Below are 115,343 nucleotides of genomic sequence, written 5' to 3'. Positions count from 1 at the left end.
GAGTGGTAAATAGGGCCGGACCGATCCAACGGTACCGGAGTGGGGCCTAGCGTTTCAGGAGGAGGTGGGGGCGGCCGGGCATTCCCCCGGTGGCGGCCCGTTGAGGAAGGTCGAGGAGTCCCAATGCAGATTTTGAGTACCCGGGCCAAAAAGCCGTCCATGCCCATCGGGGAGCAAATCCGCAAGCGTCGCAAGGACATGGGCCTGACGCTGCAGCAGCTGGCCGACCGTTCCGGCCTGTCGGCGCCGTTCATCAGCCAGGCGGAGCGCAATCTCAGCGTTCCCTCGCTGGTGTCCCTGTTGGCGCTGGCCGAGGCGCTGGAGGTCGACATCTCCTTTTTCATGCAGGTGCCCAACACCGGCACCATCGTGCACCGCGCCGCCAAGCCCAACATCATCGAGGTGGACAGCCCCGTCCAGTACATCGACCTGGCGTCGGATCTGGATGACCGCAAGCTGGACATCATCATGATGAAGATTCCGCCGGGCCACGCCTTCCCGGTGGACACCCGCAATGGGGAGCATTTCCGCTACGTCCTGTCGGGTGAGCTGTACGCCACGGCCGGCAACACCCGCACCACCTTGAAGGCCGGCGACAGCATGCACTTCGACGCCCGCATGAAGCACACGGTGGAAAACCGCACGGACCAGGAAGCGGTGCTGCTGTACGTCGGCACGCCCAGCGTCTTCAAGAAGGCCCAGCGCGCCAAGTAAGGGCGGGCCGGCAAGTAGATAATTCCGCTTACAGCGCCGTCGGCAGAACTTTCGGAACGACGGCGGCGCTCTTTCGGTCACTTTCACTAACGATCCCACCTTGGTCCCGAACGGGACGCCAGGGTAGGGTAAGGCCCGTCGGCATCAGGCGGCCCGTGGGGATGGCTTTCCCGCAGGCACTTAAAAAGAAAGACGGGACATGGCGGCAGTGCGTCCGGAGGCAGGCGGATCCGGCTGGGAATTCTGGGTCGATCGCGGCGGCACCTTCACCGACGTGGTGGCCCGCCGGCCCGACGGCCGGCTGCTGACGGCCAAGCTGCTGTCGGAAAATCCCGAGCAATACCAGGATGCGGCGGTCGCCGGCATCCGCGCCCTGCTGGCGGACCATCCCGCCTTCCCCGCCGACATCGACGCCGTGAAGATCGGCACCACCGTCGCCACCAACGCCCTGCTGGAGCGCAAGGGCGAACCGCTGGTGCTGGCCATCACCCGGGGCCACGCCGACGCCTTGCGCATCGGCTATCAGGCGCGCCCGCGCCTGTTCGACCGGCACATCAGCCTGCCCGACGCCCTCTACACCCGCGTGGTGGAGGTGGCGGAGCGGGTGGACGCCGAGGGGTCGGTGCTGACGCCGCTGGATGAGGACGCGACCCGCCGCGACCTGCGGGCCGCCTATGACGCCGGCTACCGCGCCGTGGCCGTCGTTCTGATGCACGGCTACCGCTTCGACGATCACGAAAGGCGCGTGGCCGCCATCGCCCGCGCCATCGGCTACACCCAGGTGTCGGTCAGCCATGAGACCAGCCGCCTGATCAAGCTGGTGCGCCGGGGCGACACCACGGTGGTGGACGCCTACCTGTCGCCGGTGCTGCGTCGCTATGTCGACCAGGTGTCGGGCGCGCTCAGGGACAATGATGGCGACTCTCGGCTGCTGTTCATGCAGTCGAACGGTGGCCTGGTGGACGCCCGTTCCTTCCAGGGCAAGGACGCCGTGCTGTCGGGCCCCGCCGGCGGCATCGTCGGCATGGTCAGCACGGCGGTGGAGGCCGGGTTCGACAAGGTCATCGGCTTCGACATGGGGGGCACCTCCACCGACGTGTCGCACTACGCCGGCACCTATGAGCGGACGTACGAGACCACCGTGGCCGGCGTGCGCCTGTGCGCGCCCATGATGAACATCCACACCGTGGCCGCCGGCGGCGGCAGCGTTTGTTCCTTCGACGGGTCGCGCTTCCGCGTGGGTCCGGAATCGGCGGGGGCGGTGCCCGGCCCCGTCTGCTACCGCCGGGGTGGGCCCCTGGCCGTGACCGACTGCAACCTGATGCTGGGCAAGATCCAGCCGGCCTTCTTCCCCCACGTTTTCGGGCCCGGGGCCGACCAGCCGCTGGACCTGGCCGCCGTTGAGGCGCGCTTCCAGGCGCTGGCCGCCGAGGTCAAGGCGGCCACGGGCGAGGAACGCACGCCGCATCAGCTGGCCGAAGGCTTCATCACCATCGCGGTGGAGAAGATGGCCAAGGCCATCAAGGAAATCTCGGTCCAGCGCGGCTACGACGTGGCCCAATACACGCTGGCCTGCTTCGGCGGCGCCGGGGGGCAGCACGCCTGCCTGGTGGCCGACGCCCTGGGCATGAAGCGGGGGATGATCCATCCCTTCGCCGGGGTGCTGTCGGCCTATGGCATGGGCCTGGCCGACCTGCGCGTCATCCGCGACCGCACGGTGGAACAGCCCCTGTCGGCGGACCTGGATCTCGCCACCCCGGCCGACGCCCTGGCGCGGGAGGCCAAGGCCGCCCTGGCCGCCCAGGATGTGCCGGTGGCGGACGTGGCGGTCGAGCTGACCGCCCGGCTGAAATACGCCGGCACGGACACCGGCCTGACCGTGCCCTTCGGTGACGCCACGGCGTTGGCCGACGCCTTCGCCGACGCCCACCAGCGCCGCTTCGGCTTCACCGCGCCGGGCAAGGCCGTGGTGGTGGAGGCCCTGGCGGCCGAGGCCATCGGCCGTCCCGGCCGGGGCAGCATCACGGCGGCGGAGGGGGACACGGCCACCGGCGCGCCGCGGCCCTTGGCCCAAGTCCGCACCTATATGGCGGGGGCCGAGGCTGTCACCCCCGTTTATGATCGCGCCCACCTGGCGCCGGGTCATGAGGTGGATGGCCCCGCCCTGATCCGCGAGGCCACGGCCACCACGGTGATCGAGCCCGGCTGGCGCGCCCGGGTGGACGTCCACGCCAACCTGGTCCTGGAACGGGTGGTGGCCTTGGCGCCCCGCACCGCCATCGGCACCACCGTGGATCCAGTGATGCTGGAGGTGTTCAACAACCTGTTCATGGCGGTGGCGGAGCAGATGGGCTACGCCCTGCAGAACACCGCCTATTCGGTCAACATCAAGGAACGGCTGGATTTCTCCTGCGCGCTGTTCGACGCCCAGGGCGGGCTGATCGCCAACGCCCCGCACATGCCGGTGCACCTGGGGTCCATGGGCGACAGCGTGCGCGCCATCGTCGACGCCCGGTCCCGGGACGGGCGGGGCCTGCGGCCCGGCGACGTCTACATGCTGAACGCGCCCTATAACGGCGGCACCCACCTGCCCGACGTCACCGTGGTCATGCCGGTGTTCGATGCCGACGGCAGCCTGCTGGTGTTCGTGGCGGCGCGCGGCCACCAGGGCGACATCGGCGGCATCACCCCCGGCTCCATGCCGCCCGACAGCCGCACCGTGGAGGACGAGGGCGTGCTGATCGACAACTTCCTGCTGGTGGAGGGCGGCCGCTTCCGGGAGGAGGAGACGCGGGTCCTGTTGGCCAGCGGCCGCTATCCCGCCCGCAACCCCGACCAGAACATCGGCGACCTGCGCGCCCAGGTGGCCGCCTGCGCCAAGGGGGCGGAGGAGATGGCGGCCATGGTGGGCCATGTAAGCCGCGACGTGGTCGAGGCTTACATGGCCCACATGCAGGACAACGCCGAGGAGGCGGTGCGCCGCGTCATCGACGTGCTGAGCGACGGCACCTTCCGCTATGAGATGGACAACGGCGCCGTCATCCAGGTGGCCGTCACCGTGGACCGGCAGGCGCGCCGCGCGCTGGTGGACTTCACCGGGACCAGCGCGCAACTGGAAACCAACTTCAACGCGCCGCTCAGCGTCTGCCGGGCCGCCGTGCTCTACGTCTTCCGCACCCTGGTGGATGACGAGATCCCGATGAACGAGGGGTGCCTGAAGCCCATCGCGCTGAAGGTGCCGGCCGGCTGCCTGCTGAACCCCGCCTACCCGGCGGCGGTGGTGGCCGGGAATGTGGAGACCAGCCAGGTGGTGGTGGACGCGCTCTATGGCGCCCTGGGGGTCATGGCCGGCGCGCAGGGCACCATGAACAACTTCACCTTCGGCGACGACACCCGCCAGTATTACGAGACCATTTGCGGCGGGTCCGGCGCGGGGGCCGACTTCGACGGCACCAGTGCGGTGCAGACGCACATGACCAACAGCCGCCTGACCGATCCCGAGGTGATGGAGGTGCGCTACCCCGTGCTGGTGGAACGCTTCGGCATTCGGCGCGGCTCCGGCGGGGCGGGGCGCCACCGCGGCGGTGACGGGGTGGAGCGGCTGATCCGCTTCCGCGCCCCCATGACCGCCGCCATCCTGTCCAACCGCCGCCGCGTGCCGCCCTTCGGCCTGGACGGTGGCGGCGCGGGCGCGCCGGGGGTGACGGAGGTGCATCGGGCCGACGGCACCGTCCAGGTGCTGGCCGCCACCGACACCGTGGCCATGAACCCGGGCGACGCCATCCTGGTCAAGACGCCAGGGGGAGGCGGCTATGGGCCGGTGGGCGAGGGCGACGCCTGATGCTCAGCCTGGTCGGCATCGCCATCGTCGCCGCCGGTTTCGCCGCCCGCCTCAACCCGCTGCTGGTGGCGGTGGCGGCGGCCTTCGGCACTGGCCTCGCCGCCGGCATGGGCGTGCTGGAGATCGTCGCCGCCTTCGGCCGCCTGTTCAACGCCAACCGCTATATCTGCCTGGTTTACCTGTTCCTGCCCCTGATCGGCCTGCTGGAGCGCCTGGGCATCCAGGTGCAGGCGCAGCGCCTGATCGGCGGCCTGAAGGCCGCGACGGTGGGACGCACCTACCTGGTGTTCTTCGTGCTGCGCCAGATATTGGCGGCCCTGGGCGCCAAGGACCTCAGCGGCCATGCCCAGATGGTGCGCCCCGTCCTGGCCCCGATGGGCGAGGCGGTGGCGGAAGAGACGCTGGACCGGCCCCTGGCGCCGGCGGAGCGCACCCTGGTGCGGGCCCATGCGGCGGCGGCCGAGAACATCGCCCTGTTCTTCAGTGAGGACATCTTCGTCGCCATCGGCTCCGTCATCCTGATCAAGGGCTACCTGGCCGCCAACGGCATCGAGGTCAGCCCCCTGGACGTCTCCGTCTGGGCCATCCCCACCGCCCTCGTCGCCGTGGTGGTGCACGGCGCCCGCCTGCTGCTGCTGGACCGCCGCTTGGCGGCCAAGACCGCGCCGGCCGGGCAGGGGGCGCCGTCATGATCGGCATCACCCTCGCCTATGACCTGGCCGGCCTGATGTTCGCGGCCATCGCCTGGCGCTCGGCGCGCGACGCCGGCAACCCCAAGCGTCTGGGCGCCGGCCTGTTCTGGGCCCTGCTGGCGCTCAGCTTCCTGGCCGGCGACCATCTGGGCGACCTCGGCAACGGCGTCCTGGTGCTGGCGCTCAGCGTCCTGGGCGGCTTCGGCCTCATGGGCCGGGGGACGGAGGCGGAGGCGCCAAAGGCGGAACGGGAGGCGCAGGCCCGGCGCTGGGGTTATTGGCTGTTCCCCGTCCTGTTTCTGCCGCCGGTCATCGCCCTGGCGGGTACCATCTGGGGCCCGGCCCTGACCTGGAACGGCCAGCCGCTGGTGGACCCCAAGCAGGGCACGCTGATCTGGTTGGCGCTGGGCATCGTTGCCGTTCTGGCGGCGACTACCCTCTATACCCGCCAGCGGCCGGGCACGCCCCTGCGCGACGCGCGGCGCCTGGTGGAACTGGTGGGCTGGGCCGCCATCCTGCCCCAGGTGCTGGCGGCCTTGGGTGGCATCTTCGCGCTCGCCAAGGTGGGTGACGCCGTGGCGGCGCTGGTGGGCCAGTACCTGACCCTGGACCACCGCTTCCCCCTGGTGTGCGCCTATACCGGCGGCATGGCGCTGCTGACCATCCTGATGGGCAACGCTTTCGCCGCCTTCCCGGTCATGACCTCTGGCATCGCCCTGCCGCTGCTGGTGGGGCGCTTCGGTGGCGACCCGGCCGTCATCTCCGCCATCGGCATGCTGTCGGGCTTCTGCGGCACGCTGATGACGCCCATGGCCGCCAATTTCAACATCGTCCCGGCCGCCCTGCTGGAGCTGCCGGACCGCAACGCGGTCATCCGGGCGCAGGTGCCGACGGCCCTGCTGGTCCTGGCGGCCAACACCCTCCTGATCCAAATCCTGGGCTTTCCCAAATGACCGACTCCGTCTTCCCGGGCCTCGATGAGGCCCACGCCGTCCAGTTCGCCGAGATCGCGCTGGGCCACGTCACCCGCGAATACCCCAACGTCATCACCCATATCCTGAACGGGCCGGAGGACGCGCTGACGCCGCGCGACATGCACCCCATCTTCTTCGGCAGTCTGGACTGGCATTCCTGCGTCCACGGCCATTGGTTGCTGGCCCGCACCCTGCGGCTTTTTCCCGACAGCCCGGTGGCCGACCGCATCCGCGCCCTGTTCGCCGGCAGCTACACCCCGGAAAAGGTCGCGGGCGAGCTGGTCTATTTCCAGCGCCCCAACACCGGCACCTTCGAACGGCCCTACGGCTGGGCATGGTATCTGCTGCTGGCCGCCGAACTGCGCCGCACCGGCATGGGGGCCGTGGGCACCGCCTGGGCCACGGCGCTGGCGCCGCTGACGGCGGAGATCGTGGCCCGGCTGAAGGCTTACCTGCCCAAGGCCACCTACCCGGTCCGCACCGGCCTGCACATCAACACCGCCTTCGCCCTGACCCTGTCCATGGCCTATGCCCGCCGCCGGGGTGATGATGGCCTGGCCGACCTCATCACCCGGACGGCCCAGGCCTGGTATGGCGGCGATGCCGACGCCCAGGTGTGGGAGCCGTCGGGCACTGACTTCCTGTCGCCGGTGCTGACCTCCGCCGTCGCCATGGCCGCCGTGCTGCCGCGTGAGGAGTTCCGCGCCTGGTTCGCCCGCCTGCTGCCCGGCGTCGCGGCGGGCCGGCCGGGAACACTGTTCACCCCGGCCACGGTCAGCGATCGCAGCGACGGCACCATCGCCCACCTGGACGGCCTGAACCTCAGCCGCGCCTGGTGCTGGCGCGCCATCGCCGCCCAGCTGGACGCGGACGATCCCGTGGCCGTGCAGGCGCGGGCGGCGGCCGACGTGCATCTGGCCGACGCCCTGCCGCATCTGGACTCCGACTACATGGGCGAACATTGGCTGGCCAGTTTCGCCGTGCTGGCCTTGGATGGGGTATGACAGGACGGTGTGGCAGGGACAGGGCTGAACGGGGGAGGATGAGATGGGACGGCGCACGATCCTGCTGGACGGCGGCATGGGACGGGAATTGCAGCGCATGGGCGCGCCCTTCCGCCAGCCGGAATGGTCGGCCCTCGCGCTGATCGAGGCGCCCGATTACGTGCGCCGCGCCCATGACGCCTTCCTGGATGCCGGCGCCGACATCATCACCAGCAACAGCTATGCCCTGGTGCCCTTCCATATCGGGGAGGAGCGGTTCGCCGCTCAAGGCGGGGCCCTCGCCTCCCTGGCCGGGCGGTTGGCCCGGCAGGCGGCGGACGCCAAGGCCGGCGCCCGCGTCGCCGGATCCCTGCCGCCGCTGTTCGGCTCCTACCGGGCCGACCTGTTCGATGCCGCCCGCGCGGCGGATCTGCTGGCCCCCCTGGTGTGGGGCCTGGCGCCGCACGTCGACCTGTGGCTGGCGGAAACGCAAAGCGCTGTGGCGGAGGTGCGGGCCGTGCGCGCGGCCTTGGGGTCGGATGCCAAGCCGCTGTGGCTGTCCTTCACGCTGGAGGATGAGGAGGCCGACGCCGCCACCCATCCCCGCCTGCGCGGGGGCGAGACGGTGGCCCAGGCCACCGAGGCGGCGCTCGCCCTGGGGGCCGCCGCCTTGCTGTTCAATTGCAGCCAGCCCGAGGTCATGGGGCCGGCCCTGGCCGCGGCGCGGACCGCCGCCGCCGGCACGCCGCTGCCTTTGGGGGTGTATGCCAACGCCTTCCCGCCGCAGCCCAAGGACGCCACCGCCAACGATGGCCTGGATGAGCTGCGCGCCGACCTGACACCGGCCAGCTATCTCGAATGGGCGCGGCGTTGGGTGGATGCCGGCGCCGCCATCGTCGGCGGCTGCTGCGGCATCGGGCCCGACCATATCCGGGCCCTGGCGGCCGCCGTGCCGTGAGGGGTGGCGCGTCCATCGCCCTTCGGGCCCGCCTGCTGGGATGGGCCGCCCCCTGGCTGTTCATCCTCATCTGGTCCACCGGCTTCCTGGTGGGGCGGGCGGTACTGCCCTATGCCGACGTGCAGCTGTTTCTGGTGGCGCGCTTCGGCCTGACGGCGCTGCTCTTCACGGGTGCGGCACTGGCGGCTGGCGTTTCCTGGCCCCGCGGCCGGGCGGCCGGCCTGCATATGCTGGCCGGCGCCCTGATGCAGGGCGTCTACATCGGCTTTTCCTACTGGGCCATCGCCCAGGGACTGGCCGCCGGCATCATGGCCCTGATGGGCGCCTTGCAGCCCCTGTTCACCGCGCTGATCACCACCCTGGTGTTCCGCCAGCGGCTCAGCCGCCTGGCCTGGCTGGGCTTGGCCATCGGCTTCGCCGGCGTGGCCTGCGTGCTGGCGCCGAAGCTGGCCCTGCACGCGGCGGCCGGGGCGGGTGGCTTGCCACCATCCGCCGCGGGCGGGCTGCCGCCAGCTGCTACCGACGGGCTGCCGCCCTTGGGCGCGGCCCTGGCCGTGCTCAGCGTCCTGTCCATCACCATCGGCACCCTGCTGCAGAAATCCTCCGTGGCCGGTGACGACCTGCGGCCGGCCGGCGCGCTGCAGAACCTGGGCGCCCTCTGCGTGGTCTGCCTGCTGTTCCTGACCGTGGGCACGCCGCATTGGGATCCGCATCCGGTGCTGTGGACGGCGCTGGCCTGGGCTGTCCTGGGGCCCTCGGTCGTCGGCATCTCCCTGCTGGTGTGGATGGTGCGCCATGGCGAGGCCACGCGCGCCACGGCGCTGCTGCTGCTGGTCCCGCCGCTGGCGGCGCTGGAGGCCTTCTTCCTGTTCCACGAAACGCTGACGCCCCTGCAACTGGCCGGCTTCGCCCTGGCCCTGGCCGGCGTGGGCCTGACCCGCCGGGGCTGAAGGGGGCGCGGCCGATTGCCCTGCGCCACCGGCCGTGTGCTAAGCTGGGCGGATCATGTGTGGCCTGTTTTAATCTGGGGATGGGAAAGCCATGAGCCGCTTTGTCGGTTTGAGTTCCACGGTGGAGGGCCTGGCGGGGGGTCGGGTCATGGTCATCGGCGACGTGATGCTGGACCGCTTCGTGCGCGGCAAGGTCGGGCGCATCTCGCCCGAGGCACCGGTGCCCGTGCTGCGCAACGCGCATGAGGACGTCATGCTGGGCGGTGCCGGCAACGTGGTGCGCAACATCACGGCGCTGGGCGGCCACGTGGTGTTCGGCGGTGTCGTCGGGAGCGATTCCGCCGGCGTGCGCGTGGGCCAACTGGTGGCGGCCGACGCCCAGGTCACCTCCATCCTGCAGGTGGACGGCCGGCGCCGCACCTCGGAAAAGACGCGCTTCGTGGCCGACGGCCACCACCTGCTGCGCTCCGACTGGGACAGTGAGGAGGCGGTGGCGGAGGATACGCAGCGCGGCCTGGTGACGGCCGTGGCCGCGCATCTGTCCGGCATCGACGTCGTCATCCTGTCCGACTACGGCAAGGGCGTGTTCACGCCGCCGGTGCTGAAGGAACTGATCGCCCTGGCGCGCGAGGCCGGCAAGCCGGTGATCGTTGATCCCAAGAGCGCCGATTATTCCATCTATCGCGGCGCGACCCTGGTCACGCCCAACCGGGCGGAGCTGGCGCTCGCGGTGGGGCACAGCCCCAGGACCACGGAAGAGATCGTGGCCGCCGCCGGCACCCTGATGCGCGACCATGGCATCGAGGGCATGCTGGTCACCCGCAGTGAGGAGGGCATGACCCTGGTCCGGGGCGACGGCACCTTCCTGAACGTCCAGGCGGAGGCGAAGGAGGTCTTCGACGTCTCGGGCGCCGGCGACACGGTGGTGTCCGTCATCGCCACCGCGCTGGCCACGGGGGCCGATATCGCCGAGGCGGTGGAACTGGCCAACGTCGCCGCCGGCCTGGTGGTGGCCAAGGTGGGCACGGCCGTGGTCAGCCCGGTGGAACTGCTGCACGCCCTGGCCGAACAGGATGATCGCCAGAATCTGTCCAAGGTGCTGGGCGGGGCGGAACTGCGGGAACAGATCGCCCGCTGGCGCCGCCGGGGCCTTAAGGTGGGGTTCACCAACGGCTGCTTCGACCTGATCCATCCCGGCCACGTCCAGCTGCTGGCCGCCGCGCGCGCCACCTGCGACCGCCTGATCGTCGGCCTCAACTCCGACGCGTCGGTGCGCCGCCTGAAGGGGCCGGAGCGGCCCATCCAGGACGAGCGGTCGCGCGCCATCGTGCTGGCGGCTTTCGGCTCGGTCGACGCCGTCGCCCTGTTCGAGGACGACACGCCCCTGGCGCTGATCACCGAGGTGATGCCCGATGTGCTGATCAAGGGCGCCGACTACACCATCGACCAGGTGGTGGGCGCCGATGTGGTCCAGGCCCACGGCGGCCGGGTGGCGCTGGTGGAACTGGTGCCCAACCAAAGCACCACCGGCATCGCCAAGCGCATCCGCGTGACCGGTTGACGCCGCCCCCTGACCTGTCGGTGGGACGGCTTGTCCTGGGCGGCGCGGTCCCCTATCAAGGCCCATGCCCGCTTCCGTCAGGGGCGGGCATGGGATTTTTCACGAGAAGCAGCAGTTCATGATCATCGTGACCGGCGGCGCCGGCTTCATCGGGTCCAATCTGGTGGCCGGCCTGGAGCAGCGGGGTCTGGGCCCCATCGTCGTGGTCGATCGGCTGCGCCAGGGGGACAAGTGGCGCAACATCGCCAAGCGCAACCTGCATGACCTGGTGACGCCGGAACAGCTGCCGGAATTGTTGGACCGCCATGCGGACGCTGTGGAGGTCATCTTCCACATGGGGGCCATATCGGCCACCACCGAGACGGACGCCGACCGGGTGGTGGAGAACAACTTCCGCCTGACGCTGGACCTATGGTCGTGGTGCGCCGCCACGGGCGTGCGCCTGATCTACGCCTCGTCCGCCGCCACCTATGGCGACGGCGCCCAGGGCTTCGACGACGATCCCTCGGCCGAGGCGCTGGCGCGCCTGCGCCCGCTGAACCCCTATGGCTGGTCCAAGCACCTGCTGGACCGCCGCGTGCGCGCCGCGATCGATCAGCGGGCCCCCACGCCGCCGCAGCATGTGGGCCTGAAGTTCTTCAACGTCTATGGCCCCAATGAGTACCACAAGGGCGGCATGCGCTCCGTCCCCGCCAAGCTCTATCCCCAGATCATGGGTGGGGAGCCGGCGCGCCTGTTCGCGTCCGACCGGCCGGACTATGCCGACGGCGGCCAACTGCGCGACTTCGTCTGGGTGGGCGATACCGTCGACGTCATGCTGTGGCTCTATGACAACCCGGGCGTCAGCGGCCTGTTCAACCTGGGCACTGGCAAGGCGCGCAGCTGGAACGACCTGGCGCATGCCTTGTTCGCCGCCGCGGGCTTGCCCCCGCGCATCGACTACATCCCCATGCCCGACCATCTGAAGGGCAAGTACCAGTACTACACCCAGGCGGACATGGGCCGCCTGCGCGCCGCCGGCTACGACCGCCCCTTCACCGAACTGGAGGAAGGCATTCGCCGCTACGTCCAGGAGCACATGGGGACGGCGGACGCCTACGTTTAGGCGCCCGCGATTGCCGTGAGCCGCGATCGCGCCTTTCAGCCACCCAGCTTTTGCAACCAGTTGATCACCGCCGCCTCCAGCGCGATGCGGTGATCGGACCAGCCGTGGTCGGTGGCGGCGTGGGCGGTGCTGATCTGGGTGCCGCCGTGGGCGCGGATGCCCGCCACCAGGGCGTCGGTGTGGCTGGCCAGCCCATCGTCCGACGTCAGGGCCAGCAGGGGCGTGCCGGTGAGGCGCGCCGTCAGCGGGGCGGTGGCGAAGGCGTCGGCATGGTTTTCCATTTCCTTGGCCATGCTTTCCGGCGTGACGCCCGCCAGCGCTTCCCGGTTGTCGGCGGCCAGCGCCACCAGCTTATCATGGGGCAGGTGGGCGACGACGCCGATGTCGCCCATGGAAATCAGGATCAGGCCGGCCAGCTTGCCGTCCTTGGCCGCGGCATGGGCCGCCGTCCAGGCCCCCATGCTGTGCCCGGCGATGACCAGCCGGCCGGTGTCGATGCCCAGGTCCTGGGCGTGGGCCGGGTCGCGCAGATAGGCCAGGGCCGCCGTCGCGTCCTCCGGGTTGTTGGCGAAGCGGAAGCTGCCGGGGCTGCCCCAGGATCCGCGATAATTCATGGTCACCACGTTCCAGCCGGCGCGGCGCACCGCCTGGGCCAGATCCAGGTTCTTCTCGTTGCCGGGCAGGCCGTGCAGCAACAGCAGGGTGGGATGGGCCCCGGCGCCAGACGCCAGATAGGCGACGCCGTTGACCTCCACCGGGTGGCCCGTGCGGCCGCCGGTCGGGATGTGCAGCACCGCCATGCGGGCGGGGTGCTGGGAATCAGGGGCGGGGTCGGTGCCGATGGCGGCCGGGATGGTCTGGGCCGCCAGGTTGATGTCGCCGGCTGGCGCCTTGGCGCTCGCGATTTCCGCCGCGACGGCTGGCGTGCAAAGGGCCACCGCCAGGGCGGCGGTGGCAAGCGGATGCCTACGCATGATTGTCGAAGTCCCCCAGGTTTTCCCCGCCCGCATCCTGGCGCATGACATGCGTCCAGGGAATTGGGAACTTCGCGTCGGTTGGGGGTGTGGGACAAAAAAGAAGCCGGGGCGACGCGCGCCCCGGCTTGGGGAGATAAGACCCTGGGAACGGGAGGGTTCTCTCAGGGCCATCGGGTAACCCCTGCCGGACCATGAGCGGGCCTCTGCAGGACTTGCCAGATGCGATGTGCCGACAGGGCCGGCGAAACTCGGGCGATGGGGGAACGGGAAGTGGCGGCCATCGGGCCAGCCAGCTGCGCGCCCAGGGGGCGATGCCGCGTCTTCGGGTATTTCGTCCCCATCTTGGTCGATCGATCCGCAGGACCGTTCGCTTGGGATAAATATTATTTATATCCGGCGATGTCGTCAAGCGACTTTTGTTAGCGGTAACAAATTTTAATGGCGTTACATGGCCGCCTTCCCGCCGCTACTCCCGTAGCGCGCCCAGCCTCGCTGATCGGCCATGTTCAGCAAAGGCGCCGGTTTACCACCAAATGGGCGTATTCATGGGACCAACCGGATGTTTAAGGATGGGTAACATCAAGGAACGGTCATGACGCGGGTGCCGGTCGCGGGATTGATAATGCTGGGTGTCGCCGTGGTCTTCGGCACCTGGCTGGTGGAAAAGGGCGAGGGACGCCGGACGGCGGGCCAGGCTTGGGTCCTGGATGCGGCACCCCGGTCCTTGCCTTTGAGCGGCCCGGCGCGCTGGGCCGATGCCGTGACGGCCGCGGCCCAGGGCCATCGGGTGCAGTTGGTCATCCATGACGTGCGCCGCCGCGCGCCGACGGGCACGCCGGTGATGGTCTTCGCCGGCACATTGGGAACCGCGCCGGTGGATGCGGCGGATGAGGCCCGCCGCCTGGGCCTTTACACCTATATGGCCAGCCAGCCGGCGGAGGATGATGGCGGCCACCGCGACGTGGTGCTGGACATCACCAGCCGCCTGCCCGCGCTGGCCACCCCGGCGGGCGGGGCGCCGCTGGCCGATACCGTCACCTTGATCTCCCGGCGCCCACCCAGACCCGGTTCGGACCCCAGCGTCGGGGGCGTCAGCCTGGTGATAGACTGAGGCTCATATGCGTCTTTTCCCCAGGGCCGGGGCGCCGCGTCTGCGCATTCTTGCACAGCCGTTTCGCGTACTTGCCACCTATGTCGTCCGGCTTCCCGCCCGGATAATGGCGATCTGCGCGGGGCCGTGCCATGTCTCCAGCAGAGCGCGTCTCCCGGGCCCCAGCCGGAACCGCGATACAGAATAAACAGGAGTGAACCCCCATGAGCAGCACCGCCACCTCTCTCGCCCCGCAGCTGGATCCGTATGCCCTGGCGGCCGAGCTGTCGGGCAAGCACCTGATCAGCGGGCGCCTGGTGGCCTCGGCCTCCGGCAAGACCTTCGACGTCGTCAACCCCGCGAAGGGTGAGGTCATGGGCCGCGCCGCCTATGGCGAGGCCGCCGACGTGGATGCCGCCGTGGCGGCGGCGGTGGAGGCCGGCGGGCCGTGGAAGGCCCTGCCGGCGCGCGAGCGCGGCCGGCTGGTGGCGCAATGCGGCCGCCTGCTGACCGCCCATACCGAGGAACTGGCCCGCCTGGTGGCGCTGGAGACGGGCAAGGCCCTGCGCACCGAAAGCCGGGTCGAGGCCGGCGTGCTGGCCGACGCCTTCACCTTCTTCGGCGGCCTGGGTGGTGAGCTGAAGGGCGAGACGGTGCCCTTCAACCCCAAGATGCTGACCCTGACGGTGCGCGAGCCCCTGGGCGTGGTGGGCGCCATCATACCCTGGAACGTGCCCATGATGCTGATGGCGCTGAAGATCGCCCCGGCGCTGGTGGCGGGCAACACCGTGGTGGTGAAGTCGGCGGAAGAGGCGCCCTTCGCCGTGCTGCGCGCCTGCCAGATCATGGCCCAGGTGTTGCCGGCCGGTGTGCTGAACATCCTGTCCGGCTTCGGCCCCGACTGCGGCGCGCCGCTGGTGGCGCATCCCAAGGTGGCCAAGGTCACCTTCACCGGCTCGGTCGAGACCGGCCGCATCGTCAGCCGCACGGCCGCCGACAAGCTGATCCCCGTCACCCTGGAACTGGGCGGTAAGAGCCCGATGATCGTCATGGGCGACGCCGACTTGGGAGCGGCGGTGGCCGGGGCCGTCACCGGCATGCGCTTCACCCGCCAGGGGCAGAGCTGCACCGCCGCCAGCCGCATCTTCGTGCACGACAGCCTGCACGACGCTTTCGTCACGGCGCTGAAGGCCAAGGTGGACGCCATGGTCATGGGCGACCCGCTGGATGAGAAGACGGATATCGGCACCATCGTTTCGCCGCAGCAGTTCGACCGCGTCCAGGGCTACATCGCTGAGGGCAAGCGCACCCCCGGCGCCACCGCGCATGAATGCTCCGCCCTGCCCAATGACGCCGCCCTGGCCCAGGGCCTGTACGTCCGCCCCGTCATCTTCACCGGCATGACCAACGACAGCCGTCTGGCGCGGGAGGAGATATTCGGGCCGGTCACCTGCGTCATCCGCTTCACGGAGTACGAGGACGTGATCGCCCAGGCCAACGACAGCGAATTCGGCCTGGCTGCCACCATCTGGACGCGCGACCTGAAGACGGCGCTGGACGCCACCCAGCGCCTTCAGGCCGGCCTGGTGCAGGTGAACCAGAACCTCGTGGTGCAGCCCAACCTGTCCTACGGCGGCGTGAAGTCCTCCGGCCTGGGCAAGGAAGCGACCCTTGAGGCCATGCTGGAACACTTCACCCATAAGAAGACCATCATGCTGAACATGGCCTGACGCCGCGTTGTCCGAAAATAAGAACAGGGAGGATAGGGCCATGGACTTCGGTTTGACGGAGGAACAGCGGGCGTTCCGGGCCATGGCGCGGGAATTCGCCGCCGAGCATCTGGCGCCCCACGCCGCCGAGTGGGATGAGAAGGAAATCTTCCCGCTTGATGCCCTGCGCGCCGCCGCGGCCCTGGGCATGGGCGGGCTGTATTGCGGGGAGGAGCATGGTGGCTCCGGCCTCACCCGCCTGGACGCCGCCCTGTTGTTCGAGGAGCTGTCCGCCGGCTGCGTCGCCACCTCGGCCTTCCTGTCCATCCACAATATGGCGGCGTGGATGATCGATCGTTTCGGTAACGACACGATTAGGGCGCGGTACCTGCCGGGTCTCATGACCATGGATTTGGTTGCCAGCTACTGCCTGACGGAGCCTGGCTCCGGCTCCGACGCGGCCGCCCTGCGCACCAAGGCGGTGCGGGATGGCGATCACTATGTGCTGAACGGGTCCAAGGCCTTCATCTCCGGCGCCGGCGTCTCCGACCTCTACGTCGTCATGGTGCGCACCGGCGGGCCGGGTCCGAAGGGCATCTCCGCCCTGGTGGTGGAGAAGGGCACGCCGGGCCTCAGCTTCGGCAAGAAGGAAAGGAAGATGGGCTGGAACTGCCAGCCCACCGCCCAGGTGATTTTCGAGGATTGCCGCGTGCCAGTGGAAAACCGGCTGGGGGCGGAAGGCGCGGGCTTCGGCATCGCCATGAAGGGCCTGGACGGCGGCCGCATCAACATCGCCTCTTGCTCCCTGGGTGGGGCGCGGGCCTGCCTGGACCTGGCCACCCGCTACATGGGCGAGCGCGAGGCCTTCGGCCGCAAGCTGGCGGATTTCCAGGCCCTGCAGTTCCGCCTGGCCGACATGGCGACGGAACTGGAGGCCGCGCGCCTGATGGTGCATCGCGCGGCGGTCGCCCTGGACGCCGGCGATCCGGAAGCCACCACCTGGTGCGCCATGGCCAAGCGCTTCGCCACCGATGTGGGCTTCCAGGTCTGTAACGAGGCGCTGCAGCTGCATGGCGGCTACGGCTACATCCGCGAATACCCCGTGGAACGCTACGTCCGCGATGTCCGGGTGCATCAGATCCTGGAAGGCACCAATGAGATCATGCGCCTGATCATCGCCCGCCGCCTGTTGGCGAAGGCTTGATATGCCCCCTCATACGCCGGGCACCGCCGTCCGGCGGCCCTTATGCGTGTCTTGGGGCTTCCTCGCTTTCCAGTCCGCTGACGCTTCCCGAAAAGCTGCGGCGGACCCAGTCGGGTCCTACGGCGGCATCATGCCGCCCGCATAAATAATCATTACGGGAGAAGAACGATCATGAGCCGCATCGCGTTCATCGGCCTGGGCAACATGGGCCTGCCCATGGCCCGCAACCTGCTGAAGGCCGGCCACACCGTCGTGGGCTTCGATCTGGCGCCCCAGTCGTTGGCCGCCCTGGCCGAGGCCGGTGGCGTCATCGCCGGCTCCGTCGGCGACGCCGCCTCGGGTGCCGATGTGGTGGTGACCATGTTGCCCGCTGGCCGTCATGTGCGCGGCGTCTATGAGGATGCCGGCAACGTCTTCGACACCGCGGCGCCCGGCGCCTTGCTGATCGACAGCTCCACCATCGATGTCGACAGCGCCCGCGCCGTGGCCGCCGCCGCCGCCGCCCGGGGCTTCGCCATGGTGGACGCCCCCGTTTCCGGCGGCACGGGCGGGGCCGCGGCCGGAACGCTGACCTTCATGGTGGGCGGCAGTGACGAGGCGATGGAGCGGGCGCGGCCCTATCTGTCGCAGATGGGCAAGACGGTGGTGCACACCGGCGGCCCCGGCACCGGCCAGGCCGCCAAGATCTGCAACAACATGATCCTGGGCATATCCATGATCGCCGTATCCGAGGCCTTTGCGCTCGCCGACAAGCTGGGCCTGGACCGGCAGAAGCTGTTCGACGTCAGCTCCACCTCTTCCGGCCAGTGCTGGTCGCTGACGACCTACTGTCCCGTGCCCGGTCCCGTGCCCACGTCGCCCGCCAACCGCGACTACGCCCCGGGCTTCGCCGTCGACATGATGCTGAAGGACCTGAAGCTGGCCCAGGCCGCCGCCGCTTCCAGTGGCGCCGCCACGCCCTTGGGGGCAAACGCGGCGGCGCTATACGCCTTGTTCGCCGCCGCGGGCAACGGGCACCTGGACTTCTCGGCCATCGTGAAGATGTTGGGGGGAGAGGTAAGCCGCCGTTGACGGGGAGTTCTCCACGAAGGATGGGATAGCCCAGTCGTAGGAAAGCGAAGGCCAAGGCCCCGCTTTCCTGCACAAGCGTTTACCGCACCACCGGCCTAACAGTATGGCAGGCCAATGGATTAACAGTCGTCCACGGGCTCACCCCGCGTACTTCTTCACCACCGCGTACAAGAATTCCCGCCCCTCATAGAGCGATCGCACGCGGATGCGTTCATTCAGGCCGTGGACGCCGCTGCCGTCCGGGTCGCGGAACATGCCGCTGAGGCCGTACGTGGCGATGCCGGCGGCGTTCAGGAAGCGGCCGTCGGTGGCGCCGGTGGATTGGGTGGGCACCACCGGCACGCCGGGCCACATCTTGGCCGCGACCTCCTTCACCGGGTCCAGCACCGTGGGCGTCAGGACCGGCGGGGGGAGACGGGGCTGGGCTCGCCCACCGCCGTCACCTTGATGGCGGGATCATCCAGCACCTTGACCAGGGTCTGGCGCACGTCCTCCAGCGGCTGCCCCGGCAGGATGCGGCAGTTGACGTTGGCCTGGGCGTGCTGGGGCAGGGCGTTGGGCGCGTGGCCGGCGTTCACCATGGTGGCGACGCAGGTGGTGCGCAGCGTGCTGTTCCAGCCGGCGTCCTGGCTGACGCGCGCGATGGCGGCCGGGTCGGGATTGTCCTTGGTGATGGCCAGCAGGTCGGCCCCCACCGGACCGCCGATGACCGGGGATAGGGCGGTGAAATAGGCCTTGGTCACCGGGTTCAGCGCCACGGGGAAGTCGAACGCCGCCAGCCGGTTCAGGCCCGCCGCCAGATGATAGATGGCGTTGTCCTTGCTGGGCCGGGAGCTGTGGCCGCCGGGGTTGGTCGTCTCCAGCGTGAAGTCCTGGTAGACCTTCTCTCCCGCCTGGATTTCCAGCGCCAGGTACTTCCCGTCCTTGTCCAGCCGGCCGCCGGCCCCCTCGTTCAGGGCGAACTCCGCCTCCACCGCGTCGCGGTCATGGGCCAGCAGATAGGCCACGCCGTCGAAGGTGTCGCTGGTCTCCTCGCCGCAGGTCAGCGCCAGCTTGATGTCGCGCTTGGGCCGAAAGCCTTCCTGGCGCAGGCGGATCAGCAGGTCGGCGAAGACGGCGGCCATGGCCTTGTCGTCGCTGCTGCCGCGCCCGTAGAAATAGCCGTTCTCCTCCACCAGGGTAAAGGGATCGCGCTGCCAATCCTCGCGCTTGGCCTCCACCACGTCGATATGGGCCAGCAGCAACAGCGGCTTGGCCGTCTTGTCGGTGCCGGGCAGCACCGCCGCCAGCGCGCCGTCCTTGGGCCGGCCCTCCGGCACCAGCACGCGCACGTCGCTTTTCTTCAGGCCGATGGCGACCAGCCGGTTGGCGATGTTCTGCGCGGCCACCGTGCAGCTGCCGGCCGACAGCGTGGTGTTGGTCTGCACCAACTGCTGGTACAGGTTGCGGAAGGCCACCCAGTCGGGCCGGGTCAGGTCGACCTTGATGCCTTCCGGCTTCGTGGCCTCGGCCGCGCCGCCCGCACCTGCCAAGGGAAGGCTCAGCGCCGTGCCGAAAGCCAACGCCGCCCATCTGCTCGTCTTCTTCATCGCCTGCCGCTTCCGATGTTTATTGTGCGTGAAGAATAGAGAAGGGGTTCAGCCCCTGGCAAGCGGCCTCCAGTCCCTATCGGTCCAGCGGCCCCGTGCCGCAGCCGTCACCCGCGGTCACCGGGTTGCAGCGCGCGGCGCCCCCACCCGGCAGGCTGACGACGAAACCGGTGTCGGCTGGTTCCGAAGCCGGATAGTCCGTGCTGACGATCTGCGCCCCGCTGGCCAGCGCCCTGTCGCGGTGGCGGGTGTCGTTGGCCCGCGCCTCCTTGGTGTCGGCGTCGGACCGGGTGCGCACCAGGTAGCCCTGGCGCACCAGGGCGGTGATGGCGTCGCCCGGGCCATCGTTCATCTCGATGAAGGCGGCGTCGGCGTCACCGGGCTGGGCGTTGGTGAAGGCGACGCGGCCCTTCAGGCCGGCGTGGCCCTCCAGGTAGCGGGCGGTGACCTTCCTCTGATCCAGCAGGAAGACAACCTTGCCTCGCGCCGCCTCCAGGCTGGGCCAGCCACGTGTCCGGATGGCGGCGTTCAGCGTCGCGGCATCGCCCCGCACCCGGTCGGGGCTGATGATCTCCTCCGCCTTGAACACCGATAGGATTTCCCGGTCCAGGGCGTCCAGGCCGGCCGGCGTCAGCGCCTCCGGCGTCACGGTGGGGACGGGTAGGGACAGCATCTCCTCCTTGGTCTCAATCAGGATGAAGAGGGGGACGTGGCCGGGATGGGCCTGCGACCAGGCGTGGATGTCGGCCAGACAGGCGGTGAAGGGCTGGCAGGTGCTGCGGTAGTCCATGTCCTGCATGTGCAGGACCTTGAAGCCCGGCAAGTCCATGACATGGCCGGGATCGAAGGGCGGGTCGGCCGGCAGGCCGGCCTGGGTCACCAGGCCGGGCCCGGCGGGGTGGGCGTACAGCCCGCCCTTGCTGTCGGCATAGACGTCTAGTTCCACCTGGCGCACCCCGGCCGACAGCTGCGCCGCCAGGGGCTGGTGACGGTAGTCCAGGGCGGCGTACTGCTCAGGATGGGCTTTTTTCCACAACACCGCCTCATTGGGGGCGATGCCGGCGTGATAGCTGTTGTGGGTGCCGATGACCTGGATCTGGTTCATGGCCACCGCATTCTCCGGCGCCTTGGTGGCGCAGGCGGTGAGGCCGAGGACGGCGACAACCAGCGGCAGCGGACGGGGGAAAGACATGACAGGGCATCCTCGACAGTTCGGCCACAGGCTTAACCGCGAATGGTTTCAAGGCTATGACGGCTGATGTGGAACGCTGGCCTGCGAGATCGCTGGCGCCCGCCCGATTCGACACCTTGCGGCGCGGTGTGCCGAGGCCTGCGGTGGCAGTGGGTCGGCGACCCGACAATTTACAATAGATGCAACCCCGTCGCCCGGCCCCGGAACAGGAGTGCGGCCTGCTTGATGGCGGGCCCCGGCTTTCATCCATCAAAAATTTGCGCATACTCTCCCCCAAAACAGGGACATACGAGTTGGGAGAGTTCCATGGTCGATCGCCGCCAGTTCCTGGCCGGCAGTTCCGCTGCCGTCGCCTTGTCCGCCGCGCTGCCCGCGTGGGCGCAAACCTCCACACCGTCAAACGCCCCGCCGGGCAACTCCACCGGTGCCGGCGCCTCGTTGACAGCCTTGCTGGAAACCTTCTTCCAAGAGGATTTGCGGCGGCGCCCCGAGGCCGCGACCAACCTGGGCCTGGACACCGGAGAGCTGGCGGGGTTGCGCAGCCGGCTGGGTGACCGCTCGGCCGCCGGCCAAGCGGCGGAGCGTGAGGCCGCTGCCAGCCAGATGCGCCGCCTGGCGGGCATCGACCGCCGCAGCCTGGCCGGCATCGACGCCGTGAATTACGACTGCGTCGCCTACGTCCTGTCCAACCGGCTGGAAACCTACAAGCGCTTCGATTTCGGCCGGCCGGGCGAGCGCTCCCCCTATGCCATCAGCCAGCTGACCGGCTGCTACCAGTCCACCCCCACCTTTCTGGACACCAAGCACCCCATCGCCACCCAGGACGATGCCGAGGCCTATCTCTCGCGGCTGGAGGCCTTCGCCACCGCGCTGGACCAGGATACGGAGCGCCTGGACCATGACCGGGGCGTCGGCGTGGTGGCGCCGGACTTCCTGCTGGACACGACCCTGACCCAGATGCGCGCCCTGCGCGTCGACGCCGACAAATCGGACCTGGTGTCCTCCGTCACCCGGCGAACCAAGGCCAAGGGCATCGAAGGCGACTGGGCCGCCCGTGCCGCCGGCATCTATACATCCAAGGTGCTGCCGGCCCTGGACCGCCAGATCGCGGCGGTGGAGGCCGCACGCTGGCAGGCGACGCACGACGCCGGCGTCTGGCATGTGAAGGACGGCGACGCCTGGTATGTCGATGGCCTGCGCGCCAATACCACCACCACCCTGTCCCCGGAAGAGGTGCACAAGATTGGCCTGGACCAGGGCCGGGAGATCACCGCCCGCCTGGATGCCGTGCTGAAGGCGCAAGGCCTGACCCAGGGCACGGTGGGCCAGCGCATCAAGGCCTTGTACCAGGACCCCGCCTCCTTCTATCCGAAGACCGAGGAGGGCAAGGCCCAGCTGATCACCGACCTGGGCGTGCGCTTGGCGGACGTGGTGGGCCACCTGCCCAAATATTTCTCCACCCTGCCCAAGGCCAAGGCGGAGGTGAAGCCGGTGCCGGCGCAGATCGACGCCGGCGCGCCGCTGGCCTACTACCAGTCGCCCTCGCTGGACGGCAAGCGGCCGGCCACCATCTACTTCAACCTGCACGACACTGGAGAATGGCCCAAGTGGGCGCTGCCCTCCACCCTCTACCACGAGGGCATCCCCGGCCATCACCTGCAGGTGGCCCTGGCGCAGGAGACGGCGGGCATTCCCCGCTACCGCTCCAACATGTTCTTCTCCGGCTATGGCGAGGGCTGGGCCCTGTACGCCGAGCAACTGGCCGATGAGATGGGTATGTACGAGAAGGAACCGATGGGCCGTATCGGCTATCTGAAGTTCCTGCTGTTCCGCGCCGGCCGTTGCGTCATCGACACCGGCATGCACCACAAGCGGTGGACGCGGGAACAGGCGGTCAAATACATGGTGGACCTGACGGGCGATACCGAAAGCGCCATGACGCGCGAGACCGACCGCTACTGCGCCTGGCCGGGCCAGGCCTGCAGCTACAAGATCGGCCATACCATGTGGGTGCGCCTGCGCGACCAGGCGAAAAAGGAACTGGGGCCGAAGTTCGACATCCGCGAGTTCCACCACGCCGGCCTGTCGTCCGGCAGCATGCCGCTGGACGTGCTGTCCCTGGTCATCCAGGACTATGTCAAGGCGCGCCAGGCGGCTTAAGTCCGGAAAGGGGGGGCGGGTCGGGCTGGGCGCCCCCTCTTGTCAGAACCAGGCGCGGTCGCCGCGCAGCATGCCCATATCGCCTATTCCGTGAATGCTCCCTTCCGCGTTTGTGGGGCTTGGTTGCCCCAGGTCAAAGGTGCTCCCCCTGGCGGCAGCGGCCTTCACGCGATCGAACCCGATATCGGCATCGGATATCACAGGTGGATGCTCTGGCAGGCGTTCAGTGAAGCTGAAGACGCGTGCCAACCAAGCGATGGCGTTAGGGTGTCGCAATCTTTAGCGGTAGTGCCCGCCCGGCGCTCTTCACCTAGGATTGCAGAATTAAAGACAGCCGGCTGTCGGATATAGGCCAATAGATATATACTTAACGGACGATATTATACCCATAAGATTTAGACAAGTCAGCAAATAAACATCAATCTGAGATACGGTTCTATTTAAAGGTATTTTTCCACTTGCTGGATTTTAATGGAAATGACATAAAGAATTTTTGCTCCAAGGGGTTGTCGTGGTAGATTACTTGGAACTATGCAAGCCGTACAAGGCGGTCTTTTCTGACAATTGCATTGTTGACGTTGAAACCATAAAAGCGCTCAATAATAAATATAAACTGTATATAATTTTTATTATTGCCCGTTCCGGCAGCACATGGCTAACGGAACTCGCGAAAAACTCAGATGTATTGGGTGTTCCACAGGAATGGTTCAATGAAGGCTGGATCCAAACCGAGGAGCATGCGTTGGGATGCTCGCCGCCTAAAATAATTGGCACCCGCGACATCAATGCTTATGCGCGGTGGTCGGCTCGGAACTCCGCCTCTTCATGCCGGATTGCGGGTTTGCAGCTAAGCTACTATCAGATGCTGGCGATGCAGCAGCTGATGAGTGCCCCTTCGGGTGCGTTCCGAGACATAAAGGTCTTCTACCTGCGCCGCAAAAATATCATTGCGCAAGGAATATCGCTTTACAAAAGTGCGTCCAGTGGGATTTTCCACAGTTTCCAACGTAACGATCTCAGCGACGTATACTTGTCCAAGGTTGCTTATGACGCCGACAAGATCAAGGAAACGATCCTGGGACTGCTAACCTGCGAAGACGGGTTCGAAAAGCATTTTACTGATCATAACGTCGCGCCCAAGCGCTTCTTTTATGAGGACCTGACGGCGGACCCCCTAACTGTGTTGAACTGGATGGACCGGACGATCACGGGGCAGCCCAGCCCCCGGATAGGGACGTTGCCGGCCACCACGGTCCGCCGCCTCTCCGGTGCCGGAAGCCTGGCGTGGGAACAGCGTTTCCGGATGGAGTTCCCCGACTTTTGCCAGGAGGTGGATGCGCGGCGGGTGTCGCTCGAGAGCACTGACATGGTTCTCAGTGCCGCGCGACAAGCGGGATAAGAATTGCCATTAGCCGCGCTCTAACCTGTCCATAATACGGGGGAACGTGATCGAGAGACTTCACCTGATCGCGTTCCGTTTGCACGCCCAGCATGAGGATGTGCTCGGGGGTGAGGGGCCTTCCATAAGCAGGTCACAGTAAACGAAGAGAAGCGCAACTGCGTGAAGCGACAGAGCGTCCGGAGGAAGCGTGATCGAAATAGCGGAATTACGCTCGGACCTTTCGGCGAAAGGCGGCAACCCACCACATTGTCGCCCGTGAATGATTTCTAAGCCGTTGGCCGACCATGGTGTTTGGCTGGTAGTGCTGTAATCGAATTTGCAGGAAAGAGGGGGCTTGGCCTCCGCTTTCTTGCAATTTGGGGATCCCCTTTTGGGCCATTTCGTGATTCGATTCCCCCTGTGAACAGCGGTGGGAACAGGCCATGTCACGACCCCGGGACACCCGACAGAAAGACCTTCTGCGTCCAGCCCTGGACCAGATCATCGACCTGAAGCACCCACTGGTGGTGCTGTCGGGCAAGATCGACTGGGGCTTTCTGGAACAGCGCTTGGGTGGGGTCTATGGCGGCGGACCAGGCCAGCCGCCGTTGCCGGTCCGGCTGATGGCGGGCCTGCTGATCCTGAAGCACATGCACAACCTGTCGGATGAGGTGCTGACCGCCCGCTGGGCGGAGAACCCCTATTTCCAGTTCTTCTGCGGCGAGGAGGTCTTCCGCCACGACCTGCCCTTCGACCGGTCGTCGCTGTCCCGTTGGCGCCAGCGCCTGGGCGAGGAGCGGCTGGCCGCGCTGATCCAGGAGAGCCTGCGGGTGGCCCAGGCCACCGGCGCGCTCAGCACCCGCGACTTGGCGCGCGTGGCGGTGGACACCACCGTCCAGCCCAAGGCCGTCGCCCACCCCACCGACGCCCGCCTGACCCACAAGGCCATCGAGAAGCTGGTCGGCTTCGCCAAGGACAACGGCCTCACGCTGCGCCAGAGCTATCTGCGCGTGGCCAAGAAGGCCGCCATCATGGTCGGCCGCTACACCCACGCCCACCAACACAAGCGCGCCAACCGGGAACTGAAGTTCCTGCGCACCCGTCTGGGCCGCCTCATCCGTGACATCAACCGCAAGGTCGCCGCCAAGGGAGGCGCCGAGGCCCCAGACCTCCTGGCCCGCTACGGCCCCTTACGTGACCTGGCCATCAAGGTCAGCATGCAGACCCAGCGCCAGCGCGGGCAGAAAGTCTACTCCCTCCACGCCCCCGAGGTCGAATGCATCGGCAAGGGCAAGGCCCGCGCCCCCTACGAGTTCGGCTGCAAGGTCAGCGTCGCCGTCCCCATCACCAAGCCCAAGGGCGGCCTCTTCGTCCTCCACGCCCAGGCCCTGCACACCAACCCCTTCGACGGCCACACCCTGGCCAAGGCCGTCGCCGACATCAAAGCCAACACTGGACGCGAGCCGGACCGCGTCCACGTCGACAGGGGCTATCGCGGCCATGACCATCCCAACAAGTTCAAGGTCTGGATCACAGGCCAGGTCCGCAGGACTACCACCGCCATCAAACGGGAGATGAAGCGCCGCGCCGCCATCGAGCCCATCATCGGCCACCTCAAGGCCGAGCACCGCATGGGACGGAACTACCTCAAGGGACGCCACGGCGACCGTATCAATGCCGTCCTCGCAGCCGCTGGCTTCAACTTCCACCTCCTCGTCAGGTGGTTCCAGGACCTTTGGCGTGCCCTGCTCTGCGCTCTCCAAATCCAAAACGAAATGACCCTGATCAGCTCAAATTGAACCGGTCAGGGCCATTCTTCACGGGCGACCACATTGATCGTGTCGACGAATCGGCCTGTGCCCGGCCTATGTCGGCAAGATCGGCCCGTTGAGGGCCGCGCCGTCTTCCACATGTGGCGCCCTCCGCGCCAAACGCCACAATCCTGTCCCGAGGGCTTTCACCGACAGGCTCAAGGAGGCTGGCGGCGGCCAAGGGTTTCCTGGCCGCCATCGCCAGGAAGTTCGCCGTCATCGTTCATGGCGTCCTCGAACCCCCGGAAGCAAATCCAGTTGATACGCAACGCGGTATCTCGGAGGTTAGGGCTTTCCCATGCCCTGTTAAAGAATGGGGCGGGATGACATCCCCCGCTTGCGAGCATAAAGCCGTTTCAGTTCCTTGAAATCTCCCCGCAGCAGCCGGCTGAGCAGTCGGATTGGCAAGGTGACCCTCCAGGAAGTCGAATGATACATTCCGGCGACTTGGCCGCTCAGGGTCTGGACTTGATGAGTCAGGTTGGCTTCCCGCTGCTGCAACGCCGCAGCTTCTAGGCGCAGTTGCTCCTTCTCCCGGCGCAATGCCTGCCCTTCGCGCGTCAACTCATCCAGGGTCGCGGCGAGGTTATCGGCATGCGTGATGATGCGTTCCCTTTCCTGGAGCAGAGCGTCCTTTTCCAGCGCGAGGCCTTCATTGATAGCGGTGAGGTTACGGGCATGCGTGGCGATGCGTTCCCTTTCCTGGAGCAGAGCGTCCTTTTCCAGCGCGAGGCCTTCATGGATCGCGGTGAGGTTATTGGCATGCGTGGCGATGCGTTCCCGTTCCTGGAGCAGAGCGTCCTTTTCCAGCGCGAGGCCTTCATTGATCGCGGTGAGGTTATTGGCATGCGTGACGATGCGTTCCCGTTCCTGGAGCAGAGCGTCCTTTTCCAGCGTCAGGCCTTCATTGATCGCGGTGAGATTATTAGCGTGTGTTACTATGCGCTCTCTTTCGCTCAGCGTATCATTGAGTTGGGCGTGCAAATGCTCCAACTGAGATGCCTGAGACTGGATGACGTGGGTGGCGCGGTCCCTCTCCTGCGCCAGCATGACCTTGCTGGCGCGCGCCTCTTTCGCCAGGTCGTCCAACTGCTTGGTCACGGTGGTGGCGTAGGTGGCCGCTTGCTCCCTTTCCTGGACCAGCAGGATTTTTTGGGCTCGCGCCTCTTTGAGGGTGTTCTCCAGATGAGCTTTCACCGTGGCGCACTGCTCTGCCAGCGCCGACGTTTTTTCCCGCTCCAGGATAAGGTCGGTATCCAAAGCCTGGATTTGAATCTTTTGATCGTCAATCTGCTGCTGCAGGGTGATGGGCAACGGAGGGCTCCAGGGGCGGGAACTTCCATCCGGGACAAAGGCCACCAAATAGTCCTCCAGTCTCTCCCCCAGGAGGCTGTGGGCCGCCAAAGCCACCGTTTCCTGATGTGACCGGCCGACCCAGGTGGCCGGTGCCCAGTGTGGTGTCATCCACAGCGCCAACCGCAGATCCTCACGGCTTTTCACCGGCTTCAGGATGCAACCGGCGACGCGCAGATTGTCACTCATGACCGGCGCCGTGCCACGCGTAGCCCAAAGTCCGGCTTCGTAGCCATAGGGGAAGTCGACCGGCTCCGCCTTTTTGAAGTTGTCGGCCGTTGTTGCCGGGAAGGCGAAATAAAAGAGGGAGAACCCTCGATCCAGCAGAAACTCGGCTAAATCCAAGGAACCCGGCACCTCATTGCATTCCAGCCAAAAGGTCGTGTCGCAAGTTTCCAGGAACTCTTGGTCGTCCCGCAGGATGGCGAGCTCCAGTCCCTCGACGTCGATCTTGATCAAGTCAAAGGGGCCGTGCTCCTGCCGCAGCGCGGCCAAAGTCATGTGGTGAGCGGCTACGGGTATGGCGACCCGGTTGTCGTCCGCTGCCGTCGCCAGTGAAAAGCTACCGGCATTGCCGGGAATCATGGACGCCTCGCCCGGCAAGTCGCCAGCCGGCCCCACGATCGCCCCCAGGGCGACGGCCGCCTCAAGGGAGGCGGGCTTGTTGGCGGCGATGTTGTGATGCAGAAGCGGGAAGGTGGATGAATTGGCTTCCACGCAACACAGGGCACGAAGCGGCCGCAACCCCGCGACACCGAGGCCGAACGTACCCAAGAAGGCGCCGATGTCGGCGACCGCGGCGCCATCAGCCAGATTTGCCGCGACGAACCGCGTCTCGCAGGAACCCCATTCGCCATACGTTGCTAGGAAGCGGCTGATCAGATCGTTCTCAGGATCCACAACCTGCAGCCGGCCATAGCGCGTTTCGACTTCCTGCACTTGCTTCTTACTCCCGTAACCAGAACCGTTGTTGGCCGACGGTATCGCCTGCGGCATCAATGTCGGCCGAATGGTGACCCATGTCGTGAGACGTCAGCGCAATCCTTCGGCCGCGCACCAAGCCTGATAGCCGCTGGGGCCGGGCAGGAAGGGATCCTTGAAGTGATTACGCACATCCAGGCGCGTTCGCCAAGTCAGCCGATGGGAACGGGGAATGGGCGTGCCATCGGCATAGGTGCCATATATCCACCAACGGTCAGGCAGTCCATTTGCCTTATGGGCCGACAACCGTTCACGGTACCAGCGCAACAACTCGAAAACCTCGGTGTCGCCGTAGGAATAGCGGGCCAGCATGCCTTCCCCGGCGGTATTGACCTTGGTGAAGTGGAAGAAGCGCAACACTTCGCCGCCGGCGCGGATCAGGCCGTCGTCCCCGATGGTGATCGGCCGATTCCCCAGGTTCCACGACGCCACGTTGTAGGCTGGATTGTGGAGTATCCCCACATCACGGAACAGGGCCGGCACTAGATCGCACCACCGTTGATCCGTGAACAGGCCGTTGGGGACGTCGTCGTGACAGAACTGCAGCAGCCGATCCCGCCACCAGCTGGCGAAGCGCTTGCCTTCAGCGCAGGCGCGGACAGCCACGAAGCCCAAGTTATAGACGCCGTGCTTCAGCGAACCGATTTCATTGTCCAGGATGCCGGCCAAGGACGATTCCGGCGTCGCGATGTGGGGTGTCAGAATCACGGAATGCCGACTCAACATGTCCACGACATGATCGAGCGGGGAAAACACGGCGATGTCCGGATCCAGGTAAACGACAAACTCAGCGCCTTCGCTGATCAGCTTGTGCATCATCGGCCCTTTGACCGCCGTGCACAACTCCACCACATCATGGCCGAAAGCCCAACTGCGATAGGCCTCTATGCCCAGGTCGCGGATGTTGACGACGTGGTCGAAATCCTCTTCCGCCAAGTCGAAATGGAATCCCGGCGGTGCGTCATCCGATAACAGCAGCCACATCGTCCAGTCGGGATGATGTCGCCTGACGGTCTCCGCCAGAATACGCGCCCGATCCAGGTAGCTAAAAGAAATACTCGTATAACAGTGGATTTTAGGCATCGCCGCTCTCTTGAAGCAGAATGGCACCTGTTCCCTGGCTGGGGATGAGGTGGCCGGTGCGGCGATCCGCCCCAGCCGCCAATTCCAGAATTTCGCCATTGGCGAACAAAGCCTGTAACTCGACCTCTGTTTCGATCACGCACCCCCGGTTGGGCGCCACGGCGGTCACAAGGGCCCCCACGTTGCCCGCCCCCTTGCGCGCGATGACGAAGGCGCCCGCAGCCACCGCTTCCATGGCGGTGAAGCTGAAGCTTTCGTAACAAAGAGACCAATTTATCGCCACGTCCACACCGGCCTCCATCACGGCCTTCACCATCGCGTGACGATCATCCCGGCTGACTTGGGTGTAGATGTGACGGATGTTGGGTACGTCCAGGGTTAGGGTCCCGAGTTGAATGAATTCATAGCGCGGGTCGCCTTGGTGCCAGCGGGCGAGAGACTCGAACGCATGCCAACCCTTGGCGAACAGGGGGGCCCCCAGGTGACCCACGCGCAAGGGGCGGTCGCGGTGGAAGGGCGCAGCCTCCGACTGGAACTCCACCCGGCACGGCGGAACGACCCGTGTCGGACCCATGAAGCCCGTGTGCCGCTGCCACATTTTCAGGATGGTAGCTGAGGGGGCCAGCACCGTGGGGCGCGTGTTGGCCAGGAATGCGCCCATGCGGGTGACATGGTTGGGCCGCTCGCTCCCCGATGGGCAGACCCCGCAGGCAGGTGAACCGATGGGGGGGCTGCCGCAGAACGAGACGTCGTTGCGCAGTAGATGGACACTGGGGCAGAGGGCGAAGAGATCGTGCGCCCAGAACACGGTCTGCGCGTTGGGACAGGCCATGATCAGGGCGGCGACCAATTCAGGCGAGTGGCCCAGCAACTGATGAACGATGAACTTCAGGTTGCGATGGGACCGGCCCAGAAGCGCGACGGACGTTGCGACGTCGGCCATGGTGACGACGCCCAGCCGTACACCGTTCAGCGACGCGACCAAGCGCATCGCGTCCGCCGGCACAGGATCCGAAAGCATGGGCAGCGGCTGAACCGGGCAAAAGTGCAGGTAGACCCAGCCGGCGCCACGCAGGGCCGCTTCCTCGTCATTCATGCAATTTTGCGTGCCACCGAAGACCGTCAGGTAGTGATCGTGGCTGAAAACAATGGCCCATCCGGCGGCCTGGGCGACCCCAGCGCTTTCCAGCGCACTGAGCAGTTCACCCTGGGGCAGCGGTTCTTCGCGGGTGACGGGTTGCCAGTGAACCGCGCGCGCACGGGGCGAAATGGCATGGTTGATCGTTTCACGTACCGGATCGCGGCGCTGGCGATAAGCCCAGCCCTCCAATGTCGGGGGAGGAACTATATGCCGATCTCCGCTTGGCGCGATGCTATCCAATTAATTCTCCACCAAGATAATTATAATTTTAGATAAATCAGTTGGCGAAACGCTTTCAACAGGCCCTGGGGTATCCCATGCAACGAAGACACGATAGCTGTCTACCCCTCATTGTCGTTGGCTTCAGCCCGGCCTGCAGCTTTGGCCCCACTACGACCTGATCGTTCGCAAAGCGCGGTCTTCGTTCAGCGCTTTTCCATCCCGCTGGATGGGGCCCTCCCAGTCGGGAAGCCCGCGCCTCGCCACACTGGACGCCCGCGATTTGCGTAGTACCTGCGATGACAATATAAGCGCCAAGCTGGAAACGACGTTGAGGGAAGATATAGCGCGCACCGCCCGCCAGCGCAGTCAAATAACGCGAACTCAGGAACTGTAGGTGCCAGAATCAGGGCTGTGGGCAACAGTCGGGCCAATGATGGTAGCGTATCGCTCGTTTAAGTCCACGATACACGCCAACGTTCGGCAGGTTACCGATGTGCTTCCATCCGGCTTTATCTACATTGAGATAATGTCAATCATGCCAAGGAAATATATTATAAATATTTCTAGTATATCCCATTTTTATCGGCAATTAACTCTAGATAAATAACGGCAACTAGAAAATCATAATCCATGATGGCTCAGAAATTGGATGCCCGCCAATGTCAAGCATGGGTTCGAGGCGGCGGTGGATTATTCAGATTCTGTCGTATCAAGGGCGTCTGTCAGAATCAATACCTCACGATATGCCCGTCAAATTAAAGCATCGAACCAACGAAATAACATATTGATTCTTGTTGCGGAAGGTGCGGTCACGCCCTTCTCGCGAAGGTGGCACAAAAAATTTGCCGCTATCGAGAGGGCGGTGTTCTTGATGCTCAGGATGGGAATCGATGCCGTCCATCGGGGCAGGAAAACTCAGTCGCCCAGGGCCCCTGGGCGACTGAATGGGATTATTGGCCAGCCGGCGCCGTCTCCGATCCGCCCAGCACCTTGAACAGGCTGACCCGGTTTTCCAGCAGCGACAGCTGCACGGCGATGCGGGTCTGCTGGGCGTTGTACAGGCTGCGCTGCGCGTCCAGCACGGTCAGGAAGCTGTCGATGCCGCGGTCATACCGCTTGGTCGACAGGTCGTAGGTCAGCTGGCTGGAAGTCACCAGCGAGGTCTGGGCCGCCAGCTGGCGGTCCAGGGTGCCGCGCGCCGCCAGGGCGTCCGACACCTCGCGAAAGGCGGTCTGCACCGCCTTCTCGTAGTTGGCCACGTCGATGTCGCGGGTGGCCTTGGCGATGTCCAGGTTGGCCTGGTTCTTCCCGTTGTCGAAGATGGGCAGGCTGATGCTGGGGCCGACGCTCCAAGCGCTGCTGCCCGGCGCGAACAGGTCGGTCAGGCCGGCACTGGCCGTGCCGTAGCTGCCGGTCAGGGTGATCTGGGGGAAGAAGGCGGCCCGGGCGGCGCCGATGTTGGCGTTGGCCGCCTTCAGCGTGTGCTCCGCCTGGCGGATGTCCGGGCGGCGCAGCATCAGGTCGGCTGGCAGGCCGGCGGGCAGGTCGCCCAGCACGTCCTGGTCGTCCAGGCTGGCGCCCTCGATCTCAGCCTCGTTCAGGGGCGCCCCCACCAGCAGTTCCAGGGCGTTGCGGTCCTGGGCCACCAGGCGGGCGTATTGCTCCAGATTGGCGCGGGCGGTGTCCACGGCCGTCTGCGACTGCGCCAGGTCCAGGGCCGAGCTGCTGCCCCGGTCGAACATGCGCTTGTTGCGGTCGTACGTGGCCTGCTGGGCCTTCAGAGTGTCCTGGGTCAGGGTCAGCAGCTGGCGATCGGACACCAGCGTCAGGTAGGCGTTGGCCACCTCCGCGATCAGGGAAAGGCGGGTGCCGGCCGTGGCCTCCGCCGTCGCCAGGTACTGTTCCAACGCCTGCTGCGACAGGCTGTGCACCCGGCCGAACAGGTCCAGCTCATACGAGGTCACACCCACCTGCAGCTGGCTGGAATTGTAGGTGACGCCCTTGGCGCTGGACCCGGACGCGCCGGCCGTGGCCCCTTGAGCCCCCAGGGCCGAGACGGGCGTGCGGGCGCGGGTGGTGCTGCCGCTCACGTTCAGCTGCGGCAGGGTGGCCGCGTCCTGCACCCGGTATGTCGCCCGCGCCACCTCGATGTTCAGCAGGGCCACGCGCAGGTCGCGGTTGTTGTCCAGCGCCTTGGCGATCAGGGCCTGCAGCCGGGGGCCGGGGAACACGGCCTTCCAGCTGTCGGGACCTTGCAGGGGCGAGGGCTTGCCGGGCGCATCCGCCGGTTCATACGCCTGCCCGGTGGGCCAGGCGTTGGGAACCGGGTTTTGCGGCCGGGTGTAGTCCGGTGCCAGGGAACAGGCCGCCAGCGAGGCGGTGGTCAGCAGCAGGGCGGTGAAGGCCGCGATGCGCTTGGGGATCGAAAACACGGTCATCACGGATGTCCTGCGGTGTCGTGTCCCGGAGTGGCGGGAGCGGGCGTGCCCGAGGCGGGGGTGCTGGGGGCGGGCCGCTTGCCGAAGCGCCGGAGGACCGAGACGAAGAAGACGGGGACGAAGAAGATGGCGAGGAAGGTGGCGGACAGCATGCCGCCCATCACGCCCACGCCGATGGCGTTCTGCCCGCCCGAACCGGCGCCGTTGGCCACGGCCAGCGGCAGCACGCCCAGGATGAAGGCGAAGGATGTCATCAGGATGGGGCGCAGGCGCTGCTTGGCGGCGATGGTCACCGCGTCGATCAGCTCATGCCCGGCCTCATACTGTTCCTTGGCGAACTCCACGATCAGGATGGCGTTCTTGGCGGCCAGCCCGATGGTCGTCAGCAGACCCACCTGGAAGTAGACGTCGTTGCTGAGGCCCCGCAGCGTGGCCGCCAGCACCGCGCCGATGACGCCCAGGGGCACCACCAGCATGACGGCGAAGGGGATGGACCAGCTTTCATACAGGGCCGCCAGGCAGAGGAAGACGATGGCCAGGGAGATGCCGTACAGGGCGGGGGCCTGCGAGCCGGCCAGCCGCTCCTCGTACGACAGGCCCGTCCATTCGAAGCCGAATCCCGCCGGCAGCTTGGCCGCCAGCTTTTCCATCTCCGCCATGGCCTGGCCGGTGGTGTGGCCGGGGGCGGGCACGCCCTGGATGTCGCGCGACGACACGCCGTTGTAGCGTTCCAGCTGGGGCGAGCCGTATTCCCAATAGGCGTTGGTGAAGCTGGAGAAGGGCACCATCTGGTTGGCCGCGCCGCGCACGTACCAGCGGCTGATGTCGCCGGGCAGCATCCGGAAGGGCGCGTCCGCCTGGGCGTAGACCTTCTTGACGCGGCCCTTGTCGATGAAGTCGTTGACGTAGGCCGAGCCCCAGGCGGTGCTGAGCGTGGTGTTGATGTCGCTGATGGACAGGCCCAGCGCCTCCGCCTTGGTCTGGTCGACCTTGACGCGCAGCTGCGGCACGTCCTCCAGCCCGTTGGGACGGACCTGCGCCAGGATGGGGCTCTGCGCCGCCATGCCCAGCAGCTGGTTGCGCGCCGCCATCAGCTTCTCATGGCCCAGGCTGGCCCGGTCCACCAGTTCGAAGTCGAAGCCGGTGGCGTTGCCCAGTTCCAGGACGGCCGGCGGCGTCAGGGTGTAGATCGACGCGTCGCGGTAGGCCGCCAGCTTCATCATGGCGCGCTGGGCGATGGCGCCGGCCCGCTGCTCCGGCTTGGAGCGTTCCGACCAGTCGCGCAGGTTCACGAAGGCGAAGGCGGAGTTCTGGCCGCGGCCGGCGAAGCTGAAGCCCACCACCGTGAACAGGCCCTTCACGTTGTCCTTCTCATCTTCTAGGAAGTGCTTCTCCATGGCCTTGGCGGCGGCCAGCGTGCGCTCGGCGGTGGCGCCGGGCGGGGCCGAGGCCTGGACGAACAGGAAGCCCTGGTCCTCGTCCGGCAGGAAGGCGGTGGGCAGACGCACGAACAGCAGGACCAGGCCGACGACGATGACGCCATAGACCAGCAGATAGCGCAGCGTGCGCCGGCTGACATGGCCCACGGCGCGGCCATAGGCGTCGCTGGTGCGGTTGAATCCGCGGTTGAACCAGCCGAAGGGGCCGCTTTCCACGGCGCCGCCGCCATGGTGGGCGGCGGGCTTCAGCAGGGTGGCGCACAGGGCCGGGGTCAGGATCAGGGCCACCAGCACCGACAGGCCCATGGCCGACACGATGGTCAGCGAGAACTGGCGGTAGATGGCGCCGGTCGAACCGGAGAAGAAGGCCATGGGCACGAACACGGCCGACAGCACCATGGCGATGCCCACCAGGGCCCCGGTGATCTGGCCCATGGACTTGCGCGTGGCCTCGCGGGGGGACAGCCCCTCTTCCGCCATCACGCGCTCCACGTTCTCCACCACCACGATGGCGTCGTCGACCAGCAGGCCGATGGCCAGCACCATGGCGAACATGGTCAGGGTGTTGATGCTGAAGCCGCAGGCCGACAGCACGCCGAAGGTGCCCAGCAGCACCACCGGCACGGCGATGGTGGGGATCAGCGTGGCCCGCCAGCTCTGCAGGAAGACGAACATGACGATGAAGACCAGGACGACGGCCTCGGCCAGCGTCTCGACCACGTCATGGATGGACAGGCGCACGAAGGGCGTCGTGTCGTAGGGATAGGAGACCTCCAGGCCCTCGGGGAAGAAGGGCTTCATCTCGTCCAGCTTGGCGATGATGGCCTTTTCCACCTGCAGGGCGTTGGCCCCCGTGGTCAGCTTGATGGCCAGGCCGGCGGCCGGGTGGCCGTTGAAGCGGGCCGCGACCTCATAGTTGTTGCTGCCCAGCTCCACCCGCGCCACGTCGCGCAGGCGCACCTGCGACCCGTCCTGGTTCACGCGCAGGATGATGTTGGAAAACTCCTCCGGCGTTTCCAGGCGGGTCTGGGCGATGATGGTGGCGTTCAGCTGCTGGCCCTTCACGGCGGGCAGGCCGCCCACTTGGCCGGCGGAGATGGCCTTGTTCTGCACGCCGATGGCGCTGGTCACGTCCGCCGCCGTCATCTGCACGGCCGCCAGCTTGTTCGGATCCAACCAGACGCGCATGGCGTGCTGCGGCCCGAACAGGGTGATGTCGCCCACACCATCCACGCGGCTGATGGGGTCCTGCAGGTTGGACGCGACGAAGTCGCCGATTTCCGTCTCGCCCAGTTGGCCGCTGGGGGAATAGAAGGCCAGCACCATCAGGAAGTTCTTGGTGGCCTTGCTGACCTGCACGCCCTGCTGCTGCACCTCGGTGGGCAGCAGCGGTGTCGCCAGCTGCAGCTTGTTCTGCACCTGCACCTGGGCGATGTCGGGATCGGCCTCGGGGTTGAAGGTCAGGGTGATGGTGACGTTGCCCGAGCTGTCGCTGGTGGAGGACATGTAGCGCAGATGATCGATGCCGTTCATCTTCTGCTCGATCACCTGGGTGACCGTGTCTTCCAGCGTCTTGGCCGAGGCGCCCGGATACGTGGTGGTGATGGCCACCGACGGCGGGGCGATGCGGGGGAACTGCTCGATGGGCAGGGTATAGATGGCCAGCGCGCCCGCCATCATGATGACGATGGCGATGACCCAGGCGAACACGGGCCTGTCGATGAAGAACTTGGACATGGGGATGGCCCTGCCTTACAGCGGCTGCGGGGTGGTGGGGGCGGCCGCCTGGGGCTTCGCCTCGTCCGCCTTGACGTCCGCGCCGGGGCGCAGGCGTTGCAGGCCCTCCACCACCACGCGATCGCCGGCGTTCAGCCCGCCGGTCACCACCCACTTGTCGCCCTGGGCCTGGGTGGTGGTGATGGGGCGGACGGCGGCCTTGTTGTCCTGGCCCACCACCCAGACGGTGGTGCTGCCATCGCCGCCGCGCACCACGGCCTGCTGCGGCACCAGCATGGCCTGGTCGCGCACGCCTTCCTCCACCCGCGCCCGGACGAACAGGCCCGGCAGCAGCTCCGCCTTGGGGTTGGGCACGGTGGCGCGCAGGGTGACCATGCCGGTGGTCTGGTCCACGGTCACGTCGGCGAACTGCAGGCGGCCGGGCTCGGCATAGGGCTTGTCGCCCAGGCCGTCGATCAGCAGGCTGATAGGCGCGTCGCCCGCCGTGGCGCCCTTCACATGGCCGGCGGCGATCTCCTGCCGCAGGCGCATCAAGTCGACGCTGGACTGGGTGACGTCGACATACAGCGGGTCCAGCTGCTGCACGGTGGCCAGCGCGGTGGTCTGGTCGGCCGTGACCAGGGCGCCCTCCGTCACGGTGGAGCGGCCGACGCGGCCGCTGATGGGGGAGTAGACGCGGGTGTAGTCCAGGTTGATCTGGGCCGTCCTGACCTGGGCCCGGGCGGCGTCCACCGCCGCCTGGTCGGTGGCCAGGGTGGCCGTGATGTCGTCATAGTCCTGCTTGGACACGGCGTTGACCGTCACCAGGTCGCTGTAGCGCTCCGCCTTGGCCTTGACCGACTTCACGGCGGCCTCCGCCTGGGCCAGGCTGGCCTTGGCGCTGGCCAGCGCCGCCTCATAGGGCGCGGGGTCGATCTGGTACAGCTGCTGGCCGGCCTTGACCTCGCCGCCCTCGGTGAACAGCCGCTTCAGGATGACGCCGCTGACCTGCGGCCGCACCTCCGCCACCCGGAAGGCCGAGGTGCGGCCGGTCAGCTCGGTCGACAGGGTCACGGGCTGCGGTGTCACGGTGACGACGCCCACCGAGATGGGCCCCTGCGGGGGTGGCGCCTGCTTTTTCTCGCCGCAACCGGCCAGCGCCACCGCCGCCACCGACAGCGTCGCCACCAAGGCCACCCTAGGAATAGTGAGCGTCATCAAATGCCTCTTCCACCGAAAGCCAGCCCCGCCCCCCCACCCGGTCCAGGCGGCGGCCGAAACGCGTTTCAGCCGGGACAACCTGGGGATGGTAAGGGAACGGGGAAAAAGATAGGCAAGGGTGCGGGGAACGGAAGCCCCGCCCTTGCTCGATGACGCTTACGTACTGTATCATACAGTACAGTCCTGTGACGGGCGTCACCGGGGCCTTTGATTAAGCTATGAAAAAACGATGACCACCCCCGCCAGCGCCCCCCTACCCACCTTGACCGATATGTCCGATGCCCCGGCCCCAGCGCCCTCGACCGCCGCCGCGCCGCCCGTCCCCAAGCTGGGCCGCCGGGCGGAGGCGCGGCGCACCGCCATGATGGACGCGGCGCTGAAGGTCTTCATGGAAAAGGGGTTCGAGCGCGCGACCCTGGGCGACATCGTGGCCCTGTCCGGCGGGTCGCGCGCCACCCTCTATGAGCTGTTCGGCGGCAAGGAGGGGCTGTTCCTGGCGGTGCTGGATGTGGTGACCGGCCACATCAGCCAACTGATGAACGACATCGCCGAAAGCTGCGGACCGCCGCAAGAGGTGCTGCTTCAGTTCGGCGCCTCCCTGCTGGAGGCGCTGGTCCAGCCCGACGTCATGGCCATGATGCGTATCCTGGTGGCGGAGGGGCGGCTGTTCCCGGACCAGTTGGAAGGCTTCTTCCGCACCGGCCCCGATCAGTCGCGCGACAAGGTGGCGAACTATCTGCGCCGCGCGGCCGACCAGGGGCTGATCGTGGTGGAGGATCCCGTCACCGCCGCCCACATCTTCTTCGGCATGGTCACGGCCGGGTATTCGTTCGAGGGCCAGATCAATCCGGCCCGCCTGGGCGACGCCACTTATCGCCACACTTACGTCCAGCAGGTGGTGCACCTGTTCCTACATGGCTTGTGCCCGCGCTGACGTCCCGTCGGGGTGGCGCGTCAGCCGTGCTGGCGGCGCTGGTTCAGCTGGATGAACAGGACCACCAAGGCGGCGCCGGCGGCGGCGAAGGGCGCGCCGATGATCCACACCATCAGGAAAACGTACTGAGAGACGTTCAACAGCGCCAGGACCAGGGCCAGCAGCACGATGGCGCCCAGGGCCGCGATGGCCATGGACCAGCTGACGATGGACAGGCAGGCCACCGTGGGGTCGCTGGTGTCGACGCTGACGATTTCCCCGTCGTCGGCCGGACTGTCACTGGCGCCGCTCATGTCGCCTCCAGTCGTTTTATCTCCCGTCTATGAAGTTTATCACTCCGTTGCGCAGAATCCAGGGGCCTGCCGGCTATCCCTGCGTATGGATGTAGGTATCCCGGGGAAGGGGGGGTGCGATCGGCCTTGGCGTTCCGGTGCCGGACGCGGTAGTCATGGGCGCAGCAGGCTCCGCGCCGTTCTCCAACCCTGTTGCCGATCCCCGTGACCGTGTCTGACACAGCCTCCGACGCCACTCTCGCTTCCGGTCCGACCTCGGGCCCCGCCCCGACCGGCCGGGCGGCGGCCATGCGCATGCGCTTGATGCAGGCGGGTGCCGAATTGCTGGGCGAGGTGGGGATCGAACGCATCTCCACCAACCAGGTGGCCAGCCGCGCCGGGGTGACACCGCCCGTTTTCTACCGTCATTTCAAGGACAAGTACGACCTGCTGGCGGCCCTGGGCAGCACCCTGATGGAGGCCCAGAACGACATCCTCTATGAGTGGCTGGAGCGTAGCGCGCCCGCCGGTTTTGAAGAGCTGATGGGGGCCCACTACCAATTCCTGCTGTCCACCATCCAGGCGACGGCCGAGATGCCGGGGGCGGTGTGGATCATGCGGGCGCTGCGCGCCGTGCCCTCGCTGACCGCCGTCCGCCTGGCCTCGCATGAGATGGTCACCGACCGCATCTGCCGCGCCATGGGCCCGCTGTTGCCCGACATGGACCCGGCCGAATTGCGCCTGCGCACCCGCATCGCCGTGGACGCGGGCTACGCCGCCGTGGAGATGGCGCTGGACGACCCCAGCATGTCGCCCGAAAGCGTCTGCCGCGCCCTGACCCAGATGTGGCTGGGCGGTCTGCGCCACGGGGTATAGGTTTTTCGTGCCGAAGGCCGGCGACCGCCGGCCCCCGGTGTCGGGGGCGGGGACATCCGATCAAACCGGCCGAATGCCCCCGCAACCCGACGTCAGTGCGGCATGAAGCGCTCGCGCATCAGGGCCATGTACGCTTCCTCCGACGTTTCGCGGCGGGCGGCGATCAGCGGCTTGATGTCGTCCGTCGCCACGTAGCGCAGCTGGTTGGTGCCGTCGGTGGCGGCGGTGTAGATCACCTCCGCCACGCCGTCCGGCGTGGTGCCGGCCAGCGAATTGCGCCAACCTTCGAAGAAGGCGTCCAGCTTGGCGACGAAGGGGCGATAGTCGGCGAGATCCGCCTGGCCCCCCGCCTCCACGCCGCTGCGCGGGCCGAAGTTGGTGCTGGTGACGCCGCCCGGCTCAACCAGCTTCACCGTCACGCCCACGCTGGCCAGCTCGAAGGACAGCGCCTCGGAATAGCCTTCCAGGGCGAACTTGCTGGCGCAGTACAGCGACATCAGGGGCAAGCCGAATGCGCCCGCGCCGGAACTGATGTTGATGATGGTGCCGGTGCCGTTCGCGCGGAAATGGGGCAGGACGGCCCGGGTCACGTCCATCACGCCGAAGACGTTGACCTCGAACTGTTCGGTTATCTTGGCCACGGGCGTGGCCTCGAACACGCCGAACAGGCCGAACCCGGCATTGTTCACCAGCGTGTCGATGCGGCCGAAGCGCCGCAGCCCGGCCGCGACGGCGGCGGCGATGCTGTCGCGATCCTGGACGTCCAGGCGGGTGACCAGCACGTTGTCCAGGGCGGCCAACCCGGGATCCCGCGACGTGTCGCGCATGGTGGCGATGACGTTCCAGCCCCGCGCCGCGAACAGCCGGGCGGCGGCTTCCCCGAAGCCGGAGGAACAGCCGGTGATCAGGACGGTCTTGGCCAGGGTGGTGGGGGTGCTCATGGTCTCTTTTCTCCGTGGAACAGGTCGAGACCGCTGATGTAATGCGCCGCCATTGATGCGATAATCCGGACAATCTTGCATGAAACGATGAGGAATGCCGTACAATGGCGGATCTGGCGCTCAGCGAACTGGCGGCCTTGGCGGCGGTGGCGGAACACCGCAGCTTCCGCGCCGCGGCGGCGGCCATCGGCGCCTCCCCCTCGTCGCTCAGCCATCGGGTGGCGGCGATGGAGCGACAGCTGGGCGTGCGCCTGTTCAACCGCACCACCCGCAGCGTCGCCCTGACCGAGGCGGGGCAACAGTTCCTGGACCGGGTGCGCCCGGCCCTGCGCGAAATCGCGGACGCGGTGGAAACGGTGAACCGCTTCCGCGACACCCCCGCCGGCCTGCTGCGCCTCAACACCTCGGAAGAGGCCGCCGCGCGCATGCTGCCCCTGATCCTGGATTTCATGGCCCGCTACCCGGACATGCGGGTCGACCTGGTGGCGGAGGGGCGCATGGTCGACATCGTCGCCGCCGGCTTCGATGCCGGCTTCCGTGCCACCGACACGGTGCCGGAGGACATGGTGGCCATCCCGGTGGGGGAGGAGGAGGGCTGGGCCGTCGTGGCCACGCCCGCCTATTTCCAGACGCACGGCACCCCCCGCGTGCCGGCCGACCTGCTGCGCCACGACTGCATCCGCGCCCGCCTGCCCAGCGGCACCATCTATCGCTGGGAATTCGCCCCCCACAGTGGGCCGAGGGATGGCGGGCCGGCGGGCGGCGGGCCCATGGGTGATGGGGAGATACGCATCGACGTTCCCGGCCGCCTGACCCTGGGTAGCCATACCCTGTGCCTGAACGCCGCCCGCGCCGGCGCCGGCATCGCTTATGTCAGCCTGCGCGACGTGGCGGCCGATCTGGCTGCCGGGCGGCTGGCCCGCGCGCTGGCCGACTGGACGCCGCCCTCGCCGGGCCTGGCACTATACTACCCCCGCCAGCGCCTGCCCTCCGCCGGTCTCAAGGCTTTCATTGACCATGTGAAGGCTTGGCGCGCGGCGGGCCGGGGGTATGCGTGATTCTTTAAAGTGCGATCGCTTCAGATGGATTCATCTGAAGCGATCGCACGATAAAACAAAAACTCTAAACGGTTGCCGGCCTATATAGCCGGGGTCGGCGCCTCTCCCCGGGGCGCCCTTGCATGTGGAACAGGTCATGGGTAAGGCGCGGAACATCTCAGTTGGCTTGCCAGTCGGGCGCTGGGTGGCCATGGACATCGAGATGACCGGCTTTCGGCCGGTGGAGGGGCGCAGCATCATCGAGGTGTCGGCCGTCGCGGTTTCACCGTCGGGCACTGGCGGATATGTGCGGGAGGCGTGCAGCTGGCGCATCAATCCGCGCTGCCCGCTCAACCCCATCGCCATCGGGGTGCACGGCGTTCGGGCGGAGGAACTCGCCGACTGTCCCGACTTCGCGGACCTGGCGGGCGATATCCTGGCCTTCATCGGTTCCGACCCGCTGGTGTTCCACGGTGCCGCCGGTGATGTCGCGCTGCTGAACCAGGAACTGGCCGTGGCCGGCCTGCCACCCCTGTCCAACCGCGTGATATGCACCGAGACGCTGGCCCGAGGCCGCTGGCCGGGCGAGCGCTCCCGCTTGTCCCTGGTGGCGGAACGCGTGGGCGGCACCGTCCGGACGCGTCACAAAAGGCGGCGGCACCAGGACGGTAGCGTCAGCGTCACCGGCGATTACCGGCACAAGTCGCGGGCCGATGCCGAGATGACGGCGGACGTCTTGCTGGCGCTCGCCGGCGCCGGCGGCGCGCTGGTCTGACGAGGCTGCCCGCCGCTGCGAAACCCCCTTGCCACCCCCGCCATCTTTAGTTATCACTAACATAGTTAGCGATGACTAACGCCGTGCCCGCGACAGACGGGGTGGCGACGGGGAGTTTCATGGGCTTGGGCATCGGGCATTTTCCGAAACGGGCGCGCGTGCCCGCACTGATCCTACTGGCCGGGCTGGCGGCGGGCCTGACGGCCTGCGACCCGGCACCCGAGGCGCCGCCTGGGGCCGAGGCGCTGGCGGCGCGGCGTCCAGCGGAGGATCGCCTGGCCGGCCTGTATGAGGCCAGCTGCAAGGCCTGCCACGCCAACCCGGACTCCGGCGCCCCCCTGGTGGGCTATGCCACCGCGTGGAAGCAGCGCTGGGCCAAGGGGCCGGACACCCTGCTGAAACACACGCTGGAAGGCTTCAATGGCATGCCGGCGGGGGGCCAGTGCTTCTCCTGCACCGCCGACGATTACCAGGCGCTGATCCGCTTCATGGCCGGCCAAGCGCCGGGCCAGATACCGGCCGGCAAAGCCAACTGAATGACAAGCCTGATGGGGGAACGGACCGAACCATGCTGACACGGCGCACCCTGTTTCTGTTGATGGGCGGCACGGCGCTGGCCGCCGGCGGCGTGGCGGCCTCCCGCGTGGGCGTGCAGCCGGAACCGCCGGCCCCGCCCAGCGCCGACGCCGGCGGCCATCTGCTGTGGCGCAACTGGTCCGGCATCCAGCATTCCTACCCCGCCAGCCGCGCCGCGCCGGCGGATGAGGGCGAGCTGGCCGACCTGGTGCGCAAGAGCCCCGGGCCCATCCGCGCCGTGGGCGCCGGCCATTCCTTCATGCCCCTGGTGCCCACGCCCGGCACGCTGGTGACGCTGGACCGCATCGCCGGGCTGGACGGCCACGACGCCGGGGCGCTGACCGCCCATGTCCGGGCGGGTACCCGGCTGGCCGACCTGGGCCCCGCCCTGTCCGCCGTGGGGCAGGAGATGCCCAACCTGCCGGACATCAACAAGCAATCGCTGGCCGGCGCCCTGTCCACCGCCACCCACGGCACCGGCGTCAACCTGATGGCCCTGCACGGCAACGTCCAGGCCTTCCGCCTGGTGACGGCGGACGGCCAGGTGCTGGACTGCGACGCCAGCCACAACGCCGACCTGTTCGCCGCCGCCCGGGTGGGGCTGGGCGCCTTCGGTATCCTGACCCGCGTGACGCTGAAGAACAGCCCGGCGCACCGGGTGGAGCGGCGGGTGTGGCTGCAGCCGGTGGAGCAGACTTTGGCGGAATGGCCCACGCTGCAGGCCGCCCACCGCAACGTGGAGTTCTACTACCTGCCCTTCACCGGCATGACCGCCGTCATCACCCATGACGAGACGGACGCGCCGGCCACGCCCCGGCCGCCCACCCAGGACAATGACGCGGTCATGAGCCTGAAGGCGTTGCGCGACTGGCTGGGCTGGTCCCCCGCCATTCGGCGCCGCGTGGCCAAGCATGTGCTGTCCGGCCTGGAACCCGAACGGGTGGTGGCGGAAAGCTGGCAGCTGCTGTCCAACGAGCGGCCCATTCGCTTCAACGAGATGGAATTCCACCTGCCGCGCGAGGCGCAGGTGCGGGCGCTGAAGGACGTGATCGAGGCCATCGAGACCAAGCGGCACGATGTCTTCTTCCCCATCGAGGCGCGGGTGATCGCCCCCGACGACGCCTGGCTGTCGCCTTTCCACGACCGGCCCTCCGGCTCCATCGCCGTGCACGCCTATTACAAGGACGACTACCAGTTCCTGTTCGACGTGGTGGAACCCATCCTGCGGCGCCATGGCGGCCGGCCGCACTGGGGCAAGTTGAACACGCTGAAGACCGCCGATTTCATCGCCCTCTATCCCCGCTTCCGCGACGCCATGGACATGCGCCGCCAGGTCGACCCGGAGGGGCGCTTCCTCAACGACTACCTGCGGGGGGTGTTCACCGATGCGTGATGATTATCGCAGGCGGCCCAGCCGTCGCGGCGTGCTGGCGGGCGGCATCGCCGGCGCCGCCGTCGTGGGTACGGCCGCCCTGGCCTGGCCGGAGGGCGACCACGGCGGCGGCCACGACGCCTATTTCACCGGGCTGTCGGCCGCCCTGACCAAGGCGGGCGTGGCCCAGCCGGTGCTGGTGGTCGACACCACGCGGCTGGACGCCAACATCAAGGCGGTGGGCGACACCCTGGGCAAGGCGGGCGGCCAGGCCAAGGGCCTGCGCATCGTCGTCAAGTCGCTGCCTTGCCATGATCTGATGGACCGGGTGGCGGCGGGCTTGAAGACCAAGCGCTACATGGTCTTCAACCAGCCCATGCTGGTGGAGATGGGCACCCGCGTCCCCGACGCCGACATGCTGATGGGCAAGCCCCTGCCGGTGGCGGCGGCCGCCGCGTACTACGACCAGTTGGGGGCGCAGGCCCCCGGCCCGCAATGGCTGATCGACACGCCGGAGCGCTTGGCCCAATACACGGCGATGGCCAAGGCGCGCGGCGTGGCGCTGTCGGTGAATTTCGAGATCGACGTGGGCCTGCACCGGGGTGGCCTGACCGACCCCGCGGCGTTGGCTGCCATGCTGGCGGGCCTGGACCCCGCCGTCACCGCCTGCGGCCTCATGGGCTATGACCCCCATGTCGCCAAGATGCCCGGCGTGTTCGACATGCGGGGCAAGGCGCTGGCCCGGGCCAAGGACATCTACGCCCGCATGGCCGGTGTGCTGCGGGAGAAGGCGCCGCTGAAGGACGGCCAGGCGCCCCACACCTTCAACACGGCGGGCAGCCCCACCTACGCCCTGCACACCGACGACCCGGTGGCGACGGAGGTGGCCGTCGGCTCCGCCTTCGTGAAGCCCACGGACTTCGACATCGACACCCTGGCCCACCACCAGCCGGCCTGCTTCATCGCCACGCCGGTCCTGAAGGTGGCGGAGCCGGGGCTAATCCCCGGGCTGGAAAGCCTGGCCGGCGTCGCCGCCTTCTTCGATCCCAACACCGCCCGTGCCTTCTTCGTGCAGGGCGGGCATTGGCTGGCCAACCCGGTGTCGCCGCCGGGCCTGCGGCTCAGCGGCCTCTACGGCCGGTCCAGCAACCAGGAGCGCTGGTCGGGATCGCGCCGCGTGCCGCTGAAGCCGGACGACTGGGTGTTCCTGCGCCCCTCACAAAGCGAGGCGGTGCTGCTGCAATTCGGGCCGCTGCTGGCCTATGACGGCGCCGCCATAACGGGGCGGTGGCCGGTGTTCGAGATGTCGGCCTAAGGGCCGAAGGATGCGGACCCCGGCGGGCACCGGGGTTGAACGAGAGCGCTGAATAAGAACGAGGGCTTGGGTTTAAGGCGGTTCCGCAACGACGGAACCAGGAACAGGGAGCCAACCATGACGCGGATACAAAAGACGGGCATCGGCCGGGCGGGTATTGGGTTCATGCTGCTGTCGGGCGTGGCGCTGGGCGCGCTGCACGGCACGGCCCGGGCGCAGTCGGCGGCGCCGGCCGATGCGGACGGCGTGTTGCAGGAAATCGTGGTCACGGCGCAGAAGCGGGCGGAAAACCTGCAGGATGTGCCGGTGGCCATCACCGCGCTGACGGCCGAGACGCTGGAAAAGACCGGCGTGCGCGACGTGCAGGACCTGCCGGCCCTGACGCCGGGCCTGCAGATCAAGACATCGGACGCCAGCGCCAATCCCAAGGTGTTCATCCGCGGCGTGGGCCTGAACGACTTCAACGCCAACGCCGCCGGCGCCGTCGGCATCTATTCGGACGGTGTCTTCGTCGCGTCCCCCTTGGCGCAGCTGGGCCAGTTCTTCGACCTGGAACGGGTGGAGGTGCTGAAGGGCCCCCAGGGCACGCTCTACGGCCGCAACACCACCGGCGGCGCCATCAATATCACGTCGCGCCAGCCGACGTTCGAGACCACCAGCGACGGCAGCCTGGAATACGGCCGCTTTAATTCCGTGAAGGCGGAGGCCGGCGTGGGTGGCGCCCTCATCCCCGGCAAGCTGGCGGTGCGCCTGGCCGGCGTCTACGAACGCGACGACGGCGACACCTACAACCGCTATTACAACGACTATGTCAATGCCGTGAACCGCTGGGGCGGGCGCGCCAGCCTGCTGTTCACACCCAGCGATGACCTTAGCGTCACGGTGCAGTTCCACGGCGGCCAGAACCGGGGCGACAGTCGGTCTTTCCAGTCGCGGCCCCTGATCCCGCAGGATGCCTCAGCCGCCGGTCCCGGTGGCCTGTGCGCGCCCGGCTTTTATGCCTCCGGCCTGTGCACCGACGCGCTGGGCTATGCCGACACCGACAACAACCCCTATGCCGGCGCCTACAACATCAAGGGCCAGGACAAGGTCGACACCTGGGGCGCCTCCGTCAACGTGCGCTGGGATTTGGGCAAGGCCACGCTCTATTCCATCACCGGCTTCGACAGCGCCGAGCGCAACGACCTGGAGGACACCGACGCCAGCCCCAACAACCTGCTGACCAGCACCTACAAGGCGACGCAGCACGACGTGTCCCAGGAATTGCGGGTGGAGGCGCCGCTGGGCGACCGGCTGCGGGCCGTGGCCGGCGCCTATTTCCTGCACGACTACCTGAACACGTCCAGCCAGTACGACATCCTGCGCGACCTGCGGCCGCTGTTCATCACCGACGACAACCCCACCGGCTTCTCGCTGGAAAACAACGTGGCCACGGTGGGTTATCCCTATAGCCAAATCAGCGACAGCTACGCCGTCTTCGGCCAGGTGGATTACCAACTGACGGACATGGTCACCCTGACCGGCGGCTTGCGCTATTCCCAGGACGATAAGGATTTCCACTATCGCAGCACGGTGGAACAGGTGGTGGACGTGCTCGACTACGCCGCCTCCAAATCCTTCGACAGCGTGTCCGGCCGCGCCTCCATCCAGGTGAAGCCCACCGACGACGTCATGCTCTACGCCAGCTACAACCGCGGCTACAAAAGCGGCGGCTTCTTCGGCGGCTACACCCGTGACCCGGCCGACCTGGCGCCCTATGCCGACGAGACGCTGGACGCCTATGAGGTGGGCGCCAAGACCGAGCTGTGGAACAAGCGCCTGCGCCTGAACGCCGCCGGCTTCTACTACGATTACAGCAACCTGCAGGTCTTCCAGATCGTCACCCGCGACGGCATCCCGACGCAGACCTTCAACAACGCCGCCAACGCCCGCCTCTACGGCGTGGACGCGGACGTGACCCTGGTGCCACTGAAGGGGCTGGAGATCAGCCTCGGCGGCGAATACCTCAACAGCGAATACCAGAACTATGTCTCGGAGGGGGAGACCCTGACCGGCAATCGCCTGCCGTCCGCCCCGCGCTGGACCCTGTCCGGCCTGGTCAGCTATGACCAGCCGCTGGACGGGGCGGGCGGCAAGGACGCCGGCACCCTGAACGCCAGCATCAACGTCTCCTACCGCTCCCTGGTGTATTTCGACAGCCACAACCTCAGCCGCCTCAGCCAGTCCGGCTATTGGCTGACGGACGCGCGGCTGGGCTGGACCGCGCCCAACGGCACCATCAGCCTGGGCCTGTGGGTACGCAACCTGTTCGACCAGACCTACATCATGGATATCAACAACCTGGACAGCTTCGGCCTGGATTCCATCAGCATGGGCTCCCCACGCCGCTTCGGCGGGTACCTGAGTTGGCATTTCTAGCGTTCCTCAGGCGCCGACAGGCCCATCCGGGCCTTGGCTGTCCTCGATTTCCAGTCCGCTGACGCTCCCCGGAAATCTCCGTGGCCGGCGGTGGCCGGCCTGTAAGAGCTTGGCTTAGATGGAGAAGGTGATGATGGCGGTGGAGCAGGTGGGCGACGACTTGGCGGTGGTGTCCCAGGCCTTCGACCGGCTGCGGGCGGCGGCGCGGCAGGATGCGTTTCCCCCGGCTGACCGGCGGCGGGGTTGGCTGACGGCCCTGGAACGGGCCCTGGTCCGCCGCCAGGACGCGCTGGTCCAGGCGGTGGATGCCGACTTCGGCGGCCGGCTGGCGCATGAGACGCTGTTCGCAGAGATCTTCGTGTCGCTGGAAGGCCTGCGCCATGCCCGCCGCCACCTGGCCGGCTGGATGAAGCCCCGCCGTCGGTCGGTGCCCCTGACCCTAGGGCCCGGCCGCGCCTGGGTACAGCCGCAGCCGGTGGGCGTGGTCGGGGTCATCGCCCCCTGGAACTATCCCTTGTTCCTGGCACTGGGGCCGCTGACCGGGGCGCTGGCCGCCGGCAACCGCGTGCTGCTGAAACCCTCCGAACTCACTCCCCGCACCACGACGCTGATCGCGGACATCGTGGCGGAGGCGGTGCCCGGCGACGTGGCCGCCGTCGTTTCCGGCGGGCCGGAGGTGGGGGCCCACTTCGGCCGCCTGCCCTTCGACCATATCCTGTTCACCGGGTCCACGCGCGTGGGGCGGATGGTGATGAAGGCGGCGGCGGAGAATCTGACACCCGTCACCCTGGAACTGGGCGGCAAGTCGCCGGCCCTGGTGCTGCCCGACGCCGACCTGGCGTCGGCCGCCACCGACATCGCCTATGGCAAGTTCACCAACGCCGGCCAGACCTGCGTGGCGCCCGACTATGCCCTGGTGCCCCGTTCCCGGGTGCAGGACTTCGTGACGGCCCTGGCCCAGGCCGTGCCCGGCTATTTCCCGGCGGACGGCGGCGCCAGCGCCATGTCCGCCATCTTCGGCGGGGCGGGCCGCGCCCGCATGGCGGCGCTGGTGGCGGAGGCCAGGGGCCGGGGGGCAGAGGTGCGGGAACTGGGCCCGCCCGTGCCGGGCCTGGACATCGGCCCCGCCGTGGTGCTGGACCCACCCGAGGACATCACCCTGCAGCGGGAGGAGATTTTCGGCCCCGTGCTGCCCATCGTACCCTATGACGATGTCGGCCAGGCGCTGGACTATGTGCGCGACCGGCCCCGGCCACTGGCCTTCTACCTGTTCGGCCGCGACCGCGCCCTCATCGACCGGGCGCTGAAGACCACGGCGGCCGGCGGCGTGGTGGTCAACGACACCCTGATCCACGTGGCGGTGGAGGACCTGCCCTTCGGCGGCATCGGCCCCAGCGGCATGGGCCGCTATCACGGCCGCGACGGCTTCGACACCTTCAGCCACCTTAAGGCGGTGTTCGACCGCAAGGGCCCCCGCCTGGACCGCCTGGCCCGCCCGCCGCTGAAGCCCCTGCACCGCTGGCTGACCAAGCTGTTGATCGGGGGCTAGGGCGCTGGCGTCAGCGGCACCCGCATCCTATCTTCAGGGGCATGCTGAAAAGGGTGCCCCAAATCCGCGCGCGTCTCGCCTTCGCCGTTTTGGCCTTGCTGCCGCCCGCCGCCGCCCGCGCGGACGTGTGGGACTATGCGCGCTCCGCCGGGCCCATCATCGGCCAGGCCAAGGCTTGCGGTGTGGCGGCGGCGCGGACGGACCATGTTTCCGACCAGGTGCGGGATCTCCTGGACCTCACGGCGCCCAACGCGGACGAGCGGCGCAAGGTGGGGGAGATGTTCGATTTCCTGGTGAACACGGCCGTCACCATGCAAACCCAAGCGCCCAACCGTGACGAGTGCCCCGAGGCGCTGGTCACCTTCGCCGACCTGGAGCGGCGCCTGCCCCTGTGGCGAGAGATGCTGCCGCCGCGCAAACCCTGACCCAATAATTCTCCCCGACAATTCTCGGGCGGTCGTCGCTTGCAAGGATGCGATGCATTCCTGCAATCGCGTGTGGCCAATTTAACCCTGATCGATCAAACGGTTGTCTTCGGATAACCGGGCGCGTTTTTTTTGATAAAAACGCGACGGACTCCGGATCCACTTGCGTGCAACGCGCGGCGGGGGGTCTCAACGGGGCCGATCCCCCGGTATTTCCCATCAGACCCCGACGACGGAGAGTGTTCATGTCGATCTCTTCTGTGTCGTCGTCTACCAGCGCTGCGTATACGACGAGCACCAGCAGCACGGCTCAGTCCGCGAAGTCGACCATCAAGGACGACTTCAAGGCCTTGAGCGACGCGCTGTCCTCCGGTGACCTGGATACGGCCAAGTCGGCCTATGACACCCTGAGCAAGGATTTGCAGGCCAACGCGCCCGCCAATTCCTCGTCCTCTTCCTCCAGCGGCGGCAATCCGCTGAAGGACGCCTTGGACAAGGTGGGCAGCGCGTTGCAGAACGGCGATGTGTCGGGGGCGCAGAGCGCCTTCGCCGACATCAAGTCCCACGGGGGCGACCGCCATGGTCCGCCGCCGGGCGCGCCTCCGGGCGGCGATGCCGGTGGTCCAGGCGGCCAGGGTGGGGGCAACGGCCAGGCGTCGGCCGTGCGTTCCGCCTTTTCAGGCCTGTCGGACGCCTTGTCCTCCGGCGACCTGTCCAGCGCCCAGTCGGCCTACAGCAGCCTGACCCAGCTTCTGGGCGGCAGCTCGGCCGACAGCACGGATGGCAGCGGCACCTCCTCGTCGACCGGCGGCACCGCCAGCGACAGCGGCAACCCGCTGAAAAGCCTGCTCAGCCAGATCGGCAGTTCGCTCACCAGCGGCGACGTGTCGTCGGCGGCCAGCCTGCTGTCCTCCTTCACCCAGCAGACGGGGGCGGGGCAGTCGGTGAACGTGACGGCTTGATGGATGGCCTGATGTACGGATCAGGGGTGGCGAACCGCCCCGATCACGCCTGAACCGGTGGGCGCCGGGGCCGTGGCAACGGCCTCGACCTCCCGTACACGGACGTCAGGCGCCCCAGCCCGGCTGGGCCAGGGGCAGGGCCGCCTCCAGTATGCCGGGGCCCACGCTCAGCGTTTCCGTGCGGTTGCGGCCCGTTTCCTTGGCGCGGTACAGCGCCTGGTCCGCCGCTGTCACCAGATCCTCCCACACATGGCCATCGGGGCCCAGCGTGGCGATGCCGATGCTGACGGTGCAGCGCACCGCCCCCTGCGGCCGGTCCAGACTGATGGCCGCCACCTGCTGGCGCACCCGTTCCGCCACCGACCAGGCGTCCTCCAGCCCGGTTTCGGGCAGCAGGGCCAAGAACTCCTCCCCACCCACGCGGGCCAGGATGTCGCTGCGCCGCAGCTCCCGCGCCAGGCAGTCGGCCACGGCGACCAGCAGGGCGTCGCCGGTGCCGTGGCCCCAGCGGTCGTTCACCACCTTGAAATGGTCGATGTCGATCATCAGCAGCGACAGCGCCCGGTGGTGGCGCAGGGCGCGCGACACTTCCATCTCCCCGGCCGCCCACATCACCCGACGGTTGGCCACGCCGGTCAGGGGGTCCTGCCGCGCCTGCTGCATCAATTCGGAATCCAGGCGCCGGCTGATCATCCACAGATAGCCGTTGGTGACGGTGGTGGTGACGCAGATGATCACCAGGCGGGTCGCCACCTTCATGGCGTGGGGTTCCTGGGCCGTGTCCTGCCAGTCGATCACCAGGGCCCAGCCGGCGCGGGCCAAGGCCAGCAGCGCCCACGCGGCGTAGAGGGCGGCGGTGACGGTGGTGGCCGGGCGCAGCTCCCGCTCCGCATGGCGCACCAGATGCCAGGCCATGGCGGCGGACAGGGCGGCGAAGAACAGGCTGCTGGCCAGGATGCGGCCCCGGCTTTCCGGCGCCCCCACGGTGAACCACAGGAACATCGCCGCCAGCAGCACGCCGACCGCCAGCATGGGCCAGGCATCGTGCGCCGGTCGGCCCAGGAAGCGGACCACGCCAATATAGGCCAGGCCATAGCCGGTGAAGATCAAGAAGTGGCTGGACAGCAGGGTCAGCCAGGGCGGTAGCCAGTCCAGCTGGTTGGTCAGGGCCAGGCCGGCGGCCTGGGCGAAGCCGGATGCCGCCCAATAGGTCAGGCCCGCCTGGCGGGGCAGGGACAGGGCCGCCATCGACAGGCACAGCGCCGCCACGGTCTGCAGCAGCGTGTTGACGACCAGCAGGCTGGGGATGTCCAGGTCCACCGACGCACCTTCCCACCTGGGGACGGTCCCGGCCAATACCGGGGCCTAAGCATGCCCCAAGAATACGAAAGGTTCGTTCCACCTACAATGGTACGAACATACCGCCAGGCCAAATCTTCCGGTTAGGTCAATAGCTTAAGGGTCGGGTGGTTCATATGTGGTTTACGCCGTTTCCCGCCCCGACCATACCACCTGGGGTGCGGCCGGCCCTCTCCGGCACCGGCTGCCCGTTGGCTCACGCCGCCGTCAGTGTCAGGCCGGACAGGGCTTGCAGCGCCTCCAGGCTCAGGCCCTGGCACAGCTCACGCACGACGAAGCCGTCGGTCGTCACGTCCAGCACCGCCAGGTCGGTGTAGACACGGGTAACGCAGCCCAGGCCGGTCAGGGGGTAGGTGCAGCGGTGCACCAGCTTGGACTGCCCGTCCTTGGTCAGGTGCTCCATCATCACGAAGACCTGGCGGGCGCCCACGGCCAGGTCCATGGCGCCCCCCACGGCCGGGATGGCGCCGGGTTTGCCGGTGGACCAGTTGGCGATGTCGCCATTCTCCGCCACCTGGAAGGCGCCCAGGATGGCGATGTCCAGGTGCCCGCCGCGCATCATGGCGAAGGACAGGCTGTGGTCGAAGAAGGCGCCGCCATCCAGCAGGGTCACCGGCTGCTTGCCGGCGTTGATCAGATCCAGATCCACGGCGTCGGCGGCGGGCTTGGGCCCCATGCCCAGGATGCCGTTCTCGCTGTGCAGCAGGATTTCCTTGTTGGGCGACAGGTGGTTGGCCACCAGCTCGGGCATGCCGATGCCGATGTTGACCACCGCGCCATCCTCGATGTCGTTGGCGATGCGGGCGGCCATCTGGTCACGGGTCCACGCGACATGGCTTGGGGTCTGGGTCATGATCAGGCTCCTTGACCTCAGGCGGCGGCGCGGGCGGATTTGCCCACGGCCACCACGCGGCTGACGAATATCCCGGGCAGGACGATGGCTTCCGGATCCAGCATGCCCAGTTCCACGATCTCCTCCACCTGCGCCACCGAGACCTTGGCGGCCGACGCCATGATGGGGCCGAAGTTGCGGGCGGTCTTGCGGAAGACCATGTTGCCCCAGCGGTCGGCCAGCCGGCCCTTGATCAGGGCCACGTCGGCGTGGATGGGGTATTCCAGGACATAGCCGCGCCCGTCGATCACCCGGCTTTCCTTGCCCTCGGCCAGTGGTGTGCCATAGCCCGTGGGGGTGAAGAAGCCGCCGATGCCGGCGCCGGCGGCGCGGATGCGCTCCACCAGGTTGCCCTGGGGCACCAGCTCCAGCTCCACCTTGCCGGCGCGGTACAACTCGTCAAAGACGAAGCTGTCGGTCTGGCGGGGGAAGGAACAGATGACCTTGCGCACCCGCCCCGCCGCCAGCAGGGCCGCCAGGCCGGTGGTGCCGTTGCCGGCGTTGTTGCTGACGATTGTCAGATCCTTCGCGCCCTGTTCGATCAGGGCGTCCACCAGCTCCATGGGCATGCCGGCGTTGCCGAAGCCACCCACCATGACGGTGGCGCCATCAGGCACGTCGCTGAGCGCCTCCAGGGCGGAAGTACGAACTTTGGATAACATCGGTTCTTATTCCTCAAACGCCGGCGGGGCATCCGCCCTTTGGCTTGTCCTCGGTTTCCGGTCCGCTATGCTCCCCCGAAACCTGCGGCCGCCCCGGTCGGGGCCTAGTCGCTACGCTCCGGTGTGCTTAGGGCTTGGGGTGATCAAACCCGTTCGATGACGCTGGCGATGCCCTGGCCCACGCCGATGCACATGGTGCACAGGGCGCGCTTGGCGTCGGATCCTGCCAGCTCATGGGCGGCGGTGGCGACCAGGCGGGCGCCGGACATGCCCAGGGGATGGCCCAGAGCGATGGCGCCGCCGTTGGGGTTCACCCGCGCGTCGTCGTCGGCGATGCCCAACTGGCGCAGCACGGCCAGGCCCTGGCTGGCGAAGGCCTCGTTCAGCTCGACCACGTCGATGTCGCTGACGGTCAGGCCCAGGCGGGCCAGCAGCTTCTGCGTCGCCGGCGCCGGGCCGATGCCCATGACGCGCGGGGGCACGCCGGCGGTGGCGGCGCCGACGAAGCGGGCCAGGGGCGTCAGGCCGTACCTGCGCACGCCCTCGGCCGAGGCCAGCAGCAGGGCGGCCGCCCCGTCGTTCACGCCCGACGCGTTGCCGGCGGTCACCGTGCCCTCGGGCTTCACCACGCCCTTCAGCTTGGCCAGCGCCGCCAGCGTGGTGTCGGGGCGCGGGTGCTCATCCACGCTGACGACCTTGGGGTCGCCCTTGCGCTGGGGGATGGTGACGGGGACGATCTCGCGCTCGAACCGTCCACGGGCCTGGGCGGCGGCGGCCTTCTGCTGGCTGGCGATGGCGAAGGCGTCCTGGTCGGCACGGGAAATGCCGAAGTCCTCGGCCACGTTCTCGCCCGTCTCCGGCATGCTATCGACGCCGTAGGCCGCCTTCATCGCCTTGTTGACGAAGCGCCAGCCGATGGTGGTGTCGAAAATCTCCGCCTTGCGGGAAAAGGCGTCCTCCGCCTTGCCCATGACGAAGGGCGCGCGCGACATGCTTTCGACCCCGCCGGCGATCATCAGGTCCGCCTCGCCCAGCGCCACCTGGCGGGCGGCCATGGCCACCGCGTCCATGCCCGACCCGCACAGCCGGTTGACGGTGGTGCCACCCAGGCCGACCGGCAGGCCCGCCAGCAGCAGCGCCATGCGGGCCACGTTGCGGTTGTCCTCACCCGCCTGGTTGGCGCAGCCGAGGACGACGTCGCCCACCGCCTCCCAATCCACCTTGGCGTTCCGCTCGATCAGCGCGCGTAGCGGCACGGCCGCCAGATCGTCGGCGCGCATCGACGAAAGGGCGCCGCCATAGCGCCCGATGGGCGTCCGGATCGCGTCGCAGATGAAGACTTCGGTCATGGAACACGCACTCCTTCGTCATCGCGGAGGAAGGGGCCTGGCTGGCGTCCGGACGGCGGTCACGCTGTCGGCGATCGCGCGGGGCCTGCTCGGCTGTCCCTCCCCGGGGAAGTCGCAGCCCGCATTTTTAAGCTGGCCGCATCTTTTTGTTCGTCTAGCGTACAAATGTCCGTATAATGAACATTAGAGTGAACCTCCCGCCCCGGCCTGTCAACGGCCGTGGGCGCGACTTCCTGCATGGGTGGGGACAGGGCATGAGCGACGCGGACGGTGAGACGAGTGACGAGGGTGGGGAGTTCGTGCGGGCACTGGCGCGCGGCCTGGCGGTGATCGAGGCGTTCGGCGCCACCCACACGCCCATGACCCTGTCGCAGGTGGCCAAGCGCGCCGATGTCACCCGCGCCACCGCGCGGCGCCTGCTGCACACTCTGTGCGCCCTGGGCTACGTCGCGTTTGATGGCAAGCTGTTCAGCCTGCGGCCCAAGGTGCTGAACCTGGGCCTGGCCTATCTGTCATCCCTCACCCTGACGGGTGTCGCCCAGCCCTTCATGCAGGAACTGGTGGGGCGGGTGCAGGAGTCCTGTTCCATCTCCGTGCTGGACGGCACGGACATCGTCTACGTCGTGCGCGTGCCCATGAAGCGCATCATGTCCATCGAGATCAGCATCGGTACCCGCCTGCCTGCCGCCCGCACCTCCATGGGCCGGGTCCTGCTGTCGGCCCTGCCGGATGCCGATCTGGACGCCGTCCTGGCCGCCACGCCCGACATCAAGGCGGACGCGGTCAAGGCCGCCGTGCGCCAGGCGGACCGCCAGGGCTGGGCCCTGGTGAACCAGGAGTTGGAGGAGGGCCTGCGTTCCATCGCGGTGCCCATCCGCGGCCGGGGCGGGGCGATCATCGCCGCCATGAACGTCAGCACCCACGCCTCGCGCGTGACGGAGGCGCAATTGGAGGGGGAGTTCCTATCTGCGTTGAGGGAGACGGCGGAGGGCATTTCAAGAGCTCTCCTTTTCGGTTGAAAGTGTCCCGATTTTCTTCGACAAATGAGAAGTATTGGCCCAATTGCCTATGTCTTTATAATTCGGAAGGCATAAATGTCCCCCGTTTCCCATTCGATCTCCCCTTGGGTTGTCACCAACCGGCCCCCGGCCACGCCCGCATATGGTCTGCTGCGTTTCGCATCGACCCTGCATTGTGCCGAACCCATAGACGAGATCTGGGTGGAACTGAACTTTGGCGGCGTCACGCAGCGTTTCGCCGCCACCGACATCGCCACCCGTGTGGGCGAGTCGGCGTGGGAATTGGCTGTGCTGGCCAACAGCCACCTTGTGCCCAACGGCGTGGTCAACCTCAGTGTCACCACTGGCGCCGCGACGGGGCTTTCCGCAGAGATGCCGGGCCTGGAACTGCTGGTCAGCAATGAAGGCGCTCTGGCGGACAGCGTGCGGGGCGATTTGGTGGCGCACGGTTCGCCTGTCCTGATCGCCGGCCATGTCGACAGCGCCATGTACCCCTTCGACCACGGGCAGTCGGTCGCCTGGTTTAATAAGCCGGACGCGATCGCGGCGGCGGCCGATGTGCCGCTGAGCGTGGAACCGGCGGCGGACCCCGAGACGGCAATTCAGCATTTGATCCGCTGGGGCTTCACCATCCTTCATGAAACGGTTCCAACGGAAACCGTTACGGCGTTCAACAACGCGGTGGAAGCGGCGTTGCTCAGCGGCCGCTTATTGCATCGGCCCGGTTCCAGCGAGCGCATCCACGATGCCCACCGCTTGCCCGAAGGCCGTGAAATTTGGCTGTTTCCGCCGGTGCTGGACTTCCTGAAGCGGTGGTTCCGGGATGATGCCTGTGCCTGCCAGACCCTGCTGTACGTGAACGGCAGCCAGCAGGATGCGCACCAGGACACCATCCATCTGACCCCTTACCCCGCCGGTTACATGTGCGGCGTATGGGTGGCGCTGGAGGATGTGCGACCGGACTCAGGTGAGCTTTTCGTCTACCCCGGCAGCCATCGGACGCCGCGCCTGCTGGCGGGACCGCTGGGCTTGGCCAAGGTCACCACCGATTATTCCAGCTACGTTGTGTTTGGGGACGAGATCAACCGCCTGCTTAACGCCGGTGGGTTCGAGCGCCTGGTTTATCGGCCCAAGGCCGGCCAAATCCTGGTCTGGCATGAGAACCTGGTTCACGGCGGTGGCATACGGGTGAATCCTGAAATCACCCGCCGCAGCATCGTTAGCCACTACTACGCTCGTGGCGGCGTTGGTTTCTATGACAGCCGCGGCGAAGCCGCCTATTTGGAAACGCTGGACTGATGGTTGCGGGGGCGGCCACGGCCGCCCTTTCGCTTTCACGTCACTGATTATTTCCGCTTGGGCCCGTAGCGCTTGCGGGGCGCCCCGCGGAAGCCGGGCTTGGGCTTGTTGGGCCCCTCGCCGGCCGCCCGCGCCCTGCTGCGCATGGCCAGCACCTGGGCCAGGCGCTCGGCCACGGCGGCGCGGCGTTCGGTGACGGCGTCGCGATCAGGGAAGTAGCTGGGGAATTTGCGGGTCGCCCAGTAATACAGGTCGCAAATGCGCGACTGCGCCTCCAGCCCCAGGTCGTCCAGGCTGTCGATGCGCTTGCCGGCCACGCTGTCCAGCGGCAGGGGCTGTTCCCGCTCCAGGGCGCGGCAGATGCCGTAGACCAGGTCGGCGTCAGTCTCGCGGTCCAGGTCGGCCGGCATGAACAGCAGGGTCAGGCGCCGGTCGAAATCCAGGCGGCGGGCGTCCAGGGCCACGGCCATCTTGCGCACCGGCGCCAGATCGGCCAGGGCGTACGGCGATCCCTTGGTGTCGGCGGCGGCGAAGCAGTCGACCAGGGGAACCAGGCGGTCGGTGCCGACGTAGGTGGCCAGGCGTTCCATCATGGCGCGGGTGGGCCGCAGGGTCAGGGACATGGCGGCGTGGACCTTCTCGTCCGCCGCCTTGTACATATGGCGCAGGGCGTTGGGGCTGCCGCGCCCGACCACGCCGTATTCCCCCACCTCGAACTTGCCGTAGCGTCCGGCGCGGCCGGCGATCTGCCGCACCTCCGACCCCGACAGGGGCCGCACCTCGTGCCCGTCGAATTTCTCCAGGCTGGTGAACAGCACGCGGCGCACCGGCAGGTTCAGCCCCATGCCGATGGCATCCGTCGCCACCACCACGTCGGCCTCGCCGGTGGTGAAGCGCTCCGCCTCCCGCCGGCGTACCTCAGGCGCCAAGGCACCGTAGATCACGGCGGCGCTCAGGCCCTTGGCGCGGATGGTTTCGCGCACGGAATGAACCTCGCGCCGGGAAAAGGCGATCAATGCGTCGCCGGCCTGCACGTCGCTCCACTCCAGCCGGCGGTCGATCAGCTTCAGCGGTGTCTTGCGCTCCAGCTCCACCACCTCCAGCGGTTCGCCCAGGTACTGGGCCATGCGCTCCACCACCGGGCGGATGTCGGGGGAGCCCAGCAGGTACACCGTTTCCGCCGGCACGCCCACCAGGGCGGCGGACCATGCCCAGCCGCGCTCCGCGTCCGCCAGCATCTGGACCTCGTCGATGACGGCCACGTCCAGGCGACTCTCCGGATCCAGCATCTCGACGGTGGAGGCGGTGATGCGTGCACCGGGCACGCGGATCTCCTCCTCCCCCGTCACCAGGTTGGCGGCCACGCCTTCCTTGTTCAGGCGGTCCATGATCTCCAGCGCCAGCAGGCGCAAGGGCGCCAGGTAGGCGCCGCTGCGGGCGTCCTTCAGCGCCTGCATGGCGCGGTGGGTCTTGCCCGAATTGGTCGGTCCCACCACCAGCACCAGGCGGCGCGGCATGCTGCGCGCCAGGGGGAACAGGTCCTCATAACGCTTCAGGTCGAAGTGGCTGTCGACGAAGCTGCGGCCACGGGCATGGATGCGGTCTTGCGCCCAGGCGGCCACCTCCCGTTCCCACCGCCGCAGCACCGACGGCGCGTCCGTCAGGTGGTGGGTGGCCCGCCACAGGCGGTCGCGGATCTCGGCCAGGGCCTCGGCGTCGCTGGCGACCTCGGCCTCGATCTCGGCCAGGCGGCGGGCCAGGCCGCCTTCGGCGTCGCGCTTGCGCCCGTTCAGCTTGCCGTCGGTGCTGACCAAATCGACCAGGGCCGCGCCCTCCAGGTCCGACAGATCACCGACGGAGAAGGTGCGGTCCACGGTCAGGCGATAGGGATGAGCGAAGCTGGGCAGCCGCACCTCCAGCCGCTGGCTGACGCGCACGCGGTCGGGAACGATGGCGGGAGTGATCTCGAACCCCGCCTCCCGCAAGGGCGGGCGGGCGGCGGCCAGCAGGGCGGGACGCGCCACGGCCTCGGACGCGCGGCGCTGGATGGTGGCCAGCAGCTCTTCGCGCCGCGCCTCCTCCACCCAAACCTGTTCCTTGTCGGGGAAAACCAGGGGCAGGGGCACCAGCCCCATGGCCGCCGCCTGGCGGGGCCGCACCAGGCCCAGCTGGGCCAGGGTGGCGCAGCCTTCCTCCGTCGTGGCGACGGCCAGCAGCAGGTCGGGGTCCCAGCTGTGGGATTCGGTGTCGGGGACGGAGGGGGTGTCGGGCGTCATCGCAGCGGGAAAGACCGGAAAGAAAAGGAAGTTCCGCCTTTATGGGCCGCCTGGCCGCCGCCGTCCACCCGTCTTGGGCGCGCGCCGGTTCACTGCCCGCCGGCCAGCACCCGGTCGAAGGCGGCGATCAGGTCATCACCCACGGTCTGCGCGCACATGATGCGCCCGGCACCCACGGCGGACAGTTCAGGGAAGTGGACGGCGACGATCTCCGTCGGGTCGACGCCGGCCGAGATGGCGGCCGCCTTGGCGTCTTCCGAACCGGACACGATGCTGTAATCCACATGTCCGGACGCGATCATCTTCACCAGGTCCGACGGCGTGCCGCGAATGGGACGAACATGGCTGGCCTCTTCGGCCGTCATGGCGTCTATGACCGGCCCCTTGGACGCGCCCAGCATGCTGCCGTAGACACGGGCCTTGTCGCGCAGCAAGGCCTGGATCGAGGGATAGGCCTTGATCCAGTCCGCATTCTTCTTGGTGATCACCACCCAGTCGATCTGCGGGAAGATGGGATCGGTGAACTTGAAATGCGCCTCGCGGTCCGGTGTCTTGATGACGTTGGGGGTGCAGGCAGCCCGGCCGTCCTGCAGGTCCGCGAGAATGCGGTTGCGGGGGATGGGCCCAAGCCAGCTGATTTCATATCCGGCCTTGGCGGCCAATGCCTCCACCCGCGCGGCGATCGGGCCGCGCACGGCCCCGCCATCCGAAACGCCCTGCAGAAAGGGGCCGACGTCAGGATATAGGAACTGAATAACCGGTTTGTCGCTGGACTGATCCACGGCGCTGGACAGGCCAGTACCACTCGCGATAACGCTTAAGAACAAGCTGCCAATTAAACTCGCGGTGGCGCCCACGGGTCAGGCCCCCAATCGACGGAAAAGAGCGATAGGATGGGTCATTTCTGCCTACCCGCCAAGAGACGTTATTGCCCACCGGCAATAATAATATTGCCCGCGACTGCGTCGCCACTTTCCTAATAACTCAAATCTTAACGGATTAACAACGGCTTGCCGTTTCAGGACCTGAAAACTGTCCTGATGGTAGAGGGGCTAAAAACTGGCCCGGTGTTTGCTTTCCCCATTTTTGCCTGCCATCGGGATTGTCCCGACCGGCGCTTTGATGGGGGAAAATCCATGTCTTTCAAGAAGATCGTTATGGCGTGCCTGGTTCTGGTCGGCGTTGGCGTCTATGCCACCAGCCACATGACGGCTGAGCGCAAGGTCGCCATGGCCAGCCCGATTGAGTGCCAAGGCTGCGAGCCCTGGTAAGGCCCATCCTCACGCTTGTACCAGGCGCCGGCCGTCCGGCGCGAAAAGAAAACGGCCGCTTCCGGGGGGAGCGGCCGTTTGTCTTCCCGATCACGCGGGGCCCTTACTTCGCGGTGCCGTCCTTGGGCGCGTCTTCCGCCACGGTCACGGCGTCGCCATCGTTCAGCATCGTGTTGGGGTTCAGCACGACGCGGTCCTTGTCGCTGACGCCACCCACCACCTCGACCGTGGTGTTGAACTCACGACCCAGGGTCACAGGGTGGAAACGCACCTTGCCCTCGCCATCGACGATGGCGACGCGCTTGCCTTCCGGCCGGGTGACGATGGTGTTCACCGGCAGGGCCAGCACCTGGGCGCCCGCCTGGGGGAAGTGGGCGTTGCCGCGCATGCCGGCGGGCAGGGTCAGGTCGGGGTTGGGCAGGTCGGCCTCGACCCGCATGGTGCCGCTGGTGCTGTCCACCGCGTGGGAGATGCGCACCACCTTGGCCGGGAAGCTGCGGCCGGGAAACTCCACGAAGCTGGCGTCCACCGCGGCGCCCACGGTCACGGCGGGCACCTGGCCCTGGGGCACGTCGATGACCAGGCGCAGGTGGTCCTGGCGCGACACCTGGTACAGGGCCTTGCCGCTGCTGGCGTCGGCCACCACCAGGTCGCCCTGTTCCACCAGGCGCTGGGTGATGATGCCGTCGATGGCCGTGGTCACCGTCTTGTAGGCGGTCAGCTGCTCCAGCCGCTTCACGTTGGCGATGGCGGCCTCCAGGTCGGCCTGGGCGGCGTTCAAGGCGGACTCGCGGGTATCATAGGTCTCGCGCGTCACCCAGCCGTCGCCCAGCAGGGACTTGGACCGGCTGTAGTTGGACTTGGCCAGGGCCAAGTTGGCCTCCGCCTGATGCTGCGACGCGCGGGCCTGCATCAGCTGCTGGTCCTGGTCGGGCGCTTCGATGATGGCCAGCGTCTGGCCGGCCTTCACCACGTCGCCGATGTCCACCAGGCGCTTCCCGATGTAGCCGGAGACGCGGGCGTAGACCGTGTATTCCGTCAGGGCCTGGGTCTGGGCCGGCAGCAACAGGCCGTCGGACGACTTCACCGGCTTGGGCGTGGTGGTCTTCACCTGCAGCGGCGCCTGCGGCCGGGTTTCCGGCGGCGCCTTGGTGCCGCTGGCCAGGTGCGGGGCCGACACCAGGCCGATGGCGACCAAGGCCACGACGGCGGTGCCCAGCATCCAGGACCGGCGGCGAACGGTGGTCTTAGGGGCGGTGCTCATGATCATCAGACTCCTAAAATCACTCGGCGGCCGAGCCGGCGGGAACGGTGGTGGTGGCAAGCACGGCATGGCGCCGGCGATGCAGCAGGACGTACAATGCTGGAACGGCCAGCAGGGTCATGGGCGTGGAAAACAGCAGGCCGCCCATCACCGCGCGGGCCAAGGGGGCGTTCTGCTCGCCACCCTCGCTCAGCGCCAGGGCCATGGGGATCATACCCAGCACCATGGCCAGCGCCGTCATCATGACGGGACGCAGGCGGGCGCCGCCGGCCTCCGCCATGGCGTCCAGGGGCGTCAGGCCCTGTTCACGCCGCTGGTTGGCGAAGGACACCATCAGCACACTGTTGGCGGTGGCCACGCCGATGACCATGATCATACCCATCAGGGCCGGTTCGCTGAAGGTGGTGCCGGTCAGCAGCAGCATGACGGCGCCGCCCAGGATGGCGGCCGGGGTGGCCCCCAGCACGATCAGCGGGTCCAGCCACGACTGGAAGTTGACCACCATCAGCATGTAGACGAAGACCACGGCCAGGGCCATGCCGGCGGCGATGTCGCCGTAGGCCTGTTCCATGGTCTTGATCTGGCCGCCCATCTCGATGCGGTTGCCGGGCTTCAGCTGCGGGCGCACGGCGTCGATGGCCGCCTTGATGTCGCGGCCGACCGCCCCCAGGTCACGGCCCGAGACGTTGGCGATGACGTCATAGCGCGGGGCGAAGGAGGTGCGGCTGATGTCCGCGGCCACCTTGCTGGGCACCAGCTTGGCCACGTTGCGCAGCAGCACCGGCGTCGTCACCCGGGTGGAATGGATGGGTGTGTTCAGCAGATCCTCGGCCGAGGCCATCAGGCGCTGCGGCGACTGCACCACCACCGGGTAGATGACCAGCGAGTTGGTGTCCATCCAGTAGCTGGGATTGACCACGCCCGAGGACGCCAGCGACACCAGCACCTCTTGCGCCACGTCGTTCTGGGTCAGGCCCAGCTCGGCGGCGCGGGCCCGGTCCACCTCGATGCGGTAGGCCGGCGTGGACGTGACCTGGCGCAGCGTGACGTCCACCAGGCCGGGGATGTTCTTGAAGCGCTGGCGCAGGTCTTCCGCGATCAGGGCGTTGGGCCCGCGGGCCGTGCCGATGATGCGGATGTCGATGGGGGTGGGCACGGCGCCGTTCAGGATCTGGCTTGTGATGTCGCCGGGCTTCTGGAAGATCTCCACCCCCGGGTAATCCTTGGCCACCATGGCGCGGATCTGCTCGACATACTCATGGGTGGGCCGCGACCGCTTCTCGGTCAGGGCGCCCAGGATTTCACCGTCGGCGGAGCTGACGGTGACGCTGTCGGTTAGGCCCAGGTTCACGGGGTCCGGCAGGCCGATGTTGTCGATGATCAGGCCCAGTTCCTCTGGCGGGATGATCTTGCGGATGGACCGCTCGATGGCGCCGAATTGCCGCGACGCCTCCTCCAGCCGGGTGCCGGCGGGGGTGCGGACGTGCAGGCGGAACTGGCCGGCGTCGACCTCGGGGAAGAAGTTGGTGCCGACGAAGGGGATGGTGGCGGCGGCGCAGACCAGCAGCACCACGGCGAAACCGGTTACCATCCACGGCCGCGACAGGCCGCCGCCCAGCACCCGCAGGTACCGCTGGCGCAGGCCCTCGAAGCCGCGCTCGAACCCGGCATGGAAGCGCGCCCAGGCGCCGGCCACGCCGGTCGGGGGTATCACGTGACCAGGATGGCCGTCCTCGCCATGGCCATGGCCGCGCAGTTCCGCCGGCAGCAGCCAGGCGGCCATGGCCGGCACCAGGGTACGCGACAGCACGTAGCTCATCAGCATGGAGGAGATGACGGCCAGCGCCAGGGGCGAGAACAGGTACTTGGCGATGCCGTGCAGGAAGAAGATGGGCACGAACACGATGCAGATGCACAGGGTCGAAACCAGGGCCGGGAAGGCCACCTCGTCCGAGCCCTCCAGGATGGCCTGGCGCAGCGGCTTGCCCATGCCGATGTGGCGGTGGATGTTCTCGATGGCCACGGTGCCGTCGTCCACCAGGATGCCGATGGCCAGCGCCAGGCCGCCCAGGGTCATCACGTTCAGGGTGTGGCCGGCCATGGACAGCACGGCCACGGCCGTCAGGATGGAGAGCGGGATGGAGGTCAGCACGATGGCCGTGCTGCGCCAGCCGCCCAGGAACAGCAGGATCAGGATGGCCACCAGCGCGCCCACGATCAGGCCCTCGTGCTGGATGCCTTCCATGGCGTGCTTGATGAAGGTGGTCTGGTCGAACAGCGGCTGGATGCGCATGCCCTCCGGCGCCGCCTTGCGGATCTCCGGCAGGCGGCGCATGACCTCGTCCACCACCGCCAGGGTGCTGGCGCCGCCCAGCTTCATGATGGTCAGCAGCACGGCGGGCTGGCCGTCGGCGTGCACCACGTTGGTCTGCACCGCGGCGCCGTCGCGGACATTGGCCACGTCGCGCATGAACACGGTGCGGCCGTTCACGTCGCGCAAGGGGATGTCGTTGAAGGTGTCGACGGCGATGGGCGAGCTGTTCAGGCCCACCTGGTATTCGGTGTCGCCGATCTTGGCGGTACCGGACGGCAGGTTCAGGTTCTGCGCGGTGATGGCCTTGTTGACGTCGTTGGGGGTCAGGCCGTAGCTGCGCAGCTTGTCCGGGTCGATGTCGACCATAATCTGGCGCGCGTTGCCGCCATAGGGCAGGGGCAGGCGCATGCCGGGAATGTCACTGATCTGCGACCGGATGGTGATGCGGCCGTAGTCGTACAGCTGCGCCTCCGACATGGTGTCGGACGACAGCGCCAGCTGCAGGATGGGCACGGAGGACCGGCTGTACTGCACGATCAGCGGCGGCTGCGTGCCCGTGGGCATGCGCTTCAGGATGGTCTGGCAGATGGCGGAGATCTGGGAGATGGCCAGGTCGATGTTCACGCCGGGCTGGAAGGTGGTGCGGATGATGCCCACGCCGTTGGACGTCTCGGACTCCACCTCCGCCACGTTGTCGGCGGTGTTGATGATGGCCAGCTCACCGAAGGCGGTGATCTTGCCGGTCATTTCCTGCGCGTCCAGGCCCGAGTAGCTCCACACCACGGTGACCGTGGGGATCTCCACCTCGGGGAAGATGTCCGTGGGCATCTTGAACAGGCTTAGCACGCCCAGCAGCGTGATCAGGCCGGCCAGCACGGCGAAACTATAGGGGCGCCTCAGGGCGTAGGCGACGATCCACATGGGGACGGGGCTCCGGCAATGCGATGCGGAAAAATGCAACGCTACGCCCAGGGGCCGAGGTCGCCCCCCGCCCGGCACAGCCCAAAACAATTAACGCGCTTGATGGTTCAGGGGAACCTACTTCGATACGCAACGGTTCGAATTTAGGCATGCCGCGACCAATCGCCGCCAAATCGGAAAACTGTGGCCTGCGTCACTGCGCCGTTGGCGAAGGGAATGTAAGGCGATCAGCCTTGGATGGCCAGGCTCTCCCCCGCTGTATCCCGGGCGGCGTCCTGACCCCCTGCGACGGGGCGGTCGGGCAGGGAAGGTACCCAGCGCACCACCACGTACAGGCCGAATCCGCAGGCCAGCAACGGCTTGAACCACGTGGCGGTGGCCAGATGCAGGCCCCGTGTCCAAACGTGCGTGGTCAGCGCGAAGCACAACAGCACCAGCACCCAGCCCAGCGCGCGATTGCGACGGACATGAAATTCCCAGCCCGCCAGGGCGCCGGCGACCAGCGCCATGTCGCCGAAATGGCCCAGGACCGTGCGTGGGTTGAACAACAGCAGATAGGTGACCATCAGCGCCGCCACGGTGGCGGCGGCCTTGGGGGCCGGCAGGCGGCTGACGGTGCCGCGCGCCAGGATCAGCACGGCGACGCCGGCCAGGGCGCGGATGGCGGTCTGCGCCATCAGATCCAGCGGCAGGCCCAAGGTGGCCAGGCCATTGGCGAAATCGTGCCAGACACCGCCGCCGGGGTTGGCGCTGCTCATGGTCTTGCGCACAAGCTGGCCGTATTCCCCCAGGGCGTAGCCGGGGTCCCAGTGCGCCAGGGGCAGGGCCAGCGCCGCCGCCAGCCATAGCGCCAGGGACAGGCGCAGGCGGGGCCACAGGGCGAAGGCCAGCATGACCAGGGCCAGGGCCTGGGGCTTGAACGCGCCGGCCAGCACCAGCAGGAAGGCGGCACGGCGCCACCGGCCTTCCGCCACGTCGGCCAGGCCGGCCAGCATCAGGCCCAGCATCAGGAATTCCGTCTGGGCGCCGCGCAGATCCACCACCCCAATGGGCAGTGCCGCCAGCAGGGCGACGCCGAACAGCCGTTGCCAATCCACGCCCCGGCCATCCGCCGGCGCCAGCAGGCGGCACAGCCGCCCCACGCCCCACCAGCACACCGCCAGCAGGCTCAGGCGCCACAGGGCATCCCCCAACAGCGGCGGAAGATAGGCCCACGGAGTGAACAGCACGGCGCTGGACGGCAGGTAGAGGAAGCCGTTGATGCCGTCCTCGTAAATCTCCGCACCCTGCCACCAGGCCCAGGTGGCCTCGGCGTAGATGTGGAATTCAGAAACGAACCGTCCACTAATCACCTGCGCCTCGATCGCCACCAGGGCGATGGCCCAGAGGGCGAGGCCGAACACCAGTGGGCGCGGCAGGGGAAGAAGCGGCGGGCGGACCATGCTGCGGAACAACCTATCTCATAGGTAATAGGCTCTATGGTCTATGCCTAACACCTTTGCGCTCAAGGTCAAGCCCTAAGGCCTGGCCGTTGCATATTTATGATAAAATGCCGCGATGCCGCCCTTGCCCGGCGCGAACGATTGCCGTAAGGCTGCCGTCGCCGACGGTTCCACAGGCACGCCTGTGGATGAAAAGGGAACGTGGTGGGGATGCCCGGCATCCGACTCCACGGCTGCCCCCGCAACTGTGAACGGTGAGCGCCGCCCGCCCTCGTACGGGGCCCCGTATGGGGGATGGCCACTGGGTTCCCGATGGAACCTGGGAAGGCCGGGCCGGCGCCCTGACCCGTGAGCCAGGAGACCTGCCGCCGGCGGTATTGCGCAGGGTCGCGGGGGCGGGGTGTCCCGGCGGAACCGGTCAGCGGCGACGCGGGCCCCATGGGCTCGCGGCCCCTCGGTCTCGTCGACAGGCAATCCCCTCCTTCCGGCCGGTCTTGGCCTCTGGTACCACCGCTGCGTGAGACCGGGTGGGATGGAACTGACTGATGACGCATGAGCACATGGCCGTCCCCGGCGTCACCCTGGTCTTGGGCGGCGCCCGCTCCGGCAAAAGCCGCTTCGCCGAGGGGCTGGTGACCGCGCTGCCCGGTCCCTGGACCTATATCGCCACCGCCCAGGCCTGGGATGACGAGATGCGCGACCGCATCGGCCGGCACCAGGCTGACCGCGTGCCCGGTTGGACGACGGTGGAGGCGCCGCTGGATCTGGCCGACGCGCTGGCCGCCGGCGGCGATGGGCCGGTCCTGGTCGACTGCCTGACGCTATGGCTGACCAACGTCATGCTGGCCGATCGGGACGTGGCCGCCGCCGTCGCGGGGCTGGAGGCGGCGCTGGCCGCCCGCGTGGGCGCCACCGTCCTGGTGGGGAACGAGGTGGGCATGGGCATCGTGCCGGAAAACGCGCTGGCCCGCGCCTTCCGGGACCATGCCGGCCGCCTGCACCAGCGCCTGGCGGCCACGGCGTCGCAGGTGTTCCTGACGGTGGCGGGCCTGCCCCTGAAAGTGAAATAAGAGCGGAAGGAGGTTGCCATGGCCGATCTTGAGTCCCCGGACGACGAAGCCGCCCGCCATCGCGAGAAGATGCAGAAGCGCAAGGCCGTGCAGGACGCCCGCGTGGCCCAGGCGACGGGGGAGAAGGGCCTGCTGATGGTCCACACCGGCCCCGGCAAGGGCAAGACCACGGCGGCGCTGGGCATGATGCTGCGCACCGCCGGTTATGGCCTGCGGGTGGGATTTATCCAGTTCGTGAAGGGCAACTGGGCGACGGGGGAGCAGACGGCGCTGACGCGCTTTTCCGACCTGATCGATCACCATGTGATGGGCGAGGGCTTCACCTGGGACACCCAGGACAAGGAGCGGGACATCGCCGCCGCCGTCCGCGCCTGGGACCTGGGGCGGCGCATGCTGGCCGACCCGCAGTACCACCTGGTGGTGCTGGACGAGATCAACATCGTGCTGCGCTACGGTTATCTGGACGTGGCCGAGGTGCTGGCCGGGCTGAACGCCCGCCTGCCCGACACCCACGTCCTGGTCACCGGCCGCAACGCCAAGGCCGAGATCATCGAGGCCGCCGACCTGGTGACGGAATTCCAGGCGGTGAAGCACCCCTTCCAGGCCGGTATCAAGGCGCAGCGCGGGATCGACTTCTGATGGCCGACCGCACCGCCGGGGGCGCCCGCGCCCTGATGATCCAGGGCACCGGTTCGGACGTCGGCAAGTCGCTGCTGGTGGCGGCCCTGGCGCGGGCCTACACCAGGCGCGGCCTGCGGGTGCGCCCGTTCAAGCCGCAAAACATGTCCAACAACGCCGCCGTGACGTCGGATGGGGGTGAGATCGGGCGCGCCCAGGCGCTGCAGGCCCGCGCCTGCGGTGTCGCGCCCTCGGTGGACATGAACCCGGTGCTGCTGAAGCCGCAGACCGACGTGGGCGCGCAACTGGTGTTGCGCGGCCGGGTGCTGGGCAATGCCGAAGCCTCATCCTACCAGCGCCGCAAGGGGGAATTGCTGCCGGCCGTGCTGGAAAGCTTCCACCGCCTGCGGGCGGAGTGCGACCTGGTGGTGGTGGAGGGGGCGGGCAGCCCGGCGGAAACCAATCTGCGCGCCGGCGACATCGCCAACATGGGCTTCGCCCGCGCGGCGGGCGTGCCGGTGGTGTTGGCTGGCGACATCGACCGGGGCGGCGTCATCGCCAGCCTGGTGGGCACCCATGGCGTGCTGGACGGGGAGGATCGCGCCCAGATCCGCGGCTTCCTCATCAACAAGTTCCGCGGTGATGTCCGGCTGTTCGAAAAGGGCGTGACGGAGATCGAGGCCCGCACCCGCTGGCCCTGTTTCGGCGTCATGCCGCACCAGGTCGCCGCCGCCCGCCTGCCGGCCGAGGATGGCATGGACTTGGCCCACTGGGCGAAACGCGCCGCCGGCGGGCCCTTGCGCATCGCCGTGCCCATGCTGTCGCGCATCGCCAATTTCGACGACCTCGACCCCCTGCGGCTGGAGCCGGGGGTGACGGTGGCGATGGTGCCCCCCGGCCGGCCCCTGCCGGGCGACGCCCAGGGCGTCATCCTGCCGGGATCCAAGGCCACCCTGGCCGACCTGGCCTTCCTCCGCGCGCAGGGATGGGACATCGACCTGGCGGGCCATGTGCGCCGGGGCGGCTGGGTTCTGGGCCTGTGCGGCGGCTATCAGATGCTGGGCCGGACGGTGGCCGACCCCGACGGCATCGAGGGGCCGCCCGGCACCGCCGCCGGTCTGGGCTACCTGGACGTGGAAACCGTGCTGGCCCCGGCCAAGACCCTGCGGGCGGTGACGGGCCGTGACGCCGCCGGCGGGTCGGCCCTCACGGGCTATGAGATGCACCTGGGCGTGACCCAGGGACCGGACCGTGCCCGCCCCCTGCTGCACCTGGATACCGGGGGCGGCGGGGCGGCGGCGGAAGGGGCGGTCAGCCCGGATGGCCGCATCGCCGGCACCTATGTCCACGGCCTGTTCGGCCATGACGCCCAGCGGGCGGCCTGGTTGCGGCGATGGAACGCCGCTCCTGGCCTCGACAGTTATGATGGCACGGTGGAGGCGGCGCTGGATGAACTGGCCATCGCCGCCGAACGCCACCTGGACCTCGACGCGCTATGGGCCATCAGCCGATGACCGCTCCTGACAAGCCATGCCCCGACTTCGACGCCGACTTTCGGTCCCACTTTCGCGACCTGTTGGTCTGGCGGCGTGATGTGCGGCGCTTCCGCACCGACCCGCTGCCGGATGGCCTGCTGGAACGCCTGTTGGACCTGGCCTGCCTGGCGCCGTCCGTGGGGCTCAGCCAGCCCTGGCGTTTCGTCCGCGTCGACGATCCCGCCCGCCGCGCCGCCGTGCGGGCGGAGTTCGAGCGCTGCAACGCCGAGGCGCTGGCGGCCCAGGCGCAGGATCGCGCCCGCCTCTATGCCAGCCTGAAGCTGGCGGGCCTGCGCGAGGCGCCCTGCCACCTGGCGGTGTTCGTCGACCCCGACCCGGCGCAGGGCGCCGGCCTGGGCCGCCGCACCATGCCCGAGACCCTGGCCTATTCCGCCGTGGCGGCCATCCAGACCCTGTGGCTGGCGGCGCGGGCGGAGGGGATCGGCCTGGGCTGGGTTTCCATCCTGCGGCCGGAGGTGATGAATGGCCTGCTGGCGGTGCCGGCCGCGTGGCGCCTGGTGGGCTATCTCTGCATCGGCTATCCCGCCGAGTCGGACGATGTGCCCGAACTGGAACGCGCCCACTGGGAACAGCGGCATCCAGTGTCCGACGTGCTGTTCCAGCGATGAGGAGTTTAAAGCGCCAACACCAGCGCCAGGCCCCACAGCAGGGCCAGGCTGCGGCGGTAGAGGCTGAGTCCGGCGTCGATGTCGGCGGCGGTGGCCTCGGGCCTGCCGTCGCCCATCCAGTGATCGTCCACCCGCACGTCGCCATAGGTGCGCGGGCCTGCCAGGCGCAGGCCCAGGGCGCCCGCCATCGCGGCCTCCGGCCAGCCGGCGTTGGGGCTGCGATGATGGCCGGCGTCGCGGCGCACGGCGGCCAGCGCCGCCTTGGCCGGCGCCGTCCCGCGCGTCCAGGCCGCCAGGATCAGCAGCAGGGCCGTCAGGCGCGAGGCCGGCAGGTTCACCACATCGTCCAGCCGGGCCGCCGCCCAGCCATAGGCCTCATGCCGGGGTGTGCGGTGGCCCACCATGCTGTCGGCGGTGTTGATGGCCTTGTAGGCCAGCAGTCCCGGCAGCCCGCCCACCGCCAGCCAGAAGGCCGGCGCCACCACCCCGTCGGAAAAATTCTCCGCCAGGCTTTCGATGGCGGCGCGGGCCACGCCCGCCTCATCCAGGCTGGCCGGGTTGCGGCCGACGATGTGGGCCACGGCCTCCCGCCCACCCTCCAGCCCGCGCTGGCGCAGGGCGCGCGGCACGGCGGCGACGAAGCGGTGCAGGCTGCGCTGGGCCAGCAGGCTGCTGGCCACCAGGCCCGTCGCCAGGGTACCCCAAAGCCCGCCCAGCCGCGCCAGCAGGGATTGCAGCAAGACGCCCACGGCCAGCGCCACGCCCACAAGCACCAGTTCGGCCGCGATGCCGGCGGCCTTGCGTCCCGCCATCGGCCGCCCCGCCTGGTTCCAGGCCCGGTCCAGCCGGCCAATCAGGGCGCCGATCCACACCACCGGATGGCGGATGCGGGCATACAGCGCGTCGGGATAGCCCAGCAGGGCCTCCAGCGCCAGGGCGGCCAGGGCCAGCCAGGGCAGGGCGGGGTAAAGGGTGGGGAAGACGGTCATGATGTCTGGGGTTTAGCATGATGAGGTCCGAAATCCACACCCCTCCGAGCCAGATCCGTCATGGCGGCGACCTGACCCAGGCGGCGGCGCTGTTCCCCGACGTGCCCGGCCCCTGGGTTGATCTCAGCACCGGCATCAACCCCTGGCCCTATCCTTTGCCCCCCCTTCCGCCCGTCGCCTGGACGGCCTTGCCCACGCGGGGCGCCCTATGGGCGCTGCTGGCGGCGGCGGCCACGGCCTATGGCGCGCCGGGGCCGGACAGCCTGGTGGCGGCGCCGGGATCGGAGCTGTGGATCCAGGTCCTGCCACGCCTGCGTGCCACCGGGGCCGTGGCCATCGTCGGCCCCACCTATGGCGACCACGCCCGCGCCTGGTCGGCCGCCGGCCACGCCGTGCGTCAGGTGGCGGCGCCGGATGACGCGGCGGAGGCCGCCGATGTCGTGGTGCTGTGCAACCCCAACAATCCCGACGGTCGCACCTGGGATGCGGACGCGTTGCTGGACTGGACGGGGCGGCTGGCCGCGCGCGGCGGCTGGCTGGTGGTGGACGAGGCTTATGCCGACCTTGACCCCGGGCGCAGTCTTTGCCGCCACGCGGGCGCGCCGGGGCTGGTGATCCTGCGGTCCTTCGGCAAGTTCTTCGGCTTGGGTGGGGTGCGCCTGGGCTTCGTCCTGGCGCCGCCGGCGCTGATGGGCGCGGCGCGTCTGGCCCTGGGATCCTGGGCGGTCAGCGGCCCCGCCCTGGCCATCGGGGCGGCGGCGCTGGCCGACCTGGACTGGCAGGCCGCCACGCGGCGGCGGCTGGATGCCGAGGCGTCAGCGCTGGACGATGTGCTGCGGGCCGGCGGCCTGCGCATCATCGGCGGCACGGCGCTGTATCGGCTGGTGGATGCTGGTGACGCCGCCGCCCTGTGGCGGCATCTGGCCCATGCCGGCTTGTGGACGCGGCCCTTTCCGGAACATGCCGGCTGTCAGGGCTGGCTGCGCCTGGGCCTCACGGCGGACGGGGGCGCGCTGGACCGGTTGGCGGCGGCGCTGGCGGCATTCTGACGCGCATGCCCTATCGGTTGAATCAGTATTTGTCCGGCAGGGCGGCCGTTTCCGGCGACTGGACGGGGTTGGGGATGTCGATGTGGCGGCGGGTGTCCAGATGCGCCTCGGCCAACAGCTTCCGGATGGCCGGATTACGGGGGCGCCGTTCCGACGGGACCATGGTCGGGCCGGGGGCCGGCTTTGGCAACGGGGCGTAAGGTTGGGGTCAGGCCGTGATGTCGGCCCATCGCGCATCGGCTGCCTTGATGAGGTCTGCCGGGGCCAGCGCCAGCTGCAGGCCCCGGCGCCCGCCGTTCACGATGATCTCGGCCAGCGCCCCGGCCGACCGGTCGAGGAAGGTGGGCAGCGTGCGCCGTTGCCCCAGCGGGCTGATGCCGCCCACGACATAGCCGCTGCTGCGCTCCGCCACCGCCTGGGGCGCCAGGTCCGACTTCTTGGCCTTGGCCGCCGCCGCCAGCGCCTTCAGGTCCAGGCGCGCCCCGGCCGGTATGATGGCGCAGGCGAGACCTCCAGAGCCGCCCTCCAACTGGCACACCAGTGTCTTGTAGACCAGGGCCGGATCCAGGCCCAGCGCCTCCGCCGCGGCCAGGCCGATGGCGGCGGCGTTGGGGTCGTAATCGTATTCCAGCAGGCGGTAGGCCACGCCCGCCGCCTCCACCGCGCGCACCGCCGGTGTTCCCTTGGTCGCCATGCTATCCAACGCTCCCCTTATCCTGTGGGGAAGAGTATCAAATACCGGCGCCGTCGATGAAATTGTAAATGTCGAAGGATGCCAGGCCCTTGGCGATATCGCTGACGGCCTTTTGCGCCTGCGGCAGGCGGCCGCCCAGGGTGATGAAGCCGTGCACCATGTCCGGGTAGACGGTGTGCAGCACGGGCACGCCACTGCCGGCCAGGCGGGCGGCATACTCCCGCCCCTCATCCTGCAACACGTCCAGGCCGGCGGTCAGGATGACGGCGGGCGGCAGCCTGGCCAGGCTGTCGGCCAGCAGGGGGGACAGGCGCCAGTCGCCGCGGTCGGCGCCATTCACATAGTTGTCCACGTACCACAGATACTGATCCCGGCTCATGAGATAGCCATTGGCGCGGCGATGGTGGGACGGACGGTCGGCGGTGAGATCCGTGCAAGGGTAGATCAGCACCTGGGTCTTCAGGTGCGGCCCGCCCTCGTCCCGCGCCTTCAGGGCCAGGACGGCGGCCAGGTTGCCGCCGGCGCTGTCGCCGGCCACGCCGATGGCCAGCGGGTCGATGGCCAGGCGCTCGGCGCTGGCGGCCAGCCAGGTCAGGGCGGCCCAGGCGTCATCCAGGGCGGCGGGATAGGGGTGTTCCGGCGCCAGGCGGTAATCCACCGCCACCACGGTATGGCCCGAGGCCGCCGCCAGCTGGCGGCACAGGGTGTCATGGCTTTCCAGGTTGCCGATGGTCCAGCCGCCGCCATGCAGGAACAGCAGCGCCGGCACCGGCCGCCAGCCGAAATTGGCGCGGTAGAGGCGCACCCGCAGGGGGCCGGCCGGCCCGCCGATGATCTGGTCCATGACCGAGGCCAGGGCCGGCGGCTCCGGCGCCAGGGGGCGGCGGCTTTCCACGTAGCCGGCCCGCAAGGCGTCCAGGGGAATGTCACGGTACCGCGGCGGCCCGATCTCCCGCAGCAGGTCGGCCAGGGCCGGGGACACGTCGTCCGGCACGGAAAAGCCGCCGTCATTGGGCGAGGTGGAAGCGGAGCTGGCGGCCATGACATCCTCACAAAAATTACCGCGTGAAGCGTAGTATGGCCGGGCGCATATACGACAGTCAATGTGTTATATCTCAAATAGAACACAAAAATTATGTTCTATTGGACACGTCGTGCAGCCAGGCCCAGGGCGTTCAGGATCAGCAGCCCCAGCAGCCCGCCCACGAACAGGGTGATGCCTGTCCATTCCCAGCCGTGCCAAAAAAAGCCGCCGGCCGTCCCGGCCAGGGTGGAGCCCATATAATAAGCGAACAGGTAGAGGGCGGAGGCCTGGCCCCGGTGCTGACGGGCGCGCAGGCCGATCCAGCCGGATGCCACGGAATGCACGCCAAAGAAGGCGAAGGTGAACAGGCCCAGGCCCAGCGCCAGCGTGTCCAGCCGCGCGATGTCCATGATGCCCAGGCCCGCCAGCATCAGCACGGCCGACGCGACCAGCACCCGGCCGGGGCCGAAGCGGCCGGACAGCCCGCCGAACAGGGGCGAACTGATGATGCCGAAGATATAAACCAGGAACAGCACGGCCACCGTGGCCGGGGGAACGCTCAGGGGCGGCGCCTGCAGGCGAAAGCCGACATAGTTGAACACGGTGACGAAGGCGCCCATGGCCAGGAAGCCGGTGGCGAACAGCGCGACCAGCCCGCTGTCCGACAGGTGCAGGTGCCAGGCGGCGGCCAGGCCGCTCCACAGGTCCCCCTCTCGCTGGCGGAAATGGCGCGACGGCGGCAGGGCCATGGCCACGGTGAGGGCGGCCAGGATGCCCACCACCCCCACCAGGCCCACCGCCACCCGCCAGTTGGCAACGTCGGTGATCAGCACGGTCAGGATGCGGCCCGCCATGCCGCCCATGGCGGTGCCGCCGATGTACAGTCCCATGGTGAGGCTGGCTGATTTCGGGTTCACCTCTTCCGCCACATAGGCCATGGCGACGGCCGGCAGCCCACCCAGCGCCAGCCCGGCCAGGGCCCGCAGCACCAAGAACAGGGGCCAGTTGGGCGCCAGCGCGCTGGCCAAGCCCAGGCCGCCGGACAGCGCCAGGGATGCCACCATGATGCCCTTGCGCCCCGACCGGTCGGAGAGGGCGCCGGCCACCAGCAGGGCAACGGCCAGCGCCGCCGTGGTGACGGACAGCGACAGGCTGGCGCCCGGCGGGCTGATGCCATAGGCGCGCACGAAATCCGGCAGCAGCGGCTGCACGCAATAGAGCGTGGCGAAGGTGGAAAATCCCGCCACGAACAGGATGGCCGTCATCCGGCGGTAGGCGGCGGTGCCGACCTCAAGATAGGGGGGTTCTTTACCAATCTGGGGCGCGGACGCCGCCGGGGCGGTGGCGGTGGGTATGTCGCTGGGCATGCCGGAACCTTGGGGCCAGGGGAACGCGCCGCATGGCGGCACCTCTGCCAAGGTCTTGCCGCCACAGGCCTTTTTCGCAGGAAGCCGATCCGGCCGAAAGGCCCGTCCCCGCATGGCACCAATCCAGCCATCAGCCGGCATACTCAAGTAGCGATTGGCGAAGTGCGTTCCACATAAATATTATAAATTAAGGATTCGCAGGGAATTAATTAAGTAATTGTGGTAAATGCACTATTAATAACAGAATCTTTATAAGAAATACACCTGACAATATCCAAAAGCATATATTGCTCATCCTGCCATGTGAACCAGTTAACCCGAAACAATCCGTCTTGGTCTTGTCTCGGGTGAGTTGGGGTTAAAAATGAAAAACACCATGTGCTTGAAGTCCAAATTGGCGCGTTCGCCGTCCCGGCTGGTGCTGACGCTGTTGGGTGTCGCCATCGCGTCCGGCGCCCAGGCCCAGTCGATGAACTACGGGTCGCTCGAAGACTTGTTCGGTGAGGCGGTAACGACCTCGGCCACCGGCCAGCCGCAACGCGCCAGCGAGGCGCCGGCGCCGATGACCATCATCACCGCGGAAGAGATCGCCCGCTCCGGCGCGCGCAACATCCCGGACATCCTGAACCGTGTCGCCGGCGTGGACGTGCTGTCCTGGGGCGTCAGTGGCGCCGACGTGGGCGTGGATGGCTACAATCAGGGCAACAACCCGCGCCTGCTGGTGCTTGTCAACGGCCGCCAGGTCTACCTAGACCACTACGGCGTCACCATCTGGTCCGCCATCCCGGTGCAATTGCTGGAAATCCGCCAGATCGAAGTGGTGAAGGGCCCCCAGGCTGCGCTGTTCGGCTTCAACGCCGTTTCCGGCGTGGTCAACATCATCACCTACAACCCCCTGTACGACGATGTCGGCGCCGCCCAGGTGACCGTCGGCAGCCAGGGCCAGAAGGAGTTCGACGCGGTCAAGAGCGTGAAACTGGGCGACAAGGTCGGCGTGCGCTTCTCCGCCGGCGGTTGGAACATGGATGAGTACGGCACCGCGTCCGACCAGCTGACGAAGGGCCTGCGCGGCAACGGTTCCCTCCGCCGCGCCGCCTCCATGGACAGCCTGGTGCAGGTGACCCCCGATGTGCAGGCTGGCTTCGAAGGCACCTGGAGCCGCGCCGACGAATTCGGCATGACCGCGCTGGAAGGCCCCACGCAGGGCCAATACCAAACCCGGTCCTTCAAGGGCACTGTGAAGGCCAACACCGACTGGGGCCTGGTCGACGCCACCGCCTACAGCAACCACCTGGATTATGGTCTGCGCCTGTTGAACAACGGCGCCATCACCGCCGTCGCATCCGATACCGACACCACCGTGGTGCAGGTGCAGGACCTGGTGAAGCTGACCCCCACGCTGACCACCCGCGTCGGCCTGGAATACCGCGACAACAGCATCGACAGCTCCCCCACGAAGGGGTCCACTACCGGCTACCAGGACTTCGCCCTGTCCAACATGTACAACTGGCAGGCGTTCGACACCCTCAGCCTGACGCTGGCCGGCCGGTGGGACCACACCTGGCTGAATCGCAGCGGATTCGCGCCGGTGCCCTTCACCAATGCCGATTACGATAAGCGCGCCTTCGACAGCTTTTCCTACAACGCGGGCGCCGTCTGGCACCCCACGGCGGACGACACCGTCACGGCCACGGCCGGCCGGGGCATCCAGTCCCCCACCCTGATCGAGCTGGGCAACAACACCGTCAGCAAGCCGGCCCCCGGTTCGGTCCAGGTCACGGGCAACCCCTATGTCAACCCGACCGTGGTGACGAATTACGAGCTGGGTTACCAGCGCGCCATTGCCGCCATCAATGGCGCCGCCAAGGTTTCCGCCCTGTATCAGAAGACGGAGGACTACAAGTCCATCGCCTTCGGTTCCATCCACTTCATCAACGGCTATCCCACCATCTTGTTGGGCGAGAATTTTGGCGACAGCAAGGAATGGGGCACCGAGGCCGAACTGCACGGCAAATTCGGCGGCATGCGCTGGTCCGCGTCGTGGACGTGGCTGAACCCCATCGACAGCTTCACCTTCAAGCCGGGGGCCGTGCCCGCGGACTACCGGCGGTCGACGCCCAAGAACACGGTGAAGGGCAATGTCGGCTATGACTTCGGGCGGTGGACCACGGACCTGTTCATGTATTGGAAGTCCGACTACGTCGCCTACTACCTGACGGCCAAGGGCCCCGGGCTCTATACGGTCAGCCAAGGCCTGACCGCCCAGGCGGCTGTCTCCTACAAGGTCAGCGACGATTTCTCCCTGACGCTGGCGGGCAGCAACCTGCTGCAGGACCACACCCAGTTGGCCGTGACGCCCAAGGCGGAACGGCGTGTCTGGGGCACGGCCACGTACAAGTTCTAAGGGGGGAAGTCCAATGAACAGCATGATCCTGAAGACCGCAGCACTGGCCGCCGCCCTGTCGGCGTCCAGCCTGGCGGGTGCCGCGGAGATGGACGCCAAGCAGGTGACCATCGCGGCCAAGGCCCTGGGCTTCCTGACCACCAAGGCGCCCGCTGGCGCCAAGGTGGTGGTGACCGCCGGCGCCGCCCCCGTGGCGGCGGTGCAGGCGGCCCTGCCCGGTGCCGCCGTCGCGGCCGGTGACGCGGCCCCTGGTGCCTACGCCGTGTTCGTGTCTTCCGCCGCCGAGGGCAAGAAGGCGCTGGCCAAGGGCACCGTCACCGTGGGCAACGACGTCGCCTGCGTCGATGCCGGCGGCTGCGTCATCGCCGTCGAGACGACGCCGAAGGTCACCATCTACGTCAGCAAGGCGGCGGCAAGCGCCGCCGGCGTCGAGTTCGACCCGAACTTCAAGATGATGGTCACCGAAAAGTAGTGACCCGGGGCAGGTGACCGGGGTGGCGGGGTGGGCGGTTGGGTTGGGCCGTCCATCCCGCCGTCGCCCTGGGCGCCCGCCCCAGGCAGTGAAGAACCATGGGCGTAAGCCCCGGCCCAGCACGAATGGCCGGCACTGGTGGAAGGATGAAGGTGATGCGGTTCGATGATCTTCCCATGGCGTTGAAGCTGTTCGCGGCCCCCGCCATCGGGCTGGTGGCCCTGGTGGCGATGGCGGTCGCCTCCCACCAGGTGGTGGGCGGCATCACCGCCACCGCGCGCGAGGTGGGCGAGGTGCGGTTCGTGGCCACCGCCGAACTGCTGAGCGCATCCGGTGAACTAAACGGCGCCGCCAAGGATCTCTATTACGCCCTGGCGGCGGCCACGGCCGGCGGCGACGCCAAGACCTCCGTCGCCAAGCTCGACGGCGTGGTCCAACGCATGGGCAAGGCGAAGGAGGCGGTGGAGCGCGCCAAGGACCGCCTGCCCGACGGCAAGACCAAGGCGGAGCTGGCCACCGTGGGCCAAGACATCGACAAGCTGGGCCAGCCGGTCGGCTTCGTGAAGGACATGCTGGGCATCGACGCCCAGTCCGCGGTGTCCTTCCTGGAACCGCTGCGCGCCAGCCTGCAGGGCGTGCAGGATCGTCTGAACGCCGCCGCTTCGCATGAGCGGACCACCGCCGCCACCGCCATCAAGGACATGGACGCCAACGCCGCCTCCACCCAGACCCTGGCGACCGTCATCGTGCTGGCGGTGGTGCTGGGCGTGGCCGCCATCACCTTCGTCATCGTGCGCATGCTGAAGGGCTCCATCGACCGCATCTCCGGCGCGACCGAGGCCCTGGCCGCCGGCGACATTGCCGTGAACATCGAGGCGCTGGCCCGCAAGGATGAGCTGGGCGCCATCGTCGGCGCGCTCGCCGTCTTCCGCGCCAACCTGGCCGACCGCGACCGCCTGACGCGGGAACAGGCCGAGGCGGAGAAGCGGGCGGAGGGCGAGAAGCGCCAGGCGTCGCTGCGCATCGCCGACAGCCTGGAAAGCTCCGTCCACAGCTTGGTGGAGCGCCTGAACGCCGCCGTGCAGCAGCTGGCCGGCAACGCCCGTGGCCTCAGCGACCAGGCCCAGGTGGGCCAGGAACGCACCAGCGTGGTCGACCGGGCGGTGACCGAGGCCAACAGCAACGTGCAGGCCGTGGCCAGCGCCGCCGAGGAACTGTCCGTCTCCTTTGGGGAGATCAGCGGCCAGGTCACCCGTGCGGCCACCATGGCCACCAACGCCCGCGTCCGGGTGGAGGAAAGCACCCAGCAGATGGAACGGCTGCAGAACCAGGGCGACCGCATCGGCTCCGTCGTGCGCCTGATCAGCGAGATCGCCAGCCAGACCAACCTGCTGGCCCTGAACGCCACCATCGAGGCGGCGCGCGCGGGGGAGGCCGGCAAGGGCTTCGCCGTCGTGGCCAGCGAGGTCAAGAGCCTGGCGACCCAGACGGCGAAGGCCACCGAGGAGATCGGCGGCCAGATCACCAGCATGCAGGGCGCGACGCGCGAGGCCGTCCAGGCCATCGCCGCCATCCAGCAGACGGTGAACGAGATCACCACCATCTCCTCCGCCATCGCCGCCGCCGTGGAACAGCAAGAGGCCGCGACCCGCGAGATCGCCCGCAACGTCCAGATGGCGTCCCAGGGCACGGCCGTGGTGGCCGAGAACGTGGCGGGATTGCAGGCCATCGCCGACAACACCCACCGCTCCAGCGACGAGGTCCTGTCGTCGTCGCAGGTGCTGCGGTCGGAGACGTCGGCCCTCAGCGCCAGCGTGTCGAAGGCCATCGCCTCCCTGCGCGCGGCGTAAAGGGGGCGCGCCGCTTAAGGCTGGGGTGCCCCGCCTGCGCAATTCGCTGGCGGGCGACTGGTAACGCCCTGTATTCCTGGGTATCCCCGTTCGCGGGGGGATCCTGGAATCACAGGGCGGAACCATGTGCGGCATCGCGGGGCTTTGGGTATTCGGGGGGCGGACGGCACCCGGCTGGCACGCCAGGCCGGTGTCATGATCGACCGCCTGGCCCATCGCGGGCCCGACGACCGGGGCGTCTGGCAGGATGACGCCGCGGGCGTGGCCCTGGCCAACCGCCGCCTGGCCATCATCGACCTGTCCCCCCTGGGCCACCAGCCCATGACCTCGGCCGACGGCCGGGTGACCGTCGCCTTCAATGGCGAGATTTACAATTACCAGGACCTGCGCCGGCAGTTGGCGGGGGAGGGTGTCGTCTTCCGCGGCCAGTCCGACACCGAGGTGCTGGTGGAGGCCATCGCGCGCTGGGGTGCCGACCGTGCGCTGGCCGCCTGCAACGGCATGTTCGGCCTGGCCATCTGGCTGGCGGACGAGCGCCGGCTGATGCTGGTGCGCGACCGGCTGGGGGAAAAGCCGCTCTATTGGTCACTCAGCAACGGCGTGCTGCTGTTCGCGTCCGAACTCAAGGCCGTCCGGGCGCAGCTGGGCTATCACGCCGTGCTGGACGAGGCGGCGCTGGCCGATTATTTCCGCCACGGCTTCATCCCGGCGCCGCGCACGGCCTTCACCGGCATCCGCCAACTGCCGCCGGGCACCTGCATGACCGTGTCGGCCGATGGCGGTGCCGAGACGCGGGCCTACTGGTCGGTCGCGGACGCCGCCCGGCGCGCCCTGGCCGCCCCGCTGACGCTGGAGGACCCCGAGATCCTGCGCCTGACCGGCGACCTGCTGACCGACGCGGTGCGCCGGCGCATGGTGTCGGACGTGCCGCTGGGCGTCTTCCTCTCCGGCGGCATCGACAGCGCCCTGGTGGCGGCCCTGATGCAGGAGCAGAGCGCCGCCCCCATCCGCAGCTTCACCATCGGGTTCGACCAGGCGGAGTTTGACGAGTCCGCCGCGGCCGAGGCCACGGCCAAGGCCCTGGGCACCGACCACACCACCCTGCGGGTGGATGCCGCCGACGCGGTGGACCTGGTGCCCCACCTGGCCGGCATGTATGACGAGCCCTTCGCCGACATCTCCGCCATTCCCACCGCGCTGCTGTGCCGCCTGGCGCGCCGCCACGTGACGGTGGCCCTGTCCGGCGATGGCGGGGATGAGGCTTTCGGCGGCTATTCCCGCCACCTGTGGGCGGGATCCGTCAGCCGCTGGCGGCGGCGGCCGGCTTGGCTGCGCCACGGCCTGGCCCGCCTGGATTCCGCCATGCCCGATGCCTGGATCGATGGCGCCGCCCACCTGCTGCGGCCCCACCTGCGCCAGCCGGCCGACAAGGTGGGCAAGTTCCTGGGCGCCGTGGCGGCGGCGGACGAGGACCAGGCCTACATCGCCATGCTGGGCATGAGGGCCGACGCCATCCTGCGCCCCGGGCTGGCGCTTGAGGCGGCCACGCCCGTCGCCTTGCCCAAGGGCGCCGACCCCGCCCTGCGCCTGCAGCTCCGCGATCTGGCCCGCTACCTGCCCGACGGGGTGCTGGTCAAGGTGGACCGCGCCAGCATGGCCGCCAGCCTGGAGGCGCGGGCACCCCTGCTGGACCCGCGCGTGGTGGAATGGGGCTTGCGCCTGCCACTGCACCAGCGCTTGCGCGACGGGCGGGGCAAATGGATGCTGCGCCGGCTGTTGGCCGACCGCATCCCGCAGGGCGTCGCCACGGCGCCCAAGACCGGCTTCGGCGCCCCCCTGGGCGCTTGGCTGCGTGGCCCCTTGCGCGACTGGGCGGCGGGCCTGCTGGACGGGGCGGCTGGCGACACCCTGATCCAGGCGCCGGTGGCGGCCGCCCTGTGGCGCCAGCACCTGTCCGGCGGCCACGACCATGCCGGGCGCCTCTGGACCGTGCTGTCCTACCTGTCCTGGAAGGCGACCGCGGCTCAGGCCGACTGAAGCTCGCGCGCCACGTCCGCCATGAGCGACCGCAGCCAGCGGTGGGCCGGGTCGTGGCGGTAGCGCACGTGCCAGGCCATGTCGACGGGAAAGGTGCCCAGGTCCACCGGCGCCGGCAGGATGCGCAGGCGCGGGTCCTGTGCCAAGCGGCGGCAGATCAGGCTGGGCAGCGTCGCGCAATAATCCGTGACGGCGATCATCTCCGGCACCGCCAGGAAATGGGTGACCGACACGGCGACCTCTCGCTTCACGCCCCGCTGCTGCAAGGCCTGGAACAGGCCGGCCCGCATGCGGCCGGGCGGCAGCACGTTCACATGCTTCATGCGTTCATACTGGTCGCGGGTCAGGGTGTCGCCCACGTCGGGATGACCCGCCCGCACCACGCAGGCCAGGCTTTCATCCATCAGGTGCTGCACGATCAAATTGTCCGGCGGGTCGACCAGCCGCCCCAGCGCCATGGCCGTGGTGCCGGAGATGACGCCCGTGTCGGCCAGGTCGTTGCCATAGGGGACCAGGCGCAGCTTGATGCCCGGGGCCACGTCGCGTAGCCGGGCGACGACGGCGGGCATCAGCGCGAACTCGACATAGCTGTTGGGCGCGATGGTCAGCAGGCGATCCGCCTGCGCCGGGTCGAATTCCTGCTGGCCCAGGATGGCGTCATCGATCTTGGCCAGCGCCTCCGCGATCGCCGGTGCCAGGTCCAGGGCCACCGGGGTGGGCTGGATGCCATACCGCTCGCGCACGAACAGCGGGTCGCGCAGCACCAGGCGCAGGCGCGCCAGCGCGTTGGACAGCGCCGGCTGCGTGATGCCCAGGCGCGCCGCCGCGCGGGTAACGTTCCGCTCCTCCATCAGGGTGATGAAGACGGGCAGCAGGTTCAGGTCGTAGCGCATCAGTCATAATGTCATGTGAATATCTAAAATAACAGAAATAAAGTTCTAGAATATGTTCCGCCGGCGCATGGTTGGGCCATCGCGAATGACGCGACCCTGATCAAACGGACCCAGTCCAACGGAGGATGAAATGAGCAAAGGCACCGTGCTTGTGGTTGGCTCCAACGCCACGCGGATCGAAATCCAGGGCGGTGGCTGGGGCGCCACCGGCCAGTATCTGAATGAGACGGTGATCCCGGCCCTGGCCTTGATCGAGGCCGGCTACGACGTGGTCCTGGCCACGCCCGACGGCACCAAGCCGACCATCGACCCGAACTCGGACAGCGCCAAGCATTTCGGCGGGGATGAGGTGGCCTACCAGCATGCCCGGACCTTCTACGCCAACGATCCCGCGATGAACCAGGTGAGCATCCTGGGCGCCGTGGTGGCGGGGGGGCTGGACGGCTACGCCGGCGTGTTCGTGCCCGGCGGCCAGGCGCCCGGGGTCGACCTGATGCAGGATGCCGACCTGGGCGCCATCCTGCGCCACTTCCACCAGGCCGCCAAGCCCACGGCCCTGCTGTGCCATGGCCCCATCGCCGTGACCGCCGCCCTGCCACATGCCCGTGAGTTTCGCGCCGCCCTGATCGCCGGTGATACGGCCACGGCCAAGAAATGGGCTGAAGGCTGGCAGTATGCCGGGTACAAGATGACCGTCTTCTCCAACACCGAGGAGAAGGTGGTCGAGGACAACATCCTGCACGCCAAGCTTTACTTCAACGTGGCCGACGCGCTGCAGGCGGCGGGCGGCGAGGTCATCACCACCCCGGTGAACTTCCAGCCCCATGTGGTCGTCGACCGCGAACTCATCACCGGCCAGAACCCGGGCTCCGACCGGCCGCTCGCCACGGCCCTGGTCCAGGCCCTCGACCGCGCCGTCGCGGCGTGAAACGCATCAAGCGGCGGGGCCCTCACGGTCCCGCCGCCTCCCTCCAGAAGGAAGCAAGCCCCATGACCGTCAAGATCACCGCCGTCCTTATCGCCCGGCCGGGCAAGCTGGAAGAGCTGAAGGCCCTGCTGGCCGGCATGGTGGCGCCCTCGCGGGGCGAGCCGGGCAACCTGCGCTGGGACATCTGGCAGGACCAGGCCGATGCCAACCGTTTCGTGCTGGATGAGCTGTATGTGGATAACGGCGCCATCGCGGCCCATCGCGCCACGGCCCACTTCCAGAACTACCTGTCGAAGATCAATCACGTGGCGGAGCGCACGTCCATGGTGCTGAACCCGGTCGAGGTCGCCTGACGGCGCCGGTTCAGCCCGCCTGATTGGCGGCCGAATACTCCTTGAACCAGGCGACGAACCGCGCCACGCCCTCTTCCACCGGCGTGGCGGGGGCGTAGCCGATGTCGTGGGCCAGGTCGTCGATGTCCGCCCAGGTGGCGGGCACGTCGCCGGGCTGGATGGGCAATAGGCGGATGTCCGCCGCCATGCCCAGCTTTTCCTCCAGCAGGCGGACATAGCGCATCAACTCCACCGGGCGGTCGCTGCCGACGTTGTACAGGCGATAGGGGGCGACGCCGCTGCTGGCGGGATCGGGCTGGGTGCCGGTCCAGGCCGCGTCGACGGCGGGCGGCCGGTCCAGCAGGGCCAGGATGGCCGCCACCACGTCGTCGATGTAGGTGAAGTCGCGGCGCATGCGCCCCTCGCCGTAAACCTCGATGGGACGGCCCTCGACGATGGCCTGCGCGAACTTGTACAGCGCCATGTCCGGCCGGCCCCAGGGGCCGTAGACGGTGAACAGCCGCAGGCCGGTCATGGGGATGCGGAACAGGTGGCTGTAGGAATGGGCCATCAGCTCGTTGGCGCGCTTGGTGGCGGCGTAGAGTGTCATGGGATGGTCGGCGCCGCCATGCGGGCTGAAGGGCATGGCCGTGCTGGCGCCGTAGACCGAGCTGGTGGAGGCGTAGACCAGGTGGGCGCAGGCGACGGCCCGGCAGCCCTCCAGCACATTGGCGAAGCCCACCAGGTTGCTGTCCACGTAGGCGGCCGGGTGCTCCAGGCTGTACCGCACACCGGCTTGGGCCGCCAGGTGCACCACCCGGCCGAAGCGGTGGGTGTCGAACAGGGTCGCCACGGCGGCCCGGTCGGCCAAGTCGACGCGCGCCTCGGTGAAGCCGGGGAAGGCGCGCAGGCGGGCAAGCCGCGCCTCCTTCAAGGCCACGTCGTAATAGGGGGTCAGGTTGTCCAGCCCCACCACCGCCACGCCCCGTTGCAGCAGGGCCAGCGCCACGTGGTTGCCGATGAACCCGGCGCTGCCGGTGACCAGGACGGGGGACATCGTGGGGGATTTCCTGGGCAAGATCTTGGAAGCGTTGGCGGACGGCCCTGCCTACCACGTCCGGATGCATAGTGCGACAGTCGCTTGATGCCGCACCCCAAGGGTTAGGCCGCGATCGGCACGGAGTTTGCGTTAATGGCATGTGTATGAAGTCACAGGTGCCGCCATGGAAGACATCACCTACTACGATGCTGAGGAAATCCGCCGCAAACTGGAGCGCGCGGCCGATGAGCTGGACGCCGCCGGCGATCCCATTTTGGCTCGCAGATTGCGAGAAATTGTCGATTTGGATCGCGCCGGCGATGGTGTTCCGGCCGTGCGCCTGCGCGACAACGGCCGCGCCCGGGGCTGGACGCCCGTCGTGTTGACCGGCGGCGCCTCCCCCAGGAAGTAAGGGTAAGGCGCCCTCAGCTGGCCAGGGGTGCGCGCTCCAGTACCGCGCGGCGGATGGCCACGGCCACCTCGTGCAGGGCCTGGTCCTGGTCGGGCCACAGCGTGACCGGCCGGCCGTCGCGCGGCACCGCCAGCAGGTGGCGCAGCGGCGTGGACAGCCAGTCGCAGGCCCGCAGGATGACGGGGATCACGCGCGCCCGTCCCGTCCGGTGGCGGTCCACCGCGTGCTGCATCTCGCCATCATGGCAGGCGGGGGACGCCAGGAAATCCGGACTGACCAGCAGCAGCACCACGTCGGCCTCGGCCAGGGCCGCGCCGATGCCGTCCTCCAGCGCGTCGCCGGCCAGCAGGCGCCGGTCGTGCCAGAGCGCGACGCCCTGGCGCTTCAGGGGCGCCAGATGCACCTCCAGCCGGTCGCGCAGGGCTTCGTCGACGTGGGAATAGGACATGAACACGCGCATCACGGCAGGCCTCCGCCGATACCAGAACCAAGGATTTTCAGAGCGCTGGCTCATGCGGTCCCGACCGCGACGGGGCCGCCGGCCAGCGCGGCGCGCCGTTCCCCCACCACCGATATTGTTCTGCTTTTGTTCTTGTGTCAACGCGGGCCGCCCGGTGCAAAAGGGGGCTCACCTTTGGCCAGGGCCATAGGGGCTTGCAAAAGAAAACGGCCGGGGAACGCCCCCCGGCCGTCTCTGCGGCCCCTGCCGTTGGGTATTTGAGTCCTTAAACGCCTGTAGGCATATAGCCCAGATCGCGGTAGGTGAAGTTTGCGGCCGTGGTGTTCTGGAAGGTGGCGAGGGTTGACCAGCTGTTGGCGCCGCCATTGGCGTCGATCTGCAACAGGGTGTCGTTGCCGGATTGGGCCACCTTCAAATAACCGCCGCTGAAGGGATTGGAGGTGCGGTCCCAGCCGGTGAGCACGGTGCTGAGATAGGCGTCCAACTGCACGGTGTCGACACCGGTCTGGAAATCGGTGACGGTCAGGGCGTTGCCGGCGGTGAATGAGCCGTAGGATTGGCTCAGGACCAGGGTGTCGATACCCGCGCCCAAGGTCACGGTTTCGGTTCCGCCTGTCATATCGATGGTGACGAGGTCGTCGCCGTCGCCGGCGTCGATGGTGGCCACGCGAGCCCCTGAGGCGGAGATGGTGTCATTCCCGATGCCGCCCAGGATGTTCACTGTATCGATATACCGGGAACCTCCACCGAAAGTGATGTGGTCATTCCCGGAGCCGCCGTCCATGCGTACGGTGCTGGCCGCGACGGTGCCCGTCCGATAGACGTCTATGTAGTCGTCGCCGTCCTGCCCGAAGAGCTGGTCGTTGCCGCCGGCGGTGTCGGAAAGGTAGTCGATGCCATCGACACCCGTGTTGGTGACGTTGTTGCCGTAGAGGGTATCGTCCCCCAGGCCGCCATCCAGCTGGTCGTACCCGCCGCCGCCCTCCAACACATCGTTGCCGGGCCCGCCGGTCAGTGAGTCGTTACCGGCCAGTCCTTGGATCAGGTCGTTCCCGGCCGTTCCGCTCAATGTATCGTTGCCAAGGGTGCCAACCAGGGTTTGGCCAGGGGTCGATCCATCGGGGGAATATTCCAGATCGCGGTAGGTGAAGTTTGCGGCCGTGGTGTTCTGGAAGGTGACGAGGGTTGACCAGCTGTTGGCGCCGCCATTGGCGTCGATCTGCAACAGGGTGTCGTTGCCGGACTGGGCCACCTTCAAATAACCGCCGCTGAAGGGATTGGAGGTGCGGTCCCAGCCGGTGAGCACGGTGCTGAGATAGGCGTCCAACTGCACGGTGTCGACACCGGTCTGGAAATCGGTGACGGTCAGGGCGTTGCCGGCGGTGAATGAGCCGTAGGATTGGCTCAGGACCAGGGTGTCGATACCCGCGCCCAAGGTCACGGTTTCGGTTCCACCTGTCATATCGATGGTGACGAGGTCGTCGCCGTCGCCGGCGTCGATGGTGGCCACGCGAGCCCCTGAGGCGGAGATGGTGTCATTCCCGATGCCGCCCAGGATGTTCACTGTATCGATATACCGGGAACCTCCACCGAAAGTGATGTGGTCATTCCCGGAGCCGCCGTCCATGCGTACGGTGCTGGCCGCGACGGTGCCCGTCCGATAGACGTCTATGTAGTCGTCGCCGTCCTGCCCGAAGAGCTGGTCGTTGCCGCCGGCGGTGTCGGAAAGGTAGTCGATGCCATCGACACCCGTGTTGGTGACGTTGTTGCCGTAGAGGGTATCGTCCCCCAGGCCGCCATCCAGCTGGTCGTACCCGCCGCCACCCTCCAACACATCGTTGCCGGGCCCGCCGGTCAGTGAGTCGTTACCGGCCAGTCCTTGGATCAGGTCGTTCCCGGCCGTTCCGCTCAATGTATCGTTGCCAAGGGTGCCAACCAGGGTTTGGCCAGGGGTCGATCCATCGGGGGAATATTCCAGATCGCGGTAGGTGAAGTTTGCGGCCGTGGTGTTCTGGAAGGTGACGAGGGTTGACCAGCTGTTGGCGCCGCCATTGGCGTCGATCTGCAACAGGGTGTCGTTGCCGGATTGGGCCACCTTCAAATAACCGCCGCTGAAGGGATTGGAGGTGCGGTCCCAGCCGGTGAGCACGGTGCTGAGATAGGCGTCCAACTGCACGGTGTCGACACCGGTCTGGAAATCGGTGACGGTCAGGGCGTTGCCGGCGGTGAATGAGCCGTAGGATTGGCTCAGGACCAGGGTGTCGATACCCGCGCCCAAGGTCACGGTTTCGGTTCCGCCTGTCATATCGATGGTGACGAGGTCGTCGCCGTCGCCGGCGTCGATGGTGGCCACGCGAGCCCCTGAGGCGGAGATGGTGTCATTCCCGATGCCGCCCAGGATGTTCACTGTATCGATATACCGGGAACCTCCACCGAAAGTGATGTGGTCATTCCCGGAGCCGCCGTCCATGCGTACGGTGCTGGCCGCGACGGTGCCCGTCCGATAGACGTCTATGTAGTCGTCGCCGTCCTGCCCGAAGAGCTGGTCGTTGCCGCCGGCGGTGTCGGAAAGGTAGTCGATGCCATCGACACCCGTGTTGGTGACGTTGTTGCCGTAGAGGGTATCGTCCCCCAGGCCGCCATCCAGCTGGTCGTACCCGCCGCCACCCTCCAACACATCGTTGCCGGGCCCGCCGGTCAGTGAGTCGTTACCGGCCAGTCCTTGGATCAGGTCGTTCCCGGCTGTTCCGCTCAATGTATCGTTGCCAAGGGTGCCAACCAGGCTGATCAAATACGGGCCTGTTGTCAGGGTATACGATCCTGTATTCGCCCCCAGGGCGCTGGCAACGACGTAGAAGGTTCCGGTCTGCGGCGCGATGAAATTGGCGGTTATGGTGCCGGATCCGGATGGGGCGGTCGCGACAGGGTTGCCCAGGGCATCGAAAACGCTCAGCGCCCCGACACCGGACGCCAATTGCAGTGATACCGCCACCTGTTGGCCGGCGGTGAGGGTCAACTGGTACCAGTCGTGATCGCCCGCGATATCGATGGCGCCCGCGGTCTGCTGCCCCAGGGCGAGCCCGTGACTTGTTTGCTCATGGCCGAACGTCGCACCGCCGTTGTCGCGGCCGTGGGCATAGCCATACTGGATCCATTGCGTGGTCGCGCCTTGGATGCCCAGACCCGCCAGATCGGGATGGCTCAGCAGATAGGCGACGGCATCGAAGGTTACGGTCCGGCCCTCGGCATGTCCGGCGACGATGTAGTGCCGGGCGCCGGCGTCGGCATTGGCGCCGAAGGCGGCGATGAGGTCGCCGTAGGAAGCGATGTAGGCGAGGCCGTCGAAGGTTACGGTCCGGCCCTCGGCATGCCCGGCGACGATGTAGTGCCGGGCGCCGGCGTCGGCATTGGCGCCGAAGGCGGCGATGAGGTCGCCGTAGGAGGCGATATAGGCGAGGCCGTCGAAGGTGACGGCGCGGCCCTCGGCATGTCCGGCGACGATGTAGTGCCGGGCGCCGGCATCGGCATTGGCGCCGAAGGCGGCGATGAGGTCGCCGTAGGAGGCGATATAGGCGAGGCCGTCGAAGGTTACGGTTCGGCCCTCGGTATGTCCGGCGATGATGTAGTGCCGGGCGCCGGCGTCGGCGTCGGCGCCGAAGGCGGCGATGAGGTCGCCGTAGGAGGCGATGTAGGCGAGGCCATCGAAGGTGACGGCACGGCCCTCGGCATGTCCGGCGACGATGTAGTGCTGGGCGCCGGCGTCGGCGTCGGCGCCGAAGGCGGCGATGAGGTCGCCGTATGAGGCGATATAGGCGAGGCCGTCGAAGGTTACGGCGCGGCCTTCGGCATGCCCGGCAAGGATGTAGTGTCGGGCGCCGGCCTCAGCGTCGGTGCCGAAGGCGGCGATGAGATCACCATAAGATGCGATATATGCCAGAGCGTCAAAGTTGACGGTCCGACCTTCAAGCCAGCCGCTGCCATTATAATGAGCGCGCCCCGCATTGGGGTCGGCCCCGAGCGCCGCAATAAGGTCCGAATATGAGGCAATGTAACTTAATGCTTCCGTATCATTCCATGATGTAATCATAATATGCTCTTATAATTAAGTTATTATTGTGCTCACTAGGCCAAACGTCGAACACGGGCGTATAAAAAATATACCCTATAGAAGAAATTCCGCAAAATATACCCCTTTCGGATGTGGCGTAGGAGGTTGGTGCGCGTTTCGCATGTCCAAAAGAAAACGGCCGGGGAACGCCCCCGGCCGTCTCCATACTCAACACCGCTGTCGCGCCGTCAGGCGACCTCGGCGATCTCCCGCAGGCGGCGTGAACTGGCGGCCGCCTTGTGATCCTTGGCCAGCAGGGTGTAGACCGCCGGCAGGACGAACAGGGTGAACAACGTGCCGATGGACATGCCGGTCACCACCACCAGGCCGATGGAGAAGCGGCTGGCGGCACCCGCACCCGACGCGATCAGCAGCGGCAGCAGGCCCACCACCATGGCGGCGGTGGTCATCAGGATGGGGCGCAGGCGCACGCGGGCGGCGTGCAGGATGGCCTCCCGGCGGCCCAGCCCTTCCTTCACCTGCATCTCGTTGGCGAATTCCACCAACAGGATGCCGTGCTTGGAGATCAGGCCAATCAACGTCACCAAGCCCACCTGGGTGTAGATGTTGATCGAGGTGATGCCGATGAACAGCGGGATCAGCGCGCCGCAGATGGACATGGGCACGCTGACCATGATGACCAGCGGGTCGCGCAGGCTTTCGAACTGCGCCGCCAGCACCAGGAAGATGACGATCAGCGCGAAGCCGAAGGTCATGGCCAGCTGGTTGCCTTCCTCCACGAACTGCCGGGTCTGGCTGAGGTAGCTGTGGCTGTAGCCGGCCGGCAGCTGCTTCACCTGGTCCTCCAGGAAGGCCACCGCCTCGCCCATCGACACGCCCGGCATGGGCACGGCCTGGAAGGTGGCGGAGTTCATCTGGTTGTAGTGGGTCAGGGCGTTGGGGTCCGTGCCCTCTTCCAGGCGCAGGAAGGTGGACAGCGGCACCTGGTCGCCGGTGACGGAGGTGACGTAGAAGCGCGTCAGCTTGTCCGGCGTCAGGCGGTCGATGCGCGGCACCTGGGGGATGACCTCGTACGACCGGCCCTGCAGGTTGAAGCGGTTGACGTAGTTCTCACCCACCATCAGCGCCAGGGTGTCGCCGATGCTGGCCATGGTGACACCCATCTCGTTGGCCTTGGACCGGTCGATGTGGATGCGCACCACGGGGGTGTTGTAGTCCAGGTCGCTGTCCACGATCAGGAACTTGTGGCTGGCGTTGGCGGCGGCCTTGATCTTCTCCATCGCCTCATAGATGGCGGGGAAGCCCTGGGTGCCGTTCAGCACCATCTGCACTGGCAGGCCGCCGGTGGTGCCGGGCAGGGGCGGCAGGTTGAACACCAGCGCCTTTTCGCCCGGAACCCGGTTGAACGCCGCCTGCAGCGCCGCCAGCGACTGTTGGATGGGCCGGTCACGCTCGCCCCACGGCTTCAGCAGCACGCCGGCGATGCCCTGGCTGGTGCCGGAGGTGCCGCTGATCAGGAAGCGCTCCCGCCCCTCGGGCAGGGTGCCGCCGGCGGCGTCCAGCTGCTGGGCGTAATGCTGGGTGTAATCGATGTTGGCGTACTGCGGGCCCTTGAACAGGCTGAACAGGATGCCCTGGTCCTCTTCCGGGGCCAGTTCCGCCCGGCCGTGCAGATACAGGTAGGGGATGCTGGCCAGCACCACCACGGCGAACACCAGGACGACCGGACGATAGTCCAGCGCCCGGGTCAGCCGCCGCTCATAGAAGTTGGCCAGGCCGTTGAAGGTGCGGTCGATGAAGCGCGAGAAGGCGGTGTGGTCGCCGCCCTTGGGCAGCAGCACCGATGCCATCATGGGCGACAGCGTCAGGGCCACCACGCCCGAGATGATGACCGAGCCGGCCAGGGTGAAGGCGAATTCGCGGAACAGGGCGCCGGTGACGCCGCCCAGCAGGCCGATGGGGGCGTAGACCGCCGCCAGCGTGATGGTCATGGCGATGACGGGGCCGGCGATCTCGCGGGCGCCCACCAGGGCCGCCTGCACCGGCGTCTTGCCTTCCTCCAGGTGGCGGTAGACGTTCTCCACCACCACGATGGCGTCGTCGACCACCAGGCCGATGGCCAGCACCATGGCCAGCAGGGTCAGCAGGTTGAGGCTGAATCCCGCCGCCAGCATCAGGGTGAAGGCGCCGATCAGCGACAGCGGGATGGTGATCACGGGGATCAGCACCGACCGCAGCGAGCCCAGGAACAGGAAGATGACGACGATGACGATGCCGATGGCCTCGATCAGCGTGTGCTCCACCTCGCTGATCGAGGCGTTGATGAAGTTGGTGGCGTCGTAGGCCACCTTCATCTCGATGGCGGGCGGCAGGTTGCGCTGAATCTCCGGCAGGATCTTCTCGCGCACGTTCTGCACCATCTGCAGCGGGTTGCCCGTGGGCGTCACCTGCACGCCGATGAACACGGCGTTCAGACCGCTGAACATGACGGCGCTGTTGGTGTTCTGGGCGCCCAGCGAGATGGAGGCCACATCCTCCAGCCGCACCACCGCCCCGCCCGAGGCCTTGACCACCATGCGGCGGAAATCGTCCACGCTGGTCAGGTCGGTGTCGGCGGTGACGTTGGACACGGTGAACAGACCCTTCACCTGGCCCGGGGCCGACTGCACGTTGTTGTTGCGCAGGGCGTTGGCGATGTCGTCGGCGGAAACGCCGCGCGCGGCCATGCGGGCCGGATCCAGCCACAGGCGCATGGCGAAGGTCTGGCCGCCCAGGATGTCGGCCGAAGCCACGCCGTCGACCGTGGCGATCAGCGGCTGCACCACGCGGGTGAGGTAGTCCGAGATGGCCGAGCCCGCCAGCTCCTTGGACGCGAAGCTCAGGTACATCACCGCTGTGGTGTCGCCCGTCGACTTGGTGATGACCGGGTCGTTCGCCTCTTTCGGGATCAGGTATTTGACCTGCTGCACCTTGGCGATGACGTCGGTCATGGCCTGGCTGGGGTCGTAGTTCAGCTTGACGTAGACCGTGACCGTGCTTTGCCCCTGGACGGAGTTGCTGGTCATGTAGTCGATGCCGTCGGCGCTGGCCACCGCCTGCTCGATGGGGGTGGTGATGAACCCCTGCATCAGGTCGGCCGTGGCGCCGGGGTAGACGGTGGTGATGCTGATGGTGGTGGACGACAGCTTGGGATACTGCCGGATGGGCAGGGTCGATAGCGACCGCAGGCCCAGCAGCAGGATCAGCAGGCTGACCACCAGCGCCAGCACCGGCCGTTTGATGAATAGATCGGTGAATTTCATGGTCGGGGTGTCCCCTGGGACCGGCCGCGCGCCGCGATGGCGCGGCCGGTCCTGATTTCGGGTCTATGGCTGGATCAGGGGCCGGATCAGGGGCGCGGCGTCTGGGCCGGGGCGGGCGGCGGGCCCTGGTCCGACAGGCTGACGGCGGCGCCGTTCTGCAGCTTGTTCTGGCCCACGGCCACCACGCGGTCGCCCGGCTTCACGCCGCTCACCACCACGACCTTGCCGTCGGCCCGGTCGTCGGTCTTCACGAAGATGCGCTCGACGTGCAGGGCGGGCTTGCCATCCGCGCCATTCACCGGCTTGCCGTCCTTGTCCATGGTGGGGCGGACGACATAGACGCTGTTGCCGTACAGCGAATAGTCGACGGCCGTTTCCGGCAGGGTGACCTGGTTGGGCGTGGCCGGCAGCACGACGGTGACGTTGCTGAACATCCCCGGCTGCAGAGCGTGGTCCTTGTTGGGGATGGTGGCCTGCAGCTTCACGGTGCGGGTGTCGCTGCTGATCTGCGGGTCGATGGCGGTGATGGTGCCCTGGAACACGCGGCCGGGGAAGGCGTCCACCGTCACACGCACGGCCTGGCCCACGGCCACGCGGCCGCGCTCGCCTTCCGCCAGGGTGAAGTTGGCGTACAGCTCGTCCAGGTCGGTCAGGGTGACGACGGCGTCGCCGGCCTTGACGTACTGGCCCACGTCTACCTGCCGCACGCCCAGCACGCCATCGAACGGCGCCCGGACCAGCAGCTGGGCGATCAGGGCGTTGGTCTTGGCGATGTTGGCGTTGGCCTGGTCCAGGGCGGCGGCCTGCTGGTCCACCGTCTGTTGCGAGGTCGCCTGCTTGGCCACCAGGGCGCGATAGCGGGCCAGGTCCAGCTCCGCCACCTTGGCCTGGGCCTTGTAGTTGGCCAGGTCGCCCTGCTGCGGCTTGTCGTTCAGCTGCAGCAGCGGGGTGCCGGCGCTGACGGTGGCGCCGGACTGGAACAGGATTTTGGTGACCGAGCCGCCCACCTCGGGCGTCACCGTCACCTGGTGCACGGCCTGCAGGCTGCCCACGGCGGGCAGCAGCTGGGGCACGTCCTCGGCCTGGGCCACGGCGGTGGCGACGGCGGCGGGCGGCGGCATCATGTTCTTCAGGAACTCGCCGATCATCTTCGGGCGGACGACGCGGTCATAGGCCACGAACAGGCCGCCGATGATGGCCAGCGCGATGACGGTGATGACCATGAACAGGGCGATGCGCGGCGGCCGCTGGCGGCCATCCTGCCCCCGGTAGTCGGTGCGCGACAGCCCCGTCGGCGGCGCACCCGGTTTCGGCACGGTGGTCACGGTCGATTGGGATTCCATGGTCTTGGTCTCGCTCGGCGCAAAAAGCCCGGGGTCCGGCGGGACGATCCCGCCGGGTGGGCGATGGTGTCGGTCTCGAAATCGCACACGCGTGGCAACGCGCCGCCACGGCGGTAACCGGGCGATGGCTGTCCACCGGCTGCGAAGGGCAAACCCTTCCACGCCGTCTCACCCCTGGGGGGAACCCACGGGGGGCAGGCGGCTACGGCCGGCAGCGGTGCGCTTTCCTAAACGATGGCCTGTCCCCGGCGATCCGATGCCCCCGCACCCGATCCGTCCGATCCCATGGGCCGTCATTATTGCAGCGGACTATGGGCAGGGCGTCAGGCCACTGCCAGTGAGCGGTGTCACAACACGGCACTCGCTTTTCGCAAAATTCGGAAAAAATGCAACGATTGCTATGCCCGGCTGAATTATCGGCGGCGCCGGGTATGCTTTATCCATCGGCGGCTTAATTATCCGCCAAGGGGGCTTTTCCGTCTCGCGGAATCAGGCGGTGCGCAGCCCGTCGTCGTCCTCATCCTCCCAGTGGCTCAGCGCCAGCAGGCAATGGGCGGGCAGGAGGGACAGCACGTCGATGCGCCGCCGCAAATCCTGGAAGATGGCGTCCACCAGCACCTCCGGATCATCGGGCGCGTCCGGATAAAGGGCGGGGTCCGGATCGGGCAGGGCCCAGTGCGCCGTCACCGGCTGGCCTGGCCAGGCGCCGGCCATGCCCGTCGCCGCCAGTTCGCTGACGGTGATGACGATGTCCACCGGCGGGGCGTCCGCCGCCATGAAGCGCTCCAGCGGCTTGGGCGCCAGGCCGCTTGTGGCGATGCCTTCGGCCCGCAGGCGGGCCAGCGCGTAGGGGTTCTGCCGGTCCACGGGCGTCAGGCCGGCGCTGTGGGCGTCGAATTGGTGGCCGGCATGATGACGCAGCAGCGCCTCCGCCATCATGCTGCGGCCGGCGTTGACCCGCCCGACGAACAGGACGCCCAGGCGCCGGTTCACCATGCCGTAGCGGGTGCCGTTCGGGGGCTGGGGCAAGATCATGTCCGGCGTCGGGCTGTCGGGCGGGGTCATGGGACTTGTCCGGTATGGGGCGGGAAGGCTGGGGAAGGGCCGGCCTCAGCCAGCCGCCGCCCAACCCTCTTCGCTGTGCATCGCCGTCAGCGCCTCGGCCGTCAGGCGGGCCAGGCTCTGCTCCGGCAGGGAACAGAAGATGCGCACCCGCCGCTCGATCATGCCGAACAGCAGGTTGAACAGGGCGCGCTGCTCCACCTCGGACCCCTTGAACCCCTGCGGATCGGGGAAGCCCCAGTGGGCGATCATCGGGTGGCCGGGCCAGTGCGGCGCCTCCGCCTTGGCGCTGGTGTCGCAGGTGTGGAAGATGAAGTCCATGGGCGCCACGTCGGGGCCGGCGAACTCGTTCCACGACTTGGGATGCAGGCCTTCGGTGGAAATACGGGCCTTGGTCAGCAGGTCCAGGGCGATGGGGTTGCATTCCGGCAGCGGGTCGGACCCGGCGCTGAACACCTCGAACCGGCCGCCGGCCCAATGGCGCATCAGCGCCTCGGCCATGATGCTGCGGGCGGAGTTGAACTGGCACAGAAACAGAACGCGGTAGACCTTCGCCATGTCGCTTCATTCCCCCTTGGCGCCGCGCCCACCCGAGGGTTCGGGGACCGCAGCCGCGTGCCGCCCGCCCCCCGGGCCGGCACGTTTAACCGCATGCTAATCCCAGCGTATGCCAGTCTTGTGACGCTGGTGTTGCAGCCCGGCGAAAAGGGATAGGTTCTGCCGCAACCCAGGAACCTCAGGCGCGGTAGCAAACCCGCAGGCCGCCCCACAGCCGCCCGCGCACCCAGATGGGGGCGGAGGCGTCCTTCATCAGGGCGAAGACGCCGCCGCCCATGTCGCGGCGGTAGGTTTGCAGCAGGAAGGGTGCCGTGCCGCGGCTGACGGCGGTGGCGGTCTTGTCGGCGTAGACGCGGCGGTTGCGGCCGTTGGCGGCGTTCCACACCGGGTCGGGGCCGTGGGGCTTGCGGAACTGCGGATTATGGCAGGGGATCAGGCGGTTGTGGTCGGTGGGCGCGCAGAAGACCATGCGCGGGTCCATGGCCAGGACGGGGTCGTGCAGGGGGGTGACGGCCGCGTCCAGGAAGGGGATATAGCGCGTCATGTATTGTTGCGGGTTGCTGCCGGCGATGGGCTTCAGGTCGGTGTCGAACAGGTCGTCCATGGTCAGTTCCCCCGCCGCCAGGGCTTGTTCCATGCGGGTCGATATCTGGCCCGCCACCTCGCGCGCCCGGTCGATGAAGGGCGTGTCCTCCGTCGCGTAGCCGGACGTGGCGGTCAGCATCATGATGGCCTCCGCCCGCTCCAGCGTGCGGTCCAGGTGGGTGGTGGCGGTCTTCAGCGCCGTGCCGGACGAGGCCGCGTCACGGTGCAGCGCGTCCACCGTCTCCTGGAAGCCGTCGCAGCGCTGGGCGATGTCGCCGGTGGCGCCGGCGATGGCGGTGGCGTTCTCCTCCACCTGGGCCACGGCCGTGCCCACCGTCTCCACCGCGCGGCCGATGGTGGCGGTGCTGCGGCCCACCCGTTCCGCCTGTTCCGATCCCGCGGCCATGCGGGCGGTCAGCCGGCGCACCTGGTCGGTCAGGGCCTTCAGGGTGGCGTCGATCTCGGCGGTGGCCTCGGCCGTTTGGCGGGCCAGGGCCTTCACCTCGGTGGCGACGACGGCGAAGCCCTTGCCGGCCTCGCCCGCCCGCGCCGCCTCGATGGTGGCGTTCAGGGCCAGCAGGTTGGTCTGAGCCGCGATGCGGTTGATGTCGCTGGACACCCGGGCCACGCGGCCCATGGCGCCCTCCAGCCCGCCCAACTCATTCGCGCTGGCGTTCACCGCCGCCACCAGGTCGCCGATGGCGGCCAGAGACTGGCGGATTTCCCCGGCCGAGGCGTCGATGTCCCGCCGCGCGCCCGCCGCCACGCCCTGCGTCGCCTGCGCCATGCCGGCGATGGCGCGGTTGCTGGCGACGATGTCGCGCGTCGCCGTCTGGATGCCGGTCAGCTGCCTGGCCTGGCTGTCGATGGCGCCGTCCACCTGATGGATGCTGCCGACCACATCGGCGATGTCGACGCTCAGGCGCCCGACCTCGGAAGCGATGTCGGCGATCAGCGTGCCGGCGTCGGCGCGCAGCGATATCGATTGGTGGGTGTCCACGGCCATGTCCTCTCCCCAGGATCGGGATGGGCATTCTGGGGGCCATCCCGTAAAGAAAGCGCAAACATCCCCTGTCCAAACAGGGTGGTCCTTTAGGATAGGGGCAACGTCGCGTGTCTGCCCTCATCCTTTGGTTGACCGCATCGTGCGGTGGGGAAGGGAATTTTTTCCCAAGAATGGCTTGTAATACTGGGCTATTCGACCAGATATGCAGTCGCAGCGATCCAGGGCAGTGTATTTTCGCATTTGCGGAAGGGCGTGGAACCGCCATTCTCCCCCGCTTAAAGCGATGTTTTCCGGTGAGTCAGGAAAGAGGGTATAGCGAGGATGAGCGCGTTTCTGTCCGGCAAGGTCACCCATGTCCATCATTGGACTGACAACCTGTTCAGCTTCCGGCTGACCCGCGATCCGTCCTTCCGCTTCCGCAACGGCGAATTCACCATGGTGGGCCTGGAAGTCGAGGGCCGCCCGCTGATGCGCGCCTATTCCATGGCCAGCACCAATTATGAGGAACACCTGGAATTCTTCAGCATCAAGGTGCCGAACGGTCCGCTGACCTCGCGCCTGCAGCACATCCAGGAAGGGGATGAGGTCCTGTACGGCCGCAAGGCCACCGGCACCCTGCTGCTGGACAACCTGCTGCCCGGCCGCACCTTGTACATGCTGGGCTCCGGCACCGGCCTCGCCCCGTTCATGAGCCTGATGAAGGACCCGGACGTCTACGAGCGCTTTGAGAAGGTGGTGGTCACCCACACCGTGCGCCGCGTGGCTGAGCTGGCCTATTACGACGACATCACCAAGCACCTGCCGAATGACGAGTTCATCGGTGAGATGCTGCGCGACAAGCTGGTCTATTACCCAACGGTGACGCGTGAGCCCTTCCGCACCGAAGGCCGCCTGACCGACCTGATCAAAAACGGCAAGTTCTTCGCCGACATCGGCGAGAAGCCGTTCGATCCGGCCCAGGACCGCGTGATGATCTGCGGCGGCCCCGGCGTGCTGAAGGATCTGCAGGACCTGTGCGAAGAGGCCGGCATGCGCGAGGGCAGCTCCAACGAGCCCGGCCATTACGTCATCGAGAAGGCCTTCGTGGAGCGCTGATCCGGCGACTTTCACTGGTACGGTTCACGGCCGCGCTCCCACCCGGGGCGCGGCCGTTTGCTTTTCAAGGCCTTCCGAAAGGTCGTTTATGCTATAGCTAGATTCAAGCGAGACTAACTGTGGTCACGCTTTTTGGAATGTGCGTGCTTCGGATTTTCCGAATAAGCTCAGGGCAGGACCGCAATGATAACTTCGGTTGAGGTTCTTGGATATCGGGCTATTAGATACCTAAAGACCAATGTTTCTTCGTTCCAGGTTCTTGTTGGCTCTAATGGAACCGGGAAGAGTACATTTTTTGATGTATTCCAATTAGTGCGTGACATTCTAAATGTCGGTCTCGACAGGTCTATTTTTGGTGATGCTCGCTTTCTAGTGGCTCAGCGTGCATCTGATCCCCAAGATTCTGACTTGGCTCAGAAAGGGGGGGCTCTTGAGATTGCAATTACGCTCCAACTTCCTGAGTCTGTTAAGTCTAAATTGAAAGGTGAGTACGCAGCGGCTCGATATGAAGTTGCTATAAAAACTGATGGTTCGCTTTCATTCGATGGAGAAACGCTCTTCCTGCTCCGGCATGAAGAACCCAAGAGCGGAGACCGTCAACGGTCTCTATTCCCATGCCCAGAACCTGCGCCCAGACATATTGCATTGCAAGCAAAGAAGCGAGCACCTGCTGGATGGAGACGGGTCATCAGTAAGATTGCTGAGAGTGGGAATGATCATTTTAGATCCGAGACATCAGACTGGAATAATTTATTCCGCTTAGGGCCTACAAAGTCGGCTTTATCAAACCTCCCGGAAGATGAAGATCGTTTTCCTGCTTCCACTTGGGTTAAGCGATTCCTGATGGAGTCGGTGCATCGACTTGCTTTGAACGCAGAAGCGATGCGAATGCCATCTCCAGCGGGTTCGCCGCGGGATTTTTTACCTGATGGTTCGAATTTGCCTTGGGTAGTGCATGAACTTGAGCAAAAATATCCGAACCGTCTTGATGATTGGGTTGAGCACTTAAAGACGGCAATAGATGATATTGAAACTGTTCGAACAATTGAAAGGCCTGAGGATCGTTCGCGGTATCTTGAGGTCGGTTATGGAAGTGGTCTCAAAGCACCATCTTGGCTGTTGTCAGATGGCACATTACGGATGATGGCTCTTACGCTTCTGGCGTACACGCCAACTAGGCCTAATTTGGTTCTAATTGAGGAGCCAGAGAATGGAATACATCCGAGGGCAATTCAATCAGTAATACAATCTCTGTCGTCGGTATATGATGCGCAAGTTTTCTGCGCGACGCATTCGCCCCTGGCGCTTAGTCTTGTAGATGTTGATCAGTTGCTCTGTTTTGCTAAGGGTCAAGATGGAGCTGTGGATGTCGTAAGAGGAGACGAACATCCACGGCTAAAGGAATGGAAATCGGCTCTGCACCTGGGTGATCTCTTCGCGACAGGGGTGCTCGGATGAGAGACTGTCTATTTTTTGTCGCAGATTCAAATATAGAATTTGCTATTCGGGGATTGTTCGAAAGGGGTGGTGTATTCAATATTATTGGATGTTCGCCGTTCTCTTTTGACCCTAAGCAGGATCTGGCGGTGGCGAGAGGTCAGAACGATCCTGGGCTTTATGCTCGTGCCAAAGACCTTATACAGCCGTTCCATGGTACCCATAGGCGTATTATTGTTATTATGGACGAAGATTGGGACGGCACGCCTGGGCAGGCGAAAATTGAAGAACAATTAAATTCTCATATTGAAGCCGCTGGTTGGGGTGCCGGAAATGGAAAAGCAATTGTAGTCACTCCGGAAGCAGATAATTGGATATGGTCTGACTCACCTCACACCGCTGCTGCTCTAGGCTGGGAATCATTTGAACAAATCCGTAATTGGCTTAATAGTCAAGGTATGTGGCCCGAAAATATGTCAAAGCCTCCTCGGCCGAAGGAGGCTTTGGAAAAAGTTCTTCGATTGAAATGTAAGCCGCGTTCATCGTCTCTTTATAGAATTGTTGCGGGAAAGTCTTCAGTGAAGCGTTGCCTCGACCCTAGCGTTGAACTGATATTCTCTACTCTTCGAGGATGGTTCCCGTTGAAGAATTGAGGCAGCGTATATTCTAAGCAGGTATCGGCCGCCAGTCGTCCTCACCGATGACGATGTAGCGGGTCACGGCCCGGCCGTCCCAGTGATAGCGCAGGGTGCGGGCCTGCAGGATGGGCGGGGTGATCCGGTCGGGGTAGTAGAGGGCGGCGGCCAGGCCCTGGGGCCAGCGCACGCTGGGGTACAGCACGCCGTCGCTGCCTTGCGCCTTCAGCCGCCGGCCCAGTGCCTGGCCCGCCGCCCAATCGTCCGGCGCCAGGCAGTCCCGGAAGGCCGCGCCGCGCACGTCGTGGAAGGCGCCGGCCACGCGGGTGGTCAGCTCCCGGAACTGGGCGTCGGCCGCCGGCTCATCCGTCATGCGCATGAAGCGGCCGAAGTGATGGACGGTTTCCATCAGCGCCACCTCGAACCGGTCGCCGCAGTACCACACGCCGAAGGCGCCGTCGGAAAAGCGGCTGGGCCGGTCGGTGGAGGTGTGGGTGAAGGCGCCCATGGCCAGGCTGGCCCCGGGGCCGGAGAGGCGGCGGTCAGGCGGCACCAGGGACAGGTCGCCCACCTCATCCCGCACGCGGGGATTGGTCTTGGCCTCCGCGCTGGCGATCAGGTCCCAGTCGGCGGGGTTGGCGATGTCCTCGAACAGCCAGACGGGCGGATAGATGGTGCGGACGATACGATAGGCCGGGCGCCAATCCAGGGCCGTGACCGGCGGGTCCGCGGGCGGCGTCACCACCCGCCGCGCTCCGCATCCAGGTAGTTGCGCACGGCGGTCAGGTCGGACGGGGCGCCGGCAAGCATGCGCTGCAGCGCCGACTTGCCGTGGAAGGCGGCGTTGGGCTTGGCCACCCAGGCATAAGCGCGCTCCGGCTCCATGAACAGATAGCGCAGGGCCTTGTGGATGCCCATCAGGTCGCCCAGCCGCCACAGCAGGTCCGACGGCAGGCTGCCGATGTCGCCCCGCTTCCAGCGGTAGAAGGTGGATGGGCTGGGCTGGCCCAACAGCACGCGGGCCTGGCCGTCATCCACCCCCCACAGGCGGAACAGGTTGAAGACGGCGCGCAGCATGGCCGCCCCCTCCGCCTGGGTGACGGTGCCGGGGACGGCCGCATCGGGGGGGCTGGCGGGCAGGGCCTGGGCCATGGCGAACTCCTTAATGCCATATGGCAGTCAATATAGGATGAACTGCCATATGGCACAAGGGCCGCTCACTTGAAGGCCGCCACCGCATCGGCCACCAGCCGCTCCAGCGCCAGGATGTCACCCTCCGGCAGGTAGGACATGCCCAGCCGGACAATGACCAGGCGGGTGCTGGGGATGATGACGATGGACTGGCCCTGGTTGCCGCGGGCCATGAAGCTGTCGGCCGGCATGCCGGCGCGCACCCGCCGGGCAGCGGCGCCCCCCTTGTCCGCATCAGGGCCGGCCCGGTTGGTCCAGAAGCCGGCGCCATAGCCGAAGTCCTCCGACCCCGGCGTCAGGCGGGCGGAATAGTCGACCCAGCCCTCGGGCAACAGGCGCCGGCCGCCCACCACGCCGTCGTCCAGGAACAGCTGGCCGAAGCGCGCCCAGTCCCGCGCCGTGGCCCACATATGGCTGGACCCGATGGGGGTGCCGGTGGCGTCCAGTTCCAGCGTGGCATGCTCCATCCCCAGGGGATCGAACAGCTCACGGTGGGCGAAGGCCAGGACGTCGGCGCCGCCTCCGCCCGTCCGCTGCTTGATCAGGCGGGACAGCAGCAGGGTGTTGCCGTTGCTGTAGGTCCAGGCCTGGCCCGATGCCGCCTTGGCCGGCGCGGCCTCCACCATCGCCGCCATGTCGGCGCGGGCATACACCATCTGCGTGGTGGGGTCGGCCATGCTGGTCCAGTCAGCGGTCAGGGACTGGCCGAAATCCAGCCCGCTGGTCATGCGCAGCAGGCTATCCACGGTGATGTCCCGGCGCACGTCGTGGTCCCAGGCCGGCACCTCCAGGCGCTGGTCCACCGTCAGTTCGCCCCGCCGAACCAGGATGCCGATCAGGGCGTTGGTGACCGACTTGGTCATGGACCAGCCGATCAGGGGCGTGTCGACGCCCACGCCGGGGGCGTACCGCTCCGCCACCACCTTGCCCTCGCGCAGGATGACCACCGCCTTGGTCCAGCGGCGGGCGGCCCCGTCCGGCTCGGCGAAGGCCCGGTCCAGCGCCGCCGTCAGGGCGGGATCGGTGGGCGTCACCACCGCCGGCCCGGCGATGGCCGGCAGCAGGGGCGGGGCCGGCGGCGGCAGGGTGACGCGGGGCCTGGGCGGCGGATCCTCCGCCGTCAGCACGCGGCAGCCGGCCGGTCCTTCATAAACGGCTGTGCTCTTCACCAGGCCGGCGAAATGGGCGGTCACCGTGCCCTTGGCGCGGTCGACCTCATAGCGGGTCAGGGCGTCGCCCGGCCGCATCTGCGGGGCGACGCCCTGGGCGAAAAAGGTGTCCGCGTCCAGACCGCCGACGAACACGGCGGAGCAGATTTGATGGCTGGTGAAGTGGGCCGGCACCGCCACGGCGCGGCGGACACCGTCGCAAGCGGTTAGGGCCAGGGGGAGCAGCAGGGTGGGCAGCAGGCGGGGCATGGGCGGCGCTCAAGGCTGGGGGGTAGGCCGCCAGCCTTGACGCTTCCGTCCCGCGCGATCATGCCGGATTTGAAATCCGGCTAGCCGTTGCCACGACATTTGATGGTTCGGCCAGGGCCTGGCGACGATAGTCGCCGGGCGTCAGGCCGGTGTCCGCCTTGAAGGCGCGGTTGAACGGACCCAGGGAGCCGAAGCCCGCGTCCAGCGCGATGGTCAGGATGGGCACTTCGGCTTGTGCCGGATCGGCCAGCGCGGCCTTGGCCTCCGCCAGGCGGTAGTGGTTGAGGAAGGCGTTGAAGTTGCGATGGCCCAGACCTTGGTTGATCAGCCGGCGCAGGCGATACTCGGGCAGGCCCAGTTCCACCGCCAGCTGGCCGATGGTCAGGCCGTCGCGGCGATAGGCGCGGTCCAGGCGCATGGCCCGCTCCAGCGCCGTCACCCAGATGGGATCGGCGGCTGCGGGCTCCGACCCCGGCGCCGGCGGCGCGGTGGGAACAGGCGGGCAGGGATCGTGAAACAAGGCCTGGCCGCCACCCACACGCAGCAGCGACCACGTGATGACACCGGCGATGGTCAGCAGGCCGGCAGCGTCCAGCAGGTTGCCGCCGCCGGCGCTTGCGGCCGGTCCCCGCCCCGTCGTCGAGGGGCCCGCCAGGGTGGCCAGCGCGGTGACGGTGGAGTGCAGGGCGGCGGCGGCCACGATGAACAGGCGCAGGCGGCGGCGGGGTTCCACCAGGTCGGCGGCCGCGGTGGCCATGGCCTGCCAGGCCGCCAGGCCGGCCCACGCCAAGGGTTGCAGATCCAAGACCAGGCCCAGGGGGCCTGCGGCGGGGTGGTGGCCCGGCACCAGCACCAGCCCCTGGGTCATGCCCATGCCCGCCAACGCCAGCCACGCCAGGCCCTGCCAGGGACGGGGGCGGAAGGCGTCGTCGAACAGGCTGCAGGCGAACAGCCAGAAGACGAAGCTGTTGGCGGTGGCCAGACCCATCAGCGGGCCGGCCCACAGGCCCGCGGCGGCATGCAGGCCGGGCAGGCTGCACAGGGCATAGGCGGCGCTGCCCATGGCGAACAGCGCCCCCAGCCGGGCGGCCGTCACCCGGGGGTAGGCCGCCAGCAGCCGGCCGGCCAGCAGGACCAGCAGGCTGACCACGCCGCCGCGCAGGAACAGGTCTAGGGCGGCGGCGTTCATGGCCTTAGTCGCGGTAGCTCAGCCACACCGTGTCGGCCGCCCGCTTGGCCAGCGCCCGCGCCTCGTCGGCGGTGGCACCCTCGGCCAGGGCCACGCCCATGCGGCGGTAGGGCCGGGTGGTGGGCTTGTTGAAGATGCGAACCTCCACGTCATGCTCCGCCGTGCCCAGCGCCAGGGCGTCGGCCAGGCCTTCCACGCCGAAGTGGGTGGAGTCCTGGCTGGCCAGGATGACGGCGCTGGCGGTGGGCCCGCGCAGGGTGATGCGCGGGATGGGCAGGCCCAGGATGGCGCGGGCGTGCAGGTCGAATTCCGACAGGTTCTGCGACATCAGCGTCACCATGCCAGTGTCGTGCGGCCGGGGCGACAGTTCGCTGAACACCACGTCGTCGCCGGCCACGAAGAACTCCACCCCGAACAGGCCATAGCCGCCCAGGTTGTCCACCACCTTCTCCGCCATGTCACGGGCGGCGGCCAGGGCCTTGGCGTCCATGGGCACGGGCTGCCACGATTCCTGGTAGTCGCCGCGCTCCTGCCGGTGGCCGATGGGCTCGCAGAACACCACGCCGTCGCGCGTGCGCACGGTCAGCAGGGTGATCTCATAGTCGAAGGCGATGAACTCCTCCACGATCACCTTGCGCCGGTCGCCGCGCATGTTGGCGACCGCGTAATTCCACGCGGCCTCCAGCTCATCCGCGCTGCGCACCGTGCTCTGCCCCTTGCCGGACGAGGACATGACCGGCTTGATCACGCAAGGCAGGCCGGTGTGGGATGCCCCGGCCCGAACCTCTTCCAGGCTTTCGGCGTAGCGGTAACGCGAGGTGCGCAGGCCCAGCTCCGTGGCCGCGACCTCGCGGATGCGGTCGCGGTTCATGGTCATGTAGGTGGCGCGGGCGCTGGGGACCACGGTGTGGCCCGCGGCCTCCATCTCCTGCAGCACCTCCGTGCGGATGGCCTCCACCTCCGGCACGATATAGTCCGGCTTGTGGCGCAGGATGGCGGCCTTCAAGGCTTCGCCGTCCAGCATGGAGAACACCTCGGACTCGTCGGCCACCTGCATGGCCGGCGCGCCGGCATAGGCGTCGCAGGCCACGACATGGGCGCCGTAGCGCTTGGCGGAGATGACGAATTCCCGGCCCAGCTCGCCCGAGCCCAGCAACAGGATTTTGGCGGTGGCGGTCATGATGGCGGCGGTCCCGGCTTAGAAGTATTGGGAAAGGTTGCGGCGGATGCGGGCCAGCACGCCGTCCGGTTCGCGGGCGGGCACGTAGGTCTCGCCCGTGATCATCTCATAGGCCTGGATGTAGATGGCCGCCGCCTGCAGCACGACGTCGCCCGGGATCTCCGGCACGTCGTCGGTGTAGGGGTCGCACCGCGCCACCACCCAGCTGCGCACGAAATCCTTGTCGAAGCTCTCAGGCCGCTCCCCGCCTCGAACTTGGCGGGGTAGGTCTCGGCGAACCAGTAGCGGCTGCTGTCCGGGGTGTGGATCTCGTCCGCCAGGATGATGTTGCCGTCCTGGTCCAGGCCGAACTCGTACTTCGTGTCCACCAGGATCAGGCCGCGCCGGGCCGCCAATTCCCGGCCGCAGGCGAACAGGGCCAGCGCCTTGGCCGACAGCTCCTCCCACTGGGCGGCGGTCAGCAGCTTGCGCTCCACGATCTCCGCCGGGGTCAGCGGCTCGTCATGGCCGCCGTCGAAGGCCTTGCTGGTGGGGGTGATGATGGTCGCGGGCAGCTTCTGGTTGGGGCGCAGGCCGTCCGGCAGGGTCACGCCGTACATCGTGCGCTCCCCCTTCTTGTACATGGACAGGATGGAGGTGCTGGTGGTGCCGGCCAGATAGTCGCGCACCACCACCTCCACCGGCAGGATGTCCAGGCGCTTGGCCACCACCACATTGGGGTCGGGATAATCGATGACGTGGTTGGGGCACAGGTCGCGCGTGGCCTCGAACCAATAGCGCGCCGTCTGGGTCAGCACGGCCCCCTTGTGCGGCACCGCCGTCAGGATGCGGTCGAAGGCGCTGAGGCGATCGGACGCGATGATGATGCGCCGGCCGTCCGCCAGGTCGTAGTTGTCGCGCACCTTCCCCCGGTAGTGCTTGGGCAGTTCCGGGATGGTCGCGTCATCGAGGACGTTGGCGGGGGCGAGATCGGAAGGGGTGAGGTCCACCGGGCACCTGACGGGTTGCGGCGCGCCCTTCGGACTGCATGCCGGGGCGCGGGGTTGGAATCGCGCGCGATCCTAGTGCGGACGCGCCCGTTTGACCACTGCGCGGACGGCGGGGGCGCATCCCGCCGCAGGGCCATCTCGGGCGGGACCCAACCCTGCGGTGGCGCGCCCGCCCCCTCTCCTCCGGTATCTATATATCGTGACCACGCGCCGGGTTATGGTGGCGGCCTCGGGCCCGAACCACAGCACCGGTTGATGTCGCTACGCCTACGCCTCGCCTTGACCTTCGGTGTGCTGGTCGCCATGGCCACGCTGGCGGCAGCCCTGGTCATTGGCGACCTGGCGGCCGACCGGGTACGCACCGACATCGCCCGCCAGATGGCCGACATCGCCTTCCAGACGGGCGACAAGCTGGACCGGGGCATGTTCGAACGCTGGCGCGACGTGCAGGTGGCCGCCTCCCTCAACAGCGTCTTCAAGGTCGGGGCGGACGAGGCGCGGCAGCGCCGCTGGCTGGACCGGCTGAAGCAGACCTTCCCCTCCTACGCCTGGATCGGCTTCGCCGATCCCGACGGCCGCGTCCTGGTCTCCGCCGACCGGGTGCTTGAGGGGGTGGACGTGTCGCAGCGCCCCTGGTTCGCCGCCGCGCGCGAGCGGGGTTCCTACGCCGGCGACGTGCACGAGGCCAAGCTGCTGCAGAAGGTGCTGGCGGCGCCAGGGGCCGATCCCCTGCGCTTCGTCGATGTCGCCGCCGCCGTGCATGACGAGGCGGGCGCGGTGCAGGGCGTGCTGGGCGCCCATCTCAGCTGGTCCTGGGCGGTGGAGGTGACGCGCTCCGTCCTGGGCGCCACGGCGGAGCGGTCCGGCGTGCAGGTGCTGGTGCTGTCCCAGGGCGGCACCGTGCTGCTGGGGCCGGAACCCTTCCTGGGTCGGGATCTGGCGGTGGCGCGGGGCCCGGATGGCCAGCCCACCGTCGCCTGGCCGGATGGAAAGCCGGGCGATTTCCTCATCGGTGTCAGCCAGAGCAAGGGCTATCGCGACTATCCGGGCCTGGGCTGGTGGATCGTGGCGCGCCAGTCCGCCGCGATGGCCCTGGCCCCGGTGCATGAGTTGCGGCGCCTGGTCGCCTATGCCGGCGGCGCCATCACCCTGTTGGCGCTGCTGCTGGGCTGGTTCGCCGCCGGACAGCTGGCGGCCCCCATCGTGCGCCTGACCCGCGCCGCCGAACGCCTGCGCCTGCGGCCCATTCCCGAGACGGGGGACAAGGAGGATCAGCTCACGACATTGCCGGCCGTGGCGGGGGATCGTGAGATCGTGTCCCTGGCCGACAGCCTGCGCACCGCCTTCGCCACCGTGCGAGCGCAGGCCGGCGAACTGGCCCAGGCCAACGCCACGCTGGAAAAGCGGGTGGAGGACCGCACGGCGGCCCTGGCCGCCGCCAACCTCCGCCTGATGGACGACCAGATTCGCCTGGAGGGCCAGGCGGCGTCGCTGGCAGCCCTGGCGGAGGAACGGGACCGCGCCCGCGCCGTGGCCCAGGCCGCCAACCAAGCCAAATCCAATTTCCTGGCGGCCATGAGCCACGAGGTGCGCACGCCCCTGAACGGCATCCTGGGCATCGCCCAACTGTTGCTGGCCGGCCCCTTGCCGCCGGAGGTGCGCTCTCAGGTGCGCACCCTGCAACAGAGCGGCCAGTCGCTGCTGACCATCGTCAACGACATCCTGGACGTTTCCAAGATCGAGGCGGGCAAGCTGGAGTTGGAGGAGTTGGCCTTCAACCTGGCGGATCTGGTGGACGGCGTGCGGCGCCTGATGCTGGCGGGGGCTCAGCACAAGGGCCTGTCGCTGACCGCGGCGCTGGATCCGGCCCTGGGCTCCGCCTATCGCGGCGATCCGGTGCGCCTGCGCCAAATCCTGCTGAACCTGGTCAGCAACGCCCTGCGCTTCACCGACAGCGGCGGCGTCATCATCGCCGTGGCGCCGGCGGCGGCCGAAGGGAAGGCCAGCGAGGGGGCGGAGAGGGGGGCGGGCATGCTGTGCTTCTCCGTCACCGACACGGGCGTGGGCCTGTCGGCGGCCCAGGCCGGCCGCCTGTTCGAACGCTATGTCCAGGCGGACGAGACCATTTCCCGCCGCTATGGCGGCACCGGCCTGGGCCTGGCCATCTGCCGCGACCTGGTGGACCTGATGGGCGGGCACATCGGTGTCGACAGCCGCGAGGGGGTGGGCAGCCGCTTCTGGTTCACCGTCCCCCTGGCACCGGCCAGCGAGGAAGAGGCGGCACGTCTGGCGCTGGACGCCGCCGCCGCGCCGGACGTGGCCCCCGACACCCCGACTTTTGGCGACGACACCGCCGCCGCGGCGGGGCGGGGCGCCGGCCGCATCCTGCTGGTGGAGGACAACGCGGTGAACCAGCAGGTGGCCCTGCTGCTGTTGCGCCGCGCCGGCTACAGCGTGCGCCTGGCCCATAACGGTCAGGAGGCGCTGGACATCCTGGCTGAGGACGGGGGTGCCGAGGGGCCCATCGACCTGGTGCTGATGGACATGCAGATGCCGGTGATGAACGGGCTGGAGGCCACGCGCCGCCTGCGCGCGGCGGAGGCCGGCACCGGTCGGCGGCTTCCCGTCATCGCCCTGACCGCGCACAGCCTGTCCGACCGGGCGGACGACCATTTGGCCGCCGGCATGGACGACCATGTGGTGAAGCCCTTCGATCACGGTCAGTTGCTGGACCGCGTCGCCTTCTGGCTGGGGCGCGGCAGCGAACCGGCGGCCAATCCGCCCACACCGCCGCCAGCCGCCGGTGCGCCGCCGCCCCGCCCGGACGCGTCCATCTTCGACCCCGCCGTGCTGGGCCGGCTGTCGGCCCTGGTGCCGGCGCCGCAGTTCCGCACCCTGGTGCGGGAAATGGTGACCAACGGCCTGGCGCGGGTGGACCGCATCGGCACCCAGGCCGCCGCCGGCGACGTGGCCGGCCTGAAGCGTGAGGCGCACGACCTGATCGCCACCGCCGGCAGCGCCGGGCTGGGCCGCCTGCAGGCCCTGGCCCGCACGCTGGACACCGCCTGCGCCGAGGACGACCTGGACCGGGCCCGCCTGTTGGCCGGCACCATCGCCGCCGTGGGCGCCGGCGACTGGCGCCGGGTATACGAGCTGACCCCCGGCGCCGGGGGCTCCTGAGCGACGGCGGGGCCTTGGCCGCCCTGGCGGCGACGGCCGCAAGCGGGCCGTCCGCCTGCGACCTTCTGTCTTTTGCTGCACCTGCGCTTTCCCGTTGACGCACCCGGGGAGGCGGGTTAGAACCGAACTACGTTATACTATAACATAACGAAAACTTGGCAGTTCGGGTCCTGTCTCCAGCCCATCCAGCCGCCTTGCCCGGCCGTGCCCCTCTTGGGGTGCGGCAACGCGGGCGGCTGGCCAGGGCCCAAGGAGGCGGTATGAGAAGGGAACAGGGGTCGCCGACGCCCGGCATGGTCCGGTTTGGGCGGCCTTAATGAAAGGTGGGAAGGTATGGCTTTCAAGGTGGGGCGCGCCGGCGTGATGGGCGCCATTCTGTTGGGTTCGGTCAGCACGGTGGCCCTGGCGGCCGACAACCCCGCCGGCGACGCGGCGGCCGAACCGGCTGGCGCCAGCGGCCAGCTGGGCAACAGTTCCGCCAGCGGTCCGGTGCCGGAGATCGTCATCACCGCCAAGCGCCTGCTGGACGCGCGCAACAGTATCCAGCCCGACCTGGGCGCCTCCACCTACAAGCTGGACGAGAGTGCCCTGGAGGCGCAGCCCGGCGGCGTGAACAATGGCCTAAACCAGGTGATCCTGCAGGCGCCGGGCGTGGCGCAGGACAGCTTCGGCCAGTTGCACATCCGGGGTGAGCACGCCAACGTCCAGTACCGCATCAACGGCGTCATCCTGCCGGAAGGCATCAGCGGCTTCGGCCAGACGCTCAGCCCCCGCTTCGCCCACAGCGTCAGCCTGGTGACCGGCGCCCTGCCGGCGCAGTACGGCCTGCGCACCGCCGGCATCATCGACATCCAGACCAAGTCCGGCGCCTTCGACAACGGCGGCGACATCAGCGTCTATGGCGGCAGCTACGACACGCTGCAGACCAGCTTCGACATCTCCGGCTCCTCCGGCAACCTGAACTACTTCGCCTCCGGCGACTTCAAGACCAGCGGCGTGGGCATCGAATCCCCCGACGGCAGCGGCAAGCCCAACCATGACCGGACGGAAAACGGCCGCGGCTTCGTCTTCCTGCAGGACATCCTGGATCCCGACACCCAGGTCAGCCTGATGGCGGGGACGGAGCGCGGGCAGTTCCAGATCCCCACCCGCTCCGGCCAGTCGCCCAGCCTGGGCTACAATTTCAACGGCCAGACCGACTACCCCAGCGACAAGATCGACGAGAACCAGCGGGAAATCACCCACTACGCCGCCGCCACCTATCTGAAGGCGCTGGATGCGGTGACGGTGCAGTCCTCGATCTACGGCCGCTATTCCAGCCTGTGGTTCAAGCCCGACCCGGTGCCGGATCTGCTGTACAACGGCATTTCGCAGGAAGCCTACCGCCGCTCCATCGCCGGCGGCTGGCAGACGGACGGCAGCTGGGTGGTGAACGACCAGCACACCCTGCGCGCCGGCCTGCTGCTGCAGGTCGAACGCTCCTCCGGCATCACCAATTCGCAGGTGTTCGCGGTGGACGACGCCGGCAACCAGATCGGCGGCAGCCCGACCACGGTGCGCGACACCTTCGGCAAGACCGGCTATAGCGAGAGCGTCTACCTGCAGGACGAATGGAAGTTCGCGCCGGACTGGACGCTGAATTTCGGCGGCCGCTTCGACAGCTTCCAGCAGTTCGACAGCGAGAGCCAGTTCAGCCCGCGCGTGAACCTGGTGTGGCAGGCGACGCCGGGCACGACGGTGCACGCGGGCTATTCCCGCTACTTCACCCCGCCGCCGTTCGAGCTGGTGTCCAACACGGCGGTCGCCAAGTACGCCGGCACCAGCGCCGCCGCCGCCAGCGGCCTGAACGACGCCCCCAAGGCCGAGCGCGCCAATTATTTCGACATCGGCGTCGAGCAGAAGCTGACCGACGCCCTGACGGTGGGCCTGGACGGTTATTACAAGAAGTCCAAGAACATGTTGGATGAGGGCCAGTTCGGCGCCCCCATCATCCTGACGCCCTTCAACTATGACGAAGGCACGCAGAAGGGCATTGAGCTGTCGCTGACCTACGCGGTCGACAACTTCCAGTCCTACGCCAACTTCGCGGTGTCGAAGGCGGAGGGCAAGAAGATCGTCTCCAGCCAGTTCAGCTTCAGCCAGGACGACCTGGACTATATCTCCAACCACTTCATCCCCGTGGACCACGACCAGCGCTTCACCGCCTCGGCCGGCGCCAGCTACCGCATCGACAGGACGTTGCTGACCACCGACCTGATCTACGGCTCGGGCCTGCGCTCCGACGGGGCCACGCCCAATGGCGCCGCCCTGCCGGGCTATGTCCAGGTCAACCTGGGCGTGGTGCAGACCCTGGACCTGCCCACGGTGGGCCTGATGGACCTGCGCTTCGACGTCATCAACCTGTTCGATAAGAAGTATGAGATCCGCGATGGAACGGGGGTCGGCGTGGGCGCTCCGCAATACGGCCCGCGCCGCGGCTTCTACTTCGGCGTGACCAAGACCTTCTGACGCCGCACGCGCCGTCGCGGGCGCTCCACCGTCGCGCCGGATGGCGGGCCCGGGAAGGACAGTCTTCCCGGGCCCGCTTCATTTTAAACAGCATCAAATTATATGATGTGGCGATGCCAGTGGCGGGCATACCGCGAACCTTGTATCAAGGCGCCTGGCGGTCGGACGCCCGCGGGAACCCGTGACCGGCGGGCCGTGGGGCGGGCCCGCGCGGGAATAGGGCATCGGGCATGAGCATCAGCGTCTTCGAACTGTTCAAGGTGGGCGTCGGCCCCTCCAGCTCCCACACCATGGGGCCGATGACGGCGGCCTGCCGCTTCGTGCGGCGGGTGGCCGGGGACGGGCGTCTGGCCGCCGTGGCGCGGGTGGAGGTCCAGCTTTACGGCTCCCTGGCGCTGACGGGCCGGGGCCACGCCACCGACACCGCCGCCATCATCGGCCTGACGGGCCAGACGCCGGCCGACGCTGACCCCGACGCCTGCGCCGCCTTGGTCGCCCGTGTTCTGACCAGCTGGCGCCTGCCGCTGAACGGAACCGACGGTCACGAGATCGACTTCGACGCCGAGCGTGACATCCGCTGGGAAGGCGGCAGCCAGCTGCCCTTCCACCCCAACGCCATCACCTTCGTGGCCTTCGACGCCGCCGGGGCGGAGCTGACGCGCGGCACCTATTACTCGGTCGGCGGCGGCTTCGTGCTGGATGAGGATGAGGCGCGGGCCAACGCGCCCGCCAATCCCGGCCCGGCCGTGCCTTATGATTTCGCTAACGCCGACCAGCTGCTGGACATGGCGGCCAAGGCCGGCCTGACCATCGCCGAACTGATGCGCGAGAATGAGCGCGCCGGCCGCACGGATGCGGAGATCGACCAGGGCCTGGACCGCATCCTGGCCACCATGGACGCCTGCATCGACCGCGGCATGCGCGAGACCGGCATCCTGCCCGGCGGCCTGGATGTGCCGCGCCGCGCCGCCAAGATCCATGCCCAGCTGCTGCAGCGGCAGGAACGCATGCTGCGCGACCCGCTGTCGGTCATGGACTGGGTGAACCTGTGGGCCCTGGCGGTGAATGAGGAGAACGCGGCCGGCGGCAAGGTCGTGACCTCCCCCACCAACGGGGCGGCCGGCATCATCCCGGCGGTGCTGCGCTATTACGAACGCTTCCACGATCCGGACCGCCGCCGCCTGCACATCTTCCTGCTGACCGCCGCCGCCATCGGCGGCCTGTACAAGCGCAACGCCAGCATCTCCGCGGCCGAGGTCGGCTGCCAGGGCGAGGTGGGGGTGGCCTGTTCCATGGCCGCCGCCGGCCTGACCGCCGCCATGGGCGGCACCAACGCCCAGATCGAGAACGCGGCCGAGATCGGGATGGAGCACAACCTGGGTCTGACCTGCGACCCCATCAAGGGCCTGGTGCAAATCCCCTGCATCGAGCGCAACGCCATGGGCGCCATCAAGGCCATCGACGCCGCCCGCCTGGCCCTGATGGGCGACGGCACCCACAAGGTCAGCCTGGACCGGGTGATCGAAACCATGCGGCGCACAGGCGCCGACATGAAGGACCTGTACAAGGAAACGTCGCTGGGCGGCCTGGCGGTCAACCTGCCGGAGTGTTGAGTTTTTCTTGTTCCTCAAGCGCTGGCGGGGCAACCGCCCCTTGTGTCTTCCGAATCTTGGCTATCCTCCCTCCGCTCCTTCGGTGCCCGGTCCGGCGGACGCGGT

At 67.8% G+C, this 115,343-nt stretch carries 89 protein-coding genes and 1 riboswitch; of the genes, 48 read left to right on the top strand and 41 right to left on the bottom strand.

From position 1 onward, the window contains the following. Window positions 1-123: 123 nt before the first annotated feature. From UAJ10_RS00790 to rfaD, 9 genes are all read left to right on the top strand, one after another. Window positions 124-714, top strand: a complete 591-nt coding sequence (locus UAJ10_RS00790) for a helix-turn-helix domain-containing protein (protein ID WP_322913317.1) — start codon at window positions 124-126, stop codon at window positions 712-714. A gap of 199 nt (window positions 715-913) precedes the next feature. Further along, window positions 914-4,555, top strand: a complete 3,642-nt coding sequence (locus UAJ10_RS00785) for a hydantoinase B/oxoprolinase family protein (protein ID WP_322913315.1) — start codon at window positions 914-916, stop codon at window positions 4,553-4,555. Next, window positions 4,555-5,247 carry a DUF969 domain-containing protein gene (locus tag UAJ10_RS00780; protein WP_322913313.1) on the top strand — a complete coding sequence of 231 codons (693 nt, stop codon included), beginning with the start codon at window positions 4,555-4,557 and terminating at the stop codon, window positions 5,245-5,247. Before UAJ10_RS00785 ends, UAJ10_RS00780 begins: the two co-directional genes overlap by 1 nt. Next, window positions 5,244-6,200, top strand: a complete 957-nt coding sequence (locus UAJ10_RS00775; protein WP_322913311.1) for a DUF979 domain-containing protein — start codon at window positions 5,244-5,246, stop codon at window positions 6,198-6,200. Before UAJ10_RS00780 ends, UAJ10_RS00775 begins: the two co-directional genes overlap by 4 nt. Beyond that, a complete protein-coding gene (locus UAJ10_RS00770; protein ID WP_322913310.1) occupies window positions 6,197-7,225 on the top strand; it encodes a DUF2891 domain-containing protein in 1,029 nt (342 codons plus the stop codon). The genes UAJ10_RS00775 and UAJ10_RS00770 overlap by 4 nt, the downstream gene beginning before the upstream one ends. Window positions 7,226-7,268: 43 nt before the next feature. Continuing rightward, entirely contained in the window at window positions 7,269-8,162 is an 894-nt protein-coding gene (locus tag UAJ10_RS00765; RefSeq protein WP_322913308.1) for a homocysteine S-methyltransferase family protein, read from the top strand. After that, the gene (locus UAJ10_RS00760) at window positions 8,159-9,112 is read left to right on the top strand and encodes a DMT family transporter (RefSeq protein WP_322913306.1); all 954 of its coding nucleotides are present in this window, start codon (window positions 8,159-8,161) and stop codon (window positions 9,110-9,112) included. Before UAJ10_RS00765 ends, UAJ10_RS00760 begins: the two co-directional genes overlap by 4 nt. A gap of 91 nt (window positions 9,113-9,203) precedes the next feature. Further along, complete coding sequence (gene rfaE1, locus UAJ10_RS00755; protein ID WP_322913305.1) at window positions 9,204-10,673, top strand: D-glycero-beta-D-manno-heptose-7-phosphate kinase; 1,470 nt, start codon at window positions 9,204-9,206, stop codon at window positions 10,671-10,673. A 118-nt stretch (window positions 10,674-10,791) separates the two neighbouring features. Beyond that, the gene (rfaD, locus tag UAJ10_RS00750) at window positions 10,792-11,778 is read left to right on the top strand and encodes an ADP-glyceromanno-heptose 6-epimerase (RefSeq protein WP_322913303.1); all 987 of its coding nucleotides are present in this window, start codon (window positions 10,792-10,794) and stop codon (window positions 11,776-11,778) included. A gap of 35 nt (window positions 11,779-11,813) precedes the next feature. Here the strand turns inward: rfaD and UAJ10_RS00745 are convergent, their stop codons facing one another. Next, the gene (locus UAJ10_RS00745) at window positions 11,814-12,752 is read right to left on the bottom strand and encodes an alpha/beta hydrolase family protein (protein WP_322913301.1); all 939 of its coding nucleotides are present in this window, start codon (window positions 12,750-12,752) and stop codon (window positions 11,814-11,816) included. A 595-nt stretch (window positions 12,753-13,347) separates the two neighbouring features. Between UAJ10_RS00745 and UAJ10_RS00740 the strand changes: the two genes are divergently transcribed. From UAJ10_RS00740 to mmsB, 4 genes are all read left to right on the top strand, one after another. After that, window positions 13,348-13,866 (top strand): hypothetical protein, encoded by a 519-nt coding sequence (locus UAJ10_RS00740; RefSeq protein WP_322913299.1) that lies wholly within the window; start codon window positions 13,348-13,350, stop codon window positions 13,864-13,866. 203 nt (window positions 13,867-14,069) lie between these two features. Then, window positions 14,070-15,575, top strand: a complete 1,506-nt coding sequence (locus tag UAJ10_RS00735; RefSeq protein ID WP_322913297.1) for an aldehyde dehydrogenase family protein — start codon at window positions 14,070-14,072, stop codon at window positions 15,573-15,575. Window positions 15,576-15,615: 40 nt separating this feature from the next. After that, window positions 15,616-16,758 carry an isobutyryl-CoA dehydrogenase gene (locus UAJ10_RS00730; RefSeq protein ID WP_322913295.1) on the top strand — a complete coding sequence of 381 codons (1,143 nt, stop codon included), beginning with the start codon at window positions 15,616-15,618 and terminating at the stop codon, window positions 16,756-16,758. Between the two features lie 141 nt (window positions 16,759-16,899). Next, a complete protein-coding gene (gene mmsB / locus UAJ10_RS00725) occupies window positions 16,900-17,829 on the top strand; it encodes a 3-hydroxyisobutyrate dehydrogenase (RefSeq protein ID WP_322914478.1) in 930 nt (309 codons plus the stop codon). A 138-nt stretch (window positions 17,830-17,967) separates the two neighbouring features. Here mmsB and UAJ10_RS00720 read toward each other — a convergent pair whose 3' ends face one another. The 3 genes from UAJ10_RS00720 to UAJ10_RS00710 all read right to left on the bottom strand — a co-directional run bounded on the left by UAJ10_RS00720 (window position 17,968) and on the right by UAJ10_RS00710 (window position 20,610). Next, window positions 17,968-18,216 carry a M20/M25/M40 family metallo-hydrolase gene (locus UAJ10_RS00720; protein ID WP_322913293.1) on the bottom strand — a complete coding sequence of 83 codons (249 nt, stop codon included), beginning with the start codon at window positions 18,214-18,216 and terminating at the stop codon, window positions 17,968-17,970. A gap of 8 nt (window positions 18,217-18,224) precedes the next feature. After that, the gene (locus UAJ10_RS00715; protein WP_322913291.1) at window positions 18,225-19,418 is read right to left on the bottom strand and encodes a M20/M25/M40 family metallo-hydrolase; all 1,194 of its coding nucleotides are present in this window, start codon (window positions 19,416-19,418) and stop codon (window positions 18,225-18,227) included. Window positions 19,419-19,494: 76 nt separating this feature from the next. Further along, complete coding sequence (locus tag UAJ10_RS00710) at window positions 19,495-20,610, bottom strand: phosphatidylinositol-specific phospholipase C1-like protein (protein WP_322913289.1); 1,116 nt, start codon at window positions 20,608-20,610, stop codon at window positions 19,495-19,497. A gap of 306 nt (window positions 20,611-20,916) precedes the next feature. On the opposite strand from UAJ10_RS00710, the gene UAJ10_RS00705 reads away from it, so the two are divergent. The 3 genes from UAJ10_RS00705 (at window position 20,917) to UAJ10_RS00695 (ending at window position 25,950) form a co-directional block, all read left to right on the top strand. Next, complete coding sequence (locus UAJ10_RS00705) at window positions 20,917-22,770, top strand: DUF885 domain-containing protein (protein WP_322913287.1); 1,854 nt, start codon at window positions 20,917-20,919, stop codon at window positions 22,768-22,770. 511 nt (window positions 22,771-23,281) lie between these two features. Next, window positions 23,282-24,169, top strand: a complete 888-nt coding sequence (locus tag UAJ10_RS00700) for a Stf0 family sulfotransferase (protein WP_322913285.1) — start codon at window positions 23,282-23,284, stop codon at window positions 24,167-24,169. Window positions 24,170-24,594: 425 nt separating this feature from the next. Then, the gene (locus UAJ10_RS00695) at window positions 24,595-25,950 is read left to right on the top strand and encodes an IS5 family transposase (RefSeq protein WP_322913283.1); all 1,356 of its coding nucleotides are present in this window, start codon (window positions 24,595-24,597) and stop codon (window positions 25,948-25,950) included. Between the two features lie 318 nt (window positions 25,951-26,268). Here UAJ10_RS00695 and UAJ10_RS00690 read toward each other — a convergent pair whose 3' ends face one another. The 6 genes from UAJ10_RS00690 to UAJ10_RS00665 form a co-directional block, all read right to left on the bottom strand. Next, window positions 26,269-28,311, bottom strand: a complete 2,043-nt coding sequence (locus UAJ10_RS00690; RefSeq protein ID WP_322913281.1) for an FkbM family methyltransferase — start codon at window positions 28,309-28,311, stop codon at window positions 26,269-26,271. Window positions 28,312-28,347: 36 nt separating this feature from the next. After that, a complete protein-coding gene (locus UAJ10_RS00685) occupies window positions 28,348-29,379 on the bottom strand; it encodes a hypothetical protein (RefSeq protein ID WP_322913279.1) in 1,032 nt (343 codons plus the stop codon). Continuing rightward, entirely contained in the window at window positions 29,372-30,760 is a 1,389-nt protein-coding gene (locus UAJ10_RS00680; protein WP_322913278.1) for a glycosyltransferase family protein, read from the bottom strand. Before UAJ10_RS00680 ends, UAJ10_RS00685 begins: the two co-directional genes overlap by 8 nt. A 932-nt stretch (window positions 30,761-31,692) precedes the next feature. Then, a complete protein-coding gene (locus tag UAJ10_RS00675) occupies window positions 31,693-33,180 on the bottom strand; it encodes an efflux transporter outer membrane subunit (protein ID WP_322913277.1) in 1,488 nt (495 codons plus the stop codon). After that, window positions 33,180-36,356: an efflux RND transporter permease subunit gene (locus UAJ10_RS00670; protein ID WP_322913275.1), complete on the bottom strand. Its 3,177-nt coding sequence runs from the start codon at window positions 36,354-36,356 to the stop codon at window positions 33,180-33,182. The genes UAJ10_RS00675 and UAJ10_RS00670 overlap by 1 nt, the downstream gene beginning before the upstream one ends. A 15-nt stretch (window positions 36,357-36,371) precedes the next feature. Then, window positions 36,372-37,553, bottom strand: a complete 1,182-nt coding sequence (locus tag UAJ10_RS00665; RefSeq protein ID WP_322913273.1) for an efflux RND transporter periplasmic adaptor subunit — start codon at window positions 37,551-37,553, stop codon at window positions 36,372-36,374. 232 nt (window positions 37,554-37,785) lie between these two features. Between UAJ10_RS00665 and UAJ10_RS00660 the strand changes: the two genes are divergently transcribed. After that, a complete protein-coding gene (locus UAJ10_RS00660; protein WP_322913271.1) occupies window positions 37,786-38,490 on the top strand; it encodes a TetR/AcrR family transcriptional regulator in 705 nt (234 codons plus the stop codon). Between the two features lie 20 nt (window positions 38,491-38,510). On the opposite strand, the gene UAJ10_RS00655 is transcribed toward UAJ10_RS00660, so the two are convergent. After that, the gene (locus UAJ10_RS00655; protein WP_322913269.1) at window positions 38,511-38,783 is read right to left on the bottom strand and encodes a hypothetical protein; all 273 of its coding nucleotides are present in this window, start codon (window positions 38,781-38,783) and stop codon (window positions 38,511-38,513) included. Between the two features lie 288 nt (window positions 38,784-39,071). On the opposite strand from UAJ10_RS00655, the gene UAJ10_RS00650 reads away from it, so the two are divergent. Continuing rightward, the gene (locus UAJ10_RS00650; RefSeq protein ID WP_088875092.1) at window positions 39,072-39,638 is read left to right on the top strand and encodes a TetR/AcrR family transcriptional regulator; all 567 of its coding nucleotides are present in this window, start codon (window positions 39,072-39,074) and stop codon (window positions 39,636-39,638) included. Between the two features lie 92 nt (window positions 39,639-39,730). Here UAJ10_RS00650 and UAJ10_RS00645 read toward each other — a convergent pair whose 3' ends face one another. Further along, window positions 39,731-40,579 carry an SDR family oxidoreductase gene (locus UAJ10_RS00645; RefSeq protein ID WP_322913267.1) on the bottom strand — a complete coding sequence of 283 codons (849 nt, stop codon included), beginning with the start codon at window positions 40,577-40,579 and terminating at the stop codon, window positions 39,731-39,733. A 104-nt stretch (window positions 40,580-40,683) separates the two neighbouring features. On the opposite strand from UAJ10_RS00645, the gene UAJ10_RS00640 reads away from it, so the two are divergent. The 9 genes from UAJ10_RS00640 to UAJ10_RS00600 all read left to right on the top strand — a co-directional run bounded on the left by UAJ10_RS00640 (window position 40,684) and on the right by UAJ10_RS00600 (window position 51,008). After that, window positions 40,684-41,637, top strand: coding sequence for a LysR substrate-binding domain-containing protein (locus UAJ10_RS00640; protein WP_322913265.1), 954 nt, complete (start codon window positions 40,684-40,686; stop codon window positions 41,635-41,637). Between the two features lie 136 nt (window positions 41,638-41,773). Next, window positions 41,774-42,391 (top strand): 3'-5' exonuclease, encoded by a 618-nt coding sequence (locus UAJ10_RS00635; protein WP_322913263.1) that lies wholly within the window; start codon window positions 41,774-41,776, stop codon window positions 42,389-42,391. Between the two features lie 158 nt (window positions 42,392-42,549). Then, window positions 42,550-42,927, top strand: a complete 378-nt coding sequence (locus tag UAJ10_RS00630) for a c-type cytochrome (RefSeq protein ID WP_322913261.1) — start codon at window positions 42,550-42,552, stop codon at window positions 42,925-42,927. Between the two features lie 32 nt (window positions 42,928-42,959). Then, entirely contained in the window at window positions 42,960-44,360 is a 1,401-nt protein-coding gene (locus UAJ10_RS00625) for a D-arabinono-1,4-lactone oxidase (protein ID WP_322913259.1), read from the top strand. Further along, window positions 44,353-45,654, top strand: coding sequence for an alanine racemase (locus UAJ10_RS00620; protein ID WP_322913257.1), 1,302 nt, complete (start codon window positions 44,353-44,355; stop codon window positions 45,652-45,654). Before UAJ10_RS00625 ends, UAJ10_RS00620 begins: the two co-directional genes overlap by 8 nt. Before the next feature lie 117 nt (window positions 45,655-45,771). Further along, entirely contained in the window at window positions 45,772-48,072 is a 2,301-nt protein-coding gene (locus tag UAJ10_RS00615; protein WP_322913255.1) for a TonB-dependent receptor, read from the top strand. A 118-nt stretch (window positions 48,073-48,190) separates the two neighbouring features. Next, window positions 48,191-49,621 (top strand): coniferyl aldehyde dehydrogenase, encoded by a 1,431-nt coding sequence (locus UAJ10_RS00610; protein ID WP_322913253.1) that lies wholly within the window; start codon window positions 48,191-48,193, stop codon window positions 49,619-49,621. Between the two features lie 53 nt (window positions 49,622-49,674). Further along, on the top strand, window positions 49,675-50,046 hold the full coding sequence (locus tag UAJ10_RS00605) for a hypothetical protein (protein ID WP_322913251.1): 372 nt from the start codon (window positions 49,675-49,677) through the stop codon (window positions 50,044-50,046). Between the two features lie 245 nt (window positions 50,047-50,291). After that, window positions 50,292-51,008: a hypothetical protein gene (locus UAJ10_RS00600; protein ID WP_322913249.1), complete on the top strand. Its 717-nt coding sequence runs from the start codon at window positions 50,292-50,294 to the stop codon at window positions 51,006-51,008. A 105-nt stretch (window positions 51,009-51,113) separates the two neighbouring features. Here UAJ10_RS00600 and UAJ10_RS00595 read toward each other — a convergent pair whose 3' ends face one another. The 4 genes from UAJ10_RS00595 to pcaF all read right to left on the bottom strand — a co-directional run bounded on the left by UAJ10_RS00595 (window position 51,114) and on the right by pcaF (window position 55,270). Then, window positions 51,114-52,328, bottom strand: coding sequence for a GGDEF domain-containing protein (locus UAJ10_RS00595; RefSeq protein ID WP_322913246.1), 1,215 nt, complete (start codon window positions 52,326-52,328; stop codon window positions 51,114-51,116). Window positions 52,329-52,563: 235 nt separating this feature from the next. Beyond that, window positions 52,564-53,220, bottom strand: a complete 657-nt coding sequence (locus UAJ10_RS00590; protein ID WP_322913244.1) for a 3-oxoacid CoA-transferase subunit B — start codon at window positions 53,218-53,220, stop codon at window positions 52,564-52,566. 17 nt (window positions 53,221-53,237) lie between these two features. Continuing rightward, window positions 53,238-53,921: a 3-oxoacid CoA-transferase subunit A gene (locus tag UAJ10_RS00585; protein ID WP_322913243.1), complete on the bottom strand. Its 684-nt coding sequence runs from the start codon at window positions 53,919-53,921 to the stop codon at window positions 53,238-53,240. A 143-nt stretch (window positions 53,922-54,064) separates the two neighbouring features. Then, window positions 54,065-55,270 carry a 3-oxoadipyl-CoA thiolase gene (gene pcaF, locus UAJ10_RS00580; RefSeq protein ID WP_322913241.1) on the bottom strand — a complete coding sequence of 402 codons (1,206 nt, stop codon included), beginning with the start codon at window positions 55,268-55,270 and terminating at the stop codon, window positions 54,065-54,067. 254 nt (window positions 55,271-55,524) lie between these two features. Here pcaF and UAJ10_RS00575 point away from each other — a divergent pair, with 254 nt between their 5' ends. Beyond that, window positions 55,525-56,289 carry an IclR family transcriptional regulator domain-containing protein gene (locus UAJ10_RS00575; RefSeq protein ID WP_322913239.1) on the top strand — a complete coding sequence of 255 codons (765 nt, stop codon included), beginning with the start codon at window positions 55,525-55,527 and terminating at the stop codon, window positions 56,287-56,289. A gap of 75 nt (window positions 56,290-56,364) precedes the next feature. After that, window positions 56,365-57,588, top strand: coding sequence for a phytanoyl-CoA dioxygenase family protein (locus tag UAJ10_RS00570; protein WP_322913237.1), 1,224 nt, complete (start codon window positions 56,365-56,367; stop codon window positions 57,586-57,588). A 47-nt stretch (window positions 57,589-57,635) separates the two neighbouring features. Here UAJ10_RS00570 and UAJ10_RS00565 read toward each other — a convergent pair whose 3' ends face one another. Both UAJ10_RS00565 and UAJ10_RS00560 read right to left on the bottom strand, forming a co-directional pair. Beyond that, window positions 57,636-59,864 carry a helicase-related protein gene (locus tag UAJ10_RS00565; protein WP_322913235.1) on the bottom strand — a complete coding sequence of 743 codons (2,229 nt, stop codon included), beginning with the start codon at window positions 59,862-59,864 and terminating at the stop codon, window positions 57,636-57,638. An 89-nt stretch (window positions 59,865-59,953) separates the two neighbouring features. After that, on the bottom strand, window positions 59,954-60,721 hold the full coding sequence (locus UAJ10_RS00560) for a substrate-binding periplasmic protein (protein WP_322913233.1): 768 nt from the start codon (window positions 60,719-60,721) through the stop codon (window positions 59,954-59,956). A gap of 153 nt (window positions 60,722-60,874) precedes the next feature. Here UAJ10_RS00560 and UAJ10_RS00555 point away from each other — a divergent pair, with 153 nt between their 5' ends. Further along, complete coding sequence (locus UAJ10_RS00555; protein ID WP_322913231.1) at window positions 60,875-61,135, top strand: hypothetical protein; 261 nt, start codon at window positions 60,875-60,877, stop codon at window positions 61,133-61,135. 103 nt (window positions 61,136-61,238) lie between these two features. On the opposite strand, the gene UAJ10_RS00550 is transcribed toward UAJ10_RS00555, so the two are convergent. The 3 genes from UAJ10_RS00550 to UAJ10_RS00540 all read right to left on the bottom strand — a co-directional run bounded on the left by UAJ10_RS00550 (window position 61,239) and on the right by UAJ10_RS00540 (window position 67,076). After that, on the bottom strand, window positions 61,239-62,399 hold the full coding sequence (locus UAJ10_RS00550; RefSeq protein WP_322913229.1) for an efflux RND transporter periplasmic adaptor subunit: 1,161 nt from the start codon (window positions 62,397-62,399) through the stop codon (window positions 61,239-61,241). A gap of 19 nt (window positions 62,400-62,418) precedes the next feature. Beyond that, window positions 62,419-65,634 carry an efflux RND transporter permease subunit gene (locus UAJ10_RS00545; RefSeq protein ID WP_322913227.1) on the bottom strand — a complete coding sequence of 1,072 codons (3,216 nt, stop codon included), beginning with the start codon at window positions 65,632-65,634 and terminating at the stop codon, window positions 62,419-62,421. Window positions 65,635-65,861: 227 nt separating this feature from the next. Beyond that, window positions 65,862-67,076 carry a glycosyltransferase 87 family protein gene (locus tag UAJ10_RS00540; protein WP_322913225.1) on the bottom strand — a complete coding sequence of 405 codons (1,215 nt, stop codon included), beginning with the start codon at window positions 67,074-67,076 and terminating at the stop codon, window positions 65,862-65,864. Window positions 67,077-67,224: 148 nt separating this feature from the next. Beyond that, window positions 67,225-67,460: riboswitch (cobalamin riboswitch) on the top strand. Window positions 67,461-67,621: 161 nt separating this feature from the next. Here UAJ10_RS00540 and cobU point away from each other — a divergent pair. Genes cobU through bluB form a run of 4 tightly spaced genes read left to right on the top strand, consistent with a single transcriptional unit; the run spans window position 67,622 to window position 70,928 of the window. Further along, entirely contained in the window at window positions 67,622-68,146 is a 525-nt protein-coding gene (cobU, locus tag UAJ10_RS00535; protein ID WP_322913223.1) for a bifunctional adenosylcobinamide kinase/adenosylcobinamide-phosphate guanylyltransferase, read from the top strand. 18 nt (window positions 68,147-68,164) lie between these two features. Beyond that, window positions 68,165-68,785 (top strand): cob(I)yrinic acid a,c-diamide adenosyltransferase, encoded by a 621-nt coding sequence (gene cobO / locus UAJ10_RS00530; protein WP_322913221.1) that lies wholly within the window; start codon window positions 68,165-68,167, stop codon window positions 68,783-68,785. Further along, window positions 68,785-70,278 carry a cobyric acid synthase gene (locus UAJ10_RS00525; RefSeq protein WP_322913219.1) on the top strand — a complete coding sequence of 498 codons (1,494 nt, stop codon included), beginning with the start codon at window positions 68,785-68,787 and terminating at the stop codon, window positions 70,276-70,278. Before cobO ends, UAJ10_RS00525 begins: the two co-directional genes overlap by 1 nt. After that, entirely contained in the window at window positions 70,275-70,928 is a 654-nt protein-coding gene (gene bluB, locus UAJ10_RS00520) for a 5,6-dimethylbenzimidazole synthase (protein ID WP_322913218.1), read from the top strand. The genes UAJ10_RS00525 and bluB overlap by 4 nt, the downstream gene beginning before the upstream one ends. A gap of 5 nt (window positions 70,929-70,933) precedes the next feature. Here the strand turns inward: bluB and cbiB are convergent, their stop codons facing one another. Then, window positions 70,934-71,917: an adenosylcobinamide-phosphate synthase CbiB gene (gene cbiB / locus UAJ10_RS00515; protein ID WP_322913216.1), complete on the bottom strand. Its 984-nt coding sequence runs from the start codon at window positions 71,915-71,917 to the stop codon at window positions 70,934-70,936. 17 nt (window positions 71,918-71,934) lie between these two features. On the opposite strand from cbiB, the gene cobD reads away from it, so the two are divergent. Then, window positions 71,935-72,966, top strand: a complete 1,032-nt coding sequence (cobD, locus tag UAJ10_RS00510) for a threonine-phosphate decarboxylase CobD (protein ID WP_322913214.1) — start codon at window positions 71,935-71,937, stop codon at window positions 72,964-72,966. A 208-nt stretch (window positions 72,967-73,174) separates the two neighbouring features. On the opposite strand, the gene ybaK is transcribed toward cobD, so the two are convergent. The 3 genes from ybaK to UAJ10_RS00495 all read right to left on the bottom strand — a co-directional run bounded on the left by ybaK (window position 73,175) and on the right by UAJ10_RS00495 (window position 76,051). Next, the gene (gene ybaK, locus UAJ10_RS00505; protein WP_322913212.1) at window positions 73,175-73,660 is read right to left on the bottom strand and encodes a Cys-tRNA(Pro) deacylase; all 486 of its coding nucleotides are present in this window, start codon (window positions 73,658-73,660) and stop codon (window positions 73,175-73,177) included. 37 nt (window positions 73,661-73,697) lie between these two features. Further along, a complete protein-coding gene (locus UAJ10_RS00500) occupies window positions 73,698-74,702 on the bottom strand; it encodes an alpha/beta hydrolase (protein ID WP_322913210.1) in 1,005 nt (334 codons plus the stop codon). Between the two features lie 98 nt (window positions 74,703-74,800). Continuing rightward, a complete protein-coding gene (locus UAJ10_RS00495) occupies window positions 74,801-76,051 on the bottom strand; it encodes an MFS transporter (protein ID WP_322913208.1) in 1,251 nt (416 codons plus the stop codon). A gap of 394 nt (window positions 76,052-76,445) precedes the next feature. Between UAJ10_RS00495 and UAJ10_RS00490 the strand changes: the two genes are divergently transcribed. The 4 genes from UAJ10_RS00490 to asnB all read left to right on the top strand — a co-directional run bounded on the left by UAJ10_RS00490 (window position 76,446) and on the right by asnB (window position 82,814). After that, a complete protein-coding gene (locus UAJ10_RS00490; protein WP_322913206.1) occupies window positions 76,446-78,455 on the top strand; it encodes a TonB-dependent receptor plug domain-containing protein in 2,010 nt (669 codons plus the stop codon). Between the two features lie 13 nt (window positions 78,456-78,468). Then, the gene (locus UAJ10_RS00485; RefSeq protein WP_322913204.1) at window positions 78,469-78,927 is read left to right on the top strand and encodes a hypothetical protein; all 459 of its coding nucleotides are present in this window, start codon (window positions 78,469-78,471) and stop codon (window positions 78,925-78,927) included. Between the two features lie 155 nt (window positions 78,928-79,082). Beyond that, window positions 79,083-80,777, top strand: a complete 1,695-nt coding sequence (locus tag UAJ10_RS00480; protein ID WP_322913202.1) for a methyl-accepting chemotaxis protein — start codon at window positions 79,083-79,085, stop codon at window positions 80,775-80,777. A gap of 126 nt (window positions 80,778-80,903) precedes the next feature. Next, entirely contained in the window at window positions 80,904-82,814 is a 1,911-nt protein-coding gene (asnB, locus tag UAJ10_RS00475) for an asparagine synthase (glutamine-hydrolyzing) (protein ID WP_322913200.1), read from the top strand. Here the strand turns inward: asnB and UAJ10_RS00470 are convergent. Next, on the bottom strand, window positions 82,802-83,707 hold the full coding sequence (locus UAJ10_RS00470; protein WP_322913198.1) for a LysR family transcriptional regulator: 906 nt from the start codon (window positions 83,705-83,707) through the stop codon (window positions 82,802-82,804). The genes asnB and UAJ10_RS00470 overlap by 13 nt on opposite strands. 130 nt (window positions 83,708-83,837) lie before the next feature. On the opposite strand from UAJ10_RS00470, the gene UAJ10_RS00465 reads away from it, so the two are divergent. Both UAJ10_RS00465 and UAJ10_RS00460 read left to right on the top strand, forming a co-directional pair. Next, the gene (locus UAJ10_RS00465; protein WP_322913196.1) at window positions 83,838-84,635 is read left to right on the top strand and encodes a type 1 glutamine amidotransferase domain-containing protein; all 798 of its coding nucleotides are present in this window, start codon (window positions 83,838-83,840) and stop codon (window positions 84,633-84,635) included. 62 nt (window positions 84,636-84,697) lie between these two features. Then, window positions 84,698-84,988: a putative quinol monooxygenase gene (locus UAJ10_RS00460; protein WP_322913194.1), complete on the top strand. Its 291-nt coding sequence runs from the start codon at window positions 84,698-84,700 to the stop codon at window positions 84,986-84,988. Window positions 84,989-84,998: 10 nt separating this feature from the next. Here UAJ10_RS00460 and UAJ10_RS00455 read toward each other — a convergent pair whose 3' ends face one another. After that, entirely contained in the window at window positions 84,999-86,024 is a 1,026-nt protein-coding gene (locus UAJ10_RS00455; RefSeq protein ID WP_322913192.1) for an NAD-dependent epimerase, read from the bottom strand. 166 nt (window positions 86,025-86,190) lie between these two features. On the opposite strand from UAJ10_RS00455, the gene UAJ10_RS00450 reads away from it, so the two are divergent. After that, window positions 86,191-86,418: a hypothetical protein gene (locus tag UAJ10_RS00450; RefSeq protein WP_040843621.1), complete on the top strand. Its 228-nt coding sequence runs from the start codon at window positions 86,191-86,193 to the stop codon at window positions 86,416-86,418. A 13-nt stretch (window positions 86,419-86,431) separates the two neighbouring features. On the opposite strand, the gene UAJ10_RS00445 is transcribed toward UAJ10_RS00450, so the two are convergent. The 7 genes from UAJ10_RS00445 to UAJ10_RS00415 all read right to left on the bottom strand — a co-directional run bounded on the left by UAJ10_RS00445 (window position 86,432) and on the right by UAJ10_RS00415 (window position 98,803). Then, window positions 86,432-86,878 carry a toll/interleukin-1 receptor domain-containing protein gene (locus UAJ10_RS00445; protein WP_322914477.1) on the bottom strand — a complete coding sequence of 149 codons (447 nt, stop codon included), beginning with the start codon at window positions 86,876-86,878 and terminating at the stop codon, window positions 86,432-86,434. Between the two features lie 265 nt (window positions 86,879-87,143). Further along, window positions 87,144-90,965, bottom strand: coding sequence for a calcium-binding protein (locus tag UAJ10_RS00440; RefSeq protein WP_322913188.1), 3,822 nt, complete (start codon window positions 90,963-90,965; stop codon window positions 87,144-87,146). Between the two features lie 209 nt (window positions 90,966-91,174). After that, on the bottom strand, window positions 91,175-94,249 hold the full coding sequence (locus UAJ10_RS00435) for a multidrug efflux RND transporter permease subunit (protein ID WP_322913186.1): 3,075 nt from the start codon (window positions 94,247-94,249) through the stop codon (window positions 91,175-91,177). Window positions 94,250-94,335: 86 nt separating this feature from the next. After that, window positions 94,336-95,592, bottom strand: a complete 1,257-nt coding sequence (locus UAJ10_RS00430; protein ID WP_322913184.1) for an efflux RND transporter periplasmic adaptor subunit — start codon at window positions 95,590-95,592, stop codon at window positions 94,336-94,338. 489 nt (window positions 95,593-96,081) lie between these two features. Continuing rightward, window positions 96,082-96,657, bottom strand: coding sequence for an arsenate reductase/protein-tyrosine-phosphatase family protein (locus tag UAJ10_RS00425; RefSeq protein ID WP_322913182.1), 576 nt, complete (start codon window positions 96,655-96,657; stop codon window positions 96,082-96,084). A gap of 45 nt (window positions 96,658-96,702) precedes the next feature. Further along, a complete protein-coding gene (locus UAJ10_RS00420) occupies window positions 96,703-97,212 on the bottom strand; it encodes an arsenate reductase ArsC (protein WP_322913180.1) in 510 nt (169 codons plus the stop codon). A gap of 178 nt (window positions 97,213-97,390) precedes the next feature. Further along, window positions 97,391-98,803 (bottom strand): methyl-accepting chemotaxis protein, encoded by a 1,413-nt coding sequence (locus UAJ10_RS00415; protein WP_322913179.1) that lies wholly within the window; start codon window positions 98,801-98,803, stop codon window positions 97,391-97,393. 321 nt (window positions 98,804-99,124) lie between these two features. Here UAJ10_RS00415 and UAJ10_RS00410 point away from each other — a divergent pair, with 321 nt between their 5' ends. The 3 genes from UAJ10_RS00410 to mads4 all read left to right on the top strand — a co-directional run bounded on the left by UAJ10_RS00410 (window position 99,125) and on the right by mads4 (window position 101,988). Continuing rightward, the gene (locus UAJ10_RS00410) at window positions 99,125-99,898 is read left to right on the top strand and encodes a ferredoxin--NADP reductase (protein ID WP_322913177.1); all 774 of its coding nucleotides are present in this window, start codon (window positions 99,125-99,127) and stop codon (window positions 99,896-99,898) included. Window positions 99,899-100,081: 183 nt separating this feature from the next. Beyond that, entirely contained in the window at window positions 100,082-101,356 is a 1,275-nt protein-coding gene (gene mads3 / locus UAJ10_RS00405) for a methylation-associated defense system AAA family ATPase MAD3 (RefSeq protein ID WP_322913175.1), read from the top strand. Beyond that, on the top strand, window positions 101,353-101,988 hold the full coding sequence (gene mads4, locus UAJ10_RS00400) for a methylation-associated defense system protein MAD4 (protein ID WP_322913173.1): 636 nt from the start codon (window positions 101,353-101,355) through the stop codon (window positions 101,986-101,988). The genes mads3 and mads4 overlap by 4 nt, the downstream gene beginning before the upstream one ends. Window positions 101,989-102,001: 13 nt before the next feature. Here the strand turns inward: mads4 and UAJ10_RS00395 are convergent, their stop codons facing one another. From UAJ10_RS00395 to UAJ10_RS00370, 7 genes are all read right to left on the bottom strand, one after another. After that, entirely contained in the window at window positions 102,002-102,712 is a 711-nt protein-coding gene (locus tag UAJ10_RS00395) for an RES family NAD+ phosphorylase (protein ID WP_322913171.1), read from the bottom strand. Beyond that, the gene (locus UAJ10_RS00390) at window positions 102,709-103,122 is read right to left on the bottom strand and encodes an MbcA/ParS/Xre antitoxin family protein (RefSeq protein WP_322913170.1); all 414 of its coding nucleotides are present in this window, start codon (window positions 103,120-103,122) and stop codon (window positions 102,709-102,711) included. The genes UAJ10_RS00395 and UAJ10_RS00390 overlap by 4 nt, the downstream gene beginning before the upstream one ends. Before the next feature lie 65 nt (window positions 103,123-103,187). Continuing rightward, window positions 103,188-104,579 carry a serine hydrolase domain-containing protein gene (locus UAJ10_RS00385; RefSeq protein WP_322913169.1) on the bottom strand — a complete coding sequence of 464 codons (1,392 nt, stop codon included), beginning with the start codon at window positions 104,577-104,579 and terminating at the stop codon, window positions 103,188-103,190. Between the two features lie 58 nt (window positions 104,580-104,637). Further along, window positions 104,638-105,768, bottom strand: coding sequence for a helix-turn-helix domain-containing protein (locus UAJ10_RS00380; protein ID WP_322913168.1), 1,131 nt, complete (start codon window positions 105,766-105,768; stop codon window positions 104,638-104,640). 4 nt (window positions 105,769-105,772) lie between these two features. Beyond that, entirely contained in the window at window positions 105,773-106,948 is a 1,176-nt protein-coding gene (purT, locus tag UAJ10_RS00375; protein WP_322913166.1) for a formate-dependent phosphoribosylglycinamide formyltransferase, read from the bottom strand. Between the two features lie 18 nt (window positions 106,949-106,966). Then, window positions 106,967-107,092 (bottom strand): hypothetical protein, encoded by a 126-nt coding sequence (locus UAJ10_RS29790; protein WP_416235328.1) that lies wholly within the window; start codon window positions 107,090-107,092, stop codon window positions 106,967-106,969. Further along, complete coding sequence (locus UAJ10_RS00370) at window positions 107,050-107,937, bottom strand: phosphoribosylaminoimidazolesuccinocarboxamide synthase (protein ID WP_416235327.1); 888 nt, start codon at window positions 107,935-107,937, stop codon at window positions 107,050-107,052. Before UAJ10_RS00370 ends, UAJ10_RS29790 begins: the two co-directional genes overlap by 43 nt. Before the next feature lie 255 nt (window positions 107,938-108,192). Here UAJ10_RS00370 and UAJ10_RS00365 point away from each other — a divergent pair, with 255 nt between their 5' ends. The 3 genes from UAJ10_RS00365 (at window position 108,193) to UAJ10_RS00355 (ending at window position 115,238) form a co-directional block, all read left to right on the top strand. Beyond that, window positions 108,193-111,117 carry a hybrid sensor histidine kinase/response regulator gene (locus UAJ10_RS00365; protein WP_322913165.1) on the top strand — a complete coding sequence of 975 codons (2,925 nt, stop codon included), beginning with the start codon at window positions 108,193-108,195 and terminating at the stop codon, window positions 111,115-111,117. Window positions 111,118-111,450: 333 nt separating this feature from the next. Continuing rightward, on the top strand, window positions 111,451-113,625 hold the full coding sequence (locus UAJ10_RS00360; protein ID WP_322913163.1) for a TonB-dependent receptor: 2,175 nt from the start codon (window positions 111,451-111,453) through the stop codon (window positions 113,623-113,625). A 230-nt stretch (window positions 113,626-113,855) separates the two neighbouring features. Continuing rightward, window positions 113,856-115,238, top strand: a complete 1,383-nt coding sequence (locus tag UAJ10_RS00355) for an L-serine ammonia-lyase (RefSeq protein ID WP_322913161.1) — start codon at window positions 113,856-113,858, stop codon at window positions 115,236-115,238. The last annotated feature ends 105 nt before the right edge of the window (window positions 115,239-115,343 follow it).

This window comes from Nitrospirillum guaranorum (assembly GCF_034653275.1).
Taxonomy (GTDB): Bacteria; Pseudomonadota; Alphaproteobacteria; order Azospirillales; family Azospirillaceae; genus Nitrospirillum.
The sequence above is the reverse complement of the archived record's forward strand: the minus strand, read 5'-3'. Positions and strand labels throughout refer to the sequence as shown.

Excerpts from the sequence above, each read along its gene's own strand:
- UAJ10_RS00785 (WP_322913315.1), top strand. The coding sequence starts at position 914 with ATGGCGGCAGTGCGTCCGGAGGCAGGCGGATCCGGCTGGGAATTCTGG.
- UAJ10_RS00745 (WP_322913301.1), bottom strand. The coding sequence starts at position 12,752 with ATGCGTAGGCATCCGCTTGCCACCGCCGCCCTGGCGGTGGCCCTTTGC.
- UAJ10_RS00360 (WP_322913163.1), top strand. The coding sequence starts at position 111,451 with ATGGCTTTCAAGGTGGGGCGCGCCGGCGTGATGGGCGCCATTCTGTTG.
- UAJ10_RS00570 (WP_322913237.1), top strand. The coding sequence starts at position 56,365 with ATGTCCCCCGTTTCCCATTCGATCTCCCCTTGGGTTGTCACCAACCGG.
- UAJ10_RS00525 (WP_322913219.1), top strand. The coding sequence starts at position 68,785 with ATGGCCGACCGCACCGCCGGGGGCGCCCGCGCCCTGATGATCCAGGGC.
- cobD (WP_322913214.1), top strand. The coding sequence starts at position 71,935 with ATGATGAGGTCCGAAATCCACACCCCTCCGAGCCAGATCCGTCATGGC.
- UAJ10_RS00450 (WP_040843621.1), top strand. The coding sequence starts at position 86,191 with ATGGAAGACATCACCTACTACGATGCTGAGGAAATCCGCCGCAAACTG.
- UAJ10_RS00625 (WP_322913259.1), top strand. The coding sequence starts at position 42,960 with ATGCTGACACGGCGCACCCTGTTTCTGTTGATGGGCGGCACGGCGCTG.
- UAJ10_RS00500 (WP_322913210.1), bottom strand. The coding sequence starts at position 74,702 with ATGGCCGCCAGCTCCGCTTCCACCTCGCCCAATGACGGCGGCTTTTCC.
- UAJ10_RS00690 (WP_322913281.1), bottom strand. The coding sequence starts at position 28,311 with ATGCCGCAGGCGATACCGTCGGCCAACAACGGTTCTGGTTACGGGAGT.
- mads4 (WP_322913173.1), top strand. The coding sequence starts at position 101,353 with ATGAGAGACTGTCTATTTTTTGTCGCAGATTCAAATATAGAATTTGCT.
- UAJ10_RS00480 (WP_322913202.1), top strand. The coding sequence starts at position 79,083 with ATGCGGTTCGATGATCTTCCCATGGCGTTGAAGCTGTTCGCGGCCCCC.
- UAJ10_RS00655 (WP_322913269.1), bottom strand. The coding sequence starts at position 38,783 with ATGAGCGGCGCCAGTGACAGTCCGGCCGACGACGGGGAAATCGTCAGC.
- UAJ10_RS00385 (WP_322913169.1), bottom strand. The coding sequence starts at position 104,579 with ATGCCCCGCCTGCTGCCCACCCTGCTGCTCCCCCTGGCCCTAACCGCT.
- mads3 (WP_322913175.1), top strand. The coding sequence starts at position 100,082 with ATGATAACTTCGGTTGAGGTTCTTGGATATCGGGCTATTAGATACCTA.
- UAJ10_RS00445 (WP_322914477.1), bottom strand. The coding sequence starts at position 86,878 with ATGCGCGTGTTCATGTCCTATTCCCACGTCGACGAAGCCCTGCGCGAC.
- pcaF (WP_322913241.1), bottom strand. The coding sequence starts at position 55,270 with ATGACCGAAGTCTTCATCTGCGACGCGATCCGGACGCCCATCGGGCGC.
- UAJ10_RS00420 (WP_322913180.1), bottom strand. The coding sequence starts at position 97,212 with ATGGCGAAGGTCTACCGCGTTCTGTTTCTGTGCCAGTTCAACTCCGCC.
- UAJ10_RS00645 (WP_322913267.1), bottom strand. The coding sequence starts at position 40,579 with ATGAGCACCCCCACCACCCTGGCCAAGACCGTCCTGATCACCGGCTGT.
- UAJ10_RS00600 (WP_322913249.1), top strand. The coding sequence starts at position 50,292 with ATGTCGATCTCTTCTGTGTCGTCGTCTACCAGCGCTGCGTATACGACG.
- UAJ10_RS00665 (WP_322913273.1), bottom strand. The coding sequence starts at position 37,553 with ATGACGCTCACTATTCCTAGGGTGGCCTTGGTGGCGACGCTGTCGGTG.
- purT (WP_322913166.1), bottom strand. The coding sequence starts at position 106,948 with ATGACCGCCACCGCCAAAATCCTGTTGCTGGGCTCGGGCGAGCTGGGC.
- UAJ10_RS00715 (WP_322913291.1), bottom strand. The coding sequence starts at position 19,418 with ATGAAGAAGACGAGCAGATGGGCGGCGTTGGCTTTCGGCACGGCGCTG.
- UAJ10_RS00670 (WP_322913275.1), bottom strand. The coding sequence starts at position 36,356 with ATGTCCAAGTTCTTCATCGACAGGCCCGTGTTCGCCTGGGTCATCGCC.
- UAJ10_RS00540 (WP_322913225.1), bottom strand. The coding sequence starts at position 67,076 with ATGGTCCGCCCGCCGCTTCTTCCCCTGCCGCGCCCACTGGTGTTCGGC.
- UAJ10_RS00550 (WP_322913229.1), bottom strand. The coding sequence starts at position 62,399 with ATGAGCACCGCCCCTAAGACCACCGTTCGCCGCCGGTCCTGGATGCTG.
- UAJ10_RS00730 (WP_322913295.1), top strand. The coding sequence starts at position 15,616 with ATGGACTTCGGTTTGACGGAGGAACAGCGGGCGTTCCGGGCCATGGCG.
- UAJ10_RS00710 (WP_322913289.1), bottom strand. The coding sequence starts at position 20,610 with ATGTCTTTCCCCCGTCCGCTGCCGCTGGTTGTCGCCGTCCTCGGCCTC.
- UAJ10_RS00455 (WP_322913192.1), bottom strand. The coding sequence starts at position 86,024 with ATGTCCCCCGTCCTGGTCACCGGCAGCGCCGGGTTCATCGGCAACCAC.
- UAJ10_RS00590 (WP_322913244.1), bottom strand. The coding sequence starts at position 53,220 with ATGACCCAGACCCCAAGCCATGTCGCGTGGACCCGTGACCAGATGGCC.
- UAJ10_RS00770 (WP_322913310.1), top strand. The coding sequence starts at position 6,197 with ATGACCGACTCCGTCTTCCCGGGCCTCGATGAGGCCCACGCCGTCCAG.
- UAJ10_RS00695 (WP_322913283.1), top strand. The coding sequence starts at position 24,595 with ATGTCACGACCCCGGGACACCCGACAGAAAGACCTTCTGCGTCCAGCC.
- UAJ10_RS00460 (WP_322913194.1), top strand. The coding sequence starts at position 84,698 with ATGACCGTCAAGATCACCGCCGTCCTTATCGCCCGGCCGGGCAAGCTG.
- UAJ10_RS00495 (WP_322913208.1), bottom strand. The coding sequence starts at position 76,051 with ATGCCCAGCGACATACCCACCGCCACCGCCCCGGCGGCGTCCGCGCCC.
- UAJ10_RS00565 (WP_322913235.1), bottom strand. The coding sequence starts at position 59,864 with ATGACGCCCGACACCCCCTCCGTCCCCGACACCGAATCCCACAGCTGG.
- UAJ10_RS00685 (WP_322913279.1), bottom strand. The coding sequence starts at position 29,379 with ATGCCTAAAATCCACTGTTATACGAGTATTTCTTTTAGCTACCTGGAT.
- UAJ10_RS00470 (WP_322913198.1), bottom strand. The coding sequence starts at position 83,707 with ATGCGCTACGACCTGAACCTGCTGCCCGTCTTCATCACCCTGATGGAG.
- UAJ10_RS00415 (WP_322913179.1), bottom strand. The coding sequence starts at position 98,803 with ATGGCCGTGGACACCCACCAATCGATATCGCTGCGCGCCGACGCCGGC.
- UAJ10_RS00365 (WP_322913165.1), top strand. The coding sequence starts at position 108,193 with ATGTCGCTACGCCTACGCCTCGCCTTGACCTTCGGTGTGCTGGTCGCC.
- UAJ10_RS00355 (WP_322913161.1), top strand. The coding sequence starts at position 113,856 with ATGAGCATCAGCGTCTTCGAACTGTTCAAGGTGGGCGTCGGCCCCTCC.
- UAJ10_RS00425 (WP_322913182.1), bottom strand. The coding sequence starts at position 96,657 with ATGACCCCGCCCGACAGCCCGACGCCGGACATGATCTTGCCCCAGCCC.
- UAJ10_RS00380 (WP_322913168.1), bottom strand. The coding sequence starts at position 105,768 with ATGAACGCCGCCGCCCTAGACCTGTTCCTGCGCGGCGGCGTGGTCAGC.
- UAJ10_RS00430 (WP_322913184.1), bottom strand. The coding sequence starts at position 95,592 with ATGGAATCCCAATCGACCGTGACCACCGTGCCGAAACCGGGTGCGCCG.
- UAJ10_RS00640 (WP_322913265.1), top strand. The coding sequence starts at position 40,684 with ATGGCGGATCTGGCGCTCAGCGAACTGGCGGCCTTGGCGGCGGTGGCG.
- UAJ10_RS00765 (WP_322913308.1), top strand. The coding sequence starts at position 7,269 with ATGGGACGGCGCACGATCCTGCTGGACGGCGGCATGGGACGGGAATTG.
- UAJ10_RS00635 (WP_322913263.1), top strand. The coding sequence starts at position 41,774 with ATGGGTAAGGCGCGGAACATCTCAGTTGGCTTGCCAGTCGGGCGCTGG.
- UAJ10_RS00465 (WP_322913196.1), top strand. The coding sequence starts at position 83,838 with ATGAGCAAAGGCACCGTGCTTGTGGTTGGCTCCAACGCCACGCGGATC.
- UAJ10_RS00545 (WP_322913227.1), bottom strand. The coding sequence starts at position 65,634 with ATGTGGATCGTCGCCTACGCCCTGAGGCGCCCCTATAGTTTCGCCGTG.
- UAJ10_RS00575 (WP_322913239.1), top strand. The coding sequence starts at position 55,525 with ATGAGCGACGCGGACGGTGAGACGAGTGACGAGGGTGGGGAGTTCGTG.
- UAJ10_RS00390 (WP_322913170.1), bottom strand. The coding sequence starts at position 103,122 with ATGGCCCAGGCCCTGCCCGCCAGCCCCCCCGATGCGGCCGTCCCCGGC.
- UAJ10_RS00615 (WP_322913255.1), top strand. The coding sequence starts at position 45,772 with ATGACGCGGATACAAAAGACGGGCATCGGCCGGGCGGGTATTGGGTTC.
- UAJ10_RS00650 (WP_088875092.1), top strand. The coding sequence starts at position 39,072 with ATGCGCATGCGCTTGATGCAGGCGGGTGCCGAATTGCTGGGCGAGGTG.
- UAJ10_RS00740 (WP_322913299.1), top strand. The coding sequence starts at position 13,348 with ATGACGCGGGTGCCGGTCGCGGGATTGATAATGCTGGGTGTCGCCGTG.
- UAJ10_RS00440 (WP_322913188.1), bottom strand. The coding sequence starts at position 90,965 with ATGATTACATCATGGAATGATACGGAAGCATTAAGTTACATTGCCTCA.
- UAJ10_RS00620 (WP_322913257.1), top strand. The coding sequence starts at position 44,353 with ATGCGTGATGATTATCGCAGGCGGCCCAGCCGTCGCGGCGTGCTGGCG.
- ybaK (WP_322913212.1), bottom strand. The coding sequence starts at position 73,660 with ATGGCGACCAAGGGAACACCGGCGGTGCGCGCGGTGGAGGCGGCGGGC.
- UAJ10_RS00735 (WP_322913297.1), top strand. The coding sequence starts at position 14,070 with ATGAGCAGCACCGCCACCTCTCTCGCCCCGCAGCTGGATCCGTATGCC.
- UAJ10_RS00485 (WP_322913204.1), top strand. The coding sequence starts at position 78,469 with ATGAACAGCATGATCCTGAAGACCGCAGCACTGGCCGCCGCCCTGTCG.
- UAJ10_RS00705 (WP_322913287.1), top strand. The coding sequence starts at position 20,917 with ATGGTCGATCGCCGCCAGTTCCTGGCCGGCAGTTCCGCTGCCGTCGCC.
- bluB (WP_322913218.1), top strand. The coding sequence starts at position 70,275 with ATGACCGCTCCTGACAAGCCATGCCCCGACTTCGACGCCGACTTTCGG.
- cobO (WP_322913221.1), top strand. The coding sequence starts at position 68,165 with ATGGCCGATCTTGAGTCCCCGGACGACGAAGCCGCCCGCCATCGCGAG.
- UAJ10_RS00780 (WP_322913313.1), top strand. The coding sequence starts at position 4,555 with ATGCTCAGCCTGGTCGGCATCGCCATCGTCGCCGCCGGTTTCGCCGCC.
- rfaD (WP_322913303.1), top strand. The coding sequence starts at position 10,792 with ATGATCATCGTGACCGGCGGCGCCGGCTTCATCGGGTCCAATCTGGTG.
- UAJ10_RS00675 (WP_322913277.1), bottom strand. The coding sequence starts at position 33,180 with ATGACCGTGTTTTCGATCCCCAAGCGCATCGCGGCCTTCACCGCCCTG.
- UAJ10_RS00660 (WP_322913271.1), top strand. The coding sequence starts at position 37,786 with ATGACCACCCCCGCCAGCGCCCCCCTACCCACCTTGACCGATATGTCC.
- UAJ10_RS00435 (WP_322913186.1), bottom strand. The coding sequence starts at position 94,249 with ATGAAATTCACCGATCTATTCATCAAACGGCCGGTGCTGGCGCTGGTG.
- UAJ10_RS00585 (WP_322913243.1), bottom strand. The coding sequence starts at position 53,921 with ATGTTATCCAAAGTTCGTACTTCCGCCCTGGAGGCGCTCAGCGACGTG.
- cobU (WP_322913223.1), top strand. The coding sequence starts at position 67,622 with ATGACGCATGAGCACATGGCCGTCCCCGGCGTCACCCTGGTCTTGGGC.
- rfaE1 (WP_322913305.1), top strand. The coding sequence starts at position 9,204 with ATGAGCCGCTTTGTCGGTTTGAGTTCCACGGTGGAGGGCCTGGCGGGG.
- UAJ10_RS00610 (WP_322913253.1), top strand. The coding sequence starts at position 48,191 with ATGGAGAAGGTGATGATGGCGGTGGAGCAGGTGGGCGACGACTTGGCG.
- cbiB (WP_322913216.1), bottom strand. The coding sequence starts at position 71,917 with ATGACCGTCTTCCCCACCCTTTACCCCGCCCTGCCCTGGCTGGCCCTG.
- UAJ10_RS00410 (WP_322913177.1), top strand. The coding sequence starts at position 99,125 with ATGAGCGCGTTTCTGTCCGGCAAGGTCACCCATGTCCATCATTGGACT.
- UAJ10_RS00790 (WP_322913317.1), top strand. The coding sequence starts at position 124 with ATGCAGATTTTGAGTACCCGGGCCAAAAAGCCGTCCATGCCCATCGGG.
- UAJ10_RS00775 (WP_322913311.1), top strand. The coding sequence starts at position 5,244 with ATGATCGGCATCACCCTCGCCTATGACCTGGCCGGCCTGATGTTCGCG.